Genomic DNA, 109,624 nt, shown 5'->3' with positions numbered 1-109,624 from the left:
ATTCCGCTCCGCGTCATGCCGCACACTGCTCCCAAGCTCAACGCCTTTCCCGTCTTCATGCGGGTCGAGGGCGAAGCTGTGGCCATCGTTGGCGGTGGCGAAGAGGCGCTGGCCAAGGCGCGGCTGATCGGACAGTCGAGCGCGGTCTTGCGCATTGTTGCGGAACACGCCGAGCCCGACCTGTTGGCCTTCATCGCTCAGGCCGGCGCGAGCCATTTTGCCACGGCCTACGACGCGTCTCAGCTCGAAGGCGCGGTCATGGTGTTTGCCGCCAGCGGCGACGAGGAACTCGACCGCCGCGTGGCCACGGATGCGCGCCGGATGGGTATCCCGGTCAATGCCGTCGACCGGCCGGAACTCTGCGATTTCTTCACCCCGGCGCTGGTCAACCGCGCGCCGGTCGCCATCGCCATCGGCACCGAAGGCGCAGGCCCGGTGCTTGCCCAGATGCTGCGCGGCCGAATCGACCGCATGCTGTCGCCGTCGCTCGGGCCGCTGGCAACGCTTGCCGCGTCGTTTCGCGGTGCTGCCGAGAAGCTGCTGCCGAAGGGCAATGCCCGCCGCCGCTTCTGGAGCGACTTTTTCGGCGGTGCGCCTGCCCATGCTGTGGAAGCTGGCCAGCTTTCGCAGGCGCATGACGCCGCCGTCGATCTTCTGCTTTCGAACACGCCGGCCTCGGGTCACATCGCGCTCGTCGGCGCTGGTCCTGGCGCCGAGGATCTTTTGACCTTGCGCGCGCACCGCCTGCTGATGGAGGCCGATGTCATTGTCCATGACGCGTTGGTGCCGGAGTCGGTGGTTGCCATGGGCCGCCGTGATGCCGAGCGCCTGCCGGTCGGCAAGCGCAAGGGCTGCCACACCAAGAGCCAGGCCGAGATCAATGCGCTGCTGGTCGAACTCGGCCGCCAAGGCAAGCGCGTCGTGCGGCTGAAGTCGGGCGATCCGCTGGTGTTCGGCCGGGCCGGCGAGGAGATGGCCGCATTGCGCGACGTCGGCATCGCCTATGAGGTGGTTCCGGGCGTCACCGCGGCCTTCGCCGCCGCCGCCGATTTCGAATTGCCGCTGACCTTGCGCGGCGTGTCGTCGTCGATGGTGTTCACCACAGGCCACGACCTCAAGGGCAATTCGCTGCCCGACTGGGCCAAGCTTGCCATTTCGGGCGCCACGGTCGCTGTCTATATGGGCCGCTCGGTGGCGGCCGAGGTTGCCGGCCGGCTGATCGAGGCCGGTCTGTCGCCGGACACGGCGGTGGCCGTGGTCGAGAATGCCAGTCTTGCCAACCGCCGCCGCTTCCATGGCACGCTTGCCGACCTGCCGTCGCTGGAAGCGCGCGCCGATCTTTCCGGCCCGGTGATGACCATCATCGGCGATGCGGTTGCCGGCGCCAACTTTGAACGGTCCGAGCCGCTTGCGGCACACAGGCATGAAGGCGTGTCCGCAGCTGCCGCCGAAGGAGTCCAGCAATGAAGATACTGACCGCCAACCGCCTGACCGACGGCATCGCCGTCTGGTATGCCGATGGCGGCTGGGCCGAGACGGTGGACCATGCCGATCTCGCCCATGACAAGGCTGCCGAGGATCGCCTGGAAGCGATCGGCACCAGGGCCTATGCCGCCAATGAAGTGGTCGACGTTAATTTGATCGACGCGGATGTCGTCAACGGCATCGTCGAGCCGGTGCGGTTGCGCGAGAAGATCCGCGCCGCCGGCCCGACCATCCGCAACGACCTCGGCAAGCAGGCTGCCCGGGCAGCTTAACAGGACACCAGGCATGGGCGGACGCGCCCTGAAAGACGAAGCATGTACCGTTACGATGAGTTCGACCACGATTTTGTCCAGGCCCGCGTCGCCGAGTTCAGCGACCAGGTCCAGCGCCGTCTTGCCGGCGAGATCACCGAGGACCAGTTCCGGCCGCTGAGGCTGATGAACGGCGTCTATCTTCAGTTGCATGCTTACATGCTGCGCATCGCGGTGCCCTATGGCACGCTGAACGGCAAGCAGTTGCGCATGCTCGGCCACATCGCCCGCAAATACGACAAGGGCTACGGCCATTTCACCACGCGCCAGAACATCCAGTTCAACTGGCCGGCGCTGTCGGACATCCCAGCGATCCTCGCCGATCTGGCAAGCGTCGAGATGCACGCCATCCAGACCAGCGGCAATTGCATCCGCAATGTCACCGCCGACCATTTTGCCGGTGCCGCCGCCGACGAGGTCGCCGACCCGCGCCCCTATGCGGAAATCCTGCGCCAGTGGTCGTCGGTGCATCCGGAATTCTCGTTCCTGCCGCGCAAGTTCAAGATCGCGGTGACGGGTGCCGAGCGCGACCGCGCCGCCATCCAGACGCATGACATCGGCCTGCACCTGAAGAAGAACGCCGCCGGCGAGCTCGGCTTCGCCGTCTATATCGGCGGCGGCCAGGGCCGCACGCCGATGGTCGCCCGGAAGATCCGCGACTTCCTGCCGGAAGCCGACCTTCTCTCGTACTGCACGGCGATCCTGCGCGTTTACAACCTCTATGGCCGCCGCGACAACAAGTACAAGGCGCGCATCAAGATCCTAGTCCACGAGACCGGCGTCGAGGAAATCACCCGCCAGGTCGAGGCCGAATGGCAGGAATTGAAGGATGCCGAGCTGAAGCTGCCGGATGCCGATATCCGCGCCATCGAGGCTTATTTCGCGCCGCCGGCGCTAGCCGACCGGCCGGAAGGCGATGCGGCGGTGAAGCTTTCGCGCCTCGATTCGAAGAGCTTTTCGGATTGGCTCGACCAGAACGTGGTGACACACCGCCACCCCGACTATGCGGCGGTGACCATTTCGCTGAAGGGCATTGGCGAGGTGCCCGGTGACGCCTCGGACAGCCAGATGGAAGCGGTCGCCGACATCGCCGAGAAATACGCCTTCGACGAGCTGCGTGTCAGCCATGAGCAGAACCTGATCCTGCCGCATGTGGCGCGCGCCGACCTCAAGGCGGTCTATGACGCGCTGGTCGACATCGGGCTGGCGACGGCCAATTCCAATTTGATATCCGACATCATCGCTTGCCCCGGCCTCGATTATTGCGCGCTGGCGACGGCGCGCTCGATCCCGATCGCGCAGGAAATCTCGCTTCGCTTCGCATCGCTGGAGCGGCAGCGCGAGATCGGCGAACTGAAGCTGAAGATCTCCGGCTGCATCAATGCCTGCGGCCACCACCATGTCGGCCATATCGGTATCCTCGGCGTCGAGAAGAAGGGCTCCGAGCTTTATCAGGTGACGCTGGGCGGCTCGGCCGACGAGAATACCTCGGTCGGCGAGATCATCGGCCGCGGCTTCAGCTCGGAAGAGATCACCGACGCCATCGAGCAGATCATCGAGACCTATCTCGGCCTTCGGCTCAACCCACAAGAGAAATTCATCGACGCCTACCGCCGTGTCGGTCCCGCGCCGTTCAAGGAGGCGCTCTATGCTGGCGAAGCCAAGGCCGCTTGACCGTATCGTCGATGTCGATGACGGCATCGCCGCCGAAGCGGCGGGGCTCGATGCGCTTTACGGTCATCTGAACCCGCTCGAGATCATCGAACGCTCGGCCCGCGAACTGTTCCATGACGAGATCGCCGCCGTGTCGTCGTTCGGCGCGGATTCGGCTGTGCTGCTGCACATGATCTCCAAGATCGACCGGACGCTGCCGGTCATCTTCCTCGACACCGGCAAGCATTTCGAGGAGACGCTCGGCTATCGCGATGCGCTCGTCGCCGATTTCGGGCTGACCAATATCCGGGTGATCAAGCCGGAGGCAGCGGCGCTCGAACGGATCGATCCGACGGGCAATCTGCACCAGAGCAATACCGACGCCTGCTGCGACGTGCGCAAGGTCGAGCCGCTGGCGCGCGGCGTCGCGCCCTTCCGCGCCTGGTTCACAGGCCGCAAGCGCTTCCAGGCCTCGACCCGGGCAGGGCTACCGGTGTTCGAAGCGGTCGGCCCGCGCATCCGCATCAATCCGCTGGCGCACTGGACGACGTCGGACCAGGCGGACTACATGCGCGCGCATGCGCTGCGCGAAAATCCGCTGGTCGCCTACGGCTATCTGTCGATCGGCTGCTTTCCGTGCACGCAGCCGGTGCAACCGGGGGAGGACGCGCGCAGCGGCCGCTGGGCCGGTCATGCCAAGACCGAGTGCGGCATTCACCTGTCGGGGTTGGAGAAGTCGCTGACCGACGCATCGCTTTAAGCTATGTTGATCATGTGATGCCGGCCTGCAAATAGCGGTTTCCTGGGCTTCCAGTGCTGGCGTGCCTAAAAGTACACGCCGCTTCGGTTCCCGGAAGCCACCATCTCCGGCTTGGCCCGAGCCAAGTTTCAACATCTTGGGATTCTTTTGGACTTAGGAATTTTGATGACCGAACCGACGACACCGGAGACCCGCCTCTGGACCCCGACGGGGTTTCGCGAGGATGAGTGGGCTCATGCCGAAAGCGCGGATGCACTGTCCGGCAATGGCCGCTTCATCCTGCCGCTGCAGGCGTTCCTCGATCTCGATCCGGAGGTGCGACGCTCCGCCAGTGAAAGGCTCGGTGTCGTGCTGCAGCCGGGCGATCAGCTCGAGAAGATAGCTGACCTGCTCGAGCAATTGTCGCTGGTGGCGCTGGCTTTTCCGGCCTTCAGCGACGGCCGATCCTTCTCCAAGGGCGAACTGCTGCGCAGCCGCTATCATTTCGAGGGTGCGGTGCGCGCCACCGGCCAGGTGCTGGTCGACCAGCTGCCGCATATGCTGCGGCTCGGCTTCGACGAGTTCGAGATCTCGAATCCGGTGCTGTTGAAGCGCCTCGAAGAGGGCCGCACCGGCGGGTTGGGGCTCTACTACCAGCCAACCGCCGTGCCGGAGCCAAAGGGGCCCGGCTATTCATGGCGGCGGGTGCGGGCCAGTTAGTGCCAGGTTGACGCAGCGGTAATTCCGCGCGCCTTTACAACGCCCCTGATCGGGCCTTCTCTCGGCCATCCGGACGGAAACATCCGCCGGATGCTGGAGGAGACCATGGTTTTCGACTATGTCATTGCCGGTGGCGGCTCCGCCGGCTGCACGCTTGCCGCGCGACTCTCCGAAGATCCATCGAAAAAGGTTTGCCTTATCGAAGCCGGCGGCGAGGGCAGAAATCTGCTCATCCGCGTGCCGGCAGGCGTCATCGCGCTGTTGCCGGGCCGGCCGAAGCTCAACAACTGGGCCTTCGAGACGGTGCCGCAGCCGGGGCTTGGCGGCCGCAAGGGGTACCAACCGCGCGGCAAGGCGCTGGGTGGCTCGAGCGCCATCAATGCCATGCTCTACACACGCGGACACCGCCGCGACTATGACGAATGGGCCGATCTCGGCTGCGACGGCTGGTCATGGGACGAGGTGTTGCCCTATTTCCGGCGTGCGGAAGGCAATCAGCGTGGCAGCGATGCCCTGCATGGCGGCGACGGACCGTTGCGGGTCGCCGAGCAGCAGGAGCCGCGTGCGCTTTCCCGCGCCTTCATCGAGGCCTGTGGCGAAAGCCAGATCCGGCGCAACGATGATTTCAACGGGGTCGAACAGGAAGGGGCCGGACTGTATCAGGTGACGCAATTCTGGGGCGAACGCCGCAATGGCGAGCGCTGCTCGGCGGCCGCCGCCTATCTGCATCCGGCGATGAGCCGGCCAAACCTTACCGTTGTCACCGGAGCGCATGCCACGGGCATCGTCCTGGACGGCAAGCGGGCCACGGGCGTGCGATACCGCGCGGGCAAGGGTGAAGCCGTTGCGAAAGCCAGGCGCGAGGTCATCGTCTGCGGTGGTGCGTTCGGCTCGCCGCAGCTCTTGTTGCTGTCCGGGATCGGCCCAGCTGTCGAGCTTGCAGCGCACGGAATTCCGGTCGTCCATGAACTGCCAGGTGTCGGCAAGAACCTGCAGGATCATCTCGATTTCATTATGGGCTGGACATCGAGGGATGCCGACATGATGGGCATCGGCCTGCGCGGTCTGCCTGGCCTGTTGCGGCATCTGCGGCGCTGGCGCAAGGATGGCGGCGGTATGATCGCCACGCCCTACGCGGAAGGCGGCGCCTTCCTCAAATCCGACCCGGCGATCGGCCGGCCCGACCTGCAACTGCACTTCTGCATCGCCATCGTCGATGATCATGGCCGCAAGCTGCATATGGGTTATGGCTTTTCCTGCCACGTTTGCGTGCTGCGGCCACATTCGCGCGGCGAGGTCGGGCTGTCGACGCCGGATCCGCTGGCGCCACCGCGCATCGATCCGCGCTTTCTGTCCGACGAACGCGACGCCAAGCTGTTGCTCAAGGGTGTCAGAATGATGCGCGGCATACTGGAGGCGCCGGCGCTGGCCAAATACCGCGCCAGGGAAATCTACACCGCCGGCATTTCGAGCGATGCAGAGCTGATGACCCATATCCGAGCCCGCGCCGATACGATCTATCACCCGGCGGGCACCTGCAAGATGGGTATCGATGATCTGGCGGTGGTCGATCCACAACTCAAGGTGCGCGGCATGCAGGCCTTGCGCGTCGTCGACGCCTCGGTGATGCCGACGCTGATCGGCGGCAACACCAATGCGCCGACGATCATGATCGCCGAAAAGGCGGCGGACATGATCAGGGCGGCTATCTGATCGGAATTCTGGTCGAACCAGTACTGTAGTTTTCGCCTGCTGTGAAACGTCCGACGACAATGCAAGTCGCAATGCGCATGAACTGGTCTTACCAATGGCGCGATTTGTGCTTTCTCTTTTGCCGTCCTGCCCTTAGGATAAGTCTATTATTTCGCGATCCGAAATAAATATGGCCACAAGGGAGGAGCCGGGAATGGCTGGCAAGAAGATATTGATGCTCGTTGGCGAGTTCAGCGAGGAGTACGAGATTTTCGTCTTTGAACAGGCCATGCATGCGGTTGGCCATACGGTGCATGTCGTCTGCCCGGACAAGAAGGCCGGCGACATCCTGAAGACGTCGCTGCACGACTTCGAAGGCCACCAGACCTATACGGAAAAGCCGGGCCACGACTACATCCTCAACAAGACCTTCGCCGAGGTGAAGCCGGACGAGTATGATGCCGTCTATGCGGCGGGCGGGCGCGGGCCGGAATATATCCGCATCGACAAGCGGGTGCAGGCGCTGGTGCGGCATTTCCACGAAGCCGGCAAGCCGATCTTCACCATCTGCCATGGCGTGCAGATCCTGATCGCCGTCGACGGCGTGGTGCGGGGCCGGGAAGTGGCGGCGCTGCACTATTGCGAGCCGGAGGTGACGCTCGCCGGCGGCATCTATGTCGACGTGGCGCCGACCGGCGCCCATGTCGACGGCAATCTCGTTTCAGCCAAGGGATGGCCGGGCCTGTCCAATTTCATCCGCGAATGCCTGAAGGTGCTGGGCACGGAAATCCGCCACGGCGAGATCCTAATGCGCGACGAGCGCCAGGCGGCCTGATCCAATTACCGGAAAAGTGTACAGTTTTCCGCCCGGAATTGCGTCGAAAAGACATCCAGGAGTTGCCAATGCCGCCGCGCCCATGGTGCGGCGGCTCTTTATGCCGCTGCCCGGGCCTCGCGGAACGACACCAGCTTGCGGCGGTTTTCGTCCCACAACGCCAGTTTGACGCAACGCAGGCTGTCGAGCAGCGTCACGCGGCCGATGCCGCGCAGTTCGGGATAATCCCGCAGCACTTCCTGCAACCGATAGCCCGGCACCTTGGCGGAGAGGTGGTGGACATGATGAACGCCGATGTTGCCGGTGAACCAGTTCAGGACCGGCGGCAGGTCGTAGTAGGACGATCCGTGCAGGGCGGCATGCTGGAACTCCCAGTCGGCATCGTTTGCCCATTCCGTCTCCTCGAACTGGTGTTGGACGTAGAACAGCCAGATACCGGCCGAACCGGCGAGGATGACGATCGGCAGATGGACAACCAGGAATGCGCCGGGGCCGACGAACCAGATGAGGATAGCTGCAGCAACCGCAATGCCCAGATTTGTGGTCATTGACGATACCCAGGGTGTCAGGCCGCCCCGCATCATGCCGATGGGCAGCCTTTGCTCGAAGATGAACAGCCAGATCGGCCCCAACCCGAACATCACCAGCGGGTGGCGATAGAGACGGTATGCAAGGCGGCCTCGCCATGACATTTGCCGGTATTCGGCAACGGTCAGCGTCCTGATGTCGCCCATGCCGCGCTCGTCAAGATTGCCGGCGCTGGCATGATGCGTCGCGTGCGCGCGCCGCCAGCAGTCGTAGGGCGTCAGCGTCAGGATGCCGAGCGCGCGGCCAATCCAGTCGTCGGCATAGCGGTTGGCGAAGAAGGAGCCATGGCCGCAATCGTGCTGGATCATGAAAATGCGCACCAAAAACCCGGCGGCGGGCAGGATCAGGACCAGGCCCCACCAATGGCCATAGGCATAGGCAGCCGAGGACAGTCCCCAGAGCACGGCGAACGGAATGAGGGTGATGGCGAGTTCGACGGCGCTGCGGCGCCTGTCAGGCTTCTTGTAGCGCGCCAGAATCTTAAGCCAGGCGCGCTTGCTGTTTGCGGCCGCCTCAGGGGAAATCATGTTCATCAGGAAGCATAGGCGGGGCGCCCCGCCACCGCAAGGCAAGCTCACGCAAAATTACTGTGCGTAATTGTCGCGTGGCTCAGCGGTCGAGCCAGCCAATCGGAGCTTGATCAGCGTGATGGTTCACCCCCGAGCGGTGAGCTTTGAAGCGTCGCTGAGGCCCGCTGCTCTCTCTGTCGCTTGAGCATCGGGTTTTCCATTGGCGGCCGGTCTCTACTCGCGGTCGAGGATGGGACAGCCACGCTCGGTTCCAAAAGTGACGCGCACGCGGTCGCCGTCCTGTCTGCCGCGGACCGTGATCTCACGGCGGCCGACGGACTCTATCCTTGCCCGACGGATGCCCATTCGCTCCGCTTTGTCGAGAGCCCGGTCTTCCGTGCAGCCTCGCCACTGACGGCGGTCGTGGCGCTCTCGGCGATCGTCACGGCGGATGTCTTCGCAATCGTTGTAGTTGGGATCGCAATCTTCCAGGAGTTTCAGCCGCGGGCCGTGTTTGCCCAGTTCCAGCTGCAGACTGTCCGCCTGTGACGGAAAGGCCACCAATGTGACGGCACCGAGGCCGACAAGCGCCGACAGCAATGAGGTGATCGAAACCTTGCGCATTAAGTCCTCCATGTGAACCACACCGCATCTGTCATTAGATGGTTCGGTTCTGTCAGGCTATTGCCGATAGAGGTTTGCTGACAAGATTGGTCGTTGGGTTACTGTCGGCGCCAGCCGGCGTCACCGTCCTCCGCGCCGTCGAGGCGGTCGAGCAGCTCCCTGAACCGGTCGGGAATGTCGGCCTCGGTGCGGAAGGCCGGCAAGGTGCGCAGAAAGCGCGTCACCGTCTCGGCGCCGAACTGCCTCCTGACCTCGGCGGCCAGCCCTTCTCCCTTTTCGCGTTTGTTGCGGGTCATCATCTTAAATCCTGTGTCGGCTTCGAAACTCCTCCAGCAAGGGAATGGTTCCCGCATCACGTGTTTGTGGCAAGCAAAGCCGGCGGTTAGGGTAAAATTTGAATTAAAATCGAAGGACCTTGCCATAACTAGTCCTGCCCCGGCCGAGAGCCTCCACTATCGCTTACCCCTTGATTTTTGGCCGCCAAACCTCGATATCGGGCTCAAAATCCACATCATTCGAGATTGACGGGAAACGGCGATGAGCGACCAGGCAAAAGACGAACGCGCGCCCGATGAAGCCGAGGCAACCGAGGCCAATGCCGAGCGCACGGAAGGCAGCATCGATGGCGACTATGAAGCCCTTGTGCGGCTGCTGAAGGAAAATGAAGAACTGAAAGACCGCGCGCTGCGCGTTGCGGCCGAGATGGAAAACCTGCGCCGCCGCACCGCGCGCGACGTGCACGACGCGCGCACTTACGCGGTGGCGAATTTCGCGCGCGACATGCTGTCGGTGTCAGACAATCTGCGCCGCGCGCTTGACGCCATCCCGGCCGAGGCCAAGGCATCGGGCGATGCCGGCTTCAAGGCGCTGATCGAAGGCGTCGACCTCACCGAGCGCGCCATGCTGTCGGCGCTTGAGCGGCACGGGGTCAAGAAGCTCACGCCGGAAGGCGAGAAGTTCGATCCAAATTTCCACCAGGCGATGTTTGAGGTGCCCAATCCGGATGTCCCGGCCAACACCGTGGTCCAGGTCGTGCAACCGGGCTATTCGATCGGTGAGCGGGTGCTGCGCCCGGCCATGGTCGGCGTCGCCAAGGGCGGTCCCAAGCTTGCCGCCGGCGAAACGCCGGTCGAGCCGGGGCCTGTCAATGAGCAGGCCGAGAAGGATGCCTGAACGGACAAGCGAATAGCGAATAGCGAGTAGCAATAAGGAAATACGCAATAGCAGCTTCGTGCTATTGCCTACTCGCTACTCACTCTTTTCATCGTTCGCTTCATGAACCCGATCGCGCTTCTCGACTATGCCGGTGTCGCCGTCTTTGCCGCGACCGGGGCGCTTGCCGCTTCACGCAAGCAGCTCGACATTATCGGTTTCCTGTTCCTGGCCAGCGTCACCGGCATCGGTGGCGGCACATTTCGCGACCTGATCCTCAACGTGCCGGTGTTCTGGGTGGGAAACCGCGACTATGTGCTGATCTGCGCGGTGGTGGCCGTTGTGGTGTTCTTCACCGCGCACCGCGTCGAATCTCGCTACAAGCTGCTGCTCTGGCTCGACGCCATCGGGCTTGCCGCGTTTTCCGTGATGGGCGCGGCCAAGGGACTTGCCATCACCGGCTCGCCGGCGGTGTCGGTGATCACCGGCATGCTGACCGCCACATTCGGCGGTATCCTGCGTGATCTTCTGGCCGGGGAGCCTTCGGTGCTGCTGAAGCCGGAAATCTATGTCACGGCCGCCCTCGTGGGTGCCGCCATCTTCACAGCAGGCGATGTCGCCGGCTTGCCACAGATTGTTTCAGGATGGGCCGGCTTCGCCGCGGCATTCGCCGTGCGCGGAGGCGCGCTTCGTTTCGGCTGGGCGTTTCCCCCCTACAAGAGCCGGCCCGGCCGGCGGCCGGAAGACATCCCGTGAAAAGTAGGAAATAGCGAGTAGCGGATAGTGGCTGTTGCCGCGCAACTCCCGCCACTACTTCCTATTAGCTATTAGCTATTAGCTATTAGCTATTCGCTATTCACGCCGCGAAACGCTGGGCTTCCCCGCCATAGTAGTTGACGTAGCGGGCGCCGATTTCCTTTACCGGCATCACGACGAACACGTCGACCGTCGAGAATTCGCGGTCGATGACGCAGCCATCGCCGATGCGGGCGCCGACGCGCAGGTAGCCCTTGACCAGCGGCGGCATCGCCGCGATCGCAGCCTTGGCGTTGACCGCCTCGATCGGCATCAAATCCATCGAACAGTAGCGTCCGGACACCGCGCGCACGTCCCAGGCGGAATTCGTCCGGCAGTGGTGGGCGAGATAGGTGAGCGCCTCGGCATGCGCCGCCGGCACGGTGCCGTGGAAGGAAGCGCAGCCGGTCATGACACCGATTTCATAGTGGTTGATGTAGGCCCAAATACCTTGCCACAGCGCCTCGATGGTGCGCTTCGAGCGGTATTCCGGCAAAACGCAAGAGCGGCCGAGTTCCAGAAAACGCTGGCCGGGGTGACGGGCGATGAGCTTGGTCAGCTCGAATTCGCCTTCTGAGTAGAACCCGCCAGCGGCGGCCGCGATTTCTTGCCGCAGCAGGCGATAGGTGCCGACGATGCGGCGATGTTCGGGGCCGGAGAGCGAGGTATCGAAGACAAGCAGATGGTCGCAGAGCGGATCGAACCGGTCGGCGTCGCGGCGATCCTGCGCCTTGAACAAATCTTTCCTGGCGCCAAGTTCATCGTAAAACACCCGGTAGCGGACTTCCTGTGCGGCCGCGATCTCGGCCTCGTTGCGGGCGAGCCGCACTTCGAGGTTACCGATTCGGGCGAGTGCTGCGCCCTTTATGACGGAATCGACGTTACGCCCGGCAAGCAAGGCGCTGCTGGCGTTCGGCCGAGTGTCACATTCCGGCATAACTGTATGCACGAGTGATTCTCCTTCGAGCCATCCCTCTTGGCACGGGGATACGGTGTAGGTGCAACAGGATTGTGACAGTACCGTGATACGACGTCGTGGGCAATACTTCGTCGGCTGGCGAATACGGTCAACCGGCTACGTTGCGGGAGGAAACGGACCGGCGCAGAGGAAGGAAAGCGGCTCAGGCCGCGACCTGTCCCTCGACGGCATTGACCAGCGCGTCAGGGTCGAGTGGCTTGGTGACGAAGCCGCTGGCGCCATGAGCCAGCACCGCATGGCGGGTCTTTTCCTGGCTGTCGGCCGACAGCACCATGATCGGCACAGGCGGCACGGCGGTTTCCTCCTCGTGGCGGCGGATGGCGGCGATCGCGTCCAGCCCGTCCATGACCGGCATGTGCAGATCCATCAGAACCACGTCGAAGCGGTTCTTGTGTCCGGCACCGGTGACAGCCTCGACGGCGGCCTTGCCGTTGCCGACCACTTTGACGCGGTGCCCGGCCTTCAGCAGCGTGGCGCGGGCAAGCATGGCGTTGATGTCATTGTCCTCGGCGATCAGCACCGACAGTCCCCGCTGGCGGCTGCCGATGGCACGAAGTGCGGGGGCGCCACCCTTTTCCGGCTGCGGCTGGGCTAGGGTGGGAGCATGGCTGCTCAACAGCACACGCAGAAGCGTTCCGCCCCGTACCGGCCTGGCAAGGAAGGTTGCGTAGCCGCTGGCGCGGAACTCGCCGAGCATGCCGCGGTCGGTCGGAGCGATCAGCGTGATGGCCTCGCAGTCGGCGAAACCGCTCTGGCGCAGGCGCTTGAGCAACCTTCCGTCGCTCTCTTCCATGGCCGCGTCGACCAGGAGCACATCGCAGCCGTCGGCGAAGGGCGCCGCCTGCGCGACGGTGGTGGCGATGCCGACCGCGCCGCCATTGGCGCGGATGGTGCGGGCGATGGCATCGGCCTCGACGGCGTTTTTCGACAGGATCACCGCGTGTTTGCCCGAGAGCGCGTTTTGTCGGCTCTGCGGTGCTTCGGTGGCCGATATTGCCGGGATCTCGAAGACGAATTCGGATCCCTGGCCGAGCCGGCTGGATACTGAAATCGTGCCGCCCATGGCCGCCACCAGGCGTTTGGAGATTGCAAGGCCAAGGCCCGCCCCGCCATGCGTGCGCGTCGACGTGCCGTCGGCCTGTTCGAACTCTTCGAAAATGCGCTCCAGGTCCTCGTCACGCAGACCCGGACCGGTATCGGCGATGGTGAAGCAGATGCGATCGGTGGTTTCGGTGCGTGCGCGTGCGATGCTCACCAAAACGCCGCCGCTGTCGGTGAACTTGATGGCATTGCCGATGAGGTTGAGCAGCACCTGCCTGACCTTGCCCGGATCGGCAGTGATCAATTGCGGCACGTCGGGCTCGACGTGGCAGCCGAGCCCGATATCCTTGGCGAAGGCGCGGGCGGCGAGCAGTTCGATGATGTTGTCGGCGATCTCGCGCACCGACATCGGCTGCGGCTCCGGGTCGAAGCGTCCAGCCTCGATCTTGGAGTAGTCCAGCAGATCCTCGATCAGGGCGAGCAACGCGCTGGCCGAGGTCGAGACGGCGCCGACATAGGTCTGCTGTTCCGGTGACAGGCTGGTGTCGGCCAGCAATCTGGCCATGCCCATGATGCCGTTCATGGGCGTGCGAATTTCATGGCTGACGGTGGCAAGGAAGCGCGATTTGGCCTGGCTGGCATATTCGGCCCGCTCGCGAGCGGTGATCAGTGAGGATTCGGCTCTTTTGCGGGCGGTGATGTCGCGGGCGATGGCGCGATGCGAAGCGGCGCCGCTGTCCTTGTCGCGCACCGACAGTTCAATCCATGAGAACCAGCGCGGACCGCTCGGCGTACGGATCGAGACGTCGGTGGAACTCAGGCACTCATGGTCGGAAAAGGCGGCATCCGGAACGATGCCGACATCGATGCCAAGGTCCGCCAGGGTCTTGCCGGCAAGGTCGCGCTGATCGGTTTCGACGAGGTCCGCGAAGACCTTGTTGGCATAGACGATGTAGCCATCGCGGTCGCGATGAATGACGAGGTCGCCAAGTGCGTCGATCAGGCCACGAAAGCGTTCCTCGCTCTCCTGCATTTCCCACATGCGGTCGGCCAGCGTCTCGATCTCGGCGCGGCTGCGGGCAGTGGTCTCGTCAAGCAGGACCGCGGTACGGTGTACGCTTCGCCTGGCGTGCAGATGCGTGGCAAGGCCGGCGAGGCCGGTTACCAGCAATCCGACGCTGATGAAGATCGGCGCCCCGGTCAGATGCGCCAGGCCGGCCAGCACGACGATGGCGACAAACGTCAGGAGGGGCAGGCCTTCGCGCGTGGAGAACTGCGGCTCTGGCACCAGCGGCGGCGCGGTGACAAAGCGCCGCGTCGACGACGGCGGGGTCGCCGCACCGACGTCTTCGCCTGTGTCCGCCTGTTGGCTGCCGGATTCCGCGATCATGCGAAACCCTTGCCAGACAGAGATTATGGAAGATTGCGGCGGATCGTTCGAATTTTAGCGGATCAGCGTTTTCTGCCCCGGCAGCCACGGATTTGCCGGCAGGCGGGGCATTTCCATCCGCCTGCTTCGAGGCCGCACAGGCTTACATATCCACGACGACGCGGCCGCGGATCTTGCCGTCGACGATGTCGTGCGCCGCATCGATGATGCCGTCGAAACCTATGGTCGTCGACAGGCTGGCGAGCTTCTGCAGATCGAGGTCGGTGCCGATGCGCCGCCATGCTTCGAGGCGGACTGCCTTCGGTGCCATCACCGAATCGATGCCGAGCAGCGAGACGCCACGCAGGATGAAGGGGGCGACGCTCGCCGGCAGGTCCATGCCGCCGGCCAGGCCGCAAGCAGCAACCGCACCGCCATAGGAGGTCATCGACAGGACGTTGGCCAGTGTGTGGCTGCCGACAGCGTCGATGCCGCCGGCCCAGCGCTCCTTGGCCAGCGGTTTGGCCGGCTGGGCAAGCTCGTCGCGCGATATCACTTCGGCGGCGCCAAGGTTGATCAAATAGGGGCTTTCGGCGTTGCGGCCGGTCGACGCGATGACATGGTAGCCGAGGCTGGACAGGATCGAGACCGCGACCGAGCCGACGCCGCCGGCTGCCCCCGTCACCACCACCGGGCCGCGATCGGGCAGGATGCCGTGCCGCTCCAGCGCCATCACGCAAAGCATGGCGGTATAGCCGGCGGTACCGACCGCCATCGCATCATGCGGGCTCATGCCTTGCGGCAGCGGCACCAGCCAGTCGCCCTTGACGCGGGCGCGGCCGGCATAGGCACCGAAATGGGTCTCGCCGACGCCCCAGCCGTTCAGGATGACCTTGTCGCCGGCGCGCCAGTCAGGATGGGAAGACGAGGTGACGGTGCCGGCGAAATCGATGCCCGGCACCAGCGGCCAGCGGCGGATCACTGGCGCCTTGCCTGATATCGCCAAGCCGTCCTTGTAGTTCACTGTTGTCGCCTCGACCGCGATGGTGACGTCGCCTTCCATCAGGTCGGCTTCGGTGAGATCGGTCACGGCTACCGATTGCTTTTTCTCGGCGTCACGCGAAACGAGGATGGCTTTGAAGGTTTCGGACATCTCTTTCTCCGCGATCTTGTTTGGCGACGTGGACTGTGCGGCGATGGCCGCACGGGGTCAATCGTTCGAAGGTCTGGGCTCGCGCCGCCAACCGAACAGTTCGTCGAAGACGACCAGTGCCGCGCCGACGGAGATGAAGGCGTCGGCAAGGTTGAAGACGGCGAAGGACCAGACCGGCGTGTGGAACAGGATGTAGTCGATGACATGGCCGTAGACGGCGCGGTCGATCAGATTGCCGAGCGCGCCGCCGACGATCAGCGCAAAGCCGGTGCGGGCAAGGATCTGGGACGGCGCGATCCGCGTCGCCAGGAACAGCACGAAGGCAACGACCGCCAGCGAAATGACGATCAGCCCGGTGTCGCCGAAGGACGAGAACATCGAGAAGGCGATGCCGGTGTTGTAGGTGCGAAACAGCGCCAGGAAAGGCACGAGATCGAGCTTTTCCTGAAACGGCAGTCCGGTCTCGACCAGATGTTTTATCCACTGGTCGAGCGCTATGGCCGCGACGACGAGCAGCGCGTAGGGGGACCATGATTTCACGGGCGGGCAACCTTCATTGCTGGTCCACGATTGCTTCGAGCTTCAGCGCGCCGCGCCGGATCTCGAACAGCATGATGCCGGTGGCGACCGCAAGATTGAGCGAATCGGCGCGGCCTGCCTGCGGGATTCTGAGCAGCCTGTCGCAACTCGCGGCCAGGCTTTCGGGCAGCCCCTGCTGCTCGTTGCCCATCATCAGCAGCACCGGGCCGCGGGAAAAATCGACCGAGCGGTAGTCGACCGCGCCCTTCAGGTGGGTGCCCGCGACAAGACCTGAAAATCCGCCCCGCCAGGCAAGGAATGCCTCGGTCGTCGCCCTGGCCACCGGCACGGCAAAGATCGAACCCATGGTGGCACGCACCGTCTCGACGGAAAAAGGATCGGTGGTGTCGCCGACCAGGATGACCCCCTTGGCGCCGACCGCATCGATGGTGCGGATGACGGTGCCGAGATTGCCGGGATCGCGCACCCGGTCGAGCGCCACCCAGACGTCGCCATTGTCGGCGCGGACATCCTTCAAGGGCAGGAATCTCTGCGAAAAGACGCCGACCACCATTTGCGGGTTGTCACGGCGGGTGATGGCTACAAGCACCTTTTCCGACACTTCGAGCACCGTGCCGCCGGCGGCAACCGTGCGTGCGGCGACTTTCTCCACCGCGGCGTTGCCGCGTCCGGCCTTGGCGAAAACCAGTGTCCTGATCTGCCAGCCAAGATCGAGCGCGTCGATGACCAGTTTCAATCCCTCGGCCATGAAGGCGTTCTGCTGATCGCGGAATTTCTTCTGGGCGAGCGCCTTGATGTCCTTGACCAGCGGGTTGGCGAGGCTGGTGACTTCCTTCACCAGTCCGGGTGCGCCTGCATGCCGCTCGTTCACTCAGGCCACCCAGCGCGAAAACAATGAGGTCGATAGCGCCCGGCCGGCGGACTTTTCGCGGATGATCAACTCACCCGATTCGACCGTGCCGCCCATGCCGGCAAAGGTGTCGCGCATCAAGGCATGAATGGCGAAGAACGAGGCGCGGATCGAATAGGCGGTCAACACCACGGCAAGGGGCTTCGGCGTCAGGATCGCGCGACAAAGGTCGGTCAATGCAGGCAAGTCCTCGAACAATTGCCAGACCTCGCCCTTGGGGCCGCGGCCATAGGCCGGTGGGTCGAACAGGACGATGTCGTAGCGGCTGCCGCGGCGTTCCTCACGCTCGGCGAATTTCACCGCGTCGTCGACGATCCAGCGGATCGGCTTGCTGCCGAGCCCGGCCATTTCCTGGTTTTCGCGAGCCCAGCCGATCGCCTTCTTCGAGGCATCGACATGGGTGACCTCGGCACCGGCGCGGGCCGCCACCAGCGAGGCGAGACCGGTATAGCCGAACAGATTCAGGACCTTGACCGGCCGTTTCGCGGCCGCAATCAACCCGGCCATGTGGTCCCAGTGCGAGGCTTGTTCGGGAAAGACGCCGACATGGCGAAACGAGGTGAAACGGCCGAGATAGTCAATGCCGTCATGCTTCATCGGCCAGGTCTCGCCGAGCGGCGTCTTCGGGAAGCGCCAGCGGCCGATGCCTTCCTCGTCGGTATCGCCGGTGAAGATGGCGTCGGCGCGCTCCCAGTCTTTTGCCGGCAAGGCCTTTTGCCAGATCGCCTGGCCCTCGGGCCGCACGATGCGGTAGGGCCCGTATTGTTCGAGCTTCTGCCCGGCGCCGCTGTCGAGCAGCGCATAATCGGCATTCGGCGCCACTTCGAGGATCACAGGAAGATGTTCGGTGGGCAGGGCGCCGTCGCGGCGGGCAAGGATGCGCGGCGCAGATTTCGGCTCGGAGCGGTCATCGGTTCTGGGCTCATGAGGCGCGCGCGGCCTGGCGTCCGGCCTTGCCACGCCGCGCCCCTCATGCGGGCGCGCCTCTGCGGTTCCGCCCTTCGCGGGCGGGCGGTTGTCGCGGCGTTTGTCGCGAAAAGACTTCAAGCAGGAGCATCTCCGAGCGGCGTGGCCGCTTTTGGCATAGGCCAACCTGCTTCGCAACCAAGTCCGCCGTGCAAGCCTCTCCGGTTTGTGTCGGCCGGCGGTGGACCAATGTCAAAGAAACGGGCAAATCTTCGATATGTCCCGCTCGGAACGCCTGCTCGACCTGATCCAGACGCTGCGCCGGCACCGCCGGCCGGTGAGCGGGCAGGCGCTGGCCGATGAGCTCGGGATTTCGATACGCACGCTCTACCGCGACATCGCCACGCTGCAGGGCCAGGGCGCGCCGATCGAGGGTGAGGCGGGACTGGGCTATGTGCTCAAGCCCGGCTTCATGCTGCCGCCGTTGATGTTCAGCGACGAGGAGATCGAGGCCATCGTGCTCGGCTCGCGCTGGGTCGCCAAGCAGCCGGACCAGCGTCTCTCGGCTGCTGCCGCCAACGCGCTGGCCAAGGTCGCTGCCGTGCTGCCGGACGATCTGCGCGACGATCTCGACGCGAGCCCGCTGCTCGTCGGGCCTCCCGCCGCGGCCGTCGAGGGCATCGACCTCGGCCTGGTGCGGCAGGCCATCCGCAACGAGCGCAAGCTCGGCTTCTTGTACCGCGATGCGGGCGGCGCCGCCTCCGAACGCGTGGTCTGGCCGTTTGCGCTGGGGTTCTTCGACAAGGTGCGGGTCGTGGTGGCGTGGTGCGAGATGCGCGAGGACTTCCGGCATTTTCGCGCCGATCGCATCGCAGCGCTCCAAGCAACAGACACGCGCTATCCGCGCCGTCGCCAGGCGCTGCTGAAGGAATGGCGGGCGACACTCGACAAGCCACGTGGTTCGTGATGGCTACTGCCAGATTCTGGGTAGTGGGTCAGTTTGAAATCCAAACTGACCCACTACCGGAATTTGCAACATGGCGGAAAGAATGAGCGCCAAGGACTTGCCTCTGATCGCCGCCAATGCACGGGGAGACTTACGATGCATAGGGCCCCTATAAATCGCCAGAATCGATTGCTCGCCGCCGCGTCGCAGCCTTTCGCATATGTCCGAGCTTGCTAGAACGAGTGCTTCGACGCGCTCCTGCGTTCACCCATCAAGACGCCGACCAGCTTCATCGTGCACAGCCGGCGCTTCGCGGGCCTAGGTAGGTCGTGGGCCGACAAAGGCCCGGACAGTGTCGCTGCGCACCTGACGGGTGCGCATACACCAGCAACGCTTGACAGCAACCCCGACAGCCTTATCCAGGTGTATCAAGCTGAGTGGCAGGTGCCATCACGACACGTCATACTGCTGCGCCAGCGAGGCGGAAAGCTGGTCGGCGAAACGGGCAGCGGCCACCGGTAGGGTGCGGCCCTTGAGTTGGCCGACATAGAGCATGCCAGCGGGCACGTCGCGCGGGTCGAGCGGCCGGGAGATCATGTCCCCAGTCATCGTCTGGTGGGACAGGCCAATTGGGAAATGGAAAGTGATGATATCCTCCGAGATAGCGTGGTTGCGCAGGAATTCGAAGCTGTCCGATTGAATCACCGGCTCCAGCTGCAGCGATGACGATTGCGCCCCGATGTCGAGCAGGTAGCGCACGCCGTAACTTGATGTGGGAAGCGCGATTGGATAGTCGAGGCAAGCGCGCAAGCGCACCGTCTCGTGAGAAGCCAGCGGATGATCGGGCCGCATAACCGCATGCACTGGCTGGTGCACCCGCATCAGCGTCATGAAAGCAGCCAGCCGGGTTGGCTCGTAGACGATGGCGATGTCGGCCGTGTGATCGACCAAGGCACGCTCGGCCTCCTCCCGGTCGCGCAGGTGCACTCCGAAGGTCACATTCGGATGTTCCTTGCGGTAGAGTGAGATTTGCGTCGGCAGGTGGTAGGGCAATAGCGCCTGGCTGCAGGCGATCGCCACATGGCCGCGCCGGGCGCCAGCAAGGTCTGCAATCTGCGATTTCACGTGCTCCATATCGGATAACTGGTTGCGCATGTGCTGCACTAGAAGCTCGCCGGCGCTGGACAATCGCACGCCGTGAGGCAGTCGCTCGAAAATAGCAACGCCGAGTTCGGCCTCCATCGCCAATATACGCCGGTTGAGCGCCGTCGAGGTTATGGCGAGCAATTCCGCGGCGGCGCGGATCGAACCGGTCTTGGCCACCACATTGATATAGTGAGCGGAGTTCAGGTAACGCATCGGCGGCCTCTGGCATCACCGCTGCAATTTTTGCAGCAGGCTGAACAAAACATAGCACAAGACAGCAGCACGTCATCGAGATAATTAATTCGCAGCGCTCTCATCTCCGGTGACTTGGCTCACAACCAGCTCCGACAAGAGCTTTTTTGCGATCTTCAAATACTGATCAAACAATTGCCTGCTAGACCACGCCAGCGCCGGCTCGATTGTGCCAGGATCGGAAATCCTGGAGCAACCGAACCGTAGATGCAACTTCAACCTGAAGGAACGATTAGATGACGTCGACCATCTCTTCCAGACTTACCTTCATTGTATTTACCGCCGGATGCATCGCATTGGCGTTACTCTTCCATTACGCACCGGCTGGGGATTTTCCCTCGAAATATGCCAGGACCGCCCCGGCGGGGCTGGCCGCGCAACCGACGCGCATAGACATCGACAACGAGGCGCACGCGATCCGCTTCTACATCGACGGCAACCAGGTCGCCGTGCTCGACGAGTCTGGTTTCAAGCCATGAGGCCACAGAGCCAGGAGAGCAAAACCGTCAAGAAATTCGTTATGTCAGGGCTGTTCGTCGTGCTTGCCCTGTCGCAGACGGCGGAGGCCCAGAAGAAAGTCCCGGTGACGCAGGCCGTTGCCGCCAAGGCCGAGCAGGCCAAGCCGCCGCTGGACAACATGGCCACAGGCGGGGTCAAGCCCGCGGCGCAGGCAAATGTGCCGGCCACCGACGGGTCGCAGTACCCGCCGGCACTGTATTTCAATTTCCAGTAGGTCGTTGCTTGCCGGCGCGGGGATCGACGACCTCCGCGCCACGGGGGGGTCGGCGCCGACCTTGGAGCGATTGCCCGCTTGATGAGGCGGCGGCAAGCAGGAAAGCTCGGCGGGAGGTTGGCGGGGGCCAACGCGGCGCCGGTCGTCGGCTCGCGGAGCTTGGTATCGTCCTGCCCGGGCCGCTGAAGCTGCCGCCTGGCATGGTGCTGCCCTTTTCCTGGGTGAATGTGCGCGGCGACCGGGCCTTGATTTTCGGGGCTCGGGGCGCAGGAGCCGGACGGCTCGCTGGCCGTGCCGTTCGGCGTCGTCGGCGACGATGTCACGCTGGACGAGACCGGCCTGTCGATGCTTGGCAGTGGGTAACTGACCCACTGCCAGAATCTGACCGCAGCTCATCCTATGGTCGGCAAGTCGAAACGCTGAACCTTGGAGAGCAGACATGGCCGCCCCGAACTTCGTCATCCTCTATGTCGACCAGCCCCAGCAGAGCGGCGCCTTCTACAGTGCGCTGCTCGGTCGCGAGCCGGTCGAAAGTTCGCCGACCTTCGTGCTGTTCGTGCTCGATGCGGGCTTCAAGCTCGGCCTCTGGTCGCGCCAAACGGTGGAGCCGGCCGCGGCCGCGGCAGGCGGCGGCGCCGAAATCGTCTTTGCGCTGGATACGCCGGACGCGGTCGACGCTACCCACGCCGATTGGGCTGGGCGCGGGCTGAAAATCCTGCAGACGCCGACCGACATGGATTTCGGCCGTACCTTCGTTGCGCTCGATCCCGACAACCATCGCCTGCGCGTTTACTGGCTATCCGACGGGGAACAGGCCACAGGGGAACACAAATGAGCGCGCATTGGATCGCAGTGGCGTCGGCCGAACATGTCCGGCGCGGGCGGCAGGGCGGCTTCATGCAGGTCAATCACGGCAAGGCGGCACCGTTGCGCCGCATCAAGCCCGGTGATGGCATCGTCTATTATTCGCCGACCACCATACTCGGCGAAAAGGACGGCCTGCAGGCCTTCACGGCGATCGGCACGGTGCGGCAAGGCGAACCCTATCAGGGTGACATGGGTGGCGGCTTCACGCCGTTCCGGCGCGACGTCGCGTGGGCAATGGCCGAGGAAGCAGCGATCAAACCGCTGCTCGACAGGCTGGACTTCACAGCCGGCAAGTCGAACTGGGGTTATCAGCTTCGCTTTGGCCTTTTCGAACTCAGCGCGCATGATTTTTCGCTGATCGCCGGGGCGATGGGCGCAAAAATGGCCCTGGCAGAAAACTAAGCCACGAGCGCTTTGTAGACGGCAATGCCGGCGGCAAGATCCTCGAGTGCCGCGCCGACCGACTTGAACAGTGTTATCTCACCGGCGCTCTCGCGGCCCTTTTTCTCACCGCGCGACAGTTCGTGCAGATCGGCGACGATGGCGTCTGGCTTCAGCACGCCGGAGGTCAGCGGCTGGACGATGTCGCCAGCCTCCTTGGTGGCGCCGGCGCGGGTGTCGACATAGACGCGGGCAATCGCGATCGCGTCATCGTCGCTTTCGCGCATCGTCGGGGTGAAGCCGCCGACCAGGTCGACATGGGTTCCCGGCCGCAGCAGTGCGCCCTTGATCAGTGGCGTTGTGGTGATTGTCGCCGAGGAAACGATGTCGGCCTGCCCGAGTTCGGCATCGAGATCACTTGCGGCGCTGGCCGCGAAGCCTTCGGCGCGCAGATCGGCCGCAACCTTCTCGGCATTGGCGGCTGTGCGGTTCCAGATGCGGATGGTCTTGATCGGCCGCACGGCGCAGTGCGCCTTGGCGAGGAACGGCGACAGCGCGCCGGCGCCGACCACCAGCAGCCGCGCGGCATCGTCGCGGGCGAGGTAGGAGGCCGCCAGCGCCGAAGCGCAGGCGGTGCGCCATTGCGTCAGCCGCTGGCCGTCGATCAAGGCTTCAGGTTCTCCGGTGGCGCCGTTGAGCAGGAGATAGAGCCCCATCACCGCGGGCTTGCCGATGGTGTTGTTGTCGGGCGAGACGGTGACGATCTTGACGCCGATGTGACCGCTGGCCGACGTGCCGGCGGCGTTGAAGTCGGTCCAGGCCGGCATCAAAAGCAGTGTCGAGGCGGCGCCGTCGGGCCGTTCGACCGTATGGTGATGCCTTACCGGCTGTACCGCACCGTCACGAAACGCCGTGCGCAGTGTCTCGACCAGTCCGGGAAAGGTCAGCGCATGATCGACCTCGGCGGCCGAAATGGTCAGCATGGAAAACTCCGTGGAGCAAAAACCGCCGACCGGCGGTTCAAGTGGTCGGTTTCGGCAAGGCTGATCCTTGGGCCGACCCTGGGACCGTGCCTTGCGGCGCCGCCGGCGCGCGGCTGACCGCCTGGCGCAGGTTCTCGGCCTCGACGCCGCGCTGGCGCGCCAGCTTGCGGTAGCGGCCCTGCTTGACCCAGGTTGCCAGGCTGCCGACGACCATGCCGACGGCGAGAGCCAGGAACAGGAAGATGAACAGCGGCAAGGTCAGCGTCAGCTTTGGATTGCCGGGATTGAACGGGTCCAGCGTGAAGGCGACCAGTTCGCGGTTGGCGACGGCGAGCGCGATCAGGATGACCGCCAGGGGCACGAAGACCACGATGAGCATGAAGCGATTGAACATGATGTTTTCCGTCGGAAGCTGGCCGAAAGGCCGTCTGGCGCTGACGCCGCGCCTACTTGCCGCCGTTCAGCCTTTCACGCAGCTCCTTGCCGGTCTTGAAGAACGGCACCCATTTTTCCTCGACCTCGACGGATTCACCGGTGCGCGGATTGCGGCCGGTGCGGGCGGGACGGTTTTTCACCGAAAAAGCGCCGAAGCCACGCAGCTCGACCCGATTGCCTTCGGCAAGTGCGTCGGTGATCTCATCGAAGATCGCGCCGACGATGTTTTCGACGTCGCGCAGGAAAAGATGCGGATTACGCGTGGCAATAATCTGCACAAGTTCGGACTTGATCATGAGACGGGTCCCCGTGAAAGCAGTGTGGTCAAAATTATGAGGATGATTTTATTTGCTTTTTTCACTTGCCCCAAACGGCATCTCAAGGGTGCCAGACGGAAACGAGACCGTCAAGAAACAAGCGGTCGGCGCCCAGTTCATGAATTACATCGCCACTGTAGGCCGGCAGGCCGAGGGCGCTGCCGATCGTTTGCGCCATCGCTTTCGAGAACAAGAAGCCGCCGCGCCGTTCCGTGTCTTTCCATTCGATCACCTTGAGCTTGGCATCGACCCCCTTGGTCGCCAGCCAGCCGACCGCTTCGGTCTCGCCGCCGACAGCGTCGATCAGCCCGTTGGCGACGCCCTGGCGGCCGGTGAAGATCGAGCCGTCGGCGAGCGCCAGCGCTTGCTCGCGGGTCATCTTGCGGCGTTCGGCAACGATGCCGACGAACCAGTCGTAGCTGTCGAGGATGAGCTTGCGGACCATGGCGCGTTCGTCGTCATTGGTCGGCTTGAAAGGAGACGGCGAGGCTTTCAGCGGCGAGGATTTCACTTCCTCCAGCTTGACGCCGAGCTTGTCCATGAGGCCGCTGACATCCGGATACTGGATCAGCACGCCGATCGAACCGACGATCGAGGTCTTGCGGGCAACGATGTGATCGGCGGCACTGGCGATCATGTAGCCCGCCGACGCGGCGAGCGTGCCGACTTCGGCGACCACCGGCTTGTCGGCGGCCAGCTTGCGCACCTCTTCATAGATCGATTCACCGCCGACCGTGGTGCCGCCTGGCGAATCGATCGACAGGATCACGCCTTTCACCTTCGACGACTGGCGAATGGTTTCCAGCCGCTTGATCAGTTCCTCGTCCTCGGTGATGGTGCCTTCGATCCTGACCTTGGCGATGTGGTCGACGGCCGAGCCGGTGAAGTCGTCGCCGTAGAACCAGGCTGAAAGCGCAATCACCCCGAGTGCCACGATGCCGATGGCGGCAACGCGCCAGAACGTCAGCTTGCGCCGCAGTCGGCGGCGGTCGATCAGGTCGTCGGCTCTCAGTGCCATGGTCAGCCTTTCAGTCGGCGGGAAGACACGCTTCTAGACCATGATCCGCCCATCTGGAAGCAATTCTCTTTCCGGCGCGACGAGACAATCCGCGCGGCGGATCGAAATGGCCGTGCCGGATCCACGGTTGATGGGGGCCCCGGCGGACATCCGCCCCTCTCCAGGCACAGGTCTCTTCACGCATTTGTGCAATCGCGGCGAGGTTCGGCGGCGGGATCGACAGATGACAAATCTTACGCCGCATGGCTGTTTCTGCTAATGAAGAACGTGCAGTTGTGCAGATCTCGTTTTCATCTGTACAAAAGCGGCCGTCACATTTTTGCAGTTTTCATGGGCTTGTGCTTGCTTGAAGGCGCGGGCGTCCCACCTATAGGCGGTGTTTCCAGGGTGGTAGGGGTTTAGAAGAAAGCAGTGAATGTTAGCGCGACCGATTGAATCGACCAACGACGAGACGGAGTTGGTCCCACCGGCGGACGGCCGTATGCGTGGCGATGCTTTCGACCGCGCGCAACGTCACTCGCGCCGCGTGCGCGTTCTCAAGTTTGCCGTGCCGCTGGCTGCGGCACTGATCGCCATTGCTTTCCCGGTCTATTCCTATCTCGCCGCGCCCGTCTCCGTGACGGTTCAGGCGGAAGGCACTGCCTTTTCCAACGGCAAGCTGGTGATGGCCAATCCCAAGCTCAACGGGTTCACCAAGCAGAAGCAGCCCTATTCGATGACGGCGCTGCGCGCCATCCAGGATGTCAGCACGCAAGGGATCATCGAACTGGAAGGCATCGACGCCAAGGTTCCGGTTGGGCCCGACAATGTGGCGGCGATCAAGGCCTCGCGCGGCACCTACGATCGCAACGGCAACACGATGAACCTGACCAGCGACGTTACCATCACCACAACCGACGGCATGCAGGCCAAGTTCAAATCGGTCTTCCTCGACATGGGCAAAGGCACTATGAAGACGGGAGATCCCGTCGATGTCAGCCGTGAAGGGTCGCGGATCACGGCGGATTCGATGTCGGTCCAGGACAATGGCAGGGTTCTGGTTTTCGAGAACAAAGTGCGCGTCAACATCGATTCCGCCGCCTTGAAAACGGCAGAGGGAAACAGCGGAGAAACCAATGCGGCTCAGTAGTTCGACGCGGCTCGCGGCTGCAACTTCGGCGTTGCTGCTGCTCGGACTGGTGCCGTCATTGGCGCAGTCGACCAGCCAGTCAGGTCTCAAACTGTCGGGCGACAAGCCGATCCAGATCGAAAGCGACAAGTTGGAGGTCCGCCAGGCCGACAATGTCGCCATCTTCACCGGCAATGTCAGCGTCGTCCAGGGGCCGACATTGATGAAGGCCGGCAAGATGACGGTCTATTATGTCAAGGATCCAAACGCCGCCGCCAAAGGCACGGAAGCCGCGGGTGCGGCAATGACCGGCTCGGCCAACATCGATCATTTGGAAATCTCCGACAAGGTTTACATCAAGTCGGATGCGCAAGTCGCGACCGGCGATCAAGGCAGCTTCGACATGAAGAGCCAGGTTCTGGTGCTGTCAGGCAAAAAGGTCGTTCTGTCGCAAAACGACAACGTCCTGGTCGGCTGCAAGCTCGTCGTGCAGATGAAAACCGGGTTGGCCCAGGTTGATCCATGCGCTGGGCAACGTGTCCAGATGTCGATCACCCCGCCGCCGAAATCGGGAGCGGCGAACCCCTGATGGTCAGCCTGTCGTCGCTGACGGCGCGTCTTCCGGGACGGGCCGCCGGCAAGCTTTCGGCGCCGGCCACGGTGACCGCCGATAAGGGAAAGTTCAAGGGGACCCTGATCGCCAAGGGTCTGACCAAGAGCTACAAGGGCCGCAAGGTCGTCAGCGGCGTCACCATCGGCGTGCGCGCCGGCGAGGCCGTCGGGCTGCTCGGCCCCAACGGCGCCGGCAAGACGACCTGCTTCTACATGGTCACCGGCCTGGTGCCGGTGGATGAGGGCACGATCGAGATCGACGGCTTCGACGTCACCTCGATGCCGATGTACCGCCGTGCGCGTCTCGGCATCGGCTACCTGCCGCAGGAGGCCTCGATCTTTCGCGGCCTGAGCGTCGAGCAGAACATCCGCGCCGTGCTCGAAGTGGTCGAAAAGAGCCGCAAGGAGCGCGAGCGCAATCTCGACGAACTGCTCGAGGAATTCCACATCAGCCATCTGCGCAAGGCGCCGTCCATGTCGCTTTCCGGCGGCGAGCGGCGGCGCCTGGAAATCGCGCGTGCGCTGGCGACGCGTCCGGCCTACATGCTGCTCGACGAGCCTTTTGCCGGCATCGATCCGATCGCCGTCGCCGATATCCAGCAATTGGTGCGTCATCTGACGGCGCGCGGCATCGGCGTCCTCATCACCGATCACAATGTGCGCGAAACGCTCGGCCTGATCGACCGCGCCTACATCATCCATGCCGGTCAGGTGCTGACCCATGGCCGGGCCGACGAAGTGGTGGCAAATCCGGATGTCCGGCGGCTCTACCTCGGCGAGGGTTTTACGCTCTGAGCGTGAAATTTGTTTCCTGACACGATTTTTGGGGCTCGGCCCACCCATTTTCTCCGATCTTGTTGCCCGATAACGCTCCGGTAAGCGAGTTTTGCTAGCTTTTGCCTTGACAAGCAAAAGCTGGGCCAGTTTCTATGACCGGCTGCAAAAATTCCTGTCCGGAAGCCCGGATGCGTAGACGAGGCGTTTGAAACCAGACAATGGCGTTGGCGGCGAAACTACAGCTACGACAATCGCAGTCGCTGGTGATGACGCCGCAGCTGATGCAGTCGATTCGGCTGCTGCAGTTCACCCATGGCGAACTCGAGCATTTCATCGACGAGGAGATCGAGCGCAACCCGCTGCTGGAGCGTGCCGAACCGCAGGAGGATGCCGCCAGCGACCAGGCGCAGAAGATCGAGGCGGAGCCGCAAGCCGCCGCCGACGGCGACTGGTTCGAAAACGAGACGCAGTGGAGCGCCGAGGCGATCTCGGACAAGCTCGATACGTCGCTGGAAAACCTGTTTCCCGACGATCCGGGGACCAGCGAGCGGCTCGGTCCCGACCTGACGGCGCAATGGAAGTCGGCGTCCGGCAATGGCGTGAGTTCCTCATCCGAGGGTTTTGACGCGGGCGACATGGCGGCCGCGCCGATCACGCTGCGCGACCATGTCGGTGAACAGGTCGCGCTCGCCTTCGCCGATCCGGCGGCACGGCTGATCGCCGCCGACCTGGCCGACGGCCTCGACGAGGCCGGCTATTTGCGCGCCGACCTGGCCGAGATCGCAGCCCGTCTCGGCACCGAGGTTGCCGCGGTACGAAAGGCGCTGGCGGTGTGCCAGACTTTTGAGCCGGCCGGCCTGTTTGCCCGCGACCTTGCCGAATGCCTGTCGCTGCAGCTCGCCGTGCGGGATCGGCTCGATCCGGCAATGAAGGCGCTGGTCGCCAATCTCGAACTGCTGGCACGGCGTGATTTCCATGCGCTGAAACGGATCTGCGGTGTCGACGAGGAGGATCTGCTCGACATGCTGGCCGAGATCCGGGCACTCGATCCTCGGCCCGGCATGGCGTTTTCAGGCGGAGCCAGCGACGCGATCGTTGCCGATGTCGAGGTGCGTGCCGCCAATGACGGCAGCTGGACCGTCGAGCTCAACGCCGAAACGCTGCCGCGCGTGCTGGTCGACCATATCTATTTCGCCCAGGTCTCGCCGCAGGCGAAGAACCAGGCGGAAAAGGATTTCCTGGCCGAATGCCTGCAAAACGCCAACTGGCTGACGCGCAGCCTCGACCAGCGGGCAAAGACCATCCTCAAGGTCGCCTCGGAAATCGTTCGCCAGCAGGATGCCTTCCTCGTCAATGGCGTGCGCCAGCTGAAGCCGCTCAACCTGCGCACGGTCGCCGACGCCATCGGCATGCACGAATCGACGGTCAGCCGGGTCACAGCGAACAAATACATGCTGACGCCGCGCGGCGTGTTCGAGCTGCGTTACTTTTTTACCGCCTCGATCGCCGCGTCGGGTGGCGGCGATGCGCATTCCTCGGAATCCGTGCGTGACCGCATCAAGCAGCTGATCGACGAGGAAAAGCCAGCCGACGTGCTTTCCGACGATGCGATCGTCGACATGCTGCGGGAGAGTGGCGTCGACATTGCCAGGCGCACCGTCGCCAAGTACCGGGAAGGCATGAATATTCCCTCCTCGGTGCAGCGCCGGCGCGAGAAACGGGCACTGGCCAGCGCCGGGCGCTGACACGGTTCGATTTTCCACAGGCCAGCACTTCATTGACAAGCCGCGGTGAAGTGGCTAGAAGCCCGCCCGCATGAGACGGGCTACATGCCTGCATGCGGATGGTCCGTCACGACGTTGGCCTCGGGACGGTCAAAGGGCGGCTTGTGATCAACCGGAAAGTTCGGATTTAAAATCGGCGCGAGTGACGCCGCAAAGCTTGTGCGCACGGACCACGAGTATAAACTCGGGCCAGTTTGAAGCCTGAGCAAGGAAGGTCAGTTTTCAGATGAATCTGCGCATATCGGGAAAACACATGGATATCGGCGATGCGTTCCGCACACGCATCAACGATCGCGTCGGCGAAGCGATCGGCAAATATTTCGATCGCGGCTTTGCCGGACACGTCACGGTCATCAAATCAGGTTCGCGCTATTCGGCGGATTGCATGATCCGGCTCGATTCCGGCGCTTCGCTGCAGGCCACCGGCGATGCCCAGGATCCGACATTGGCCTTCGAGGCCGCGGCGGATCGTCTGGAAACCCGGCTGAGGCGCTACAAGCGTCGGCTGAAATCGCACAATTCGGGCAGCGCCAACGGCGATCCGACCGACATCGCCTACACGGTGATGGCGCCGCTGGCCGATGACGACGAGGACATTCCGGAGAATTTCGCCCCGGCCATCGTCGCCGAATCAACCATGACGCTGAAGACCATGTCGGTGGCGTCGGCGGTCATCGAACTCGACACGAAGGACAGCCCGGTCTTCGTCTTCCGCAACGCCGGAAACGACCATCTCAACATCGTCTATCGCCGGCCCGATGGAAACATCGGCTGGATCGACCCGTCCACGACCAAGGTCGCACAGGGATAAAAGCCGGCCGCACGAGGGGTGAGGGCTGGTGACGGCAGGCGAACAAGGGATTTTCAAGCATGGATCTGAGCGATCTTATCAACGTTCCGGCGATACTGCCGGCGTTGAAGGCGAACTCCAAGAAGCAGCTGTTGCAATTGCTGTCCGAACGGGCAGCGGCGATTTCCGGCATTCCGGAACGGGAAGTGTTCGACACCATCCTGCAGCGTGAACGGCTGGGCTCGACCGGCGTCGGCAACGGCATCGCCATTCCGCATGGAAAGCTGGCCGGCGTGAAACGCATCGCCGGGGTTTTCGCGCGGCTGGAGACGCCGGTCGACTTCGAGTCGCTGGACGATCAGCCGGTCGATCTGGTGTTTCTGCTGCTGGCGCCGGAAGGGGCGGGCGCCGACCATCTCAAGGCCTTGTCGCGCATCGCGCGGGTGCTGCGCGACGCCGACACGGTGGCCAAGATCAGGGGTACGCGCGACGCCGCGGCAATTCACGCGCTTTTGTCGGATACGCAAGCCTCGCACGCGGCCTGACATTTTCTGGATTGGACGACACTCAAGGGCCGCCGTGGGCGGCCCTGTGCGTTTGAGCCCAGCCATTCGCCGGGCGGCGCCGGGCTCAGTGAATGGCGACCGTGGTCAGGTCGTTTTCCATGGCGCCGGCCAGCGCGCGGTCGCGCGCATCCGAGAGCAGGATCGGCTGGCCATTGGCGGCAAACAGCGCCCACAGTTCCATACCGGGAGCGATTTCACCGAGGTTCGGGAAACGGCCGAGCAATTCGTCGCTCGAGACCTTGCGCAGATAGGCGACCGAGCCCTCGCCGAGATGGGCGAATTCGCCGCTGGTCATGGTGAGATTTTCGTCAGTTCTGGTCATTTCAAAGCCTCCTTGGCGCGAGGACGCCGCTCAAGGCCATCCCGCATGAGAGCCATCGGTAAAGATCAGTCTTTCACCGATATGTTTATTTTCCGTACCAGCCGTTCGGACTCCGGCCGATCGAGATCGATCGACAAAAGGCCATTCTTCAGTTCCGCCGCGATCACCCGCATGCCGTCGGCCAGCACGAAACAGCGCTGGAACTGGCGCGCGGCGATGCCGCGATGAAGAAATTCGCGCTCGGTATCGTCGGTCTGACGGCCGCGCACGACCAGCTGGTTTTCCTCCGTGGTGACATCGAGATCGCTTTCGGCGAAACCGGCGACCGCCAATGTTATGCGCAACCTTTCGGTCTTGCCGTCGGCGCCGCTGAGGCGTTCGATGTTGTAGGGAGGGTAGCTGTCACCGGACTTCGCCAGGCGTTCCAGGGTCTTTTCCATGGCGTCGAAACCAAGGAGAAGCGGGCTGGAAAAGGGCGTCATTCGGCTCATGTTACACTGTCCTCTCAAGAGCGACATAAAGTGGAAAAACCCAGATGGCATTTTTCCCGGTGGTCTTGATATGGTCCGCCCCGCGACCAAGTTCAAGCCGTCAAAAGACCCGCCCAAAAAGACCAGGTCGTGGACTCACAGGAATGATCGACATGGCGCTTGAAACGGCGAGCGGATGCATGGAGAAGCGCGCAGGTCGGGATTGTCTTCCCCGGCGGAGCGGTTCGACATGGCAGCTCGCCGCCGTTTCGGCGCCCTCGGATGATTCATCCAAGTCCATGGCCTCGCCAAACAAGGAATTGAAATGCCTCAATCACGCAAGATCATCATCGACACGGATCCCGGCCAGGATGACGCCGTCGCCATTTTGCTGGCGCTCGGCAGCTCCGAACTGGAGATCGTCGGCATCACCGCCGTTGCCGGCAACGTGCCGCTGAAGCTTACCGAAAAGAATGCCCGCAAGATCTGTGAGCTGGCCGGCCGGCCGGACATCAAGGTCTATGCCGGCGCCATCCGACCGTTGATGCGCGAACTGGTCACCGCCGAGGAAGTGCATGGCAAGACCGGTCTCAACGGACCGCAACTGCCGGAGCCGACGATGAAGCTGCAGGACCAGTACGCGGTCGATTTCATCGTCGAGACGCTGATGACGGAAGACAGCGGCACCATCACGCTTTGCCCGCTCGGGCCCCTCACCAACATTGCGCTGGCGCTGATCCGCGAACCGCGCATCGCCCCGCGCATCAAGGAAATCGTGCTGATGGGCGGCGGCTTCTTCGAAGGCGGCAATGTCACGCCGTCCGCCGAATTCAACATCTATGTCGATCCGCAAGCGGCCGACGTCGTGCTCAAATCCGGCATTCCGATCGTGATGATGCCGCTTGACGTCACCCACAAGGCGCTGACCACCGCAAAGCGCACGCAGACCTTCCGCGAGCTCGGCACCAAGGTCGGCACCGCGACCGCCGACATGCTGGAATTCTTCGAGCGCTTCGACGAGGAGAAGTACGGCACCGATGGCGGACCGCTGCATGACCCCTGTGTCATCGCCTATCTGTTGAAGCCGGACCTGTTCAAGGGCCGCAACTGCAATGTCAGCGTGGAAACCACCTCGGAACTGACCATGGGAATGACCGTGATCGACTGGTGGGGCGTGACCAAGCGGCCGAAGAACGCCATGGTGATGCGCGACATCGACCATGATGGCTTCTTCGCGCTGCTGGTCGAGAGGTTGGGGCGGCTTTAAAGCTTCCTTCTCCCCGTTTACGGGGAGAAGGTGCCGGCAGGCGGATGAGGGGCGGCGCAGGCGTTGACATTCTGCTTGCAGCTCCGGCGCCGCCCCTCACCCGATCGCTTCGCGACCACCCTCTCCCCGTAAACGGGGCGAGGGAAGGGGTGTCCTACTTCGACCGCGAAAATGCCAGCCACAGGCCGCCGCCAACCAGGAAGCTGCCGCTGATCCTGGACATGAGCTTGATACGGCTGGCCGACAACAGACGCCCGGCCCGGCCGGCGGCGAGTGCATAGGTCGAATCCGAGATGGCTGCGAAGATCATGGCGGTGAGGCCCATGACCACGATCTGCAGCGAGTAGTTGCCTTGAGGCGCGATGAACTGCGGGAAGAAGGCGCCGAAGAACACCAGCGTCTTGGGATTGCTGAGCGCCACCAGCAGGCCCTGGAGGAAGAAGCCGCCGTGCGGTTTCCTGGCCGTTCCGTCGGCGTTCAGCGTTCCCTTGGAACGGAACATCTGCACGCCCATCCAGATCAGATAGGCGGCGCCGATCAGCCGCACCCACTCGAACCAGTGGCCCATGCCCGAGATCAGCGTGTTGAGGCCGATGCCGACGATGGCGATCATGACGGCGAGTCCGGCCTGCGTACCGGCGACATTGGCAAGACCGGCGCGGGAGCCATGGCGGATGCTGTTGGCGATGATCAGCGTGACCGTTGGGCCCGGCACCAGGATGATGACGATGCAAGCGAGGACATAGGCGGCGTAGAGTTCCAGCGACATGATTTTTCCCTTGGAATGCCGTCGATGCGGCGCAACTGGCGATAATCAATGCATGGCAGCGCCGCCGGTGCAAGCCGGTACGCGAAGCGTCTCGATACGCCAATGCATCCGCTTCAGGCGCCGGCCCGCCAGGGCAGCGTCGCCTCATAGGCCGCCGCCGCCTTCAGCACGGCGAGGTCGTCGCGCGGCCTCCCGATCAGCTGCATGCCCATTGGTCGGCGCTTGTCGTCGAAGCCAACCGGCACGTTGACCGCCGGACAGCCGCCCAGAGTGGCAAATGCGGAAACCTGCATCCAGCGGTGATAGCTGTCCATCCCGCGTCCCGCGACCTCGCGCGGCCAGTGGGTGCCGACATCGAAAGGGAAGACCTGCGCGGTCGGCAGCGCGATGAGGTCGAAGCGGTCGAAGATCGACAGCAGCGCGCGATGCCAGGACGTGCGGATGACCGAAGCCGCACGGATCTGCGGTGCCGTCAGCAGCATCGCGTTCTCCACTTCCCAGATGGCTTCCGGCTTCAGCAGGCCGCGCTTCGAGGGATCGTCGTAGTGGAGCTTGAGCGCACAGCCGCTGCTGGCCTGGCGCAGCGTCACGAAAGCCTGCCACAGCGCTTCGAAATCGAAATCTGGCAACAGCGGTTCGCAGGGGAAGGATGCATCCGCGAACCGGCCGAGCGCGGCCTCGCAGAGGTCGAGGATGCCGGCTTCGACCGGCAGATGACCGCCGAGATCGCCGAACCAGGCGATGCGGCCGCCGGTCGTCGCTATTGCAAGCCCTTCGAGGAACGAACCCGGTTTCTCATAGGACAATGGCGCGTGCGGGTGATAGCCCGCCTGCACATCGAGCAGCAATGCCATGTCGCGGACGTTGCGGCCCATAGGCCCGTCGACGCCCATCTGTGCATGAAAGACTTCAACGTCCGGTCCGCCGGGGACAAGCCCTTGCGACGTGCGGAAGCCAAAAACATTGTTCCAGGCTGCCGGATTGCGCAGCGAGCCGCCGAAGTCGCTGCCATCGGCGACAGGCAACATGTCGAGCGCCAGCGCCACCGCCGCGCCGCCGCTCGAGCCGCCGGCGGTGAGGGCCGGGTCGAAGGCGTTCAGCGTCGGCCCGAACACGGTGTTGTAGGTGTTGGAGCCAAGACCGAATTCGGGGACATTGGTCTTGCCGATGATGATGGCGCCGGCATCGCGGATACGCTCGACGAAGAAATCGTCGTGCTGCGGCAGGAAATCGGCGAAGATCGGCGAGCCTAGCGAGGTCCTGAGACCCTTCGTCGAGGCGAGGTCCTTGATGGCGATCGGCAGGCCGAAGAGCGGACCGGTTTCGACACCTGCCTGCCGCCGGGCATCGGCAGCGTCGGCCTCACGCAGGATGTCGCCGCGGTCGCGCAAGGAGACGATGGCATTGACCAGCGGGTTGACCGCCTCGATGCGGTCGAGGAATGCCGTCACCACCTCGCGGACGGAAAGTTCCTTTTGGCGGATCGCGTCGGCAAGTGCGACCGCGGACAGGCGGCAGATGTCGCCCGCCGGCGCCACGGCATGTTTCGTCCGGGGGCGCTGCATCTCAACGGATTTCCTGCAACGCCTGGTCGACATCCTTGGCCAGCGGAATCGCCGGCTGGGCGCCCGGCTTCACGCAGGCGAGCGAGCCGGCCGCGCCGGCGCGTGCCAGCGCCTTGTCGAGCGCGAGGCCTGACGACAAGCCGGCGGCGAAATAACCGCAGAACGTGTCGCCGGCGCCGACTGTGTCGACAGGGGTGATCTTCATTGCCGGAACGGTCAGGAAATCGCTTGGGGTCGCCGCCATAACGCCGTCGCCGCCGAGCGTGACGACGATGGTTCGGCCGGTTTTCCCGGCATAGTCGCGCATGCGCGCCGCCCGGTCGCGGCCTTTCAGCGACAGCGCCTCGCCATAGAGGTCGAACTCGGTTTCGTTGGCGACGGCATAGTCGGCCTTGCCGAGAAAGGCCGCTGCTTCGCCCTGGAAAGGAGCGGTGTTGAGCACCGTGATGGCGCCGGCCGCTCTTGCCTGGTCGAGCGCGGCTTCGACGGTCGCCAGCGGAATCTCATGCTGGAGGAGTACGACATCGCCCTTTTTCAGGAAGGCTTTCGAGAGATCGCCGGGCAACACGGAAGCGTTGGCGCCCGGCACCACCGCGATGATGTTCTCGCCGTCGTCGCCAACCATGATCAGCGCCGTCCCCGTCGACGCGAAAGTTTCGGCGACCCCGGACAGGTCGACCATGCCGTCGCGCAACAATGCCAGCGCCTCGGCGGCGAAGCTGTCCTTGCCAACGGCGCCGACCATGCGCACCGAGGCGCCGGCGCGTGCCGCCGCCAGCGCTTGGTTGGCGCCTTTGCCGCCGGGCGCCGTGACAAAGCTCGAGCCGCCTACCGTTTCGCCGGGGCTCGGCAAGCGATCGACATTGGCGATCAGATCGAGGTTGATCGAGCCGACAACAATAATCAAGCAAGGCCTCCTGCCAGGACAGATCCAAATGTTGGAGCGTCCTCTATGCGTCCGGGCGAACGCGGGTCGTTCCAATCGCGCGGGAAGCTAACCCGTAAGGCCGCGGCTTGCCAGACCACGCGAATGGTCCAGATCGATTTGTGCTTATTCACAGCGCACGGTGACCGTGCCTTGATAGTTGCCGGCGGGAAAGAGACCGCTCGACTTGGTGGCGGTCAGGTCGACCTGCATGGGATGGGTACCATTGATAACCCTCTGCGGCACACTTCCGTTGATGTCGACTCCCGAGCCATCGAGACGGAAGACCGAGGCGAAGGTCACGTTGGTGCCGCCGCCGCTCGGCGCGGACGAGAACGCGGCAGGCGCTGGCGCCGAAACGGAATAGCAGTCCAGCAAGTTGAGCACGGAGCACAGCAGGGAGCTTGCCACGATGGTGGCGCTGGCGCTCGATCCGCCTGCCTGTTTGGAGCCCAGTATGCTGATGGCGGGATTTGCCTTCATCGTTCCCGACGCTCCGACCATGATGGTGCAGGTGCCGATGATCGCCGCTTGCACCGGAAGGCAGAACCCGGCAAGTGCTGCCGTCGCAAGCAGCGCGCGGTTATTTCTTCTTTTTCTTGCCATTGCCATTTCCGGTCCTGATGCTCCAGCCTTCGTTGGCCCATCCGGGTGATGCGGCCGCAGGAGCGGGAGTGCTGGCGGCCACGCTCGCCGTCTGGCCGTCGGCACCGAGCCCCATTTTGAGGAGTTTCAGCTCCAGTTGCAGGCGCTCGACCTCAAGCTCGTAGAGGCGGCTGCAGTCGACGCGTTTCGGCGAACGCCCGATCGGAATCACCACGCGGCCGTAGGTGGCGACGTCATTGTTCGACTGGTTGTTGCCTCTGATGACGCCGAGGTCGACATAGGCGCCGGTGCCCGATACGGCGGAACGGCAGGTGGTGCCGTCGGAAGCGTGGACCTCATCCTGCCCCTGCGGCAAGGTCACGCCGGGCAGGTTGAAGCCGCTCTCATTCTGATTGAGATTGTAGACATCCTCGGCCAGAACCGGCGAGATCCCCGTCGACATCGCCGCGAGCGCGACTGTCAGGACTTGCGGTGCCCAAAAACTTTCCGCATATCTGTGCCTTTATCTGGGTCTGCTGATTGGGAAAGGGGATGCTTTCGGTACAGATACGCACTTTACGCTCGGCGGCGCCGGCAAACGGCACGACCACAAGGACAGGACGGGAGGCCTGGGAAGCCAGTTGGAAGACACTCGGCGAAATCCTGGCTTCCACGGGCTGAAAATCCTGATCGTAGACGTGGATTTCGACCCTGATCTTCTGGTCGTAGGGATTGGCCGGAAAAACACGGACCGCGAAGACGTCGGTGAAGCTGTTGACCTCGCCTCGCATCGGCGACATCGACTGGGCCACGGCGGCTATAGGCATCAGGCCGACGGCCAGCGCCGTCGCCAAGGTTCGAGCATGTGTCAAGGACCCCTCCTTCCGAGAGCTATTCGCAGCGCACCGTCACCGTTGCCTGATAGTTTCCGGAGGCGAAGCGGTTGCTGCCCCCCTTGGTGCCGGCGAGGTTGACCGAGATAAGCGACGCGCCGGGAGCGGTCAGGCTGGTGGCTGAGCCCGTCTCGGCGACCGTGTGGGCGCCGCTGGCGGAATAGGTCGGCGTCCAGGTGGTGGCCGTCACATCGGCAGCCGGCGCCGTGGTGGTGGTGACCGGATCTACGCTGAGCGACACACCTCCGGTCGTCGTCAGCGTGACCGTTCCGGCCAAGCCACCACTGTTGTGTGAGCTTAGCGACTGGAGATCGGGGCTCACCGTCATCGTGCCGTTGGTGGCGATCAAAAGTGTGCAGGTTGCGGTGATCGTGCCATTGAAAATGACATTTTGCGTTGTGGCCAATGCGGTCTGGTCAAGACAGGTAACCAGCAGAGCTGCGCCAAAGGTGGCGCGAAACAACATCATCGAGACCTCCTATCAAGTCGGATCGCCCGAATTAATATGGGTCATCATCACTTTATCGTAGTTAATTTAGAGTTAACTTAAATAATTGATGAAAATAACAATCGGGCAAACCAGAGGTTGCCTTTGGTTGCAATTAAGAAAATACGATACAATAATCGCACTTATACTTAGTAGGTCTGATATTCATAGATTCTGCCAGGGGCAACTGGAAAATCGACATTCACGACGACACTTGCCCTGCCTCCCAGCCCAGGATGGCCCGCTTGCGGGTCAAGCCCCAGTGATAGCCGGTGAGGTCGCCCGACTTGCCGATGGCGCGGTGGCAGGGAACCACGAAAGAGAGCGGGTTGGCGCCGTTGGCGGCTCCAACCGCGCGGCTGGCGCTCGGTGCGCCGATGCTGGCGGCGATCGATGAATAGGTGCTGGCCTTGCCCATCGGAATCTTGAGCAGCGCCTCCCACACGCGAACCTGGAAGTCGGTGCCGATCATGACGACATGCAGCGGCTGGTCGGGGCGCCACAGCGTCGGGTCGAAGATGCGCGCGGCATAGGGCCCGGTCGCGGCCATGTCCTCGACATAGATGGCGTTCGGCCAGCGGCTGGACATGTCGGCGAAGGCGGCGCGTTCCTCGCCCGGATCATTGAAGGCGAGGCCGGCAAGCCCGCGGTCGGTGACCATGATCAGGGCGGTGCCGAACGGCGAGGGATGGTAGCCGTAGCGGATGGTCAGCCCGGCGCCGCGGGTCTTGTAGTCGCCCGGCGACATCGCCTCATGGGTGACGAAGAGATCATGCAGCCGGCCCGGGCCGGACATACCCAGCTCGAACGAGGTTTCGAGCAGCGGCATGCCGGAATCGAGCAGTCTGCGGGCATGGTCCAGTGTCACCGCCTGCAGGAAGGCTTTTGGCGACAGGCCGGCCCAGCGGGTGAAAAGCTTCTGCAGGCCGGTCGGCGTCTCGCCGACCTCCTCGGCCAGTTCCTCCAGCGATGGCTGGTCGCGATAGTCGAGGCTGATCTTCTCGATGGCGCGGCGCACGATTTCGTAGTCACTGCCTTCGGGCGTGATTTCCTTTTTGAGGACCGCTGTCTGTGTGCTCATGGAACTGTCTCCTTGAGCTGGAATATCGCCCCTTGGGGCGTCGATCGCCACCCGAAACTTGCCTTCTTGCGGCGCATGCCCAGATAGACTCGGGGTTTCGAGAGCCTGTCCCAACCCGATGCGATCGGGATGGGGCTCTACCTCGGTGTTTGAGCAAGGTGTCGCGCATGGCTGGCGAGAAAGTGCATCTGACCGGCGAAAAGGAGACCTTGCTGTTGACGCTCTACGGCAAGGCGTTGGAGAGCAGGTTGCCGGACTCGCTGCTCAGGGATGACTTCGCCGCCGAGGCGGTTCGCAACATCGACTATGATTTCTCCAGGCTCAAGGTCGACGACAATCTCGGCGTCGGCCTGGCGATCAGGGCAAAGACGCTGGACGTCCGCGTTCAGGACTTTCTCGCCAGAAATCCCGACGCCATCGTGCTGCATCTGGGTTGCGGGCTCGATACGCGCATCTTCCGTGTCGACCCGCCCCAAGGCGTTGACTGGTTCGATGTCGACTACCCGGAAGTCATCGAACTCAGGCGCAAGCTTTACCCGTCCCGCGACTGTTACCATATGGTCGCTTCGTCGGTGACCAAACCGGATTGGCTGGGTGAAGTGCCCCGCAATCGCCCGGCCATAGTGGTGGCGGAGGGACTGACGCCCTATCTCCCGGCCGACGAGGGGCCACGCCTGTTTGCGCGGCTTGTCTCGCATCTTGCCAGCGGCGAGCTGATGTTCGACGCCTACAGCCGTTTCGGCCTGAAGCTGCTGCGCCTCAACCCGTCCTTCAAGGCGACGGGCGCCAAGGTCTATTGGAACATCGAGGATCCGCACGATTTGGAGTTGGCTGTTCCGAAGTTGCGGTTCGTCGAGGACATCTCGGCCTACAAGCCCGAGCATGCCGCCCGCATGGGCTGGTTCGCAAAACTGTTCATCCGCCTGTGGATACACATTCCGGCGCTGCGCAAGGTTGGCAGGCTGTTGCGCTACCGCTTCTGAAGCGCTGGTTCAGCGCGCCTTGGCGGTCGCCAAAGCGCGCGAAAAGGCTGTCGCAAAACTCTCGCGGTCGTCGGGATTGAGGAAGCCGCCGATCGGCACGTTCTGGCCCTGTCCTTCCACCGTCATCCTGGTGATGCCGATCTCGGCATGACGGGCGACCGAAAACCGTGCCCAGAACGGGTTGAAGCGATGCGCTTCCGATTTTCCCGAGGGGGCAGTCTTGCGAATGTCGAGGCTGGTGCGCGAAACCGACACTTCCTCGCGGGCGCGGGCGGCACGGTAGTTGGCGCGGAAGGCTATGTAGACGGCGATCACGTCGAGGCCGAAGAAGCCGAACACCGGCCAGGCGCCGCGCGACAGGAAAAATGCGCCCGTCACCAGCCAGCCGAACAGCAGCGCGCCCATCAGGATGCAGAAGCCTGTCCTGCCCAGCGACCGGTGCGGGGTCAGCAGGGCGTGAAAAAATGGCTCGTCGGCCTGAAATGAGGCGTTTGTGTCGCTCATGGCGGGATATTATAGGAAGGGAATGGCGAGCCCCAAGTCAAAAAAATCCAGCGCACCCAAAAATGAACTTTTGCCTGGCCGGCGCGACGGCTCGAACGCCAAGCCGCGCCCGCGGCCGGTGAGGTCCGGTTCGCGCTACAGTGCTGCCGAAGTGCACGAGATGTTCCGGCGCTTTTCCGTCCAGCGGCCCGAACCGAAGGGCGAGCTCGAACATGTCAACGCCTTCACGCTGCTGGTGGCGGTAGTGCTGTCGGCGCAAGCGACCGATGCCGGCGTCAACAAGGCGACGCGAGCGCTGTTCAAGGTGGCCGACACGCCGCAAAAGATGCTGGCGCTGGGTGAAGCCAAGGTCGGCGACCATATCAGAACCATCGGGCTCTGGCGCAACAAGGCCAAGAACGTCATTGCGCTGTCGGAGGCGCTGATCCGCGACCACGGCGGCGACGTGCCCGACGACCGCGATCAGTTGGTCAAGCTGCCGGGTGTCGGGCGCAAGACCGCCAATGTCGTGCTCAACATGGCCTTCGGCCAGCACACGATGGCGGTCGACACCCACATTTTCCGCATCGGCAACCGGCTCGGGCTGGCGCCCGGCAAGACGCCGGAGCAGGTCGAGCAAGGGTTGTTGAAGATCATCCCGGACGAATACATGCGCCACGCGCATCACTGGCTGATCCTGCATGGCCGCTATGTCTGCAAGGCGCGCAAGCCGGATTGCCCGGCCTGCGTCATCGCCGATATCTGCAAGGCCGAGGAGAAGACGACCGATGTGCCGGCACCGCTGGTTGCGCTCGCGCCGCTCGATTCAACACCTTAATTCTCCTCCACAAACACCTCCTCGCGCTTCTTCTTGACCGCGGGCAGGAAGACGATGACGAGCACGGCGAGCGCGATGAGCAGCAGGCTGGCGCTGATCGGTCTCGTCACGAAGGTGCTCGGGTCGCCGCGCGCGAGTATCATGGCGCGGCGGAGGTTTTCCTCGAGCAGCGGGCCGAGCACGAAGCCGAGCAGCAGCGGGGCCGGTTCGCAGCGCAACTTGGTCAGGAGGTAGCCGAGGAAACCGAAGAAGGCGACGGCGTAGAGGTCGTAGACGTTGCTGTTGACGCTGTAGACGCCGATCGAGCAGAACGCCATGATGATCGGGAAGAGCACGTAATAGGGGATCGTCAGCAGCTTCACCCAAAGCCCGATCAGCGGCAGGTTCAGGACGATCAGCATCAGATTGCCGATCCACATCGAGGCGATAATGCCCCAAAACAGCGCCCGCTGTTCGGTCGCGACATTGGGGCCGGGCACGATGCCCTGGATGATCATCGCGCCGATCATCAGCGCCATCACCGGGTTGGCCGGAATGCCGAGCGTCAGCATCGGGATGAAAGAGGTCTGCGCGCCGGCATTGTTGGCCGATTCCGGTCCGGCGACGCCTTCGATGGCGCCCTTGCCGAACTCCCCCGGATTTTTCGAGATGCGCTTTTCGACTGTGTAGGAGGCAAAGGCTGCAAGGATCGCACCGCCTCCCGGCAGGATGCCGAGCGCCGAACCGATGATCGTTCCGCGCACGATGGGCGCTGCCATGCGCCGAAAGTCCTCGCGGGTCGGCATAAGGCCGGTGACCTTTCGGATGAGCACCGAGCGCTCGTCCTCGTTTTCGAGGTTGCGCAGTATCTCGGCCACGCCAAAGACGCCGACCGCCACCGCAACGAAATTCAGCCCGTCGGCATACTCGCGGATGCCGAGCGTGAAGCGCGGCGTGCCGGTGTAGATGTCGGTGCCGACAATGCCGAGCAGCAGGCCGAGCACGACCATCGCCAGCGCCTTGACAATCGAGCCGTGGGCGAGCGCGACGGACGAGACGAGGCCGACGATCATCAGCGAAAAATATTCGGCCGCACCGAATTTCAGCGCCATCGCCGTCAGTGGCGGGGCAAAGATGGCGACGAGGAAGGTAGACACCGTGCCGGCAAAGAACGAGCCGATGGCCGCGATCGCGAGTGCCGCCCCGGCGCGGCCGTTCTTAGCCATCTGGTAGCCGTCGATTGCGGTGACGGCCGACGAGGATTCGCCGGGCATGTTGATGAGAATGGCGGTGGTCGAGCCGCCATATTGCGCGCCGTAATAGATGCCGGCGAGCATTATGAGGGAGGAAACCGGGTCGCCAATCTGGAAGGTTATCGGCAACAGCATGGCGATGGTTGCGGTGGCGCCGATGCCGGGCAAGACGCCGATCAGCGTGCCGAGAAGGACGCCGATCAGGCAGAAACCGAGGTTTGCCAACGATGTGGCCGTCGAAAAGCCGAGCGCGAGGTTGCCGAGGAGTTCCATGTTCATCTCCTCATAATGGCAACCATGGCCCGAAGCGCCGGAACGGCAGGCCGAGCGCGTAGCTGAAGACGAGGAATGCAAACAACGTCAGGCCGGCCGACAGCGCGAGCGCGGTCAGCGGCTTCATGCGACTGCTGGCAAACGACGCGATCAGCGCCGTCAGGAAGATCGACGGGATAAAGCCGAGGCCGCGCACCGTCAGGCCGAAGAAGATCGGAGCAGGGAGGATGAGCAGCATGCCGCGCCACGCAATGTGCCCGATTGGCTCGCTGCTATCGAAGCGAACTGCCTGGATGAGGATGATGGCGCCCAGCAGGATCAGCACGATCGCCAGGACCAGGGGAAAATATCCTGGTCCCATGCGAAAGGCGGTGCCGATTTCGAGGCCGAGCGACTGCAGCGCGAAACACGCGCCGAAGCCGATGAACAGTGCGGCGCATGTGGCGTTGGTCCTGTCGATTGCGAACGGTTTCATGACATCCTCCCAGGCCCGGGCCGCGGGCGCGCCGTTGCATGCGAAAACGGGCGCCGAAGCAAAAACGGAGCGCTGGCAGCGCCCCGTTTGAAGCCCTCAATCGGCGTACTGACCGGCGGCTTCGATGATCGGCTTCCAACGCGTGATCTCACCTTCCAGCTTGGCCTTCAGCGCCGCTGGCGTCGCGTCGGCTTCGGGTGACGGCTTGGTGCCAAGTTCGGCGAAGCGGGCCACGACGTTCTGGTCCTTCAGCGCGACCTGAAGCGATTTCGACAGGCGTTCGGTGATCTCGGTCGGTGTGCCCTTGGGTGCATAGACGCCGTGCCAGATGCCGACCTGCACCTGAGGAAGGCCCGCTTCCGTCGCCGTCGGGACGTCCTTCAGGACATCGAGGCGTTCCGGCGAGGTGACGGCATAGGCCTTGATCGTGCCGCCCTGGATCTGCTTGGTGGTGTTGGTCGTCTGGTCGCACATGATGTCGACCTGACCGCCAAGAAGATCGGTCATGGCCGGGCCGGTGCCCTTGTAGGGCACGGTGACCAGCGGTGTGCCGATGGCGCTCATGAACAGCATGCCGCACAGATGCGAGGCCGCACCTATCCCGGCATTGGCGACGGTGAGGCTATCCTTGTTGGCCTTGGCATAGTCGACCAGCCCCTTCAAATCGGTCGGCTCGAGGTCCTTGCGGCCGACGATGGTCATCGGCACCTCGGTGACGAGGCCGACATAGTCGAAGGCGTTCAGCGTGTCGTAGGCGAGCTTTCTGTATAGCGTTGCGCTTGTCGCCATGCCGATGTGGTGGAGGAGCAGCGTGTAGCCGTCCGGCTCGGCGTTGGCGACGCGGCCCGCGCCAAGCGTGCCGCCGGCGCCGCCGACATTCTCGACGATGACCTGCTGACCGAGATCCTTCGACATGGCTTCCGCGACAAGGCGCGTGACGGTGTCGGTCGGGCCGCCGGCGGCAAACGGTACCACAACGGTGATGGTTCGTTCAGGATAGGTCTGTGCGCCCGCTGCGAACGGATAAAGCGTGATGGCCGCAGCGGCAGCCAGAGCGGCGACTAGTTTTCTCATCGTGATCTCCTCCCAGGGCATAATCTCCAACCGCGCGCGGCGTTCTCCCAACACCGGCTGCGGATAGAGCAACAACTAGCGCAAGCTAGCAGATTGCAATCGGCCTCGAATGGCAAACTGCGATTCTCTGCCGTTCCTCCGCTCTATTCTAGGTAGCCGTAGCCCCTTGCCATCGCCGCCGCGAAGACCGGGATCAGCAGGAAGATGAACGCCTCGGCACGGATATAGGTCTTCACCGAAGCAAGCTCAGCCGCCGGCACCAGGAACGAGGGGTCGGCGCCTGCCTGCCGGTTCCAGGAAATGAAACGTATAGTCGGGATGATCGACAGCAGGCCAACGATGCCAAACGCCGCGATCTTGGCCCAGAACACCCAGTTGTAGACGTAGAATTCCCAACCCTTGAGGCCATAGAAGACACGGCCGATGCCGACGATGATGATCAGCGTTGCGATGATGCCATAGTGACGGTCGATGCCGGCGAGCCGCTTGAGCGTGGCGGCGGCCAGATCGCCGCGGATCAGCACGAATTCGGCGCCGATGATCCCTGCCAGGGAAAACACCAGCAGATGGTGGATGATGGCAAGCACGAGATCGGTGGTGTCCATGCATTTTCCTTGTTGGCAGGCACTGAGACCGGCCAAGCTGAACCAGTCACCTTGCGAAGGGTAGCATCGTTCCGCAAAATTCCCACTCGCGAGCTCGCTTTCGACCTGGCCGTGAGCGTCATTGACGACAGTTCCTGACAACCTGAAAGTTCCGCGGATGACCGCATTGAAACGCGCCCTAAACCCGATGCCCGATGATGGCCGCGCTGTCCTGACAAAGCGCGGTTTGATGACGGCTTATGAGGCACGGCCGGATTACCAGAAGAATCTCGGCTGGATCGGCCGCGCCAAAGGCCGGGTACCAGGCAGGAAGTGACTCGACCAGATGCTGGACGAGCTGCAGGCGGCGTCTCCATGAACATGGCCTGGCGCGGCTGAGAACAATTTCTCGTCTGGAAGATGACATGCCCTGCCTTGGCCCTTGCCAGGCCCGGGCAATTTGCTACGCGCCGGGAGACAAGCAAGGCAGATCCCATGAACAATCCGCAAGCAACCAGCGCCCCTGTCATCGAGACGCAGCGAACCATCCTGCGGGCACACCGGCTGGGAGATTTCGACGCCTATGCGACGATGTGGACCGATCCCGTCGTCACCCGCTTTATCGGTGGCAAGCCGCGCACGCGCGAAGAAAGCTGGATGCGCTTCCTGCGTCATGCCGGCCTGTGGTCGCTGCTCGGCTACGGTTTTTGGGCGATCGAGGAGAAGGCGACGGGCCGTTTCATCGGCGAGGCCGGTTTTCACGATCTGAAGCGCGATATGGAGCCGTCGATTGAAGGCATTCCCGAGGCTGGGTGGGCGCTCGCTCCGGCCGTTCATGGCGCAGGCTTTGCCACCGAGGTGGTTGGCCGCATCCTGGCATGGGGCGAAGAGACGTTCGGGCCTGCGAAGACCGTCTGCATCATCGACCCGGAAAACGCCGCCTCGCTGAACGTTGCGACGAAATGCGGTTACCGGGAAGTGGTGCGGACCACCTACCACGACGCTCCGACCATCCTGCTGGAACGGCTCGCCTGAAACGGTTCTAGCCGGCCTTGCGGCTGAGCTTCCGCGCCAGATCGACCCATGGATCGGCAGCGTTTTTGGCAGCCGGTGCGAATTTCCGGCTGAGCAGCACCGTCGAAACATCGAAAGGCTGCGGCTTGGCGATCGCATAGCCCTGGGCATAGTCGACGCCGATTTTTTTCAAGGCGGCGATGATGCCGTCGCTTTCGACGAACTCGGCGATGGTGCGCTTGCCCATGACCTTGCCGATGTGATGGATCATCTCGACCATGGCGTGGTCGATGCGATCTTCCAGCATGTCCTTGACGAAGCTGCCGTCGATCTTGAGGTAGTCGACCGGCAGGTGCTTCAGATAGGCGAAGGACGACATGCCGGAGCCGAAATCGTCGAGCGCGAAGCGGCAGCCCAGCCCGCGCAGGTCGGCAATGAAGCGCATGGCACTGGTCAGATTGGCGATGGCGCTGGTTTCGGTGATCTCCAGGCAGATCATGGCGGGCGAAATGCCATGGACGAGGAATTGCTCGCGCAGGAAGTCGAGGAATGTCTCGTCGCCGAAACTCGCTCCGGAAAGATTGATGGCGCAGGTGGCAATCGGAGCCGAGCGCGGATCGGCTTGCCGCGCCGCCAGAATGGCGAAGGTGTTGCGGACCACCCAGCGATCGATCGACGGCATCAGGCCGTAGCGTTCGGCCGCGGGAATGAAGCTCTGCGGGGTGACGAAGCTGCCGTCTTCGTCGGTCAGCCGCAACAGGATCTCGATATGCGCGCCCGCCTCGGCGATGTCGTCGTTGAGCGGCCAGATTTCCTGGGCATGAAGCCTGAAGCGGTTTTCTTCGAGGGCGACGTGCAGGCGCTGCACCCAGGCCATCTCGCCGAAGCGCTCCCGCATGAACACATCGCCATCGCTGTGGATCTGGACGCGGTTGCGGCCTTTTTCCTTGGCCAAGTAACAGGCGACGTCGGCGGCCCTGAGCGTTTCCTCGATCGTCACTTCGGCATTGGCGATCTGCACCATGCCGATGCTGACACTGGAGTTGAAAGGCCTGTCATCCCAGGCGAAATGCAGATCCTGCACCGCCGCGCGCAGCCGTTCGGCGATGTCGGCCGCACTGTCGCCATCGCAATCGAGGAGCAGCACGCCGAACTCGTCGCCGCCCAGCCGGGCCAGCACATCGCCCGGTCGCAATTCGTGGGTCAGCAGCGCTGAAATTCGGCGCAGCAGCTGGTCGCCCGCGGCATGACCACAGGTATCGTTGACCAGCTTAAACTGATCGAGGTCGAGATACATGAGTGCGAGCTGGCGAGGCCGGTCCTGGAGGTCCGCGATCGTTCTTTCCAGCCGGCTCTCGAAGTCACGTCGGTTGGCCAGTCCGGTCAACGCATCATGCGATGCTTGCCACGACAGCCGCTCGATATAGTCCTCTTCGCGCGTCATGTCGTGGAACGCCAGCACCGCGCCGGCGACGTGACTGGAAACGAGCAGCGGGGCGCCGGTCAGCGCGACGGGCACAACGGAGCCATCCGGCCGCTGCAGCAATTGCGGACGCGCGCTCGAAAGGTGCGGCTCACCGGCCAGCAGGCGCTCGACCAGGCCGATGTCTTCGGCGCTGGTGTCCTTGTCCACAAGGCGAAACAGCGACGCGATCGGCTTGCCCCTGGCGGCACTGAGCGGACATGCCAGCAATCTTTCGGCGACGGCATTCATGTAATCCAGCCGCCCGTCTGCCCCGGTGCTGATCACGGCCTGTCCGATCGAAGCCAGGGTGATCTGGGCGCGCTCACGCTCGGCATTGAGCGCCATCTGGAATGCCTGACGCTGCGCCAGGAGTTTGCGCGTGCGCCATACGGCAAGCAGGATCAGCAAGGCGGCGGTGACCAGATTGGCTGATGTGAGCAATATCTTGATGAAGCGCGATCCCTCGCCGAGGCTGTCCGAGAAGGCTTTGGAAAGCGGGCTGACCTGATGATCGAGCCGATGTATCTCCGCTTTCCAGGCGCTGATCTCAGCCGCCGATGCCGGCCCCTTGCCCAGCCTCTCGTGCATGGCGTCACCGAGCCGCTGGATGGCGAGGATCATCGTGTCGGCGGCCGTCCAGTGCCGGATGGCGGCATCGAGATAGCTGAAGCCGCGGAAATTCTGGAACAGCCAGACCATCCCGGCTACGTCGTCGGCGTGATTCCTGCCCTGCAGGAAGCCGGTACGTGCGGCATTGGTGTCGGGCTCGGGCTGCTCAAGTGCGAGGCGGGCCGAACGATCAGCCAGCGGAACGGCGATTGCCCCGCTGTATTCGCGGAAGAATTCCACTTTGCCTGTGTCGGCATAGAGGCTGAGAAAATAGATGGCGTGCTTCTGACCCTTGGACCACTGGCTCTCGCCGCCGACATAGGCGCGGACCGCCGACAGCGTGTGGAGGCTGAGGCTGGCAACCAGCGCCTGAACAAGAACGACGGCGATGAAAGGCCAGACGAGCCCGAGAAGACGGGGTTTCGGGTCCATCGATGACAGCTTCATCGAATTTCCATGGACTTGCCATGATCCTTGTCAGGCCGTCTGTCCGACTGTTTCATCCGTCGGTGGAGACGACGTTCTTCCCTAGTGTCGCTCATCTGGCGACAACAGTCCGGGTATCACGAGGGGGCTTAACAGCGAATAAAGACTTCAACTATTTATATGAGCGATTCTTGTTTCGGGTGACCGAATATTACGCGGCGTCATACAACTACTTCAAGTTGAATCAGATTGTATTCGTCTCTCTGGAGCTTCTTCCCGGGATTGCAAGCGCGGGCAGTGTTGCGTGGACCTGCATCGCGCTTTGCTTCGGCCGACGGGCCGATCGACGCTACGACGCAGCGTCCGCCGCGAGGCTCGCCTGCTCGAGCATGGAGGCGTCCTCGCCGAAGGCGCGGGTGGCGCGCGCAGCCGCCTCGAGTAGCGGGCGTTTCATGCGCTGGAGAAACGCCGCGTCGACGCGCGTGCTGGGGCCGGCCAGCGTCAAGGCGCCGAGCAGGGCGCGGCCCGGCCCGAACACCGGCGCCGACACGCCCGCCGTCTCGGGGTCGCGGTCGCCGACGGCGAGACAGTTGCAGGTCTTGCGGATGGTCTCGTACGGCTCGCCCTGCTGGCCGGAAAACGCCGCAAGCACGCGGCCGCCCGAGCCGACCAGCAGCGGCAGCACGTCGCCTTCGCGTATCGTGTAGCGGATCGGGTGCTTGGATTCGACGCGGTAGAGACAGGTGCGGACGTCGCCCGAACGAACATAGAAGGCAACGCTCTCCCAGCTTCGCTCGGAAAGGTCGCGCATGATCGGCAGCAGGATGTCGACCGCCACCACCGAACGCTGATAGAGTGCGCCGAGCCGGAAGGTCGCGGGTCCGACGCGATAACGGCCATCGTCCAGACGCTCGAGCAACTGCCCGCGTAGAAGGGAATTCGCAAGCCGCAGGATGGTGCTCTTGTAGAGGCCGGTCCGCGCCGCGATTTCGGCCAGGCTGAGCGACCTGTCCGCCGTGGTGAAGGCATCGAGGATGGTGATCGCCCGATCAAGCGCGGCAACCCCTTCGGCGGCCGCGGGCCGGATGTCTGGATCAGCGGATTTGCCTGGTGAGTCCATTGCGGTTCCCAACTCGGAGAAGGCCCTGAGCAGACTCCGCTGGCTTCGCCAACGCGTCGTCTGCTTAGGTTTCTTTGTTTGCCGCAGGTTCTTGTCGCAAAACCGCGGAACACTTTTGCGGAACCTGCTCAGCGGAGCCAATGTGTCGCGCCGCCGATTCGTTCTGTCTAGTAGAATATCGTTCCCGTTGACAGAACTTGGTAACATCTGCTTGAACTCGATTACGGGTCTGGATTCAGGCGCGTTTTGGCAGGCACCGGAGGAGGTGTCGTGATCTGGAGGAATCCCCATGCTGAACAGACGCAGATTTTTGATGAGCACGGCGGCGGCTGGCGCTGCCGGCCTTGCAGGACTTCATCTTTCACCCGCTTTCGCCGAAGGCGCACCGCAGATCCAGATTTTCGTGCCGGCAGCACCTGGCGGCGGCTGGGATCAGACAGGGCGCACGATGGACCAGGTGCTGCGCAGTGAGAAGCTCATCTCCGGCTCGCAGATCACCAATGTCGGCGGCGCCGGCGGCACGGTCGGACTGCCGCAGTTCATCAACCAATGGAACGGCAAGGGCAACTCGCTGATGGTTGCCGGCATGGTCATGGTTGGTGCCATCATCGCCAACAAGGCTGCCAACAATTTGACGCAAGTCACCCCGATCGCCCGCCTCACCGGCGAGTTCGAGGCCTTGGTGGTCCCGGCGGAATCGCCGTTCAAGACGGCCGCCGATTTCGTCGCCGCGCTCAAGGCCGATCCGACAAAGGTTCCCGTGGCTGGCGGCTCGGCCGGCGGTTCGGACCACATCCTGTTCGGACTGATCGCCAAGACCGTCGGCGTGCCGGCGACAAACCTGTCCTACGTCCCGTTCGCTGGTGGTGGCGAGGCCCTGTCGGCGCTGCTCGGCAACCAGGTCGCGGCCGGTATCTCCGGCTTTGGCGAGTTCTCCGAACAGGTCAAGGCGGGCGCGCTGCGGCTGCTTGCCATCTCGGCCGACAAGCGCCAGGACGGCATCGACGCGCCGACGCTGAAGGAAGCCGGCATCGATGTCGAGCTGTTCAACTGGCGCGGGGTCTTCGCACCTCCCGGCGTTTCCGATGCCGACAAGGCGGCGATGATCACAATGGTCGAGAGCATGGCCAAGAGCGACGCCTGGGCGACTGAGTGCAAGAACCGCAACTGGACGCCAATCCTGCTCACCGGCGACGATTATGCGAAATTCGTCACCGAGGACACGGCCCGCATCGAGGCGATCCTCAAGGATCTCGGGCTTGCCTGATCTTCCCTGAAGGGGCGGCGCGCGCCGCCCCTTCTCGCATGGAATGCAAAGCCGGCGTGAAACTACGGTGAGGACCGGCCGTGCGGTGCCGGGGATCTTGGCCAGCTTGGGCCAGATATACTGGGGAGGACAATCATGAGCAGCAGCGACCAGCAGGCGGCGCCGTCGCGTCTTGCCGTGCCGGAATTGTTGATCGGCGTCGGGCTTCTGGCCTGCGCCGGCGCCGTGGCCTGGCAGACGCTGGCGATCCCGGTGTCGCCGCTCTACTCCAAGGTCGGCCCGACTGTCTTTCCCTACCTCACCATGGTTGGTCTGGTGGTGCTTTCCCTGTTGCTCATCCTCGCGGCGCTGCGCGGCGGCTGGCAGCCTGAAGAGGAAAGGGAAACGCCGACCGACTGGAAGGCGATGGGTTTCGTCGTTATCGGCCTGCTCGCCAATCTGCTGCTCATCCAGCCGCTGGGCTTCACGGCGGCATCCGTCATCATGTTCGTTCTCGTCTGCTACGGCTTCGGCAGCAAGCGTACGCTGCGCGACGCAGGGCTCGGCCTGATCCTGGCGCTGGCCGCCTATTTCGGCTTCGCCAGGGCGCTCGGCGTCAACATCGGCGCCGGCTTCATCGAGAACCAGCTGAACACGGTGATCGATGCGATCATCGGCACGTTTGGAGCCTGACGCCATGGAAACGCTCGGCCATCTCGCTCACGGCTTCTCGGTTGCCTTCACCCCCGTCAACCTTCTGTGGTGCCTGCTCGGCACCACGCTCGGCACCGCTATCGGCGTGCTGCCCGGTCTCGGGCCGGCGCTGACCATCGCGCTGCTTTTGCCGATTACCTATCAGGTGGCGCCGGAAGCCTCCTTCATCCTGTTCGCCGGCATCTACTACGGCGCCATGTATGGTGGCTCGACGACGTCGATCCTGCTCAACACGCCCGGCGAAAGCGCCACCATCGTCACCGCGCTCGAAGGCAACAGGATGGCCCGATCCGGCCGTGGCGGTGCGGCGCTTGCCACCTCGGCGATCGGCTCCTTCGTCGCCGGCACCATCGGTACGCTGGGCGTCGCCTTCCTGGCGCCGGTGGTGGTAAAATTCGCGCTCGCCTTCGGTCCGGCCGAATATTTCTCGCTGATGGTGCTGGCCTTCATCACGGTTTCGGCGGTGCTCGGCTCGTCCTCGGTGCGCGGTCTGACCAGCCTTTTCGCCGGCTTCGTCATCGGCATGATCGGCGTCGACCTGCAGACCGGCCAGCCGCGCTTCACCTTCGGCATGACCGAACTGCTCGACGGCGTCGACGTCATCATCGCCGCCGTTGGCCTGTTCGCCGTCGGCGAGACGCTCTACATGGCTTCGCGCCGCTATGCCGGCAAGGATGAGATCGTGCCGCTCAAGGGCTCGCTCTACATGACCGCTGCCGAGTGGGGGCGCTCGTGGAAACCCTGGCTGCGCGGTGCGGCGATCGGCTTTCCGATCGGCGCCATGCCGGCCGGCGGCGCCGAAATCCCGACCTTCCTGTCCTACGCCATCGAAAAGAAGCTGTCGAAGCACAAGGAGGAGTTCGGCACGGTCGGCGCCATCGAGGGCGTTGCCGGCCCCGAGGCCGCCAACAATGCGTCCGCCGCCGGCGTGCTGGTGCCGATGCTGACGCTCGGCCTGCCGACCTCGGCGACGGCCGCGATCATGCTGTCGGCGTTCCAGAGCTACGGCATCAATCCCGGGCCGCTGCTTTTGACGACACAGGGCGACCTCGTCTGGGGGCTGATCGCCAGCCTGTTCATCGCCAATGTCATCCTCGTCATCCTCAACCTGCCGCTGATCGGTCTTTGGGTGCGGCTGCTGAAGATCCCGGCGCCGCAGCTCTATGCCGGCATTCTGGTGTTCGCCACGGTCGGCACCTATGGCATCTCGCAATCGCCTGTTGACCTCGTCATCCTCTATCTCCTGGGAGGGGCCGGCTTCCTGATGCGGCGTTTCGATTTCCCGACCGCGCCGGTCATCATCGGCATGATCCTGGGGCCACTCGCCGAAACCCAGTTCCGCCGGGCGATGACCATCTCGAATGGCGACTGGTCGGTGTTCTACAAGCATCCGCTGTCGCTGACGCTGCTGACACTCGCCTTCATCGGCCTGGTCGGGCCGCATATCTGGGCCTATGTCGAGCACCGCCGGCGGCGCGGACCGGAGCATGTGCCCGGCGATGCCTGATCGATCCCTGATGCCATGACAGAACTGCTTTCCGGTATCCGCGTCCTCGACCTGACCAACGTCCTGGCCGGCCCCTATTGCGCCTATCAGCTGGCGCTGCTCGGGGCCGACGTGATCAAGGTCGAGGTCCCGCAAGGCGGTGACCTGGCACGCCAGCTCGGCGGCTCGCCACAGCTCAACAGCGCCGGCATGGGCGCCTCGTTCCTGGCGCAGAACGCTGGCAAACGATCGGTGGTGCTCGACCTCAAAAAGCCGGCCGATCGCGAGCGCTTCCTCGATCTGGTCGCCAGCGCCGATGCACTGGTGGAGAATTTCCGCCCGGGCGTGATGGATCGGCTCGGCCTTGGCTACGAGGCGCTGAAGGCGGTCCGTCCCGGCCTTGTCTATTGTGCGATATCCGGCTTCGGCCAGACGGGGCCGATGCGCGACAACCCCGCTTATGACCAGATCATCCAGGGCCTGTCGGGGATCATGAGCATCACCGGCACGCCGGAAACGGCGCCGCTGCGGGTCGGCTACCCCGTTGCCGACACGCTTGGCGGACTGGTCGGGGCGTTCGCCATTGCCGCCGCGCTGGTGCGGCAGAAGACAAGCGGCGAGGGCGCCTTTCTCGACGTTTCGATGCTTGAATGCACGCTCTCGGCGCTCGGCTGGCCGGTCTCCAACTACCTGACCGCCGCCGTCGATCCGCAGCCGATGGGCAATGAGAACATGACCGCGGCGCCGTCCGGCGCCTTTCGCACCGGCGACGGACTGCTCAACATCGCCGCCAACAAGCAGGAGCAGTTCGTGACGCTGTGCCGGCTGATCGGGCGGCCGGAGCTGGCGTTGGATCCTCGCTTTGCCGAGCGCGAGACGCGCAAGCGCAACCGGGCAGTGCTTAAAATTGAGATCGAGGACGCCCTGGCGGGGGCGCCGGCGGCGGTCTGGGAAGAGACGCTCAATCGTGCCGGGGTGCCGGCGGGCAGGGTGCTGACGATCCCGCAAGTGCTGGACGAGCCGCAAGTGCTCGAGCGCCAGGTGACCGCAAGTTTTGAGGACGTGCCGGGTATGGACAGGCCACTCACCGTTCTGCGCGGCGGGTTCATGGTCGATGGCACGGCGCCGCTGCCGACGAAGCCGCCGCCGACGCTCGGCGAGCATATGGACGAGGTCTTCGCCAGCCTGCCGCCGCGCGCCAAGACGAAGGCACGGGCATGAGCGGCACGGAGAAAAACACCGGCCGTGAGCGCGGCGAGGAATGGTGGCAGACCGACATCATCGAGATGCGGCCCGGTATCATCCGGCTGCGCGGCTATGAGATCCAGGATCTGATCGGCCGCGTCAGCTTTCCGGCGATGATCTGGCTGATGCTGCGTGGCGAATTGCCCAGCGAGGACCAGGCAGCGCTGCTCGGTATTGCGCTGGGTGCCGCCGTCGACCATGGGCCGCAGGCGCCGTCGATCGCCATCGCGCGGATGGCTGCAACCTGCGGCGTCGGCATCAACAGCGCCATGGCCTCGGCCATCAATGTGCTCGGCGACGTCCATGGCGGCGCCGGCGAACAGGCGCTGTCCTTCTACGGTGACATCGCCGTGGCGCTCGATGGTGGCATGACTCTGGATACAGCCGTCTCGGCACGGCTCGACCGGTTCTTCGCCGAGGAGAAGGGTTATGTGCCGGGGCTCGGACATCGCTTCCATCCCGTCGATCCGCGCGCGCCACGCCTGCTGGAACTGACGCGTGAGTTTGCCGCGCGGGGTGTCGTCAATGGACGCTTCGCCGATATCGCCGAGGCGATCGAGGCGGAAGTCGCGCGGCGCAAGGGGAAAAAGATACCGCTCAACATCGATGGCGCCACCGCCGTCATCTATGGCGAACTCGGCTTTCCGCCTCCGCTGACGCGCGGGCTTTTCGTGTTGTCGCGCTCGGTCGGCATCCTGGCGCATGCCTGGGAACAGTCGCAGCAAGCCGAGCGAAACAAGGGGCCGCTGCCGCGCGAATGGTTGTGGGCCTATACCGGCACACCTATGCGACCCTTTCCCCAAGGGGACGACACGAGTGAGTGAGGCCTGATCTCAGGTGAGGTCGACCGGCGCAGGCCGGGCAATCGTCAAGGTTTTCACCAGCGTCGAGAGGTCGGGCTCATCGATGAGCAAGGCCGCATCGGTCGGTGGCAGCCAAGCCCGCTGTCGCCGTTTCGCTTCCTGCCAGTCGGCGAGTTCCTCGGTCACCTCCATCAGATAGACGATGACGTCGACGCGGACGAAGCGGTTGGCCAAACGCTTCCAGTAGGAATAGGTGCCCGCCGGTTCCTTCAGCGTCTTGCCGAGCACGCCGGCTTCCTCCTGCGCCTCGATGGTGGCCGCCTTGCGTCCGCTCTTGCCCTTCATCGGCCAACCCTTGGGGACGATGAAGCGTCTTGTGGTTCGCGACGTGACCAGCATCACCTCGATATCACCGCCCGCGTTCAGCCGAAACGGAATCGCCGCCACCTGACGGATGCTCTCGCCTTTCTTTGCCTTGCGTACGGCCTTTTTCTTGGTGGCTGCCATTCGTGAATCCAGTCGATGCAATGCCGCATAGCGCGACAAGGCATCGTTGCAAAACCAAAACTTCCGCGTGTGCCGAAAGGCACCCCGAATACATAAGTCGGCTAAATAAACGAAAAACGCCGGCTTGTCAGCGGCAATTGCTCACGGCGGTGGCGCCGATTATCTGCGTCGAGCAGCTTGGCTTGAGCTGCGGCACCACCGGCCGCGGCTGCTGGACACTCTGGCGGTCCTGGGCGCGATACTGCTGCTGTTGCTGCTGGTATTGCTGCCGCTGCACCCTGTTCTGCAGGATTTGCAGGTCGTTCTGTCGGATCAGTGCGTTGTTGCCGGCGGCGGAATTGAGCGCTTGCGCCGAAGCGGGCAGGCAAGCGCCGACCAGCATTGCTGCGGCCAGTATTGCCGATGTGAAAACCGTAGATGATCGAAGCGCCGACATCCGCTCATTCCCGCATGAAAGAAATCCTGACCTTAATATAGGGCGTCTGACCGGCCGTGCCATATCTCGGAGCAGATCGAAGCGAAATCGGGGTCATCGATCACCGAAGGTTGCTTTGCGGTGGCGGAGAACCTGCCTCGCAACCCCGCATTGCACTTGACGGAAGCCGTCGATTCGCCGCTCTATCGGGTCGGTGCCGGCCTTGAGCGGAATGGCGTCAACGGTGCCGGCATGTCTGTCAGGGATGACGGTGCCTTCGGCGAAACGGTTAAACAGAACGCCATCGGCGCGTCTTTCAAGGTCAGCTACCAGTTGGCCTAAGGCGGAGCCGGGCGGGAGGGTCTTGATGAGGAAGCACGCGTATTTCGTGGCCCTGCTGGGTGTTGCCTGCGTCGTCGGTATGCCGGCCGTGGCTGCGCAAACCAAGACCGACAAGGCGGCAGCGCCGCCCGCTGCCGATGCGCCGCAACTTCCTGGCGGCGCCTCGGCGCTGTCCGAAACCCATGGCGACTGGACGGTCAATTGCCAGATATCAGGCGCGACCAAAGCCTGCAGCCTGTCGCATCAGCAATTCAACAAGCAAAGCAACCAGCGCCTGCTGGCGATCGAGTTGTCGGGCAAGACCGGCGAGGATGCCACGGGTACGCTGGCTCTGCCGTTCGGCCTGGCGCTGGCCAAGGGCGTCAGCCTGACCATCGACGACCAGAAGCTGGATGGCAGCCTGCCATTCAACACCTGCCAGGTCGTCGGCTGCCTGGTGCCGGTGGCGTTCGATGCGACCGTCACGCCGCTGCTGAAGTCAGGCACCACCCTGAAGATCGACGCCTTCGCCGCCGACACCGGACAAGCGGTGAGCTTTTCCATTCCGCTCAACGGCTTCGCCGGCGCGCTTGCCCGAACCGCGGCGCTTTTGGCCAATTGACCGCGCAGGTCGTGTAGGACCGGAGGCGCGCGCCGCCTCAATGTCGTTTTAGCGGCAGGCATGTAGCAGACAGCAGGTTGGCGGCCGGATTTCGTTTCCGGCGCCACCGTTCAAACGACAATCGATTTCAGCCGTTCGGCGATCAGGGCGGCGAGCCGCGCCGCCACCTCGTCCTTGCTCATCTCGGGCCATTCGTCGACGCCGGCCTTCGACACGATGCGCACCCGATTGCGATCGCCGCCCATCACGCCCGCAGGACCGATGCCGCTTTCGTGCGACACGTCGTTGGCAACGATGAGATCGGCGCCCTTCTTCCTGAGCTTGGCCTCGGCGTTGCGCAGGAGATCCTGTGTCTCGGCGGCGAAGCCAATCACAAGGCCGGGTCGCTGGCTGTGATGACCAACCCCGGCGAGAATGTCGGGATTCTCGACCATGCGCAGCACCGGCGGTCCTTCGCCTGCGACCTTCTTGATCTTCTCGCCGGCTGAATTCTCGCTGCGCCAGTCGGCAACGGCGGCGACGAACACCGCCGCGTCGGCAGGCAGAAGCTGTTCCACCGCATCGCGCATCTCTTCAGCCCGTTCGACATGGATGGTCTTCACGCCGGTGGGGTCGGCGATGCCGACGGGGCCGGAGACGAGGCGCACATCGGCGCCAAGCCTGGCCAGTGCTGCCGCAATGGCGTGTCCCTGCTTGCCGGACGAACGGTTGGCGATGTAGCGCACCGGGTCGATCGGCTCATGCGTCGGGCCGGAGGTGACGATGATCTTGCGCCCCGACAGCGGCCTTGGGCTGACATCGAGCAACGCTTCGATGGCCGCGGCGATCTCCAGCGGCTCCGCCATGCGGCCTTCGCCCGCCTCATTGCTTTCGGCCATCTCGCCCTTGGCCGGACCGACGAAGGCAATGCCATCTTTTTGCAGCATCGCGCGGTTGCGGCGGGTGGCCGGATGCGCCCACATTCTGGGGTTCATGGCCGGCGCCATCAGAACCGGCTTGTCGGTGGCGAGGAGCACGGTGGAGGCAAGATCGTTGGCGTGGCCGTTGGCAAGCTTGGCCATCAGGTCGGCGGTGGCGGGCGCCACCACCAGAAGGTCGGCCTCGCGCGACAGCCTGATGTGGCCGACATCGTGCTCGTCCTGGCGGTCGAACAGCTCGGTGAAGACATGGTCGGCGGAGAGCGCGCCCACCGACAGCGTGGTGACGAATTCCTGCGCGGCTGATGTCATGACCACCCGCACCGAGGCACCGCGCTCGCGCAGCCGGCGGATCAGATCCAGCGCCTTGTAGGCGGCAATGCCGCCGCCGATGATGAGCAGGATTCGCTTGCCGAAAAGGCTGCCACGCGGCAAATTCTTGCCTGATGTAACAGCGATTGGCACTGCGGCGAGGTTGTGCGAGCTGGTCAGGTCGCGGAGGGTTCTCTCGATCTGGTCGATGCGGCCCACAGGACCGATCTGCCCGTCAACAGCGGCCCGGATCATCACCCGCGCCTGCTCTTCCATGGAGCGGTCGTTTTCCGCCGCCAGGCGGCGCAGCAGTTCCTTGACCTCATCGTCAAGGTTGCGGATGGTGATGCTGGCCATTTGATTGCACTCTGCCGCAGTTTGCCGATGGCAATGATAGCAATGCAATCAATCGGCTGCAAGTTGCGGAAACGAACCCTGGTGTGGATCCGACGCTACATGAGCTTCCAGGCGATATAGACCAGCGTCAACGCGATCACCCACAGCGCCAGGCGGCCGGAGCGGCTGTAGCGCGCCTCGGCCTTGCCGATAGCGCGGGCGGTGGTCTCGTCGAAGCGCAGGCCGTGCTCTGCCATCAGGTCGATCTCGCGCGACAGCCGATCGGTACGCGCCGCAAGCTCGGGCGCCTGGCGGGCCAACGTCAGCAGCGCCTTGGCGCCATCGCGCGCATCGATCAGCATGCCACGCGGCCCAAGGTTGCCAGCGATCCAGCCGCCGACAACCGGTTCGGCCGTCTTCCACATGTTGAAGGCCGGGTCGAGCGTGCGCGCCACGCCCTCGACCACCACCATGGTCTTCTGCAGCAGGATCAGTTCGGGCCGCGTTGCCATGTCGAAGAGTTCGGTCACTTCGAACAGCAGCGTCAAAAGCTTGGCCATCGAAATGGTCTCGGCCGGCTGGCCGTGGATCGGCTCGCCGATCGCCCGGATCGCTTGCGCGAAGGCCGCGACATTGTGCTGGCGCGGCACGTAGCCGGCCTCGAAATGCACTTCGGCGACACGCAGATAGTCGCGGGTGATGAAGCCGTAGAGGATTTCGGCGAGGAAGCGGCGCTCCTTCTTGCCGAGCCTGCCGGCAATGCCGAGATCGACGGCAACGATGGTGCCGTTTGCTTCGACGAACAGGTTGCCCGGATGCATGTCGGCGTGGAAGAAGCCGTCGCGCAGCGTGTGGCGCAGGAACGACTGGATCAGGTTGGCGGCGATGATTTTCAGGTCATGGCCGGCAGCGGCAAGGCCGGCAATGTCGTTCATCTTGACGCCGTCGACCCATTCCATGGTCAGCACGTCACGGCCGGTGCGTTCCCAGTCCACGGACGGCACGCGAAAGCCCGGATCGTCCTTGGTGTTCTCACCGAGTTCCGAGAGCGCGGCCGCCTCGAGGCGAAGATCCATCTCGATCTTGGTGGTTTGCGCCAGCGTCTCGGTCACCTCGACCGGCCGCAGCCGGCGCGACGACGGGATGTATTTCTCCTGCAGGCGGGCGGCGAGGAAATAGCTTTCGAGATCATGGAAGAAGCGGCGGCGTACGCCCGGCCGGATCACCTTCACCGCCATCTTTGTGGCTATGCCGTCATGGACGGCGTCGGCGGCATGGACCTGGGCTATCGAGGCAGCGGCGACCGGATCGCCAAATTGCGCGTAGAGATCGTCGACCTTGCGCCCGAGCGAAGCCTCGATAGCCGCGATCGCCTCGGCCCTGGGGAAGGTGTGCATCTTGTCCTGCAACATGGCGAGATCGAGCGCCATGTCGTTGCCGACGACGTCGGGCCGTGTCGCCAGGAACTGGCCGAGCTTGACATAGGAAGGCCCGAGCCGGACCACCGCCTTGGCAAGCCGGTCGCTGCGCTCATAGGCCAGCGCGCGGCGGCGGGTGAACAGTCGCGCCAGCCGCCAGCCGAATTTCGGCAGGCCGGACAGTTCCTCGCCCGGCAAGGCGGCGACGACGCCCTCGCGCACCAGAACCCAGCCGGCCCGTACGAGCCGAAATCCTGCGCTGGCCGTGCTCATGGCAGCGGCCGTCCTGCCGGCTCTTCGAACCGGCTCAGCGCATATCGACTATGAGAAATGCGGTCCAGCCTCAAAGCTTCCAGCCCGAATGAAGTGCCGCGATGCCGCCGGAATAGTTGCGGAAGGAGACGCGATCGAAGCCGGCGCGGGAAATCATCGTCGCGAAATTCTGCTGGTTGGGGAACCTGGCGATCGATTCGACCAGGTAGGAATAGGGTTCACCGTCGCCGGTGACCATCTTGCCGATCTTTGGAATGGCGTTGAACGACCAGGCTTCGTAGACCGTGTCGAGCAGCGGCATCTCGACTTCGGAAAATTCGAGGCACAGGAAGCGCCCGCCCGGCTTCAGCACGCGGAACGCTTCGCTGAGCGCGACATCAATGCGCGGCACGTTGCGAATGCCGAAAGCGATGGTGTAGGCGTCGAACGTGGCGTCGGCAAAGGGCAGTTCCTCGGCATTGGCCTCGACGAAGTCGGTGTTGCCGGAGAGGCCTTTCTTCTGTGCCCTATCGCGGCCGACGGCGAGCATCGAGCCATTGATATCTAGCACGGTGGCATGGGCATTGCCTTGGCTGGCAGCGACGATGCGGAAGGCGATGTCGCCGGTGCCGCCGGCAACGTCGAGCACCCGCCAGCCCATCCTTTTTGGAGGATTGAGCCAGGTGACCATGGCATCCTTCCACAGCCGGTGCAGGCCGGCCGACATCAGATCATTCATCAGGTCGTAGCGGTTGGCGACCTTGTGGAAAACATCGTTGACCAGGGACTGCTTGTCGCCAGCCCCTACACGCTTGAAACCATAGGAGGTTTCCATGCCGCCCGCGGCCGTGGTTCTCTCAACTGACATTTTTTTGATCCGTCATAAAACCGGCGGGACCATAGCCGATCGATGGTGCGGGCGCTATTGTTTAAGGCGCGGTGTTCAGCCGCGCTTCCAGGTGGTGGTTTCAAGACCTGGACTGACCGACGGGATGTGTGAATGCTTTTGAAAGCGGAACTGCACTGCCACATTGAAGGGGCAGCGGCGCCCGAACTCGTCATTCGCCAGGCGCAGAAATACGGCAAGGATACCTCGCCCTATATCCAGAACGGTTCCTTCGTCTGGCACGATTTCACCTCTTTCCTCGCGGCCTACGATTTCTCCTCCGATCTGTTCCGGACCGAAGAGGATTATGCGCGGCTGGCCGACCATTATCTGACCAGTCTCGCTCGCGACGGCGCCATCTATTCCGAGGTGTTCACGTCGCCCGACCATGCCACGAAGGCCGGGCTGTCGCCCAAGGCCTATACCGACGCGCTTGGCGAAGGCATGGCCCGGGCCAAGGCCAAGACAGGCATCGAGGGCCGCATGATCGTCACCGGCGTGCGCCATGTCGGCGTCGAGTCGATCGAAAAGGCGGCGCGCTTTGCGGCGCGCTGCGGTCATCCGCTGGTCACCGGCTTCGGCGTCGCCGGCGACGAACGCATAGGTGACATGGAGGACTATGTCAGGGCCTTCGAGATCGCCCGCGAGGCCGGGCTCGGCATCACCATCCATGCCGGCGAACTGACAGGCTGGGAGACAGTCAAGGCGGCACTCGATCACATCCGTCCCTCCCGCATCGGCCACGGTGTGCGTGCCATCGAGAATCCGGACCTTGTCCGGCGCATCGCCGATGAGGGCGTCGTGCTGGAATGCTGCCCGGGCTCCAACATCGCGCTCAAGGTGTTCGACAGTTTTGCCGGCCACCCCTTTCCGGCCCTGCAGGCGGCTGGCTGCAAGGTGACGCTCAATTCCGACGATCCGCCCTATTTCTGGACCTCGCTGAAGCGCGAATACGACATTGCCGCCGAGCATTTCTCGATGAACGAAAAGGCGCTGACCGCCGTCACCAAAACGGCCATCGAGGCCGCTTTCGTCGACAGAAAGACCAAGACCGCGCTTCTTGCCCGCCTCAACGGCGCCTCTCGCTGATTTCTTCCGACAAAACTGTGGTCGGTGCTGGCCAAGCGGTTCCTTGGCCGGCGCATTGTCGCTAGGGTTCGCTCAAGCAGCTTGAAGCGCGGCGCGTCCGAAAGGACCATGCGCGCACTTTCGGGCGCAGACATCAGGAGAACATCATGCAGGGCGTCACCGTCGTCGACCATCCGCTTGTCCAGCACAAGCTGACCATCATGCGCAAGAAGGAGACCTCGACAGCCGGCTTCCGGCGGCTGCTGCGCGAGATCTCGCTGCTGCTCGGCTACGAGGTCACCCGCAACCTTGAACTGACGACGACAACGATCGAGACTCCGATGGAGACCATGGAAGCGCCGACGCTGGAGGGCAAGAAGCTGGTCTTCGCCTCGGTGCTGCGCGCCGGCAACGGCCTGCTCGAAGGCCTGCTCGACCTGGTGCCGGCGGCCCGCGTCGCCCATGTCGGTCTCTACCGCGATCATGAAACTCTGGAGGCGGTCGAGTATTTCTTCAAGGCGCCGAGCGACCTCGCCGACCGGTTGGTGATCGTCGTCGATCCGATGCTGGCAACCGCCAATTCGGCGATCGCGGCGATCGACAAGCTAAAAGAGCGCGGCGCCACCAACATCCGCTTCCTCTGCCTGCTGGCGGCGCCCGAAGGCATCGAGCGCTTCACCAAGGCGCACCCGGACGTTCCCGTCTTCACCGCTTCGATCGACCGCCAGCTCAACGAGAAGGGCTACATCATGCCCGGCCTCGGCGACGCCGGCGACCGCATGTACGGGACCAAATAATTTACCAAATGTTTACGCAAAGGCGTGGTTTTGGCGTGCGTTAAAGGGGCAAACACCATCCGGGCTTAAGGATCGCCCTTCACGAAGGCCGATCCATGCTGCGCAAACTTCTCATCCTTGGCGTTTTTGCCGGTACATCGGCATCGATACCGATTGTGTATCAGTCGAATCCGCAAATCATCGAAAACCTGCTGAGATCGCCGATGACGGGCAAGGCCGCGGTCGAAGCCCAGCCGGATGTCAATCTGGCCTCGGTGCCCGACAGGCCGGCGGCGCCGCTGCCGCTTGGCCGAAAGGTCGTCGTTGCGGCAGACGAGCGCGGACACTTCTCGTCGGCCTTCAAGCTCAACGGACGTCAGGTCGACGGCATGATCGACACCGGTGCCACGCTGGTCGCCATCAACACCTCGACGGCACGCAGGATTGGCCTGTCGCTGAACCCTTCCGACTTCAGTCACGAGGTCAGCACCGCCAATGGCTCGATCAAGGCTGCCGTGGCAATGATCGACCGCCTGCAGATCGGCAGCATCACGGTCAATGACGTCCAGACCATCGTGCTCGACGACAGGGCGCTGCACACCAATCTGATCGGTATGAGCTTCCTCAATCGGCTTGGCAAATTCCAGGCCGAGAATGGCACGCTGCTGCTCGTTCAATAATCAGCCGCGCGGAAGAATCCGCCGGATGACCGACTTGTCGGCGGCCGGCTTCGAAGCCCCGGTCGCATAGGCCGAAAGCACGGCGTCGGCGGCCACCTCGGCATCGGCCAATGAACGGGCATGGACCAGCGCCAGCGGCTCGCCGATCCTCACTTCCGCACCGACCGGCAACAGCCTGGTGATGCCGACCGCGGGATCGACCTTGTCATCCGGCCGCGTGCGTCCGCCTCCCAGGCCAACCACGGCGAGCCCGATGTCGCGGGTCGCCATGCCGGTGACGAAGCCGTTTGCGGTTGCCTTGACGGCAAATTCGATCGCCGCTTTCGGCAGGTATTTTTCCGGCTTCTCGATGAAATCGACGGGGCCGCCGAGTGCGGCGACCATGCGCGCGAAAGTGGCGGCGGCGCGGCCGCTGGCAAGCGTCTCTGTGGCGCGCCGCATGCCATCCTGGTTGGACGACACCAGCCCCGCCGATTGCAGCATCTCGGCGGCGAGCGCCAGCGTCACGTCCTCCAGCCGATGATCACGCAGACGCCCGGTGAGGAAATCGACGGCATTGCGCACCTCGACCGCATTGCCGGCGGCCGACGCCAGCGGCTCGTTCATGCCGGTGATCAACGCCGAGGCCTTCAACCCGGCACCATTGGCGATCTCGACCAGGCTGTTGGCGAGCGCGGTCGCGTCACGTGACTTTTCCATGAAGGCGCCATTGCCGACCTTGACGTCGAGCACCAGCGACTGCAGCCCGGCCGCCAGCTTCTTCGACAGGATCGAAGCGGTGATCAGCGGCACCGATTCGACCGTGCCGGTGACATCGCGGATCGCGTAGAGCCGGCGATCGGCCGGCGCGAGGTTGGCGGTCTGGCCGATGATGGCGCAACCGGTTTCAAGCACCGCCTTGCGAAACAGCGCGATATCGGGCTGGCTGGCATAGCCCGGGATCGCATCCATCTTGTCCAGCGTGCCGCCGGTATGGCCAAGGCCGCGGCCGGAAATCATCGGCACATAGGCGCCGCAAGCGGCAACGATCGGCGCCAGCATCAGCGAGACATTGTCGCCGACGCCACCTGTCGAATGCTTGTCGGTGACCGGGCCGGGCAGGTCCGACCAGTCGAGCACGTCACCCGAATCGCGCATCGCCAGCGTCAGCGCAACCGCCTCGTCGCGGCTCATGCCGTTGAAGAACACCGCCATCGCGAAGGCGCCGACCTGACCGTCAGAAACGGCCCCGTCAGTCACGCCCTCGACGAAGCCGGCGATCTCCTGCGCCGACAGTTTCAGGCCATCGCGCTTGCGTCGGATGAGTTCCTGGGGAAGCATCAGCTCTCCAGCAGCCCGTCGCGGAACACGCGCTGCAGGATCGTTGCCAGCCGCGCGCCGCCGACCGGCGCCATGTCCTTGGTCTCCTGGTGCGAAAGCTCGGCGCCGGTCATGCCGGCGGCCAAATTGGTGATGACCGAGCAGGCGGCGACCCGAAGTCCGAGGAAGCGGGCAAGAATGACCTCCGGCACGGTCGACATGCCGACCGCGTTGGCGCCCATGATGCGCGCCATGCGGATCTCGGCGGGCGTTTCGAAACAGGGGCCGGAGAACCACATGTAGACGCCCTTGTGAAGCGCGGTGCCGGTCGCCTTGGCCGCCCGCTCGAGCGCCTTGCGGATGCCTGCATCATAGGCTTCGGTCAGGCCGACGAAGCGGCGGTCGCTGGGCTCGCCGATCAGCGGATTGGTGCCCGAAAAATTGATGTGGTCCGATATCAGCATCACCGAGCCCGGCGGCATGTCCGGATCGACCGAGCCGGCAGCATTGGTGAGGATCAGTTTCGTGATGCCGATGCCGGCAAGCACTTCCAGCACCGGCCGCATCGCAGCCGCGTTGCCGTGCTCGTAGTAGTGGGCGCGGCCGGACAGCATCAGCACCGGCACGCCGGCAAACAACCCCGCCACCACTTCGCCGGCATGGCCGGTGACGCCGCTTCTGGGAAAACCAGGCAGGGCGGCATAGGAAATGCGGATCGGATCCTCGATCTGGTCGACCAGCCCGCCCAGGCCCGAACCCAGCACCAGTGCGGTCGACGGCGCCAGGCCGTCCAGCCTTTCGACGAGATGGTCGAGCGCCTTTTCCGTCATCGCAGCCAACTCTTCATTGCAGCCAGTTCTTTCATTTCAACCAGGTCTTCATTTCAAAATGTCGCCGCGGAAGCCGTAGGGCAGCATCTCGCCCATGGTCACGGTCGCCGCAACACCGGTATTGTCGCAGAGATAGAGTTTTGTTTCCGGCCGGCAGAATTCGGCCAGCCGCTGCCGGCAGCCGCCACAGGGCGAGCATTTCGCCATGCGTTCGGCAAGGACGGCAATCTCCACGATCTTGCCGCCGCCGCCCATGATGTAGTGGCCAAGCGCTGTGGTCTCGGCGCACCAGCCTTCCGGATAGGAGGCGATCTCTATGTTGGCGCCGGCAAAGACGCGCCCGTCCTCGGTGCGCAAGGCGGCGCCCACGGGAAACTTCGAATAGGGCGCATAGGCCTTGGCCATGGCAGCCTTGGCGGCCTCGAACAGATCATGCGACATTCAGTTGTTCTCTCCGATGATCGTGTCCAAAACCCGGCACTCCCGCTTAAAGCGCGTCGCGTCGAAATGGAGTCATGCGACGCGCTTTAAGTCTATTTTCTATGCATGTCGTTGTCTCAAAACCGGGACCACTTTTGAGCGACATGCCTTGGCCTGAGCCGAGTTCAGCGTTCCTTGACGTAAGGCACGCCGCCGGCGCGCGGCGGGATCGCCTTGCCGATGAAGCCGGCGAGCAGGATGACGGTGAGGATGTAAGGCAGCGCCTGCATGAACTGCACCGGCACCTTGCCGATGATGGGCAGCGGCGAGCCCTGCAGGCGGATCGACAGCGCGTCGAGGAAGCCGAACAACAGGCAAGCAAACATGGCGTTGACCGGCTTCCACTTGGCGAAGATCAGCGCGGCCAGCGCGATGTAGCCCTTGCCGGCGGTCATGTCCTTCACGAAGCCACCATTCTGCACCATCGACAGATAGGCGCCGGCGATGCCAGTCAGCACGCCGGTGCAGATCAGCGCCCGGTAGCGCAGCCAGGCGACGGAAATGCCGGCGGTGTCGACGGCGGCCGGGTTCTCGCCGACGGCGCGCAGGCGCAGGCCGAAGCGGGTGCGAAACAGCACCCACCAGGTGAACGGCACCATCAGGAAGGCGAGATAGACCAGGATCGAGTGGCCCGACAGGAGCTCGGCATAGATCGGTCCGATGATCGGCACATCGTGGATGGCATCGGCGCCGGGCCAGGTGATGGCCTCGAAGCGTTCGCCCGGCTGTAGTGCCGGCGTGCGGCCACCTTGCTCGAACCAGGCCTGGCCGAGGATGATGGTCGATCCGGCGGCGATGAAATTGATCGCCACGCCGGAGACGATCTGGTTGCCGCGATGGGTGATCGAGGCAAAGCCGTGGACAAGGGCAAACGCGACCGAGATCAGGATGGCCATGCCGAGGCCGAGAAAGGCCGAATGGAACACGGAAGCGGCCGCCGCACCGGCGAAGGCGCCGACCAGCATCTTGCCTTCGAGACCGATGTCGAAGATGCCGGCGCGTTCCGAATAGAGGCCGGCGAGGCAGGCGAGCAGCAGCGGCACCGAGAGGCGGATGGTCGAGTCCAGTGTCTGGACGATGGCGTTGAACACATCCATTTCAGGCACCCTTCCCCTTGACCGCTTCCATGCCGACCGATCGCGGACTGAAAGAGGCGAACAACGCCTGGATGTAAGGCCGGAACATGTGCTCGAGCGCGCCGGCGAACAGGATCACCAGACCCTGGATGATGACGATCATGTCGCGGCTGATCGCCGGCATCTCGAAGGCAAGCTCGGCGCCGCCTTGGTAGAGCATGCCGAACAGGATCGCCGCCAGAACGATGCCGACAGGATGCAGGCGGCCCATCAGCGCCACGGCGATGCCGACGAAACCGGCGCCGGAAACGAAGTCGATCGCGACATTGTGCTGGTCGCCCATCACCGGATTGAGCGCCATCATGCCGGCCAGCGCGCCCGAGATCATCATCGCGGTGATGATGATGCGGGTTTCCGAAATGCCGGCATAGCGCGCCGCCTTCGGGCTGTGGCCGTAGGTGCGCATCTCGTAGCCGAGCTTGGTGCGCCAGATCAGCAGCCAGACCAGGAAGGCCATGATCAGCGCCAGCAGGAAGGAAATGTTGAGCGGCGCCGAACGGATCTTGGCGCCGAACAGCTCGATGATCCAGTTGAGCTTCGGCAATTCCGCGCCGGCGAGGAAGTTGCGCGTCTGCGGCGCTTGCGAGGCTGCCGGCTTCAACGGGCCGACCAGCAGGTAAACCATGATCGAGGCGGCGATGAAGTTGAACATGATGGTGGTGATGACGATATGCGAGCCGCGCTTGGCCTGCAGATAGGCGGGGATTAGTGCCCACAAGGCGCCAACGACCGCCGAAGCGACGATAGCCAGTGGGAACGTCAGCCACCATGGCAGCACGCTGTCGAAGGAAAGGCAGACGATAGCGATACCGAGGCCGGCAATGTAGGCCTGCCCCTCGGTGCCGATGTTGAACAGGCCGCAATGCGCTGCCACCGCCACGGACAGGCCGGTGAAGATGAAAGTCGTGGCATAGAACAGGGTGAAGGCAATGCCTGTCCCCTTGCCGAAGGCGCCCTCGACCAGGATGACCGCGGCGCGGAACGGGTTCTCGCCGACCAGAACCACGACGAAACCGGCGACGACGAAAGCAACGAAGAGGTTGATCACCGGGATCAGGCCGTAGTCTGCCCAGGCCGGCAGTTTGGCGTAAGGCGTGCTCATTGTGCGGCCTCCTGATGCTCGACGCCGGCCATCAGCAGCCCGAGTTCGCCCTCGGTCGCTTCCGGGCCGCGCTCGCCGACGATGCGGCCGGCAAACATCACCAGGATGCGGTCGGAGAGCGAACGGATCTCGTCCAGTTCGACGGAAACCACCAGCACTGCCTTGCCCTGGTCGCGCATGGCGATCAGGCGCTTATGGATAAATTCGATGGCGCCGACATCGACGCCGCGCGTCGGCTGGCCGACGATGAGAACACCCGGGTCTTGTTCCATTTCCCGCGCCAGCACGATCTTCTGCTGATTGCCGCCGGAGAAATTGGCGGTCTTCAGCCGGCAGTCGGCGGGGCGGATGTCGTATTTGCCGATCTTGTCCTTGGCATCGTTGCGGATGGCATCGATGTTGAGGAACGGCCCTTTCAAATAGCGGGGGTCGTCGTGATAGCCGAGGATCGAGTTCTCGTTCTCCTCGAAGGCCAGCACCAGCCCGACATGGTGGCGATCCTCCGGCACGTGGGCGAGGCCGCGGTCGCGCAACTCGCCCGGGTCGGCGGCACCCGTCAGATCGATCGGCTTGCCGTCGAGCATGACCGAGCCGGACACGGCGCGCCTGATGCCGGAAATCGCCTCGAGCAGTTCCGATTGTCCGTTGCCTGCGACGCCGGCGATGCCGACGATCTCGCCGGCGCGAATGTCGAAGGAGATGTCGTCGACCATAGTGACGCCGCGGGTGTCCCTCACCGTCAGGTTCTTGACCGCGAGCTTGACTGCGCCGGCTTCCGCCTCGCCCTTTTCGACCCTGAGCAGCACGCGTCGCCCGACCATCAGCTCGGCCAGTTCCTCGACGGTGGTCTTGGCTGTCTCGCGTGTCGCCACCATCGTGCCCTGGCGCATCACCGACACGGTGTCGGTGATGGCCATGATCTCGCGCAATTTATGGGTAATCAGAACCACCGTCTTGCCCTGTTCCTTCAACTGCTTGAGGATGCGGAACAGATGGTCGGCCTCGGCCGGGGTAAGCACGCCGGTCGGCTCGTCGAGGATCAGGATCTCGGCGCCGCGATAGAGAGCCTTGAGGATCTCGACACGCTGCTGCAGGCCGACCGGCAGTTCCTCGATGATCGCATCGGGATCGACTTCCAGCCCGTATTCGCGTTCGAGACGTTCGAGCTCGGAGCGCGCCTTGGCGATGCTGCGCTTCAGCAGCGCATCGCTTTCGGCGCCGAGAATGATGTTTTCCAGCACCGTGAAATTGTCGACCAGCATGAAATGCTGATGCACCATGCCGATGCCGAGCGCGATGGCGTCATTGGGCGTTTTGATCGATGCCGGCTGGCCGCCAACGCGGATTTCGCCGCTGTCGGCCTGGTAGAAGCCGTAGAGGATCGACATCAGCGTCGACTTGCCGGCGCCGTTCTCGCCGACAATGCCATGGATGGTGCCGCGTGCTATCTCCAGATTGATGTCGCGGTTGGCGCGCACGGCGCCAAAACTCTTGTTGATGCCGATCAGCTCGATTGCGGCTTGCGCCATGCAGCCTGTCCCACTCTTATTTTTTTATCGCTTGGTCAAAACGCCTAGCATGACACTCCGTCCGTGCCAATTGGCGGAGCATTGGTCACTCTCGACAAATCCCGGTGCGCTTGTCAATTTCCAACGTGGCCGGGGCCTTCACATTCGCTAATATGGCGAAGCCGAAATTCGTATCGCGGCGCAAGGCATTGCGGTGCGAGACTGGGGATTTTTACATGATCATGCCCGCCGACCGGATGACGACGCTGGAGATCCGCGCCGCCGAACAGGAGAAGACCGTCGAGGAACTGTCCGGCCAGATCGCCGAGCAGTGGAAGGTAATCGAGCGCATGCAGCGCAAGCTCGACGCGCTGACAGATCGCTTCCTGGCGCTGGAGGAGCAAGCAGCACCTGACGTGCCTGTAACCAAGCCGCCGCACTGGTGAGGAAAGAGGTGGAGGGCGCAAGCCATGGCCAGTGAAAGCGATCGCATCGCGCGCGCCGGCGACTATGTGCTCGGCCTGATGAACGATATGGAGCGCGAACGGGCCGAGCGCGACCTGGAGATCGACCCTGCCTTCCGCGACGCGGTGGTGCAACTTGCCGAACGCATGCACATGTTCGACCGCACTGAGCCGGCGGGCGGCGAAGAGCGTTGGACGGAGATCACCCAGCGCATTGCCGAGCTGCCGCAGATGCGCAGCTCTGGCCTGGCCGGCAACGATGGCAAATCGCCGACGGTGATCCGAAGCCTGACGCAGCGACCGCACGGCGTCGGCCTGCATACGCTTGGCGGCCGGCGTGGATTTGCCGTTGCCGTCGGGCTGATTTTGGCCTTCGTGCTGGGCTATCTGGCGGGCAAATCATAGGCAACGCAAAACCGCCGGGCTTGCGCCCGGCGGCTTGTAGATATGGTTGAATGTCCGTGCCGCTCAATAGGGGCAGGCGTTGTCGGTGGTGTAGTCGTGCACCTCGATCTTGCCGGAGATGATGTCTGCCTTGGCCTTTTCGACGGCGGCTTTCATCTCGTCGGTGACCAGCGCCTTGTTGTTGTCGTCCATGGCGTAGTCGACGCCGCCCTCCTTGAGGCCGAGATTTTGCAGGCCGCCCTTGAAGGTACCGTTCTTGCCGTCCATGAAGGCGTTGTAGACGGCAACGTCGACGCGCTTCATCATCGAGGTCAGCACTTTGCCGGGCTGCAGGCCGTTCTGGTTGGAATCGACGCCGATGCCAAGCTTGCCGGCATCCGCCGCCGCCTGCAGCACACCGACGCCGGTGCCGCCGGCCGCGGCGTAGACCACGTCGGAGCCCTGGTCGATCTGCGTCTTGGCGATCTCGCCGCCCTTGGCCGGGTCGTTCCAGGCAGCCGGCGTGTCGCCGGTCATGTTCTGGATCACGTCGGTCGCACCGGCCGACTTGGCGCCGCCGACATAGCCGCATTCGAACTTGCGGATCAGCGGGATGTCCATGCCGCCGATGAAGCTAACCTTCTTCGACTTGGACGCCATCGCCGCCAGGATGCCGACGAGGTAGGAGCCTTCATTCTCCTTGAACACCAGCGAGCGGACATTGGGCAAATCGACGGCGTCGTCGATGATGGCGAAGTTGAGGTCAGGATATTCGGCCGCGACCTTCTTCAGCGCATCCTCCCAGGCGAAACCGGCCATGACGATCGGGTTGCGGCCGTCCTCGGCGAAACGGCGCAGCGCCTGCTCGCGCTGCGAGGCGTTGGAGACTTCGAATTCGACGTAGGCCGTGCCGGTCTCGGTCTTGAACTTCTCGGCGCCATGATAGGCAGCCTCGTTGAAGGATTTGTCGAACTTGCCGCCGAGATCATAGAGGATGGCCGGCTGGACATCCGCGGCGAAAGCCGGAAGAACCATTGCGGTTGCGGCCAGGAGGCCGAGAACGATACGTTTCATGTGATCCACACCCTGTCGGTTATTTTTTCCGTTACGCACCGCCTGCCGGCCCGGTTCTCCGGCAGGCATGCGACGTCAGCCAGGAGTGTACTCCCCTCCCGCTCGGCGGCAATCTGGCACGACCCGAAACAAAATTCACGCGGAATTTTGACCTTTTGGAAAAGCATGCGCGGGCAAGCCGCGCCGCGGCTTGATCATTGCGCCAAGGCTTCAGGCGGCGGCAGCCGGGATGACGCAAGCGATGCCGATGCCTTTGAGGTTGCAGTAGCCGTACGGGTTCTTCGCCAGATATTGCTGGTGGTCGCCTTCGGCGAAGTAGAATTCGGATGCCGACGCGATCTCGGTGGTGATCTTGCCATGGCCGGCACCGCGCAGGGCGGCCTGATAGACATCGCGCGAGGCGCGCGCCGCCTGCAATTGCGCATCGCTAAGCGTGTAGATCACGGAGCGGTAGGTGGTGCCGACATCATTGCCCTGGCGCATGCCTTGCGTCGGATCGTGGCTTTCCCAAAACAGCTTCAGAAGCGCTGGATAGGAGACGATCTTGGGGTCGTAGACGACCAGCACCACTTCGGCATGGCCGGTGAGGCCCGTGCAGGTTTCCTGATAGGTCGGGTTGGGCGTGAAGCCGCCGGCATAGCCGACCGCGGTGACCCAGACGCCATCGAGCTGCCAGAACAGCCGCTCCGCGCCCCAGAAGCAGCCGAGTCCGAACATCGCGGTCTCCAGCCCCTCGGGATAGGGACCCTTGAGCGGCTTTTTCAGCACATGGTGCCTGGATGTCGTCGGGATTGCCCGGGCGCGGCCCGGCAACGCCTCGGATGGCTTCGGCAGATTGAGCTTCTTGTTCAGCATGTCGCTGAGAAAGAACATGCGCGGTCTTCCCTCTGCTCTATCTCTCTGTTTTGACGCAATTCCAGGAAAACCGCTTCACACTTTTCCTGGAAGTGCTCTAGGTCGCGGCGAACTGGCCCGTGCGTCGTTGCCGCCTGTAGCCGATCGCATAAAGCAGGAAGGCCAGCACCGCGAACACGGCGAAGCCCGGCTGGTTGAGCACCCAGGCGATGGCGATGTCCCACAGCAGCGGGCTGGCCTTGATTCGCACGAAGCTTTCGAAGGCGGCCCGCGTGTCCGGCGAGACGGCCAGCCAGCTGGTGTTGAGCGGGGTCAGCACCAACGCCGAAGCCGCCACGGTGCGCGTCGCGTCGAGCACCGCCATGATGACGGAAATCGACAGCGAGACCATCGCGGCAAGACGAAAGACCAAGCGAAACATTAGGGGACCTTCCTCCGGCCAGTCCTCAAGCTCCTCCCGAGGGCCTTCCGGTTCCAGCATGAGAGATAGAATGCGCATGCCTGGTTCGCAATCGCCATACGCGAATTTGCAGGGCTCCGAACTCAGGTGAACAAAAAAGGCCTGACGACGGCCAGTCCAGCGGCGTCGGCAGCTTTGTTCCGCCGGGCCGTTCGATAGGAATTTATTCTTGACAGGGTGAGGGCAGCTATGCTATATATTCGTCCACGGTGCTGACCTGCGCCAGTGACCCGCCGCACAGGCGGGTTTTTCGTTTGATGCTTCGTCAACCAAAGCGTCGGCGCCCGAAGAAACCCGTTAACTTGGATTTGTTGCCCCTGCGAATTTGAAGCCTGGCCTACGCGACCGGCTTGCGTTTGCGCCGATGGACGCGCCAGACGGCGAAAAGGCCGCCGGCGATGGCGCCGACGACCAGACCGGCAAGCCCGATGAACAGGGCAAAATAGCCGCAGGCACCCTCGAAGCAGCTCGTATCGGTGGCATCCGCAATCACCGAGCCGGCGAAGAACCCGCCCGCGGCGCCGATGACCGCGCCGAGGACGATGCCGAGCAGGGCGGCGATGACCGAAACCAGGACGGGCGGGCTTTCGGTCGCCGGATTGGCATAGGCGGTCTCGGCTTCGGAACCACGGCGCAGCAGATAGATGCAGAGAAGGCCGATGGCGATTTCCGCGCCGGTGACGACAAGCCCTTGCCCTGAGAAGACGAAGTCGGGCACCGTGAGCACATAGGCCTGCCTGGCCAGCAGCCAGATGATGGTGGCGATCTGCCAGATGGTGAAATGGCGCGGAAACCGTGCCGAGCGGCCGAAGGCGAGGCCGAGCAGATAAAGCCCCCACAGGATGGTGATGATGTCGACGGCGAGCCCGCCATAGATGAGATAGAAGACGCTGCCCGGCAGGCCGTATTCGCCGACCAGCCGCCAGGCGGATATCAGGCCGTAGACCGACCACGCCATGACGAAGACGAGCCAGCCCGGTGGCACGAAGGACAGGCCGCTGTCCGGCCGCCTGGCTGGCGTCTGTCCATTGTTCGATGTCATGTCCGGACGATGCCCCCGCAAAGCCTTTCCGACACTCGACAGGCGACCCCGGGCGAAGTCAAGCGCCGCCGGCCTTGCGGCCTTGCCTGTGCACATCATTCGGGTGGCGGCGCCTCAAAACGGGGGCGCCGGCAGCCTCGCGAAACGCTGTGTGGCCGGCAAAGCGAATAGACTGCCGTTATGACTTGGCATTCGGCGCCGGATCGACTAGATGAGCCCCGCGCCTGTTGCTTCGACGGCTCAGGTGCAGGGGAAGGGCGTTCGCTGGTTGGCGGCGCCGATGGCGTGGAGATTCCGCACCGCAGCCCCAAGGGAGGTGCATCTCCCCAACCCGCGCGGCGAAACCGGCCGGCGCGACATGCATGGACGGAGAGGTGGCCGAGTGGTTGAAGGCGCACGCCTGGAAAGTGTGTTTACGGGAGACCGTAACGCGGGTTCGAATCCCGCTCTCTCCGCCATAACATATTGATTTAATAGCAGTTTTTGGCGTATTTCGCCGGTTTCGGGCGGCCATAGCTTACAACTTCAAATTCGTTCTCAAGCGCGAGATTGGCCAGCGGGTCGAGCGTGCAGCCCGTTTTTGTAGATCCGCGCGAGTACGTCGCGAGCAGACTCGGCGCGCTCCCGTGTACAGCCGATCAGTAATTTCCCGCCCAAGTTTGCCGGTTCGCCGGTGACTTCATCCCAAACCGTCCAGTCGCCTGTCGGCTCAAGAAGGCAACTAAATCTACCTGGGCTTTCTTCCATCGCCCCATTCTCCAATATGGGCGGAGCGTTTCATTATATTAGTAATCACGCAAGTAATGACTGGCGATAGATCACTGCCTCCTTCGGTCAAGGTTAATTTGCGACGGTGAGAAAGCCTAGTGCTTCACCTTCGGCGTGATCTCCTCGACCCGCACTTGGTCGCCGATCTCCTTGGCCGTAGCCAAAGCCTTGGCCTTGTCCTTGGTGGTCAGCACGGGTCCGCCAATGCGGCTTTTCGAACACGCTCACGACGTAGGTTGTGGCGGGCTTGTCGCTCACTCGCCAACATCGCTGCTGTTGAGGCTGCACATGCGTATCAACCAGCCTCCGCCGGCTTGCCGCTCCAAAACGCTGAGTGATGTTCCGTTTCCCGTCGCCTCACCTTCTGAATAGGCAGCGAGGCACCAAGCCAGGTCGCCGGACGAGTTCGCATCCACGACGGCAAGGGTTTTGTCCCCGACCTCGCCTTGTGTCCAGATGCTGTGGAGTGCCTCGATGGCCTCGCGACCTCGAGCCGGAGGTGCGTAGGGAGAATGCACTTCCCCGTCAGGCGTGAAAATGGCTGCACAACCGGCGGCATCTCCGGCACGGTAGGCAGCGACATAGCCCTCCCAAAGTGCCTGCAATTCATCGCGGATCGACATCCGTAGAGTTCTCCGTCGTTGCGACGCTTACTGTGGCCGTAGCTCATCTCTGAGAAGTTCGATTAGCCTCCCAGCATCTTTCTCAGTTAGCTTTGGCAACTCCTCACACACACGATACCAAGGCAACTGAGTGTCCGCGTAGATATGCCTGGTGACCCTGGCCTCGGCCGGTCTGTCCAAGGTGCCCACCGTGATATTCGTCAACCAGTCATCCTCCCGCCTAGATGCCTGCCATACGATCCGAGACCCGCAATGCCCACAAAACCCACGTTTCCCGTTATCCGACGAAACATAGTATTGCGGTTTGTCCTTCAGATATTTGAGAGTGCCGGCCTTAATTAAGACCGTAATATCGGCTGGTTGGCCTGTGCTGCGCTGGCAAATGGTGCATTGGCAGATATAGCCGTTGTGAAGATAGACCTCTGCCTCATATCGAACGCTACCACAAAGACATCCTCCGGTGACTTTCGTTGGTTCGTGCCTCACCTGTTGCCCCCTATGAACGGTCCGCTCTGCTTGGCCGCAAAGTCAGCGTGGCGGTCGCGATCTTAGAATATTAGCACTTCCTGATGAGCTGGCCACCACGTCAGAAACGCTTGGGATGAGGCGGGATCGGTCAGTGAAAGCCCGCGCCGCTTGCGGGCAAGCGCGGGCCGATCAGGTGGTGCGTGTCCCGATCTTCGGCAGAGATGGGGTGAGCATCGCTGACCGCCAAGCGAGGACTTTTAGATGTCGCTAATGTTCCGTCAAGCGAGCTTACGCATTCGGCACCCTCTCTGCTTAGAGAGGTCTTCGCCTTGGCTTCTTTCCGCTGCTTGGTGGCGTTCATCTGTGTGCCGCGAAGATGATTGCAGTGCCAACACGCGGCGGCCAGATTGGACCGCTCATTGGTGCCGCCATACATTTTGGGCCTCTTATGCTCTAGGGTAGCTTCCGTCAGTCCGGTCTGGGTGAACGGCCGCCTGCAATAGCAGCACTTCCCACCTTGGATCTCGACGAATTCGCTTCGCACCTTGGCTGATTTGAATCTCAGCTTCTTCGTCATGGGGGTTGGTTCCCTCTTTTTGGTAAAGGGATCACGACCTCGATCGAAGGTCAAGCCTTGCATTAGCAGCCGCTTGACGAGGCCGCCGGCCGCGACGCATTCTCCCAGGGGGAGAGAGGGGCGTGGGCAAGTTCTACCGGCCAGACAATCGCTACCGCTGTATGGACAGAGGGCGCCGTCGCGTCTGGTTTTACCGGGCAAAGATTGTTGCTGGCATTGCGGTGGTCTGCGGCCTCCTATCTCTCCAGTTCGCGTCGTTCATCGACTGCAATGTCAGCCACAACACCACTCCACGCTTCTACCGTGTCCCAGGTCAGGCCCTAATCAACCTATTGAAACGCGAGCGGTGGTTCTGCAGTGAGGCCGAGGCGGTGGCGGCCGGGTGGCGGAGGGGCGAGACGGTGAGAGCAACAGAGGGAAGCGGCCTATGAAGGGATTCACTACTGCTGAATGGGAGTTCCTGCGGAGTCATATTGAGAAACAATTGCGCAGCCAGAAACTGCGAGATGATGGCGTATCGGACTATCAGGCTCTGCTGTAGCTCTCTCCGCCAGCCTTCCAATCGCCGAGAGAGTTACCCGGCCCGGCCTCAGGGGGAACGAACCGCTCCCTCATGAGTTAGCACTGCATGATGTACACCCTGGAGCACAATGGACGCGGCGCGATGGCCGATCTCGTGATTTTGGAACTGGCCAAGGCCAGACAGCGCGTCAAGCGGGCGGAACTCGCCCTCACGCGCGCCAAGGAAATGCTGGACGAAGACTGCGGAGTCGGGATCAATATCGCGCTCTGCGGGAGGATAAGAGCCGCTCAGCGGCGTGTGATCGAGGCCAGGGAGCGCCTGGCGACGATCGATCCGTCAGCACCGTTCCAATTCCAATGCACCATGATTTTTGGGATTGCTGTCCAAGATGATCGCGACCTTCGACCTTGAAGCTGCGAGAAACGGCAACGTATATCGCGCCGCAAGGCTTGCGATGCTGACGCAGCAAACGCTGCGGCACATCGAGCGCACGGACGCCTCGGCGCAGAAAGTCGAACAAGCGCTGGCCACGTTGGCTGAAGCAAACGCGCTCGTGCGGCATCAGTCGTAGGGCCGCACGCCACGGTCGGCGACGCCGCGGTGGCTGAGATTGTGACCCTCTCCATCCCGGTCATTGGTCGCGGCCTTCCGGCCACCCCTCCACAATTCCCCGCTGCGGCACCTATGTCCCCGGGCAGCGAGCGCAGCGCACCGTGCGCGGCCTCGTGCTCGACAAGGAACAGGTTGTCGTGCATGCGCTCGACGGCTTCGGCCAAGGCAGCGAGTCTGCGCTTACCAGTCCGACCCGTCGAACGGCTCGAAGAGGATGCGGACGCGGTCGGCTACGACCTGATCTTTACGATGGATAATTCTCAAGCCTCGGGAGATGCTGAACCGCGACCTTGCTGAGGACACCAAGTCGTCCCGGCCCTGATCATTCTTGCCGACGAGAATAATGAAGCCCGCTGCCTCACGGTGGCGGACTTTTTATCAAGTACACCCTTGCGGCGGCGAAGCTTGCATGCGGGTATCGATTGAATGATTGTCAGATCTTGAGGAAGCTTCGACAGATCTCGGGGGGAGATTTCGATCAGATTTTCGACACAGCAACAAATTCCAATCGAGCAGCGCGTTGCCAATGAAGCGAAGTCCATGGGGCTCGCTTATGTGCTGTTGTCATTTCTAGGCTTGCTGGGAGTCCTTCACTTCTATCTTGGGTGTACCGGAATGGTGAAGCAAAACGGCCCGCAAGAGGAAGCAGCTTAAGAGGAGCGCGCTGAACGGCGGGTTCAAAAGGGGGCGGAGATTGGTTCGGATGATGAAGGTGACGGGAACGGTCTTTCTCATGGTTCACTGGCTATTCGGAGTCCTATTCAAGAAGAAAAACAGAAATATATCGCCGGCCGGTTCTGCCGACCTTGTTGGGCGCATCTTGGAGAACGAAATCGCGACCTTCGAGATGCTGGCTGAAGCGAGAAACAGCAGTGAACCCTATGTCCTGCTCACTCCCGTCGTACCGCTCCCGGCACAGCAGAGCGCCGGCTGGTTTGGCGGCATGCCTTGCTTGCCTGACGATGTTGCGTGGCCAGAGATCGACGGCGAACCCCTTCGCTTCGTATGTCAGATAGACTTGTCCGCCTTGCCCCAGAATATCTGGTCTGGCCTCGGCCCCAGGAAAGGCTGGCTTGCTGTTTTCCTTCATGCCGACGAAACGGCTCATGCCAAGGAAACGGCTCCCAAGGTGCTCCACGTCGATGGAGACCTGAAGGGGCGCGACGGACCTGGGCAAGCGGATGCGGCCTGGTTCCGGCCGCTGTCAACCGAACGCAGACCGCCGGTGCAAGCCCATTCGCCGAGGTGGCCTATCATGATCACCGGGCACGTCGGCCAACCTCCTCCGCCCACGGGTTGGCGCAAGGGTGAGGCGCCCGGCTTTCCCGATCCCCGCCAGGCTCAGGTACCGGACCTATCCGACGCGGCCTTTCAGCCGTTCAACGAGGCGACGCTGGCGGCGCTTCTCAATGCCATCGAGGACCAGGTCAGCTTAGGAAAGACGCACATAGACGAAATGCTCAAAAGGAAACACCGCGACGGTGATAGAACGGAACTGGAGAGCATTCAGCTGGAAGCGTCCCGATCGATTGCGCGGTTTTCACACATCAGGGATTTGCTCATACCTTTCACAAAGGACTTTCGGCGCGCACCGATCCAAGACCTGATGGCGCAGATCGCGGACATCCCTTTCTCCTATTTACGCTATTTGAAAAATGACGAAGATGGCTATGCCGTTTTCAGTTCTTCGACTTTGAGACTGTGCGACAAGCCGGTCGGGCAATGGTGGTATACCTATGCTGACCTGCTTTATCGGCATGCCCTCTGCGCTTACACATACGCTCCCGAGTCGCTTCATCCCGAATTGCGCTCTCGCATGGAAGTGATCTGGCAATTCGATGCCCTGCACGAGCGGGGCGCCATGGGAAATGCCCCGGCTGGCCATGTCTACACGCTTCACGGGCCGGCGACACCGAACGTGGTTTTGCTGGAACTGCGGACAAGCAGTATGGTTGGATGGATGTGGGGCGACACGTATTCGATCGTCCTGTTCATAAACCGTAATGAACTGGCGAAAGGCAAATTCGACAACGTCACGTACGAAATTACGAACTGATGGGGCGCCAACGAGGGAATATTAGCAATCTCTTGACAATCAGTTCCGCCGCTCCAGAATCCTATGCATGGCGCGGGAAATCAATATCGGTGACAGGGTGGCGCTCAGCGCCACGGTGGGCGAACGCTTCGAGGATCGCGTCGCACTGCACATTCTGACGGCCAATTTCCCCTATTCGATCATCGATCCGAAAGCCAAGCCAGGCGACAGGATGAGGTTCGAGGGCGAAGTCGTGCATGTCGACGAGGATCTGGGCCGCGTCACGGTGCAGGTGCTCGGCCGCGTCACCGTCGATACCAGCACGGTCGAACTGGTGAAGACGTTCAGGCGACCGAAAGATACAACGCCGCTGATCAACGAGCCTGGCTGAGGATATCTGGAGTCTCACGCACCTTGGAAGCATTCTGCCCGTCCGGGAGAGAGGCGCGTGGGCAGGGCTGACGCGAACGATGGGTAGCGCAGGCATCGCCATCAACGGATGACCGCCGCATTTCATATAAAAGCTCGCGGCTCGGAACCTCCTGCCTCGCAGTGCGTTTCACGGCGTCCCGTCCGTGGACCAGCCCGGATATCTCTCCCGGCGCTGCGATAAATCAGGAGCCCGTTTCATGCACGACAAGCTGTTTCATTCACCGGTCGCACTGACCGTCGGCCTAGGCTTCAAGCGCGAAATTGTCTCGCTGGCCGAAATGCACGATTTCCTGACCGACTGGACGACGTCCCGCCGGGGCCCGCTTTATCGCAACGCGGTGAAGGCATGTGATCTCGCCGTTCCGGGTTATGTGACCATCGAGCAGGCGCGCCGTGCGCTGGTCGAATTCGCGCAGGCTGCCGGTATCCTGTGGCCGGACCTCGAGCCGGCCGCGGGCGTACACGCCGTTGCCCGTGGTTACGGCGGCTACGCCGCCTAACCGACGCCATCTTCCATTGTGGTGGCTAAGCTGCACCAGCCACAACGAAAAGCCCGGCTTGGTCCTCCCCAGTCGGGCTTTCGCTTTTCTGTAACCTCTAGGAAATCACAGGGAGCCATGCGCCCGTCGCGAGCGGATCATCGCCATGGGCACCGCGCCAAACTGCATGATGCGGGAACCGCGCCATGATGGTTCAGCGCGGCCCTCGCTCGTTTCCTTACGCTGCTTCCGCTGTGACGTTCACCGTCGATTCCGCAATCTGCGTCAGCGTTTCGTCGGTGGCCTTCTCTTCCTTCAGCGTCGCTTCGAGAAGGGTCACGGCTTCGTTCAGGCCGAGTTCACCGGCCCAGGTCCGCAGCGTGCCGTAGCGCGAGATCTCGTAGTGTTCGACAGCCTGCGCGGCGGCCAGCAGGCCGGCGTCGAGCGCGGGAGATCCCTTATACTCCTCCATGATCTCGGCGCCTTCCTCGGTGATGCCCATGATGGCCGCACACGTCTTGCCGACCGGCTTCTTGCCGATCACGCCAAAGACCTTCTCCAGCCTCGCGACATGGTCTTCGGTTTCGGTGCGGTGCTTTTCGAAGGCGGCTTTCAGGTCGGCGCTTTGCGCAGCCTTGGCCATTTTCGGCAGCGTCGCCAATATCTTCTTTTCGGCGAAAAAGATGTCTTTCAGCGTATCGTGAAACAGGTCGTCGAGCATTTTCTGCTTTGCCATTGTCGTCTCCTTTGGTGGGCCCTCAGGTCGACAATCTCGCATTGAAGGATTTGTTCCGGCCGTTCTGCAAGGAGCGTCCCTACGCGTTTCCGGAATGCCAGGGACCAGATTCTCATCCCGAGGTTTGGCCCAGGGGTGGCGACGAGCCGGGCCCAAAATCTTTATAAAATTCCTATTTCTTTCCATTCCGCCCCGTCTCGAACCTTTATGGCGATCGGGTCCATATTCCCCTCAAGAAAACACATCCGGTGCCGCCAAAAATGCGACGGGCCGTTTTCAGGGTATTGCGACCCGTTCGAAGGCGCAAAGTACTAAGCGGATACAAGGAACAAGCACAATGGACATCATTGTTCTCGGGACAGGGGTTTTGTTTTTCGCCCTGTTCTTCGTCTACGTCAAAGCCTGCGACAGAATTTGAGCTGAAGGGTCGAACCATGCTTGTCGATTACATCCTCGGTGGTGGCGTGACATTGTTCCTGCTCGCCTATCTGACCTACGCGCTCGTTCGTCCAGAACGCTTCTGAAGGCACGGAAAGCCAAAGCCATGACACTTAACGGTTGGATACAGATCCTGGTCTTCTGCGGGATCGTCGTTTTGCTGGTGAAGCCGCTTGGCGGCTACATGCACCGCGTCTTCAACGGCGACCGCACGCTGCTTTCGCCAGTCTTCGGCCCGCTCGAGCGTGGGCTCTATCGCATTTCCGGAACCAGCGAACGCGAGGAACAGCACTGGACCACTTATGCGGTGGCTCTGCTGCTGTTCAACCTTGCCGGCTTCCTGGTGCTTTACGTCCTCCAGCGCCTGCAAGGCAGCTTGCCCTACAATCCGGCCGGCATGACCGCGGTCGAGCCGGGGCTGGCCTTCAACACCGCTGCCAGCTTCATGAGCAACACCAACTGGCAGAACTACGGCGGCGAGAGCACGATGTCCTATCTCGTGCAGATGGCCGGCCTGACGGTGCAGAATTTTGTTTCGGCGGCCACCGGCATCGCCATCGCCATTGCCTTGATCCGCGGCTTTGCCCGTGCCTCCGGCAAGTCGATCGGCAATTTCTGGGTCGATATGACCCGCTCGACGCTTTATCTGCTGTTGCCGCTCTGCATCGTGCTGACGCTGGTCTATGTCTGGCTCGGCATGCCGCAGACGCTTGGCGCCTATGTCAACGCCACGACGCTCGAAGGCGCGCAGCAGACCATCGCCGTCGGCCCGGTCGCGTCGCAGGTTGCCATCAAGATGCTCGGCACCAATGGCGGCGGCTTCTTCAACGCCAATGCGGCACATCCCTTCGAGAACCCCGACGCCATCTCCAACCTGATCCAGATGGTGACGATCTTCGCCATCGGCGCTGCGTTGACCAATGTCTTCGGCCGCATGATCGGCAACCAGCGCCAGGGCTGGGCGATCCTGTCCGCCATGGGCGTCATGTTCATCGCCGGCGTCATCGTCTGCTATTGGGCGGAAGCCGCCGGCAATCCGCTGGTGCATGCACTGGGCATCGACGGCGGCAATATGGAAGGCAAGGAATCGCGCTTCGGCATCGCCTTGTCGGCCTTGTTCGCCGTCATCACGACGGCCGCTTCCTGCGGCGCCGTCAACGCCATGCACGGTTCCTTCACCGCGCTCGGCGGCATGATCCCGATCATCAACATGCAGCTTGGCGAAGTCATCGTCGGCGGTGTCGGCGCCGGCCTCTACGGCATCCTGATGTACATCGTCGTCGCCGTCTTCGTCGCCGGCCTGATGGTCGGCCGCACACCCGAGTATCTCGGCAAGAAGATCGAGGCCAAGGAGGTCAAGATGGCGATGCTGGCCATCCTTTGCCTGCCGCTGGCGATGCTGATCTTCACGGCCATCGCGGTCGTGCTGCCGACCGGCGTGGCGTCGATGGGCAATGCCGGCCCGCACGGGTTCTCGGAGGTTCTCTATGCCTATACTTCGGCTGCGGCGAACAACGGTTCGGCCTTCGGCGGCCTCAGCGGCAACACGCCCTGGTACAACATCACCATCGGCATCGGCATGCTGATGGGCCGCTTCCTGGTCATCATCCCGGCGCTGGCCATCGCCGGCTCGCTGGTGGCGAAGAAAACGGTGCCGGCCTCCGCCGGCACCTTCCCGACCGATGGCCCGCTGTTCGTCGGGCTGCTGGTCGGCGTCATCCTGATCGTCGGCGGTCTCACCTTCTTCCCGGCGCTCGCCGTCGGGCCGATCATCGAGCACCTGGCGATGATCCACGGGCAAACATTCTGATACGGCCCCGTCCTGGATCAAAGCCATGTCCTGGTTCAACACCACGCGTCGCAAGGCTCGGCCCAAAGCCGACAATGAGGGGGAGGCATCTCCCCCTCCCTTCCCGAGCGTATCCACATTCCTGGGCATTGCGGCAGTCATGATCGTGATCTGGCTGCTGGTCTACGGGCCACCCTTTTCGGCATCCGATCGCTCGGTGCCATCCAACAACACCGAAGCCGGAGCTTCAAAATGAGCCACTCAAAATCAGCGAGCATCATGGATGCCCGCATCCTCTTGCCCGCCATCGGCGGCGCGTTCCGCAAGCTTGACCCGCGTACCCTGGCCAGGAACCCGGTGATGTTCGTCGTCGCCGTCGTCTCGGCGCTCACCACGGTGCTGTTCGTCAAGGACCTGGTGACCGGCGGCGGCAATCTTGGTTTCACGCTGCAGATCATCATCTGGCTGTGGTTCACCGTGCTGTTCGCCAATTTCGCCGAAGCCGTTGCCGAAGGCCGCGGCAAGGCGCAGGCCGATTCGCTGCGCAAGGCGCGCACCGAAACCCAGGCCAAGCTTTTGACCGGTGAAGACCGCACGAAATACAAACTCGTGCCCGGCACCAGCCTCAAGGTGGGTGACGCCGTGCTGGTCGAGGCCGGCGACATCATCCCGTCCGACGGCGAGGTGGTCGAAGGCGTCGCTTCCGTCAACGAAGCGGCGATAACGGGCGAATCCGCACCGGTCATCCGCGAATCCGGCGGCGACCGGTCGGCGGTCACCGGCGGCACGCAGGTGCTGTCCGACTGGATCCGCGTGCGCATCACCGCCGCCTCCGGCCACACCTTCCTCGACCGCATGATCTCGCTGGTCGAAGGCGCGGAACGCCAGAAGACGCCAAACGAGATCGCGCTCAACATCCTGCTCGTCGGCATGACGCTGATCTTCGTTCTGGCCACGGCGACGATCCCGAGCTTCGCCTCCTATTCGGGTGGCTACATCTCGGTGACCGTTCTGGTCGCCCTGTTCGTGACCCTGATCCCGACGACGATCGGTGCGCTGCTGTCGGCCATCGGCATCGCCGGCATGGACCGCCTGGTGCGCTTCAACGTGCTGGCGATGTCGGGCCGCGCCGTCGAGGCCGCGGGCGACGTCGACACGCTGCTGCTCGACAAGACCGGCACGATCACGCTCGGCAACCGACAGGCGACCGAGTTCCGCCCGGTCAAGGGCGTCACCGAGCAGGAGCTGGCCGACGCGGCGCAACTGGCCTCGCTCGCCGACGAAACGCCGGAAGGCCGTTCGATCGTCGTGCTGGCCAAGGAGAAATACGCCATCCGCGCCCGCGACATGGCAACGTTGCACGCCACCTTCGTGCCGTTCACCGCGCAGACCCGCATGAGCGGCGTCGATATCGACGGCTCCTCGGTGCGCAAGGGCGCGGTCGATTCCGTGCTTGCCCATGTCAGCCAGTCGACGGTCGCAGCCCACGCCACGCGGCCCGGCAGCGATACTGTCAGGGACCTCCAGGCGATCGCCGACGAGATCGCCAAGTCGGGCGGCACGCCGCTGGCGGTCGAGCGCGACGGTCGCCTGCTTGGCGTCGTCCACCTCAAGGATATCGTCAAGGGCGGCATCAGGGAGCGCTTCGCCGAACTGCGCAAGATGGGCATCCGTACGGTGATGATCACCGGCGACAACCCGATGACGGCGGCGGCCATCGCCGCGGAAGCCGGCGTCGACGACTTCCTCGCCCAGGCGACGCCCGAGGACAAGCTCAAGCTGATCCGCGACGAACAGGCCAAGGGCAAGCTGGTCGCCATGTGCGGCGACGGCACCAACGATGCGCCGGCCCTGGCCCAGGCCGATGTCGGTGTCGCCATGAACACCGGCACGGTCGCCGCGCGCGAGGCCGGCAACATGGTCGACCTCGACAGCGATCCGACCAAGCTGATCGAGATCGTCGAGATCGGCAAGGCGCTGCTGATGACGCGCGGCTCGCTGACGACGTTCTCCATCGCCAACGACGTGGCCAAGTATTTCGCCATCATCCCGGCGATGTTCGCTGCCTTCTACATCGCGCCAGGGCAAACCACCGGCCCGTTGCAGGCATTAAACGTCATGCATCTGGCGACGCCGCAGAGCGCCATCCTGTCGGCCATCATCTTCAACGCGCTGATCATCATCGCGCTGATCCCGCTGTCGCTGAAAGGCGTCAAATATCGTGCCATCGGCGCCGGCGCGCTGCTCAGCCGCAACCTGCTCGTCTACGGCCTCGGCGGCATCATCGTCCCCTTCGTCGGCATCAAGGCGATCGACATGATCGTCACCGCCCTCGGTCTCGCTTAACTCTTTGTTTTAACGCAATTCCGGACGGAAAACCGTTTTACACTTTTCCTGGAATTGCTCTGAGGAATATGTCCATGCTCACCCAGATAAGACCCGCGATCGTCATGATCGTCTTCTTCACGGTGCTGACCGGCCTGATCTATCCGATCGGCATGACCGGCGTCGCCCAGGCGCTGTTCCCGCGTCAGGCCAATGGCAGCCTGATCCAGAAGGACGGCAAGGTCATCGGCTCCGAACTGATCGGCCAGGGCTTCTCCAGCGACCGTTACTTCCACGGCCGCCCCTCGGCTGCCGGCGACGGTTATAATGCCGCCGCCTCCGGCGGCAGCAATCTCGGCCCGACCAACCCCAAGCTGATCGACCGCATCAAGGGCGATGCGGAGAAGCTGAAGGCGGAGAACCCGAACCAGCCCGTGCCGATGGACCTGGTGACGACGTCCGGCAGCGGCCTCGATCCGCACATCAGCCCCGAAGCGGCCTACTTTCAGGTCGCCCGCGTGGCCAAGGCCAGAGGAATCGATGAAGCCAAGGTCAAGGCGCTTGTCGCCAGCCAGGTCGAGGACAGGGAACTAGGCTTCATGGGAGAACCGGTGGTCAACGTGCTCGGCCTCAACCTTGCTCTCGACGCCACGAAATAGTGAATGGTGGGGTCCGGGGATCGACAGGTTCCCCGGCGCCATCCATGATCGATGCAGATGCCGGACGACAGCCGCAACGAAACCAGACCTTCTCCCGACGCGCTGCTGGATCATGCCGAGCGGGAGGCGCGCGGCCGCCTGAGGATATTCCTGGGTGCAGCGCCCGGCGTCGGCAAGACCTACGAGATGCTGATGTCGGGCCGCGCCAGGCTGGCCGACGGCGTGGACGTGGTGATCGGCGTCGTCGAGACGCATGGCCGCAAGGAAACACTGGCCCTGGTCGAGGGCTATGAGGTCATTCCCCGCCGCAAGGTCGACTACAAGGGCCGCATTCTCGACGAGATGGATATCGACGCCATCCTCGCCCGGCGCCCAGCGTTGGTTCTCGTCGACGAACTCGCCCATACCAACGCGGCTGGCAGCCGCCACCCCAAGCGCTATCTCGACGTCCAGGAGATCCTGACGCAAGGCATCGACGTCTACACGACGCTCAACATCCAGCATGTCGAAAGCCTGAACGATGTCGTCGCCCAGATCACCAAGGTCAGGGTCCGCGAGACGGTTCCCGATTCCATCATCGACCAGGCCGACGATGTCGAGATCATCGATCTCACCCCCGACGACCTGATCAAGCGGCTTGAGGAAGGCAAGGTCTATTTCCCCAACACGGCACAGCGGGCGATTGAGAACTATTTCTCGCCGGGCAATCTGACGGCGCTCAGGGAACTGGCGCTCCGCCGCACCGCCCAGCGCGTCGACGACCAGTTGCTGATCCATATGCAGGCCCATGCGATTCCCGGACCGTGGGCCGCCGGGGAAAGGGTCCTCGTCTGCCTCGACGCGCGCCCGGGAGGATCGGCCCGCGTGCGCTATGCACGCAGGCTGGCCGACCGGCTCCGCGCCCCGTGGACGGCGCTGCATGTCGACAGCACCCGCTCGGCCAGCATGCCGGAAGAGGACAAGGACCGGCTCGCGACGAACCTGCGCCTCGCCCAACAACTTGGTGCCGAGGTGACGACCATTCCGGGGCAGAACGTGGCGCAGGACATCGTGCGTTATGCGACGGCGAACAATTTTACCCATATCGTGGTCGGCAGGCCGACCCGGTCGCGCTGGCGCGAATTGATCGAAGGCTCGCTCACCTATGATCTCATCCGCAATGCCGGCGACATCAGCGTCCATGTCATTTCGGGAAACGAACGCAACACCGAGACGGCGTCGAGGAACGTCAGGGCGGCTGACGAGCAGTGGCAGTTCCAGATCTGGCCCTATCTCAAGGCCACGGCCTATGTCACGGGCTCGCTCGCCTTCGCCGTCCTGCTCGACCAGTTTCTCGACGTTCGCAACCTCGCCATCATCTTTCTCATCGGGGTGCTGGCATCGGCGGTGACCGGCGGTCTGTGGCCGGCTCTGTACGCCTGTCTGCTCAGCGCCCTTGCGTTCAACTATTTTTTCCTGGAGCCGCGCTACACGCTGACAATCCGGGATCCGGAGAGCATTGTTGCGCTCGGCGTCTTCCTGGTGGTCGCCGTCATTGCCAGCAATCTGACGGTGCGCGTGCAGCGTCAGGCGATCGCCGCCCGCTCACGGGCGCGGGCTACGGAGGACATCTACCTCTTCTCAAAGAAGCTCGCCGGTGCTGGCACGCTCGACGACGTTCTCTGGGCCACCGCTTTCCAGATCGCCTCGATGCTGAAGCTGCGGGTCGTGCTGCTGCTGCCGGAAGACGGAACCATCACCGTCAAGGCCGGCTATCCGCCCGACGACACGCTGGCCGAGGCCGACATCGCAGCCGCCCGATGGGCCTGGGAGCACAACCGAGCCGCGGGGCGCGGCGCCGACACGCTTCCAGGCGCCAAGCGCCTTTATCTTCCCTTGCGGACCGGGCGCACGGCCATCGGCGTCGTCGGCCTCGACAACGACAAGCAGGGCCCGCTGCTGACACCCGAGCAGCAGCGCCTGCTCGATGCGCTGGTCGACCAGGCGGCAGTCGCCATCGAGCGCATCCAGCTTGTCGCCGACGTCGACCGCGCCAAGCTCGCCGCCGAGGCGGACAGGCTGCGCTCGGCCCTTCTCACCTCCATCTCGCATGATCTGAAGACGCCGCTCGCCGCCATCATGGGTGCGGCCGGCACGCTGAGGGAATTCGCGCCGGCACTTCCCGAACAGGACCGGGCGGAGCTCTTGACGACCGTGCTCGACGAGTCCGAGCGCCTGAACCGCTTCATCGCCAATCTGCTCGACATGACCAAGATCGAGTCCGGCGCGATGGAGCCGAACTACGCTTTCCACTATGTCGGCGACATCGTCGGCTCCGCGTTGCAGAGAGCCAGGAAAATCATCAGCGAGCACAAGACCGAGATCGACATCCCCGGGGATCTGCCGATGTTGAAGGTCGACCCGGTCCTGTTCGAGCAGGCGCTGTTCAATCTTCTCGACAATGCCGCGAAATACGCTCCGCCCGGCTCGACAATCCGGGTGCAGGGCTGGACCGACAATGGGTCCGTCATCCTGCAGATCATGGATGAGGGGCCGGGCATTCCCCCCGGCGATCTGGAACGGATTTTCGACACGTTCTATCGGGTGCGCAAGCGCGATCAGGTCCGCGCCGGCACCGGGCTTGGGCTGTCGATCTGCCGTGGCTTCATCGAGGCGATGGGTGGCACGATCTCGGCGGCAAACCGAACCGACCATTCGGGCGCGGTTTTCACCATCAAGATGCCGAAGCCGGCGAACCCGCCCGACCTTGGAGCCTCGACGGACGACGACGATGTGAGTGACTTGGCATGACAAACTCGAACGTCAGGATACTGGTTGTCGATGACGAGCCGCCGATCCGCAAGCTGCTGCGCGTCGGTCTCGGCAGCCAGGGCTACGCGATCAGCGAGGCGCCGAACGCCAGGGTGGCGATCGAGCTAATGGAGGCGGAGAAGCCGGACCTCGTCCTGCTCGACCTCGGCCTGCCCGGCATGAGCGGCCATGAACTGTTGCGCAAATGGCGTGACGACGGTCTCGACATTCCGGTGGTCATCCTTTCCAGCCGGACCGACGAGGCTGGCATCGTCCAGGCTCTGGAACTTGGTGCCGATGACTATGTCACCAAGCCGTTCGGCATGAACGAGCTGGTGGCACGCATCCGCGTGGCGCTGCGCCACCAGTTCCAGCAGCAGGGCGAGAAGCCGGTGTTCCACACCGGCGACCTGTCCGTCGATCTGGTCAAACGCATCGTCAAGGTCGAAGGCAAGGACGTAAAACTGTCGCCGAAGGAATACGACATCCTGCGCATCCTGGTGCAGCACGCCGGCAAGGTGCTGACCCATCATTTCCTTTTGAAGCAGGTCTGGGGCGATTCGACCGACGTGCAGTATCTCAGGGTCTATGTCCGGCAGCTCAGGCAGAAGATCGAGAAGACCCCGGACCAGCCGCGCTACATCACCACCGAGACGGGTGTCGGCTATCGCCTGCGCGAGGTCGAGTAGAGCGAGGGCCGTTCGACTTGACGCTCTAACCAACAGCCTCCTGCAGACGGTTAGCCGTCGACGATGCCCACAAGGCAGCCAGACAGCCGACAACGCCGAGCGGCACGAAGGCGAGGAACAGCCAGGACGCGACATTCGCCGCCGCGTCATGGTTCAATCCTTCCGAAAAGCCGCTGGCATTGGCAACGATGCCGGCAAGAGCGGCACCCACGGCATAACCAATGCGCTGCATAGTCGGCACCGCCGCCGAGGCGATGGTCTGCTCGCCTTCCGGGGCGGAGGCGACGATGACGCGCGTCAAAAACGGCCAGGCGATGCCGAAGCCGCCGCCTTGCAACAGGGCGCAGATCAGGATCAGCGGAATGGAGCCCAGCGGTATCGTGTAGGCAAAGCCGGCGATGCCTGCCGCGATCATCACCGCGCCGCCAATGATGATTAGCCGCTCGCGTTGCGGTGGCGCATTGGCGACCAGGATCGACAGGATCGACCAGGCGATCGATTCGGCAGCGATGATGTAGCCGGTGGTGAGCAGCGGGATGTCGTGCAGGCTGGTCAGCAGCAGGGGTCCATAGACGCCGAAGGAACAGGTCGCCACCGAAAAGGCGGCGACCATGGTCATGCCGGCGCCGACCGGCGTGCGCCACGAGAACAGCCGTGCCGGAAAAAGCCGGGAGCGCGGCTTCAGCGCGTCGATGTAGAAGAACAGCACCAGGCCGATAAGGCCGAGGACCATCAGCAGCGAGGAACGCAGCAAGGCGATGTCGACGCCGGCCGAGGCGATCAGCACCACGGCGACGGCTAGGCAGCCCAGTGCCGTGAACGGGAAGGGCGGTGGCTTGCCCGCGCTGGTGACGGGTTGCGTCGCCTCCGGTGTGTTGAGCACGATGAAGCTTGCCAGCGCCATGGCGGTGCCGCCGAAGGTGAAGATGCCGAAGGCCCAGCGCCACGAAAAAAGCTCGGTCATGATCGCGCCGAGCATCGGGCCGCTGAAGGCGGCAACGCCCCAGATCGCCGACATGATGCCGAAAAGCTGCGGCCAGATGGCGCGCGAGAACAGCCGCTCGACCGAGACGAAGGCCAGCGACACCAGGGCGCCGCCGCCAAGCCCCTCGATCAGGCGGCCGGCAAGGAACAATTGCATGGAAGGCGAGGCGGCGCAGATCAGCGCCCCGGCGGCATAGAGGAGGGCCGCAACCACCATGTTGGTGCGCAGCGGGACATAACTCACCAGCCGTCCGGCCGCCGCGCCGGCAACGATGGCGCCGAGTTCATAGATCGCCAGCGACCAGCCGACGAGCTGCACCCCGGCCAGTTCGCCGACCATGGCCGGCATCACCGTCGCCACCATCGTCTCGTTGGTGGCGTGCAGCAGGATGCCGAGGCTGATGAAGCAGAAACGCGCCAGGTCGCCGCTCGCCCACAAAGCTCGCCAGTCGACCCTGTTTGTGCTGATTTCGGTCATTTCCACCCCTTGCCTTCCATATCTCGATGCCAGCGCATGGCGCCAGAAGCCAGTGTGGGTTTCCGGCAGGACCATGCGCAGGCAGGAGCGTGCATTGCGCCACATCGATGGCGCTGCTGCAGCCGGGGCAGGCTTGTAAAACCTCAACCGGGGTTGAGCTCAAGCGAATTTTTTCGGGATATTACGGCAGGTGCCCGAGCGATCAATTCTCGGTGCTGCGCAACTGGAACTGGCTGACGCCGATCGCGAGGTTGATGCCGGTCTGCGTCTGCAGGCTGAGCGGTTGCAACGTGAAGGCCTGCGAGGAGCCGCCGACCAGCAGATTGGCACCGGCGCCGACAGTGGCGGTCACCTCCGCGCTGGCGCCGAGATAGTCTCCGGCCAGCGCACCCGGCGCGTAGATGTTCTTCAGTGGCGACAGCACGATCCATTGCATCACCGTCTGCTTGGTGGTGCCGATGTCGAGGCCGTATTTGTTGACGGCGCCAAAATAGGCTTCCGGCGCGAAGCTCTTGTCGGCGGGGTTGAAGGTGCAGCTCAGATCCTTGCTCGAGCCGAAGATGAAGCCGGTGCCGCCGCCGATGGCGCAATCCAGCACGCCGAGTTCGACGCCCCTGTCCTGCGCATGCGCCGTCCCGGCAAGCGCGGTGGCGAGGATGGCAGCAGCGATGGCTGTCTTGAGCATGGCGGTCCCCCCGAACGGCTCATCATTTCACGGAAACGCAGAACCGCTCTGTCTCTTTTGTTTGATGCAAAATCATACGGCGCGGAACACCCTATCCGGTTCCGCGCCGCAGGTAGAGAGACCTTGGAGCGACCTACGTCGATTCGGACGTACAAAGCTCGCTGTCACGTTGAAACGGAGCCTTCAGCCCGGAGCTGAAAGGCTCCTGCACTCACTTGAACGAGTGAATAAGCTCGAGCGAGGTCACGGCGACCGCGAGGTTGACGCCGGTCTGTGCCTGCACGCTGAGCGGCTCCAGCATGAAGGCGCTGCCGAAGCCACCGACCAGCAGATTGGCGCCGCCGCCGGTCACCACGCTGGCCTCTGCGTTGACGCCGTAATAGCCGCCGGCGAGATCGCCAGCCTCACGGTCGCGCGTCGCCGCCAGCACGGCCCAGACCAGCTGGCCCTGATGCGTCTGGCCGAGATCGACGCCGATCTTGGAGATGACGCCAGTATAGTGCTCAGAAGGCCCGTGATGATAGGGACGGAAGGTGCAGTCGACGCCCTTGTTGGAGGCGACGATGTAAGCGGTGCCGCCGTCGATGGTGCAGTCGAGCGTGCCGAGCTGCAGCTTGCCGGCGCTGGCAGGGGCGACGGCGAACACCGTCGTTGCGAGGGCAGCGGCGCAGGCGAGTTTCTTGATCATGGGAGGTCCTTTCGCAAATTGCCTGGGGTAACGGCTTGGGTGGCCAGACCGTTCCCCCGAAAACTTGGCGCGAACAAGGCACGGGTCAGAACCTTGCTGCAGGGGTTAACGCACGGTTGCTGGATTGACGGGTTTGAGGCGCCGTGCGCCCTTTTGGGCGCACAACGGGCAGCGCTTTGAGTCGCGCCTAATGCACGTCACTCAAAAGTGGCCCCGGTTTTGAGGCTATGACATGCATAGAACCATAGACTCAAAGCGCGTCGCATGAATCCGCTTCGACGCGGCGCTTTAAGTCGCACCGCTGACGCGGGCGAGGCCATCCTTGGCCGGCTGGTAGGTCGGATCAAGATGCACGGCTTCGCGGTAGGATTTCCCGGCCTTGACCTTGTCGCCGCGCCGCTCGTAGATCAGCGCCTGATTGGCCCAGGCCTCGGCGTTCTTGCCGTCGAGCTTGATCGCCATGTTGAAGTCGGCGAAGGCGTTGTCTTCGTCGTTGGTGGCCAGATAGGAAAGGCCGCGGCCGTTGTAGGGCTCGGCGGCGTCCGGCGCCAGCGAGATGGCGGTCGAGAAATCCTCGATGGCGAACTTGTGCTGGCCCTGGCTCTGATAGATCAGGCCGCGATTGTGGTAAGCGCGAGCATCGGTCGTGTCGAGCTGGATTGCCTTCTGGAAGTCGTTGAAGGCGTCCTGGGTGCGACCCGCCTTGCGGTAGAGATTGCCGCGGCCGATATAGGCGGCGTCATAATTGGTATTGATCTGGATCGAACGGTTGTAGTCGTCGAGCGCGGCCTTCTGATTGCCGAGGAAGCGCTGGATGAGCGCGCGGTTCGAATAGGCCTGGAAGAAATTCGGGTTGAGCTCGATGGCGGTGTTGAAATCCTTGAGCGCCGCCTGGTACTGGCCGCCCCGGCCATAAGCGGAGCCGCGCACATTGTAGCCTTCGGGATCCTGGGGATTGCGCTGGATCACTGCCGACAGCGAGGAAATGTTCTCGGTCGACCCCTGCGCCTTGTCGATGTTGTTGAATTCGCCTGTAGGGCCGGCCGTCTGGCAGCCGGCAAGCGCCAGCCCGGAAAGCAGGGCGGCCGTCAGGGCGAAACCGCGCAATGGGGTTCTGCGCTCCACGCTGATTGCGTTCATGTCTGCCCTGTCCTCACTTCAGCCGCGTCACTCAGGTCCGGGTCCCCCCTCCGGGCCGGGTCAAAAATTGTCGCAAATTGTTAGAGCGCCCTTTGTGCATCCGGGTGGGCGCACGCTGCTCTAAACAAAAAGGTGGCGGCGATTCCGCATCGCGCCACCTCTAGTATCCTTCGAAAAGGACGAAAAATTGGCGTTAGAACCGCGGCGGACGCGGAGCACCACCTGCACCGCCGGCGGCGCCAGCAGCAACCGGACGCGGCGTCATCGGCAGCAGGCCTTCGCGCTGGGCACGCTTGCGGGCCAGCTTGCGGGCGCGGCGGACGGCTTCGGCCTTTTCACGGGCGCGCTTCTCGGAAGGCTTCTCGTAATGTCCGCGCATCTTCATTTCGCGGAAAATGCCTTCGCGCTGCATCTTCTTCTTGAGAGCGCGAAGCGCCTGATCAACGTTATTGTCGCGGACGAGTACCTGCACGGGCAATCCTGTCTTTCGGGTTTGATATCAACAGGCAAGCGGCCATAGCCACAAGCCTCCGCGGCGATTTACACCACGAATTGTGGCGGCTGATAGCAGAATCAGGCCGCGCTGTCCACAGCCGAAATGAAGATCAGCGGCCAAACCGCAGCCGGTTTGCCGCAAGGCAAGGAGCCGACTACGCTGTGGCGAGGTGCAGCCGCTCGAAATCCTCGAAGAACTCGCCGTAGTCGCAGGTGATCTCCTCGCCGGCCGCTATGTCGCGCGTCGCGGTCGCGCCGCCATACTGCGAAAAATCCGTATTTGGCCGTTCTGCGTGATTCATGAAGCGCCCATTGTCGACTTCATAGACCATGAAGCCTGGCCGGTCCGGGCTTGGATAGGCGTAGCGGTCGAGCAATTCCCTGAGATGCGGCGATGCTGCCTTGTACTTCTCCATCGGGATCAACCGGTCGAAATCCGGATCCAGCCGCCAGATCGAGGCGCCCTTCCTGATCGGCTCGGCGGCGAACACGCCAACGCCCTCGATTGCGCTCGCAGCCACATAGGTTCTGATCAGCATCATGGTTCCAGGACCCGTTTTGGCGTTTCGACACGAAACGGCATCGCCAAATCGCGGCGAAAAAGCAAGACCGGACGCCCATGTTGCGGCCATGAACATGCGTCCTGGCCGCGAAAACCCATCACGTCCGGTTGATCGACACGCCGCCATCGGCAAGCAATGCCGCTCCGGTGGTGAAACTCGAGGCGTCGGAGGCGAGGTAGAGCGCCGAGCGGGCGATCTCCTCCGGACCCGCGACACGCTTCAAGGCGTGCAGGTTTTCCACGAAAGCCCGCGATTCAGGGGTCTTGAAGGTCGCCGCCGGCGTGTCGGTGCCGCCGGGCAGCAGCGCGTTGACCCGCACGCCTTTCGGGCCATATTCGGCCGCAAGCACCTGCGTCAGCCCGATCAGCCCGGCCTTGCTCGCGGCATAGCTGGTCATGCCGGGCATGCCGACGGTGTGACCGACGAAGGTGGAGGTGAAGATCAGCGATCCGCCGCCCCGCTCGATCATGGCCGGCACCTGGTATTTCGCGCCGAGAAACGCGCTGGTCAGGTTGGTGTCCAGCGTCTCTCGCCATCCCTCCAGCGACAGGTCCGAAATCGGCCCCATCTGGCCGACGGCGCCGGCATTGTTGAAGGCGATGTCGAGGCCGCCGAATTCTTCGACCGCCAGATCGACAAGGGCTTTTGCATAGGCTTCGTCGCGGACATCGCCGGCAAGGGCGACGGCCGTTCCGTCGGCATCCTCGATTTCGGCGACAAGCGCATCAAGCTCGGCCTGGCGGCGGGCCGCGACGACGACCTTGGCGCCTTGCTCTGCAAAAAGTTTCGCGGTGGCGCGGCCGATGCCGGAACTGGCGCCGGTGACGATGGCGATCTTGTTGGCGAGTGCGAGCATGGATGTCGTCCTTCTGTCGGTCCTGTCTGGCCGACTGGTGCCGGCAACGAGGCCCCTTGATCGCAGGCCATGCCTTCCGCCGACACCCGATACCTGCGCAGTTGGATCTTGCCGCCGGTCGAGGCGAGCCAGCTCGCCACTCGCGAAACAGCGAGGCGGTTGGGCGAATTATTGCCGCAACAGCCATCCCAGGCGGTCGAGCGAAAATGCGTAGCTGATGACGATCAGCAGAGCGACGATGATGCCCGTGGTCGTGTAGCCGGCCACGTAGAATCCGGCGGCCCACCAAACAGGATCGCCAATTCCAGCACCAGCCGCACCGCGCCCTGAACTGGCACGGGGGCACGGCCCGACCGGCTTGGATCGTTGAGCACGGCAAAGGTTCCCCACAAGACGGCCGCAATGAGCGGCAGGGCCGGAGCCAGGATCCAACGCCACCATCCGTCGGAGAGACCCCATCCCGCCAGACCGAGGCCAAGCAAGGCGGCAAGCTCCAGCAGGAACCGCAATGTCAAATTCCACCAGGCTTTGCCCATGGTCGGCTCCTTGAATCCCGCGACGGGCAATGTGACCGAAGGCGGCCATGGCGGCCAGATCGCATGCGTCTTTTTCGGCGCGGCGCAAAACGGCAAGCGCCGTCGCAAACAGCGCAAGGGTGGAAGCTGCGTTTCGCTAGTGATACACCTCGCGCGCCGGGGCCGAGTGAACGCCCTGCCGCCATTTGCGAGGCTGGAACGTTGAAGAAATATTCGGTATTCGCCATCGCCCGCGAGGCAATGCGCGGCCATAAGGGCTGGGAGGAGCAATGGTCCTCGCCTGAGCCGAAGAAGGAGTACGACGTCATCATCGTCGGCGCCGGCGGCCATGGTCTGGCCACCGCCTATTATCTCGCCACGGTGCACGGCATCACCAATGTCGCGGTGCTGGAAAAGGGCTGGCTCGGCGGTGGCAACACCGGCCGCAACACCACCATCATCCGCTCCAACTATCTCTATGACGAGAGCGCCGGCATCTACGACCATGCGCTGAAGCTGTGGGACGGGCTGAGCCAGGAACTCAACTACAACGTCATGTATTCGGCGCGCGGCGTCATGATGCTGGCCCACAATGTGCACGACATCCAGGTGCTGAAGCGCCATGTCCACGCCAACCGGCTGAACGGCATCGACAATGAATGGCTGACGCCGGAGCAGGCGAAGGAGTTCTGCCCGCCGCTCAACATCTCCAGGGATGCGCGCTATCCGGTGGTCGGCGCTGCCTTGCAGCGCCGCGGCGGCACGGCGCGCCACGATGCCGTCGCCTGGGGCTATGCGCGCGGCGCTTCGGCGCGCGGCGTCCACATCATCCAGAACTGCGAGGTCACGGGCGTCAAGCGGGCGCCGAACGGCGCGGTCATGGGCGTCGACACGACGCGCGGCTTCATCGGCGCCAAGAAGGTCGGTGTCGTTGCCGCCGGCCATTCCTCGGTCATCATGAACATGGCCGGCGTGCGCATGCCGCTGGAAAGCTATCCGTTGCAGGCGCTGGTGTCGGAGCCGGTCAAGCCGGTGGTGCCGTGCGTGGTGATGTCGAACACGGTGCACGCCTACATCTCGCAGTCCGACAAGGGCGAACTGGTGATCGGCGCCGGCACCGACCAGTATGTCTCCTATTCGCAGACCGGCGGCCTGCACATCCTGCAGCACACGCTCGACGCCATCTGCGAGATGTTCCCGATCTTCACGCGCATGAAGATGCTGCGCTCGTGGGGCGGCATCGTCGACGTCACGCCGGATCGCTCGCCGATCCTGGCCAAGACGCCGGTGCCCGGCCTCTATGTCAATTGCGGCTGGGGCACGGGCGGCTTCAAGGCGACGCCGGGCTCGGGCCATGTCTTTGCCCACACCATCGCCAGGGACGATCCGCATCCGATCAACGCGCCCTTCACCATCGAACGCTTCCGCACCGGCCGGCTCATCGACGAGGCGGCAGCGGCGGCGGTGGCGCACTGATGATGGCGCAGATGGCTGTCGCCATGCCGCTGATGCTGGCGGGGGAACAGGGCATGTTCCATTTTCCCTCGGCGGACGAAGTGCGCACGCAGCCGATCAGCCGCGCCGGGAACGAGGCCGGATGGCCGTTTTCCGTCGACGACGGCACGCTGGCCTGCGTGTGGAGCGGCGGCCAGAAGGTGGTCATGTTCCTCGAGAACAGGCCTTCCGATCTTGACGAGGACGACATTTTCGAGCCGCGCCGCGTCATCGTCACGACCGACCCGATGCAACTCACGATCGGCAACATGGCGTATCGCGACCTGTTTCGCCCGGCTGCAAGCGTGGAGGAGCGCATCAGGCTCGTCGCGCCTTTTGCAACCATGGGCCAAAAGCTTTGCGACCAACCCGCCGGCGCTCACGTCGGCCACGGCGAATTGTAGGAACGAACCAGATGCTTCTCATCCGCTGCCCCTATTGCGAGGAAGAGCGCCCGGAGCTCGAGTTCCGCAATGCCGGCGAGGCGCATATCGCACGCTCGGCCAACATCGCTGGCGAGACCGACGACGATTTCGAAAAGTTCTTCTTCATCCGCTCGAATCCCAAAGGGATCATCCATGAGCGCTGGCGGCACATGCATGGCTGCGCCCGCTTCTTCAATGCGGTGCGCGACACCGTCACCGACAAGTTCGTCATGACCTACAAGGCCGGCGAACCGAAGCCGTCTAAGCTGCCTGGAGTTGCCAAATGAGCGGCGCGTTCCGCGTTCCCGGCGCCGGTCGCCTCAAACAGGCGAAAACCGCGCGGTTCAGCTTCGATGGCCAGTCCTACGCCGGCATCGAGGGCGATACGCTGGCCTCGGCACTGCTTGCCAATGGCGTTCATCTCGTCGGCCGCTCGTTCAAGTATCACCGTCCGCGTGGCATTCTGTCGGCGGGCGCGGAAGAGCCGAACGCGCTGGTTGAGATCAGGCGCGACGCGGCGCGCAAGACGCCGAATGTGCGGGCCACCGTGCAGGAGCTCTATGACGGGCTTGCCGCGCAGTCGCAGAACCGCTGGCCGTCGCTGTCGTTTGACGTCGGCGCGGTCAACGACATCGCTTCGCCGATGTTTTCGGCCGGCTTCTACTACAAGACCTTCATGTGGCCGAAGGCGGCGTGGAAGAGCCTCTACGAGCCGAAGATCCGCGCCGCGGCCGGGCTTGGCGTTTCCCCCGATCAGCCGGATCCCGACCATTATTCGTCGCGCTATGCGCATTGCGACGTGCTGGTGCTGGGCGGCGGTGCGGCCGGCATTGCGGCCGCACTTGCCGCGGCCGAGAGCGGGGTGCGCGTCATCCTCGCCGATGAACAGGCCGAATTCGGCGGCAGCCTGCGTTTCGAGACCGGCGCTGGGATCGATGGCCAGGACGGCTTTGCCTGGGCACAGGCGGCGATTGCCAGGCTCCAAGGCATGGACAATGTCCGCGTGCTCTCGCGCACGACGGCCTTCGGCTATTACGCACAGAATTTCGTCGGCCTGGTCGAACGTGTCAGCGATCATCTCGCAACCCCCGGCCACGATCTGGCGCGTGAGCGGCTGTGGCAGGTTCGCGCCAAGCGCGTGGTGCTGGCCTCCGGCGCCATCGAGCGCCACATGGTGTTCGCCGACAATGACCGGCCGGGCATCATGCTCGCAGGCGCTGCGCGGACCTATCTCAACCACTATGGCGTTGCGGTCGGCAAAAATGTCGGCGTCTACACCGCCAATGATTCCGCCTATGCGGCGGCGATCGACCTGAAGAAGGCCGGCGTCGACGTGGCGGCGATCGTCGACCTGCGCGACCATCCGACAGGGCCGGTGATCGATGAGGCGAGGGGGCTCGGCATCGAGGTCAATTTCGGCCGCGCGGTGATCCGCGCCGGGGGCAAGCTCAGGGTGTCGTCGATGACCGTGCAGCCAAAGAATGGCGGCGGCGAACGCACCATCCCGGTCGATGCGATCCTGATGTCGGCCGGCTGGACGCCGTCCGTGCATCTGTTCTCGCAGTCGCGCGGCAAGGTCGCCTTCAACGACGAAACCAAGCGCTTCGTGCCGGGCACCTATGCGCAGGATTGCGTCTCGGTCGGCGCCTGCAACGGCACCGACGGACTGTCGGCGACGATCGACGAGGCCTATGCGGCGGGCGCCAAGGCGGCCAAGGATGCCGGCGCGAAAACCGCCAAGGGCAACAAGCCGAAGGTCGATGCCTCGGAGAGCTGGTCGCGCGGCATGCTGGGCGCTGCCCCCGGCGCCGGGCCGGACACGACGGTCAAGGCCTTCGTCGATTTCCAGAACGATGTCACTGCCAAGGATATCCGCCAGGCGGTGCATGAAGGCATGCGCTCGATCGAACACGTCAAGCGCTTCACCACCAACGGCATGGCGACCGACCAGGGCAAGACCTCCAACATGCACGGCCTGGCGATTGCCGCCGAGACGCTCGGAAAGCCGATCCCGGAGGTCGGCCTGACCACGTTCCGGGCGCCCTATACGCCGGTGACCTTCGGCGCGATCGTCAGTCATGCGCGCGGTCCGCTGTTCGACCCGACGCGCAAGACGGCGATCCATCCGTGGGCCGAAGCCCAGGGTGCCGTGTTCGAGGATGTCGGGCAGTGGAAGCGCGCCTGGTATTTCCCCAAGGCCGGCGAAGACATGCACGCCGCGGTCGACCGCGAATGCGTCGCGGTGCGCAAGACGGCCGGCCTGTTCGATGCCTCGACGCTGGGCAAGATCGAAGTGGTCGGGCCGGATGCGGCCAAGTTCATGGAGCTGCTCTACACCAACCCGTGGGAGAAGCTGGAGCCGGGCCGCTGCCGCTATGGCATCATGCTGCGCGAGGATGGTTTCATCTATGATGACGGCGTCGTGGGCCGGCTGGCGCCCGACCGCTTCCATGTGACGACGACGACAGGTGGCGCGCCGCGCGTCATGAACCACATGGAGGATTATCTCCAGACCGAGTTCCCGCATCTCAATGTCTGGCTGACCTCGATCACCGAGCAGTGGGCGGTCATCGCCGTGCAGGGACCGAAGTCGCGCGACATCATCGCGCCCCTGGTCGAAGGCATCGACATGTCCGACGAGGCGCTGCCGCACATGTCTGTGCGCGAAGGCAAGATCTGCGGCGTGCCGACCCGACTGTTCCGCATGTCGTTCACCGGCGAACGTGGCTTCGAGGTCAACGTGCCGGCCGACTACGGCCAGGCCGTCTGGGAAGCGCTTTGGGCCGAGGGCCAGAAGCACGGTGCTGCCGCCTACGGCACCGAGGCGATGCATGTGCTGCGCGCCGAAAAGGGCTACATCATCGTCGGCCAGGACACCGACGGCACGGTGACGCCGAACGACGCCGGTCTCGACTGGGCGGTCGGCAAGAAGAAGGCCGACTTCGTCGGCATTCGCGGCATGGCGCGGCCGGATCTGGTCGCCAAGGGCCGCAAGCAGCTGGTCGGTCTCAAGACCAAGGACCCGAAGGTGGTTCTGGAAGAGGGCGCACAGATCGTCGAGGACCCCAAGCAGGCGATCCCGATGAAGATGATCGGCCACGTCACTTCCAGCTACTGGTCGGAAAATTGCGGCCGCTCGATCGCGCTGGCGCTGGTTGCCGGCGGTCGCGACCGGATGGGCGACACGCTCTATGTGCCGATGCCGAACGGGGTGATCGAAGTGGAGGTTACCGGCATGGTGTTCTTCGACGAGACGGGAGGGCGCCTCAATGGCTAAGGCTGCTGCGAAGAAAACTGCTGTTGCCGCGCCATCGGTCGAGCGCCGCCCGGCGCTGGCCGGGCGCACCACCATCGCCACCGGGGTCAAGGTCGAGGTTCTGCCGCCTGCCGATCGCATCTCGCTGCGCGCGCCGGAGGCTTCGGTGCCAGCACTGTCGAAGGCGCTCGGCGTGACCTTGCCGACAAAGCCGAAGACCTCGGCCACGAAGGCAGGCCGCACCGCATTGTGGCTCGGCCCCGACGAATGGCTGGTCATCGATGAAGCCGGCAGCGATCCGCTCGCCGATTGCACCAAGGTTACTTTGCTGCATTCGGCGGTCGGCATTTCGCATCGCAACATCGCGATTGCCGTTACGGGTGCTGGGGCGGCGGCGACGATCAATTCGGGCTGCCCGCAGGATCTGTCGCTCGAAGCCTTCCCGGTCGGGGCGGCTTCGCGCACCATCCTGGGCAAGGCCGAGATCGTGCTGCTGCGCAACGGCCCTGACGCCTTCCGGGTCGAGTGCTGGCGTTCCTTCTCGGACTATGTCTTTACTTTCCTGTCCGAGGGATCGCGGGACGCAGCGGTCTGAACTCGGAACGATTTGCAGGGCGCGCTCGTTCTGCATTCGCACGCCGAGGGAGAATGCCGATGCCGTCGAATTCCGCGCCGAAGTCGCCGGTCAAAAAGAGCGCTGCCGTTCGCTCGCTCGAACATGAGCAACACGAAGAGTCCAGCGCCGAAGAGGAACTCGAGGAAGGCCTCGAGGACACCTTTCCGGCCAGCGATCCGGTGTCGATAACCGGAACGTCCATCTCCGGCGGTCCCGCGAAGCCGGGCAAGGCCAAGACCGTGCAAGGGCGCAAGAAGCGCACGACGTAGTTTCCATCGGACCAGGCCGGGTCGGACCTTCTCAATCCCATTGGACATGCTATTTAAAGCGCTTTGGGAGAGAAAAATGCCGACAAAAGCCATCGTTTGGGGCGAGAACGTCCACGAGCAGACCAATGCCGCCGTTCGCGGCCTTTATCCCGAGGGCATGCATGGCACTATTGCCGCGGCGCTCAACCAGGACAAGGGCATCGAGGCGACCACCGCCACCTTGCAAGAGCCCGAGCATGGCTTGAGCGAGAAGCGCCTGGCCGCCACCGACGTGCTGCTGTGGTGGGGCCATGCGGCACATGGCGAGGTCAAGGACGAGATCGTCGAGCGGGTGCAGAAGCGGGTGTGGGAAGGCATGGGGCTAATCGTGCTCCATTCCGGCCACTACTCGAGGATTTTCAAGCGGCTGATGGGCACGCCCTGTTCGTTGAAATGGCGTGAGGCGGGCGAGCGCGAGCGTGTCTGGGCGATCAACCGCAGCCACCCGATCGCGCAAGGCATCGGCGAGTGCCTGGAGATCGGCGAGACGGAAATGTATGGCGAGCCGTTCGCCGTGCCGGAACCGCTCGAGACGGTGTTCGTCTCCTGGTACGAGGGCGGCGAGGTGTTCCGGTCGGGGCTGACCTATCAGCGCGGCGCCGGCAGGATCTTCTACTTTTCGCCCGGCCACGAGACCTATCCGATCTACCACAATGAGGGCGTGCAGCAGGTGCTGCGCAACGCCGTGCACTGGGCGCACAACCCGGCGCCGGCCTGGTCCGGCATCACCAATGCGCCGAACGTGCCGACGGATGCGGCCAAGGAGAAGATCGTCCAGAAAGGGCTGCGCCTGCATGCCGATGGCGACAAGGGTTTGAGCTAATGGGGCCTGGTTCAATGGGGGCCTGAGGTCAGTTGGACCTGCTATCACGCCAGGCGCTTTGACCCATCAGGCGGTTCATAGTGGTCAGGTATTCGTCTTCCGACGTCGACCAGCGCAGCCTTGCCATTTCCACCGTATCCGGGCCGGCGAGGTAACGCAGCCGGTGCGACGGATCGGTCGCCGCCGCATAGATCGTCGCGACGACCTGATCTTCGTCGGCATCAGGGAATGGATAGTTCATCATCGACTGCATCATGTGATCGAAGTACGGCCTGTACGATGCCGGAACGGAAACGGCCTGTGACGCCGCCATGGTGTTGGAGGTGAAGTTGGTGGTGCGCATGGCGCCGGGCTCCACAAGCTTGACAAGGATATTTTGCGATTCAAGCTCGTAGGACAGCGATTCCGCGAGGCCTTCGACGGCATGCTTGGTCGCCGTGTACAGCGCCAGAAGCGGTACGGCGGCCAGCCCAACGCCGGAGCTGATGTTGACGATCGTCCCGCCACCGTGATTGCGCAAATGCGGAATGATCGCCTGTACGACATTCATGATGCCGAAGACATTGGTTTCGAAAATTCCGCGGATCGTCTCCTTAGCGGTGGCTTCGAAGATCGAGACGACACTGATGCCGGCATTGTTGACGACGGCGTCGATGCGGCCGAAGCGCTCGACGCCGGCGGCAATCGCGGTCTCGATGCTTGCGGGGTCGGTGACGTCGAGAGGCAGGACAAGCATTTGATCGGCATAGTCGGAGGCGAGGCTTGTATCCGGCTTTCGCATGGTCGCGACGACATTCCAGCCCTCGGCGCCGAAATGCCTTGCCGTGGTCTTGCCGAGCCCGGACGAACAGCCGGTGATGAGGACGGTCTTGGTCATTCACATAACTCCCTGAGGGTCAGGTGACTGATCTAGGCAAAACGATTGGTCTGATCTATAATGAAAACTACCAAATTGATTACGGATCGTCTCATTTGGACCCTTTGACCGACATCATCACCCTGTTGCGCCCGAGGACGCTCCTGCTCGGCAACCTTGCCGCGACCGGCGCGTGGGGCATCCGTTCGCCCCATCAGAGCGATCCCACCTTCTATCTGGTGACCGAGGGCGAATGCTGGTTTCAGCCCGATGACGGGGATGCGGTGCGGCTGTGCATGGGGGACTACCTTCTGGCCGCGCAGCCATCTTCGCCGTGCTTCGTCAGCAGCCCCGGCGCCAGGCTCATCCTGTCCGACGCCGCATTCAAGGAACGCAACACAGTCAATAACGAACTCAGGGTCGGCGACGGCATCGAAGGTGGTCCGACGACGCGCATTCTCGGCGGTCTGATCATCTGCGATCCGGCAAATGCCGACCTGCTGTTCGGCCTGCTGCCACGCTTCACGCATATCCGGGCAGCGGAAGATGTCGGGGAGAGGCTCGGAAGCCTGATGCGGATCATCGTCGACGAAACGCGTGCCGCCAGGCCGGCGAGGGACATGGTGCTGTCGCGGCTGATCGAGGTGATGCTGATCGAAACGCTGCGTCGCGACGGTGCGCGGCGCGCGTCACAGCCCCGAGGCCTGCTTGGCGGCCTTGCCGACCCGCAACTGGCCAGGGCCTTGGCGCATATTCATTCCGATGTCGGCAGGGCGTGGACGATTGGCGAACTGGCAAAGAGTGCCGGCATGTCGCGGTCGCGATTTGCTCGGCGCTTCGTCGACATCGTCGGGGCGGCACCTGTGGAATATCTGCTGGCATGGCGCATGGCGCTTGCCAAGGACGCGCTGCTGCACAGCCAGAAGCCGCTCAGCCAGATCGCGGCCGATGTGGGCTATCAATCGGCTAGTGCCTTCAGCACTGCCTTCAGCGGCAAAGTCGGCTGTGCGCCAACCCAATATGCCGCTCGAAGTCGGGGGTAGACACCCATCCGTGCCCGGGGAAACCCCGGGCGCGTGTTATCCGGTCTCAGAATGTGCTGGGCACGATCCACGGATTGATGCTGATGCCGAGGCGCGGGCCCTTGCCTTCAGCGGTGTTTTCCGTGGAGCCCTTCTTCTCGACCGAGCCGGTCGAAGTGCAATCGAGCTTCACATGGGTCCTGGTGTCGACGCAGGTCGCGGCCGGGGCCTGCTTGACCGGCTGGGTGGCACTGGCGGCGAAGGCCGAGCCCGAAAGCGCCAGCACGGCGGCGATGGTGAGGAGCGTCTTTTTCATCGTCAGTCTCCGATTTCGACGGTTGAATTTTCTTCGTACATGTACGATACGGTGTACATATACGAGCGGAGATGCCGGTGTTCAAGTCAGAAAACGTACATGTACAATAAATTTTATTGAACTTTTATTGAACGCCGAAAATCGCGACGTTCTGGCACAGCCGAGCGCTCCAATCGGTCGTTGGTCGTGGTGATAAGAGCCCGTGAGTGTGTCGCTCAGCAGTTGACTGGCGTCTCGGTCAGAGGCGGCACATTCTGCGTACTCAGCGTGGCAAGCGTGAAATCGCACATCCGCTTTACGAAGGCCTGCGCGTCGCCGAAGGGATAGAACGGAAAGGTGATCAGCAGCGAGATCGTGCCGTGGCCGACCGCCCACAGCATGGTGGCGATGGCGCGCGGGTCGCCCTGCAACTTGCCGGCGGCGACGCAGGCCTCGACCCTGCTGATCAGCGCATTCATCGCCGGGTTGCTCGCTTCCATGTCCTCGTACCTCCTGCCTTCCGGCAGCTTGGTCTTCTCGGTCATGAACACGGTGCGGTATTCGTTGGGATTGCCGAGCCCGAAAGCGGCATATTCGGTCATGACCGCCTGCAATGCCTCGATCGGATCGTCGGAGGTATGCTCTTCTATGCGGCGGGCAAGCGTCTCGAACGCATCCTCGGCCAGCGTGAACAGGATGTCCTGCTTGTCGGCGAAGTACGAATAGACCGACATCGGCGCGTAGCCGACCCGCTTGGCCAATTTGCGGATGGTCAGGCCTTCATAGCCTTCTTCCTGGACGAGCTTGTGCGCGGCCTCGACCAGTTCGGAGCGCAGTTCGGCTCTCTGTTTCTCGCGGCGTTTCTGGACGCTCGGCGGCAAGATCTCGTGCCTTCGTTTTGTTGGTGCCTGGCTAAATTATATACGCTGTACGAAAACGAACAAGGGCGCGACAGGTTCCCAAACGGCATGCATCAGATCGCGCCGACGCCGCCGTCTATGGCCAGCGCATGGCCGGTCATGAAGGAATTGGCCGGGTCGGCGGCGAACAGGATGGCTGTGGTGATTTCGTCGACTTCGGCCACCCGCTTCATCGGCACGCCACGCGTCAGTTCGGCCAAAGCCTCGCCATCGTCAACATCGCTTCGGCCGCCGGCCTGTCGGGCGCGCCTAAACTTTCGGTCTATGCCGCCGCCAAGCACGGCGTCATCGGCCTGACCCGCTCGGCGGCGGTCGAATGCGCCGCCCCTGCCGGTCGCCTTGAACTGCCGCTCCATCTGCGGGATCTGATGCTTCATGGCATAGAACACACCGAGCAGATCGACCTCCAGCACGCGGCGCGCCTCGTCCGAGGGGACTTGCGGCAAGCGCACGAAGCTCTGGACGATGCCGGCATTGTTGATGGCGACATCCAGGCGGCCGAATTTCTCGACCGCCAGCCTGACCAGGTCCTCGGACAGTTTTTCGTCGGCGATGTTGCCGGCGAGGATCGCCGTTTCGGCCTGCAGCGTGTCTGCGAGACCGGCCAGCGCCTTTTCATCGATGTCCGACAGAACCAGCCGCGCGCCCTCGGTGGCAAAGCCTTTCGCCGCACCCCGGCCAAGCCCACCGGCAGCACCGGTGATCAGCACGGTTGCCCCCTCAAAGCGGCCCATCATGTCTCCTTGTCGATCAGTCTCACGGCAAGATGCGAAAGCAGTTTCACGGCCTCGCCATAGGTTTTGGCCTTTTCCGGATTGGAGGCGTTGCCGTCCAGCGCCCGCCTGAAGACGCCTTGGCAGATCGCCGCCAGCCGGAAGAAGGAGAAGGCCAGGAAGAAGCTCCAGTTGCCTATGCCGTCCAGTCCGCGCCGCCGGCAGTAGGCGGCGACATAATCCGCTTCCGAGGGCAGGCCGAGCGTGCGACGATCGACGCCACCCAGACCGCGAAAGCCCGAGGCGTGCGGCAGGCGCCACTGCATGCACTGATAGGCGATGTCGGCAAAGGGGTGGCCGAGCGTCGAGAGTTCCCAGTCGAGCACCGCCAGCACTTGAGGCCGATCAGGTGCGAAGATCAGATTGTCCAGCCGGTAGTCGCCATGCACCAGCGAGACGCGGCCGTCATCGGCGGGACTGTGCGTCTCCAGCCAGGCAATCAGCCGGTCCATCTCGGCAACGGTGCCGGTTTCCGAGGCGCGGTACTGGCTGGTCCAGCGCGCCAGCTGGCGCTCGAAATAGTTGCCCGGCCGGCCGAAATCGCCGAGACCAGCGGCCGCGACATCGACATCGTGCAGGGCCACAAGCGTCGCATTCATGGCATCGTAGATGGCGGCGCGTTCTTCATTGTCGCGAGATTCCGGCAGCGCCGGATCCCAGAAGATGCGGCCGTCGAGGAAATCCATGACGTAGAACATGCGGCCGATCGGTGAAACCTCCGCCGACAGATGCAGCATCCTGGGCACTGGCACGGCGGTGCTGGCAAGCGCGCTCATCACGGTGAATTCGCGGTCGACCTGATGCGCCGATTTCAGCAATTGCCCGGGCGGCTTGGCGCGCAACACGTAGCGGCCGCTTTGCGCGGTCAAAAGGTAAGTCGGGTTCGATTGGCCGGATTTGAACTTTTCGATGGAGGCAAGCCCGGTAAAGCCGGGGATGCTGGCCTCGAGATAAGGCGCCAGTGCTGCCTGGTCGAGAACGTTCGGATCGATCATGCCGTCTCGGGCTGGCGTTCTATCAAGGTCAGCGTCAGCCAGCGAGCGGTCAGCGCCGGTTTCTTCGAGCCTTCAATCTCGATCGTCACATCATGCGCGGTCTGCACCCAGCCCGACGGCCTGACCTTGACGTCAGCCAGCACGAAACGGGTGCGGATGCGCGCGCCGGTCTTCACCGGCGCCAGGAAGCGCAGCGAATCGAAGCCGTGGTTGACGCCCATCTTGCCGTTTTCCAGCGGCGGCATGGTCTCGAAGGTCATCGCCGACAACAGCGACAGCGACAGGAAGCCATGCGCGATGGTGCCGCCGAACGGCGTCTCGCGCATGGCGCGCTCCGGATCGCAGTGGATGAACTGGTGGTCGTCGGTGGCGTCGGCAAACTGGTCGATCATGCGCTGCGTGACCACACGCCACGGCGACACGCCAACCTCCTTGCCGACACTGGCCAGAAGCAAATCGAGACTGATCGGTTCCACGCGGATGTCCTCCAGTTCACCCCCGGCTTCTCTGGCCGGAAAATGTCATTCCTTGAACAAGGTCAGTCCATGCTGCACCGACTGCCCGCCGTCGATCGGCAGGATGGCGCCGGTGACATAGCTGCCTGCACGGCTGCACAAATAGAGCGTTGCGCCGGCAATGTCATCCGGTGCACCGATACGGCCGATCGGAACATGGCTGCCGACATGTCTGGCCTGTTCCTGCGTGCCGGTGGCAAATGCCGTCATGCGGCTCTGGAAGGGGCCGGGGGCGAAGGCGTTGACGGTGATGCGGCGGGCGGCGAACTCGACCGCCAGGGTGCGCGTCAGATGATGGACCGCGGCTTTCGACGCCGTGTAGGAATAGGCGTCGTCGGCCAGCGGCTGCGTGCCCATCACCGAACCCAGGTTGATCACTCGGGCCGGATCGGCATCGCTGGCGGCGGCATCGAGCAACGGCAGCAATTCGCGCGTCAGATGGAAGACCGCGGTGACATTGACGCCAAGCACCTTGGCCCATGCCGAATAGGGGAAGCTCTCCAGCGGCGCCCCCCAGGACACGCCGGCGTTGTTGATCAGGATGTTCAGGTGGTCGGTACGCGCCTTGACCTCGGCGACGAGTGCCGCAATGCCGGCTTCGCTGGAGACATCGCCAGCAAAGCCTTCGGCTCGGCCCGGTACACCAAGCCCGTTCAGTTCAGCTGCGACCTTGATGCAATCCTCG

At 63.3% G+C, this 109,624-nt stretch carries 122 protein-coding genes, 1 tRNA gene and 2 pseudogenes (1 of these 125 cut by a window edge); 59 read left to right on the top strand and 66 right to left on the bottom strand.

All coding sequences use genetic code 11. The features are described 5' to 3' along the window. Positions 1-15 precede the first annotated feature (15 nt). From cysG to AC1D10_RS28840, 7 genes are all read left to right on the top strand, one after another. The gene (gene cysG / locus AC1D10_RS28870) at positions 16-1,467 is read left to right on the top strand and encodes a siroheme synthase CysG (protein WP_477277974.1); all 1,452 of its coding nucleotides are present in this window, start codon (positions 16-18) and stop codon (positions 1,465-1,467) included. Next, on the top strand, positions 1,464-1,757 hold the full coding sequence (locus AC1D10_RS28865) for a DUF2849 domain-containing protein (protein WP_477277972.1): 294 nt from the start codon (positions 1,464-1,466) through the stop codon (positions 1,755-1,757). The genes cysG and AC1D10_RS28865 overlap by 4 nt, the downstream gene beginning before the upstream one ends. A gap of 42 nt (positions 1,758-1,799) precedes the next feature. Continuing rightward, the gene (locus tag AC1D10_RS28860) at positions 1,800-3,470 is read left to right on the top strand and encodes a nitrite/sulfite reductase (RefSeq protein ID WP_477277970.1); all 1,671 of its coding nucleotides are present in this window, start codon (positions 1,800-1,802) and stop codon (positions 3,468-3,470) included. Next, a complete protein-coding gene (locus AC1D10_RS28855) occupies positions 3,445-4,209 on the top strand; it encodes a phosphoadenylyl-sulfate reductase (protein WP_477277968.1) in 765 nt (254 codons plus the stop codon). The genes AC1D10_RS28860 and AC1D10_RS28855 overlap by 26 nt, the downstream gene beginning before the upstream one ends. 165 nt (positions 4,210-4,374) lie before the next feature. Continuing rightward, a complete protein-coding gene (locus AC1D10_RS28850; protein ID WP_477277966.1) occupies positions 4,375-4,908 on the top strand; it encodes a DUF934 domain-containing protein in 534 nt (177 codons plus the stop codon). A gap of 105 nt (positions 4,909-5,013) precedes the next feature. After that, positions 5,014-6,621 carry a GMC family oxidoreductase gene (locus tag AC1D10_RS28845; RefSeq protein WP_477277964.1) on the top strand — a complete coding sequence of 536 codons (1,608 nt, stop codon included), beginning with the start codon at positions 5,014-5,016 and terminating at the stop codon, positions 6,619-6,621. A 193-nt stretch (positions 6,622-6,814) separates the two neighbouring features. Beyond that, entirely contained in the window at positions 6,815-7,435 is a 621-nt protein-coding gene (locus AC1D10_RS28840; RefSeq protein ID WP_477277962.1) for a DJ-1/PfpI family protein, read from the top strand. A 98-nt stretch (positions 7,436-7,533) separates the two neighbouring features. Here AC1D10_RS28840 and AC1D10_RS28835 read toward each other — a convergent pair whose 3' ends face one another. From AC1D10_RS28835 to AC1D10_RS28825, 3 genes are all read right to left on the bottom strand, one after another. Next, positions 7,534-8,556 carry a fatty acid desaturase gene (locus AC1D10_RS28835; protein WP_477277960.1) on the bottom strand — a complete coding sequence of 341 codons (1,023 nt, stop codon included), beginning with the start codon at positions 8,554-8,556 and terminating at the stop codon, positions 7,534-7,536. Positions 8,557-8,766: 210 nt separating this feature from the next. Beyond that, a complete protein-coding gene (locus AC1D10_RS28830; RefSeq protein WP_477277958.1) occupies positions 8,767-9,156 on the bottom strand; it encodes a hypothetical protein in 390 nt (129 codons plus the stop codon). 98 nt (positions 9,157-9,254) lie between these two features. Next, the gene (locus AC1D10_RS28825; protein WP_477277956.1) at positions 9,255-9,455 is read right to left on the bottom strand and encodes a hypothetical protein; all 201 of its coding nucleotides are present in this window, start codon (positions 9,453-9,455) and stop codon (positions 9,255-9,257) included. Positions 9,456-9,693: 238 nt separating this feature from the next. Here AC1D10_RS28825 and grpE point away from each other — a divergent pair, with 238 nt between their 5' ends. Further along, on the top strand, positions 9,694-10,329 hold the full coding sequence (gene grpE / locus AC1D10_RS28820) for a nucleotide exchange factor GrpE (protein ID WP_477277954.1): 636 nt from the start codon (positions 9,694-9,696) through the stop codon (positions 10,327-10,329). Positions 10,330-10,431: 102 nt separating this feature from the next. Next, positions 10,432-11,064, top strand: coding sequence for a trimeric intracellular cation channel family protein (locus tag AC1D10_RS28815; RefSeq protein WP_477277952.1), 633 nt, complete (start codon positions 10,432-10,434; stop codon positions 11,062-11,064). A gap of 100 nt (positions 11,065-11,164) precedes the next feature. Here the strand turns inward: AC1D10_RS28815 and olsB are convergent, their stop codons facing one another. The 6 genes from olsB to AC1D10_RS28785 all read right to left on the bottom strand — a co-directional run bounded on the left by olsB (position 11,165) and on the right by AC1D10_RS28785 (position 18,142). After that, positions 11,165-12,040, bottom strand: a complete 876-nt coding sequence (olsB, locus tag AC1D10_RS28810; RefSeq protein ID WP_477278149.1) for a l-ornithine N(alpha)-acyltransferase — start codon at positions 12,038-12,040, stop codon at positions 11,165-11,167. A gap of 184 nt (positions 12,041-12,224) precedes the next feature. Beyond that, entirely contained in the window at positions 12,225-14,513 is a 2,289-nt protein-coding gene (locus AC1D10_RS28805; RefSeq protein WP_477277950.1) for a PAS domain-containing hybrid sensor histidine kinase/response regulator, read from the bottom strand. A gap of 142 nt (positions 14,514-14,655) precedes the next feature. Continuing rightward, positions 14,656-15,645: an acrylyl-CoA reductase (NADPH) gene (gene acuI, locus AC1D10_RS28800; protein ID WP_477277948.1), complete on the bottom strand. Its 990-nt coding sequence runs from the start codon at positions 15,643-15,645 to the stop codon at positions 14,656-14,658. A gap of 57 nt (positions 15,646-15,702) precedes the next feature. Then, a complete protein-coding gene (gene lspA, locus AC1D10_RS28795) occupies positions 15,703-16,185 on the bottom strand; it encodes a signal peptidase II (RefSeq protein WP_477277946.1) in 483 nt (160 codons plus the stop codon). A gap of 13 nt (positions 16,186-16,198) precedes the next feature. Further along, complete coding sequence (locus tag AC1D10_RS28790; protein ID WP_477277944.1) at positions 16,199-17,056, bottom strand: TrmH family RNA methyltransferase; 858 nt, start codon at positions 17,054-17,056, stop codon at positions 16,199-16,201. Further along, on the bottom strand, positions 17,057-18,142 hold the full coding sequence (locus AC1D10_RS28785; RefSeq protein WP_477277942.1) for an RsmD family RNA methyltransferase: 1,086 nt from the start codon (positions 18,140-18,142) through the stop codon (positions 17,057-17,059). 136 nt (positions 18,143-18,278) lie between these two features. Here AC1D10_RS28785 and AC1D10_RS28780 point away from each other — a divergent pair, with 136 nt between their 5' ends. Then, entirely contained in the window at positions 18,279-18,968 is a 690-nt protein-coding gene (locus tag AC1D10_RS28780) for a helix-turn-helix transcriptional regulator (protein ID WP_477277940.1), read from the top strand. A gap of 429 nt (positions 18,969-19,397) precedes the next feature. Here the strand turns inward: AC1D10_RS28780 and AC1D10_RS28775 are convergent, their stop codons facing one another. Beyond that, a complete protein-coding gene (locus AC1D10_RS28775; protein WP_477277938.1) occupies positions 19,398-20,306 on the bottom strand; it encodes a LysR family transcriptional regulator in 909 nt (302 codons plus the stop codon). A 275-nt stretch (positions 20,307-20,581) separates the two neighbouring features. Between AC1D10_RS28775 and AC1D10_RS28770 the strand changes: the two genes are divergently transcribed. From AC1D10_RS28770 to AC1D10_RS28755, 4 genes are all read left to right on the top strand, one after another. Next, on the top strand, positions 20,582-20,824 hold the full coding sequence (locus AC1D10_RS28770; protein WP_477277936.1) for a hypothetical protein: 243 nt from the start codon (positions 20,582-20,584) through the stop codon (positions 20,822-20,824). Between the two features lie 41 nt (positions 20,825-20,865). After that, complete coding sequence (locus AC1D10_RS28765; protein WP_477277934.1) at positions 20,866-21,078, top strand: hypothetical protein; 213 nt, start codon at positions 20,866-20,868, stop codon at positions 21,076-21,078. Between the two features lie 439 nt (positions 21,079-21,517). Beyond that, entirely contained in the window at positions 21,518-21,913 is a 396-nt protein-coding gene (locus AC1D10_RS28760) for a VOC family protein (protein ID WP_477277932.1), read from the top strand. Beyond that, positions 21,910-22,347, top strand: coding sequence for an EVE domain-containing protein (locus tag AC1D10_RS28755; RefSeq protein ID WP_477277930.1), 438 nt, complete (start codon positions 21,910-21,912; stop codon positions 22,345-22,347). The genes AC1D10_RS28760 and AC1D10_RS28755 overlap by 4 nt, the downstream gene beginning before the upstream one ends. Here AC1D10_RS28755 and lhpI read toward each other — a convergent pair. From lhpI to sppA, 4 genes are all read right to left on the bottom strand, one after another. Then, positions 22,344-23,309, bottom strand: coding sequence for a bifunctional Delta(1)-pyrroline-2-carboxylate/Delta(1)-piperideine-2-carboxylate reductase (gene lhpI / locus AC1D10_RS28750; RefSeq protein WP_477277928.1), 966 nt, complete (start codon positions 23,307-23,309; stop codon positions 22,344-22,346). The two genes, AC1D10_RS28755 and lhpI, sit on opposite strands and share 4 nt — an antisense overlap. 37 nt (positions 23,310-23,346) lie before the next feature. Next, on the bottom strand, positions 23,347-23,703 hold the full coding sequence (locus tag AC1D10_RS28745) for a DUF1049 domain-containing protein (RefSeq protein ID WP_477277926.1): 357 nt from the start codon (positions 23,701-23,703) through the stop codon (positions 23,347-23,349). Between the two features lie 52 nt (positions 23,704-23,755). Then, positions 23,756-24,040: an integration host factor subunit beta gene (locus tag AC1D10_RS28740; RefSeq protein WP_006200394.1), complete on the bottom strand. Its 285-nt coding sequence runs from the start codon at positions 24,038-24,040 to the stop codon at positions 23,756-23,758. A gap of 82 nt (positions 24,041-24,122) precedes the next feature. Then, positions 24,123-25,079, bottom strand: a complete 957-nt coding sequence (gene sppA / locus AC1D10_RS28735) for a signal peptide peptidase SppA (RefSeq protein ID WP_477277924.1) — start codon at positions 25,077-25,079, stop codon at positions 24,123-24,125. 415 nt (positions 25,080-25,494) lie between these two features. Here sppA and lptC point away from each other — a divergent pair, with 415 nt between their 5' ends. From lptC to ptsN, 6 genes are all read left to right on the top strand, one after another. After that, a complete protein-coding gene (gene lptC, locus AC1D10_RS28730) occupies positions 25,495-26,208 on the top strand; it encodes an LPS export ABC transporter periplasmic protein LptC (RefSeq protein WP_477277922.1) in 714 nt (237 codons plus the stop codon). Continuing rightward, complete coding sequence (locus AC1D10_RS28725; RefSeq protein WP_379102969.1) at positions 26,195-26,776, top strand: LptA/OstA family protein; 582 nt, start codon at positions 26,195-26,197, stop codon at positions 26,774-26,776. The genes lptC and AC1D10_RS28725 overlap by 14 nt, the downstream gene beginning before the upstream one ends. Next, entirely contained in the window at positions 26,776-27,594 is an 819-nt protein-coding gene (gene lptB / locus AC1D10_RS28720) for an LPS export ABC transporter ATP-binding protein (protein ID WP_477277920.1), read from the top strand. The genes AC1D10_RS28725 and lptB overlap by 1 nt, the downstream gene beginning before the upstream one ends. A gap of 200 nt (positions 27,595-27,794) precedes the next feature. Further along, positions 27,795-29,321, top strand: a complete 1,527-nt coding sequence (rpoN, locus tag AC1D10_RS28715) for an RNA polymerase factor sigma-54 (RefSeq protein WP_477277918.1) — start codon at positions 27,795-27,797, stop codon at positions 29,319-29,321. 265 nt (positions 29,322-29,586) lie between these two features. Beyond that, positions 29,587-30,171 carry a ribosome hibernation-promoting factor, HPF/YfiA family gene (gene hpf / locus AC1D10_RS28710; RefSeq protein WP_477277916.1) on the top strand — a complete coding sequence of 195 codons (585 nt, stop codon included), beginning with the start codon at positions 29,587-29,589 and terminating at the stop codon, positions 30,169-30,171. A gap of 59 nt (positions 30,172-30,230) precedes the next feature. After that, complete coding sequence (gene ptsN / locus AC1D10_RS28705) at positions 30,231-30,695, top strand: PTS IIA-like nitrogen regulatory protein PtsN (protein WP_013529589.1); 465 nt, start codon at positions 30,231-30,233, stop codon at positions 30,693-30,695. A gap of 85 nt (positions 30,696-30,780) precedes the next feature. Here the strand turns inward: ptsN and AC1D10_RS28700 are convergent, their stop codons facing one another. Continuing rightward, on the bottom strand, positions 30,781-31,038 hold the full coding sequence (locus AC1D10_RS28700) for a BQ00720 family protein (RefSeq protein WP_095084707.1): 258 nt from the start codon (positions 31,036-31,038) through the stop codon (positions 30,781-30,783). 65 nt (positions 31,039-31,103) lie between these two features. Next, positions 31,104-31,529 (bottom strand): Hsp20 family protein, encoded by a 426-nt coding sequence (locus AC1D10_RS28695; protein WP_023760739.1) that lies wholly within the window; start codon positions 31,527-31,529, stop codon positions 31,104-31,106. A 304-nt stretch (positions 31,530-31,833) separates the two neighbouring features. Between AC1D10_RS28695 and AC1D10_RS28690 the strand changes: the two genes are divergently transcribed. Next, entirely contained in the window at positions 31,834-32,775 is a 942-nt protein-coding gene (locus tag AC1D10_RS28690) for a nucleoside hydrolase (RefSeq protein ID WP_477277913.1), read from the top strand. 154 nt (positions 32,776-32,929) lie between these two features. Here the strand turns inward: AC1D10_RS28690 and AC1D10_RS28685 are convergent, their stop codons facing one another. From AC1D10_RS28685 to AC1D10_RS28650, 8 genes are all read right to left on the bottom strand, one after another. Further along, a complete protein-coding gene (locus tag AC1D10_RS28685) occupies positions 32,930-33,544 on the bottom strand; it encodes a LysE family translocator (protein ID WP_477277911.1) in 615 nt (204 codons plus the stop codon). A 113-nt stretch (positions 33,545-33,657) separates the two neighbouring features. Continuing rightward, positions 33,658-35,109, bottom strand: a complete 1,452-nt coding sequence (locus tag AC1D10_RS28680; protein ID WP_477277909.1) for an amidase — start codon at positions 35,107-35,109, stop codon at positions 33,658-33,660. A 1-nt stretch (position 35,110) separates the two neighbouring features. Next, positions 35,111-36,016, bottom strand: a complete 906-nt coding sequence (locus AC1D10_RS28675) for a ribokinase (RefSeq protein ID WP_477277907.1) — start codon at positions 36,014-36,016, stop codon at positions 35,111-35,113. Positions 36,017-36,160: 144 nt separating this feature from the next. Next, a complete protein-coding gene (locus AC1D10_RS28670) occupies positions 36,161-36,646 on the bottom strand; it encodes a hypothetical protein (protein ID WP_477277905.1) in 486 nt (161 codons plus the stop codon). Continuing rightward, positions 36,618-37,082 (bottom strand): hypothetical protein, encoded by a 465-nt coding sequence (locus tag AC1D10_RS28665; protein WP_477277903.1) that lies wholly within the window; start codon positions 37,080-37,082, stop codon positions 36,618-36,620. Before AC1D10_RS28665 ends, AC1D10_RS28670 begins: the two co-directional genes overlap by 29 nt. After that, positions 37,024-37,473 (bottom strand): hypothetical protein, encoded by a 450-nt coding sequence (locus AC1D10_RS28660; protein ID WP_477277901.1) that lies wholly within the window; start codon positions 37,471-37,473, stop codon positions 37,024-37,026. The genes AC1D10_RS28665 and AC1D10_RS28660 overlap by 59 nt, the downstream gene beginning before the upstream one ends. Before the next feature lie 37 nt (positions 37,474-37,510). Further along, the gene (locus tag AC1D10_RS28655) at positions 37,511-37,981 is read right to left on the bottom strand and encodes a hypothetical protein (protein WP_477277899.1); all 471 of its coding nucleotides are present in this window, start codon (positions 37,979-37,981) and stop codon (positions 37,511-37,513) included. Between the two features lie 220 nt (positions 37,982-38,201). Beyond that, positions 38,202-39,080 carry a methylated-DNA--[protein]-cysteine S-methyltransferase gene (locus tag AC1D10_RS28650; protein ID WP_477277897.1) on the bottom strand — a complete coding sequence of 293 codons (879 nt, stop codon included), beginning with the start codon at positions 39,078-39,080 and terminating at the stop codon, positions 38,202-38,204. Positions 39,081-39,247: 167 nt separating this feature from the next. Between AC1D10_RS28650 and AC1D10_RS28645 the strand changes: the two genes are divergently transcribed. Then, a complete protein-coding gene (locus tag AC1D10_RS28645; protein ID WP_477277895.1) occupies positions 39,248-40,063 on the top strand; it encodes a class I SAM-dependent methyltransferase in 816 nt (271 codons plus the stop codon). A 9-nt stretch (positions 40,064-40,072) separates the two neighbouring features. Here AC1D10_RS28645 and AC1D10_RS28640 read toward each other — a convergent pair whose 3' ends face one another. Then, on the bottom strand, positions 40,073-40,567 hold the full coding sequence (locus AC1D10_RS28640) for a DUF2244 domain-containing protein (RefSeq protein ID WP_477277893.1): 495 nt from the start codon (positions 40,565-40,567) through the stop codon (positions 40,073-40,075). A gap of 22 nt (positions 40,568-40,589) precedes the next feature. Between AC1D10_RS28640 and nth the strand changes: the two genes are divergently transcribed. After that, on the top strand, positions 40,590-41,384 hold the full coding sequence (gene nth, locus AC1D10_RS28635; protein ID WP_477277891.1) for an endonuclease III: 795 nt from the start codon (positions 40,590-40,592) through the stop codon (positions 41,382-41,384). On the opposite strand, the gene AC1D10_RS28630 is transcribed toward nth, so the two are convergent. The 4 genes from AC1D10_RS28630 to AC1D10_RS28615 all read right to left on the bottom strand — a co-directional run bounded on the left by AC1D10_RS28630 (position 41,381) and on the right by AC1D10_RS28615 (position 45,043). Further along, positions 41,381-42,889 carry a tripartite tricarboxylate transporter permease gene (locus AC1D10_RS28630; RefSeq protein WP_477277889.1) on the bottom strand — a complete coding sequence of 503 codons (1,509 nt, stop codon included), beginning with the start codon at positions 42,887-42,889 and terminating at the stop codon, positions 41,381-41,383. The genes nth and AC1D10_RS28630 overlap by 4 nt on opposite strands. Positions 42,890-42,899: 10 nt before the next feature. Beyond that, complete coding sequence (locus tag AC1D10_RS28625; protein WP_477277887.1) at positions 42,900-43,364, bottom strand: tripartite tricarboxylate transporter TctB family protein; 465 nt, start codon at positions 43,362-43,364, stop codon at positions 42,900-42,902. Positions 43,365-43,460: 96 nt separating this feature from the next. Continuing rightward, positions 43,461-44,438 (bottom strand): tripartite tricarboxylate transporter substrate-binding protein, encoded by a 978-nt coding sequence (locus tag AC1D10_RS28620; RefSeq protein ID WP_477277885.1) that lies wholly within the window; start codon positions 44,436-44,438, stop codon positions 43,461-43,463. Between the two features lie 143 nt (positions 44,439-44,581). Then, positions 44,582-45,043 (bottom strand): DUF2214 family protein, encoded by a 462-nt coding sequence (locus AC1D10_RS28615; RefSeq protein WP_477277883.1) that lies wholly within the window; start codon positions 45,041-45,043, stop codon positions 44,582-44,584. Between the two features lie 474 nt (positions 45,044-45,517). On the opposite strand from AC1D10_RS28615, the gene AC1D10_RS28610 reads away from it, so the two are divergent. Next, on the top strand, positions 45,518-46,057 hold the full coding sequence (locus AC1D10_RS28610; protein ID WP_477277881.1) for a GNAT family N-acetyltransferase: 540 nt from the start codon (positions 45,518-45,520) through the stop codon (positions 46,055-46,057). A gap of 7 nt (positions 46,058-46,064) precedes the next feature. On the opposite strand, the gene AC1D10_RS28605 is transcribed toward AC1D10_RS28610, so the two are convergent. Together AC1D10_RS28605 and AC1D10_RS28600 are read right to left on the bottom strand one after the other, a co-directional pair. After that, positions 46,065-48,557, bottom strand: coding sequence for an EAL domain-containing protein (locus tag AC1D10_RS28605; protein ID WP_477277879.1), 2,493 nt, complete (start codon positions 48,555-48,557; stop codon positions 46,065-46,067). Between the two features lie 328 nt (positions 48,558-48,885). Continuing rightward, positions 48,886-49,656, bottom strand: coding sequence for an IclR family transcriptional regulator (locus AC1D10_RS28600; protein WP_477277877.1), 771 nt, complete (start codon positions 49,654-49,656; stop codon positions 48,886-48,888). Between the two features lie 289 nt (positions 49,657-49,945). On the opposite strand from AC1D10_RS28600, the gene AC1D10_RS28595 reads away from it, so the two are divergent. The 5 genes from AC1D10_RS28595 to AC1D10_RS28575 all read left to right on the top strand — a co-directional run bounded on the left by AC1D10_RS28595 (position 49,946) and on the right by AC1D10_RS28575 (position 55,171). After that, on the top strand, positions 49,946-50,923 hold the full coding sequence (locus AC1D10_RS28595) for a Bug family tripartite tricarboxylate transporter substrate binding protein (RefSeq protein ID WP_477277874.1): 978 nt from the start codon (positions 49,946-49,948) through the stop codon (positions 50,921-50,923). A gap of 135 nt (positions 50,924-51,058) precedes the next feature. Then, complete coding sequence (locus tag AC1D10_RS28590) at positions 51,059-51,595, top strand: tripartite tricarboxylate transporter TctB family protein (protein ID WP_477277872.1); 537 nt, start codon at positions 51,059-51,061, stop codon at positions 51,593-51,595. Positions 51,596-51,599: 4 nt separating this feature from the next. Further along, the gene (locus AC1D10_RS28585) at positions 51,600-53,123 is read left to right on the top strand and encodes a tripartite tricarboxylate transporter permease (RefSeq protein ID WP_477277870.1); all 1,524 of its coding nucleotides are present in this window, start codon (positions 51,600-51,602) and stop codon (positions 53,121-53,123) included. Positions 53,124-53,138: 15 nt separating this feature from the next. After that, positions 53,139-54,323: a CaiB/BaiF CoA transferase family protein gene (locus AC1D10_RS28580; RefSeq protein WP_477277868.1), complete on the top strand. Its 1,185-nt coding sequence runs from the start codon at positions 53,139-53,141 to the stop codon at positions 54,321-54,323. Then, a complete protein-coding gene (locus AC1D10_RS28575) occupies positions 54,320-55,171 on the top strand; it encodes a citryl-CoA lyase (protein WP_477277866.1) in 852 nt (283 codons plus the stop codon). Before AC1D10_RS28580 ends, AC1D10_RS28575 begins: the two co-directional genes overlap by 4 nt. A 9-nt stretch (positions 55,172-55,180) precedes the next feature. Here the strand turns inward: AC1D10_RS28575 and AC1D10_RS28570 are convergent, their stop codons facing one another. After that, complete coding sequence (locus AC1D10_RS28570) at positions 55,181-55,657, bottom strand: NUDIX hydrolase (RefSeq protein WP_477277864.1); 477 nt, start codon at positions 55,655-55,657, stop codon at positions 55,181-55,183. A 127-nt stretch (positions 55,658-55,784) separates the two neighbouring features. Beyond that, positions 55,785-56,039, bottom strand: a complete 255-nt coding sequence (locus tag AC1D10_RS28565) for a hypothetical protein (protein ID WP_477277862.1) — start codon at positions 56,037-56,039, stop codon at positions 55,785-55,787. Positions 56,040-56,249: 210 nt separating this feature from the next. On the opposite strand from AC1D10_RS28565, the gene AC1D10_RS28560 reads away from it, so the two are divergent. Together AC1D10_RS28560 and AC1D10_RS28555 are read left to right on the top strand one after the other, a co-directional pair. Then, complete coding sequence (locus AC1D10_RS28560) at positions 56,250-56,414, top strand: hypothetical protein (RefSeq protein WP_477277860.1); 165 nt, start codon at positions 56,250-56,252, stop codon at positions 56,412-56,414. 25 nt (positions 56,415-56,439) lie between these two features. Further along, positions 56,440-57,015 (top strand): invasion associated locus B family protein, encoded by a 576-nt coding sequence (locus tag AC1D10_RS28555; protein ID WP_477277858.1) that lies wholly within the window; start codon positions 56,440-56,442, stop codon positions 57,013-57,015. A 110-nt stretch (positions 57,016-57,125) separates the two neighbouring features. Here the strand turns inward: AC1D10_RS28555 and coaBC are convergent, their stop codons facing one another. From coaBC to ubiE, 3 genes are all read right to left on the bottom strand, one after another. Continuing rightward, positions 57,126-58,601 carry a bifunctional phosphopantothenoylcysteine decarboxylase/phosphopantothenate--cysteine ligase CoaBC gene (gene coaBC / locus AC1D10_RS28550; RefSeq protein WP_477277856.1) on the bottom strand — a complete coding sequence of 492 codons (1,476 nt, stop codon included), beginning with the start codon at positions 58,599-58,601 and terminating at the stop codon, positions 57,126-57,128. A 95-nt stretch (positions 58,602-58,696) separates the two neighbouring features. Further along, a complete protein-coding gene (gene ubiB, locus AC1D10_RS28545; RefSeq protein ID WP_477277854.1) occupies positions 58,697-60,271 on the bottom strand; it encodes a 2-polyprenylphenol 6-hydroxylase in 1,575 nt (524 codons plus the stop codon). 70 nt (positions 60,272-60,341) lie between these two features. Then, positions 60,342-61,118 (bottom strand): bifunctional demethylmenaquinone methyltransferase/2-methoxy-6-polyprenyl-1,4-benzoquinol methylase UbiE, encoded by a 777-nt coding sequence (ubiE, locus tag AC1D10_RS28540; RefSeq protein ID WP_477277852.1) that lies wholly within the window; start codon positions 61,116-61,118, stop codon positions 60,342-60,344. A gap of 132 nt (positions 61,119-61,250) precedes the next feature. Here ubiE and AC1D10_RS28535 point away from each other — a divergent pair, with 132 nt between their 5' ends. The 3 genes from AC1D10_RS28535 to AC1D10_RS28525 all read left to right on the top strand — a co-directional run bounded on the left by AC1D10_RS28535 (position 61,251) and on the right by AC1D10_RS28525 (position 63,660). Then, the gene (locus tag AC1D10_RS28535; RefSeq protein ID WP_477277849.1) at positions 61,251-62,225 is read left to right on the top strand and encodes an adenosine deaminase; all 975 of its coding nucleotides are present in this window, start codon (positions 61,251-61,253) and stop codon (positions 62,223-62,225) included. A 146-nt stretch (positions 62,226-62,371) separates the two neighbouring features. Next, positions 62,372-63,001, top strand: a complete 630-nt coding sequence (upp, locus tag AC1D10_RS28530; RefSeq protein WP_023671129.1) for a uracil phosphoribosyltransferase — start codon at positions 62,372-62,374, stop codon at positions 62,999-63,001. A 95-nt stretch (positions 63,002-63,096) separates the two neighbouring features. Continuing rightward, positions 63,097-63,660, top strand: coding sequence for a TIGR02281 family clan AA aspartic protease (locus AC1D10_RS28525; RefSeq protein ID WP_477277847.1), 564 nt, complete (start codon positions 63,097-63,099; stop codon positions 63,658-63,660). Here the strand turns inward: AC1D10_RS28525 and deoA are convergent, their stop codons facing one another. The 6 genes from deoA to AC1D10_RS28495 form a co-directional block, all read right to left on the bottom strand. After that, a complete protein-coding gene (gene deoA / locus AC1D10_RS28520; RefSeq protein ID WP_477277845.1) occupies positions 63,661-64,980 on the bottom strand; it encodes a thymidine phosphorylase in 1,320 nt (439 codons plus the stop codon). After that, positions 64,980-65,789: a purine-nucleoside phosphorylase gene (locus AC1D10_RS28515; protein ID WP_477277843.1), complete on the bottom strand. Its 810-nt coding sequence runs from the start codon at positions 65,787-65,789 to the stop codon at positions 64,980-64,982. The genes deoA and AC1D10_RS28515 overlap by 1 nt, the downstream gene beginning before the upstream one ends. A gap of 48 nt (positions 65,790-65,837) precedes the next feature. Further along, positions 65,838-66,230, bottom strand: a complete 393-nt coding sequence (gene cdd, locus AC1D10_RS28510) for a cytidine deaminase (RefSeq protein ID WP_477277841.1) — start codon at positions 66,228-66,230, stop codon at positions 65,838-65,840. A gap of 164 nt (positions 66,231-66,394) precedes the next feature. Then, complete coding sequence (locus AC1D10_RS28505) at positions 66,395-67,366, bottom strand: ABC transporter permease (protein WP_379102887.1); 972 nt, start codon at positions 67,364-67,366, stop codon at positions 66,395-66,397. A gap of 1 nt (position 67,367) precedes the next feature. Further along, positions 67,368-68,507, bottom strand: coding sequence for an ABC transporter permease (locus AC1D10_RS28500; protein ID WP_477277839.1), 1,140 nt, complete (start codon positions 68,505-68,507; stop codon positions 67,368-67,370). Beyond that, positions 68,504-70,036 (bottom strand): ABC transporter ATP-binding protein, encoded by a 1,533-nt coding sequence (locus tag AC1D10_RS28495; protein ID WP_477277837.1) that lies wholly within the window; start codon positions 70,034-70,036, stop codon positions 68,504-68,506. The genes AC1D10_RS28500 and AC1D10_RS28495 overlap by 4 nt, the downstream gene beginning before the upstream one ends. Positions 70,037-70,251: 215 nt before the next feature. On the opposite strand from AC1D10_RS28495, the gene AC1D10_RS28490 reads away from it, so the two are divergent. Beyond that, positions 70,252-70,461 carry a SlyX family protein gene (locus AC1D10_RS28490; protein ID WP_477277835.1) on the top strand — a complete coding sequence of 70 codons (210 nt, stop codon included), beginning with the start codon at positions 70,252-70,254 and terminating at the stop codon, positions 70,459-70,461. A 24-nt stretch (positions 70,462-70,485) separates the two neighbouring features. Continuing rightward, a complete protein-coding gene (locus AC1D10_RS28485; protein ID WP_477277833.1) occupies positions 70,486-70,884 on the top strand; it encodes a hypothetical protein in 399 nt (132 codons plus the stop codon). Between the two features lie 63 nt (positions 70,885-70,947). Here AC1D10_RS28485 and AC1D10_RS28480 read toward each other — a convergent pair whose 3' ends face one another. The 4 genes from AC1D10_RS28480 to AC1D10_RS28465 all read right to left on the bottom strand — a co-directional run bounded on the left by AC1D10_RS28480 (position 70,948) and on the right by AC1D10_RS28465 (position 74,294). Further along, positions 70,948-71,937 (bottom strand): BMP family lipoprotein, encoded by a 990-nt coding sequence (locus tag AC1D10_RS28480; RefSeq protein WP_477277831.1) that lies wholly within the window; start codon positions 71,935-71,937, stop codon positions 70,948-70,950. 210 nt (positions 71,938-72,147) lie between these two features. After that, on the bottom strand, positions 72,148-72,810 hold the full coding sequence (gene msrA / locus AC1D10_RS28475; protein ID WP_477277829.1) for a peptide-methionine (S)-S-oxide reductase MsrA: 663 nt from the start codon (positions 72,808-72,810) through the stop codon (positions 72,148-72,150). A 79-nt stretch (positions 72,811-72,889) separates the two neighbouring features. After that, positions 72,890-73,213, bottom strand: a complete 324-nt coding sequence (locus AC1D10_RS28470; RefSeq protein WP_477277827.1) for a hypothetical protein — start codon at positions 73,211-73,213, stop codon at positions 72,890-72,892. Positions 73,214-73,589: 376 nt separating this feature from the next. Next, a complete protein-coding gene (locus tag AC1D10_RS28465; RefSeq protein ID WP_477277825.1) occupies positions 73,590-74,294 on the bottom strand; it encodes a hypothetical protein in 705 nt (234 codons plus the stop codon). 368 nt (positions 74,295-74,662) lie between these two features. On the opposite strand from AC1D10_RS28465, the gene AC1D10_RS28460 reads away from it, so the two are divergent. Continuing rightward, a tRNA-Ser gene (locus tag AC1D10_RS28460) sits at positions 74,663-74,752 on the top strand. A gap of 564 nt (positions 74,753-75,316) precedes the next feature. Here the strand turns inward: AC1D10_RS28460 and AC1D10_RS28455 are convergent. From AC1D10_RS28455 to AC1D10_RS28445, 3 genes are all read right to left on the bottom strand, one after another. Next, positions 75,317-75,685 (bottom strand): YybH family protein, encoded by a 369-nt coding sequence (locus AC1D10_RS28455; protein ID WP_477277823.1) that lies wholly within the window; start codon positions 75,683-75,685, stop codon positions 75,317-75,319. Between the two features lie 27 nt (positions 75,686-75,712). After that, positions 75,713-76,171: a GFA family protein gene (locus AC1D10_RS28450; protein ID WP_477277821.1), complete on the bottom strand. Its 459-nt coding sequence runs from the start codon at positions 76,169-76,171 to the stop codon at positions 75,713-75,715. A gap of 130 nt (positions 76,172-76,301) precedes the next feature. Further along, complete coding sequence (locus tag AC1D10_RS28445) at positions 76,302-76,730, bottom strand: HNH endonuclease (protein WP_477277819.1); 429 nt, start codon at positions 76,728-76,730, stop codon at positions 76,302-76,304. Positions 76,731-76,852: 122 nt separating this feature from the next. On the opposite strand from AC1D10_RS28445, the gene AC1D10_RS28440 reads away from it, so the two are divergent. The 6 genes from AC1D10_RS28440 to AC1D10_RS28415 all read left to right on the top strand — a co-directional run bounded on the left by AC1D10_RS28440 (position 76,853) and on the right by AC1D10_RS28415 (position 80,832). Next, a complete protein-coding gene (locus AC1D10_RS28440; RefSeq protein ID WP_477277817.1) occupies positions 76,853-77,161 on the top strand; it encodes a sunset domain-containing protein in 309 nt (102 codons plus the stop codon). Positions 77,162-77,358: 197 nt separating this feature from the next. Next, positions 77,359-77,664 carry a hypothetical protein gene (locus tag AC1D10_RS28435; protein ID WP_477277815.1) on the top strand — a complete coding sequence of 102 codons (306 nt, stop codon included), beginning with the start codon at positions 77,359-77,361 and terminating at the stop codon, positions 77,662-77,664. Beyond that, on the top strand, positions 77,642-77,824 hold the full coding sequence (locus AC1D10_RS28430) for a hypothetical protein (RefSeq protein ID WP_477277813.1): 183 nt from the start codon (positions 77,642-77,644) through the stop codon (positions 77,822-77,824). The genes AC1D10_RS28435 and AC1D10_RS28430 overlap by 23 nt, the downstream gene beginning before the upstream one ends. A 744-nt stretch (positions 77,825-78,568) precedes the next feature. Further along, complete coding sequence (locus AC1D10_RS28425) at positions 78,569-79,921, top strand: DUF1963 domain-containing protein (protein ID WP_477277811.1); 1,353 nt, start codon at positions 78,569-78,571, stop codon at positions 79,919-79,921. A 67-nt stretch (positions 79,922-79,988) separates the two neighbouring features. Then, positions 79,989-80,291 (top strand): hypothetical protein, encoded by a 303-nt coding sequence (locus tag AC1D10_RS28420; protein ID WP_477277809.1) that lies wholly within the window; start codon positions 79,989-79,991, stop codon positions 80,289-80,291. Between the two features lie 238 nt (positions 80,292-80,529). Then, on the top strand, positions 80,530-80,832 hold the full coding sequence (locus AC1D10_RS28415; RefSeq protein WP_477277807.1) for a DUF982 domain-containing protein: 303 nt from the start codon (positions 80,530-80,532) through the stop codon (positions 80,830-80,832). A 217-nt stretch (positions 80,833-81,049) separates the two neighbouring features. Here AC1D10_RS28415 and AC1D10_RS28410 read toward each other — a convergent pair whose 3' ends face one another. Then, the gene (locus AC1D10_RS28410) at positions 81,050-81,547 is read right to left on the bottom strand and encodes a YciE/YciF ferroxidase family protein (RefSeq protein WP_477277805.1); all 498 of its coding nucleotides are present in this window, start codon (positions 81,545-81,547) and stop codon (positions 81,050-81,052) included. 434 nt (positions 81,548-81,981) lie between these two features. Here AC1D10_RS28410 and kdpF point away from each other — a divergent pair, with 434 nt between their 5' ends. From kdpF to AC1D10_RS28375, 7 genes are all read left to right on the top strand, one after another. Beyond that, entirely contained in the window at positions 81,982-82,071 is a 90-nt protein-coding gene (kdpF, locus tag AC1D10_RS28405) for a K(+)-transporting ATPase subunit F (RefSeq protein ID WP_081609884.1), read from the top strand. Between the two features lie 20 nt (positions 82,072-82,091). After that, positions 82,092-83,795 (top strand): potassium-transporting ATPase subunit KdpA, encoded by a 1,704-nt coding sequence (gene kdpA, locus AC1D10_RS28400; RefSeq protein WP_477277802.1) that lies wholly within the window; start codon positions 82,092-82,094, stop codon positions 83,793-83,795. Between the two features lie 25 nt (positions 83,796-83,820). Further along, the gene (locus AC1D10_RS28395) at positions 83,821-84,030 is read left to right on the top strand and encodes a hypothetical protein (protein WP_477277800.1); all 210 of its coding nucleotides are present in this window, start codon (positions 83,821-83,823) and stop codon (positions 84,028-84,030) included. Continuing rightward, positions 84,027-86,120 (top strand): potassium-transporting ATPase subunit KdpB, encoded by a 2,094-nt coding sequence (gene kdpB, locus AC1D10_RS28390; RefSeq protein ID WP_477277798.1) that lies wholly within the window; start codon positions 84,027-84,029, stop codon positions 86,118-86,120. Before AC1D10_RS28395 ends, kdpB begins: the two co-directional genes overlap by 4 nt. Positions 86,121-86,194: 74 nt before the next feature. Further along, positions 86,195-86,758 carry a potassium-transporting ATPase subunit KdpC gene (gene kdpC, locus AC1D10_RS28385; protein WP_477277796.1) on the top strand — a complete coding sequence of 188 codons (564 nt, stop codon included), beginning with the start codon at positions 86,195-86,197 and terminating at the stop codon, positions 86,756-86,758. Between the two features lie 57 nt (positions 86,759-86,815). Beyond that, entirely contained in the window at positions 86,816-89,548 is a 2,733-nt protein-coding gene (locus AC1D10_RS28380) for a DUF4118 domain-containing protein (RefSeq protein ID WP_477277794.1), read from the top strand. Further along, positions 89,545-90,237 carry a response regulator transcription factor gene (locus tag AC1D10_RS28375; protein ID WP_477277792.1) on the top strand — a complete coding sequence of 231 codons (693 nt, stop codon included), beginning with the start codon at positions 89,545-89,547 and terminating at the stop codon, positions 90,235-90,237. The genes AC1D10_RS28380 and AC1D10_RS28375 overlap by 4 nt, the downstream gene beginning before the upstream one ends. Positions 90,238-90,262: 25 nt before the next feature. On the opposite strand, the gene AC1D10_RS28370 is transcribed toward AC1D10_RS28375, so the two are convergent. The 8 genes from AC1D10_RS28370 to AC1D10_RS28335 all read right to left on the bottom strand — a co-directional run bounded on the left by AC1D10_RS28370 (position 90,263) and on the right by AC1D10_RS28335 (position 96,662). Next, the gene (locus tag AC1D10_RS28370) at positions 90,263-91,699 is read right to left on the bottom strand and encodes an MFS transporter (RefSeq protein WP_477277790.1); all 1,437 of its coding nucleotides are present in this window, start codon (positions 91,697-91,699) and stop codon (positions 90,263-90,265) included. Positions 91,700-91,901: 202 nt separating this feature from the next. Beyond that, positions 91,902-92,384, bottom strand: coding sequence for a DUF992 domain-containing protein (locus tag AC1D10_RS28365; protein WP_477277788.1), 483 nt, complete (start codon positions 92,382-92,384; stop codon positions 91,902-91,904). A 211-nt stretch (positions 92,385-92,595) separates the two neighbouring features. Continuing rightward, positions 92,596-93,072 carry a DUF992 domain-containing protein gene (locus AC1D10_RS28360; RefSeq protein WP_379102835.1) on the bottom strand — a complete coding sequence of 159 codons (477 nt, stop codon included), beginning with the start codon at positions 93,070-93,072 and terminating at the stop codon, positions 92,596-92,598. Between the two features lie 288 nt (positions 93,073-93,360). Next, positions 93,361-94,212: a tetratricopeptide repeat protein gene (locus tag AC1D10_RS28355; protein ID WP_477277786.1), complete on the bottom strand. Its 852-nt coding sequence runs from the start codon at positions 94,210-94,212 to the stop codon at positions 93,361-93,363. 193 nt (positions 94,213-94,405) lie between these two features. Further along, positions 94,406-94,684 (bottom strand): 30S ribosomal protein S21, encoded by a 279-nt coding sequence (gene rpsU / locus AC1D10_RS28350; protein ID WP_023810129.1) that lies wholly within the window; start codon positions 94,682-94,684, stop codon positions 94,406-94,408. A gap of 178 nt (positions 94,685-94,862) precedes the next feature. Further along, positions 94,863-95,249 (bottom strand): SET domain-containing protein, encoded by a 387-nt coding sequence (locus AC1D10_RS28345; protein WP_477277782.1) that lies wholly within the window; start codon positions 95,247-95,249, stop codon positions 94,863-94,865. 118 nt (positions 95,250-95,367) lie between these two features. After that, positions 95,368-96,126, bottom strand: a complete 759-nt coding sequence (locus AC1D10_RS28340) for an SDR family oxidoreductase (protein ID WP_477277780.1) — start codon at positions 96,124-96,126, stop codon at positions 95,368-95,370. A gap of 224 nt (positions 96,127-96,350) precedes the next feature. Continuing rightward, entirely contained in the window at positions 96,351-96,662 is a 312-nt protein-coding gene (locus tag AC1D10_RS28335; RefSeq protein ID WP_477277778.1) for a YrdB family protein, read from the bottom strand. 201 nt (positions 96,663-96,863) lie between these two features. Here AC1D10_RS28335 and AC1D10_RS28330 point away from each other — a divergent pair, with 201 nt between their 5' ends. From AC1D10_RS28330 to AC1D10_RS28300, 7 genes are all read left to right on the top strand, one after another. After that, entirely contained in the window at positions 96,864-98,117 is a 1,254-nt protein-coding gene (locus AC1D10_RS28330) for a sarcosine oxidase subunit beta (RefSeq protein WP_477277776.1), read from the top strand. Further along, positions 98,117-98,539: a hypothetical protein gene (locus AC1D10_RS28325; RefSeq protein ID WP_477277774.1), complete on the top strand. Its 423-nt coding sequence runs from the start codon at positions 98,117-98,119 to the stop codon at positions 98,537-98,539. The genes AC1D10_RS28330 and AC1D10_RS28325 overlap by 1 nt, the downstream gene beginning before the upstream one ends. 11 nt (positions 98,540-98,550) lie before the next feature. Further along, positions 98,551-98,847, top strand: a complete 297-nt coding sequence (locus AC1D10_RS28320) for a sarcosine oxidase subunit delta (RefSeq protein ID WP_477277772.1) — start codon at positions 98,551-98,553, stop codon at positions 98,845-98,847. Beyond that, positions 98,844-101,837 (top strand): sarcosine oxidase subunit alpha, encoded by a 2,994-nt coding sequence (locus AC1D10_RS28315; RefSeq protein ID WP_477277770.1) that lies wholly within the window; start codon positions 98,844-98,846, stop codon positions 101,835-101,837. Before AC1D10_RS28320 ends, AC1D10_RS28315 begins: the two co-directional genes overlap by 4 nt. Beyond that, the gene (locus AC1D10_RS28310; protein WP_477277768.1) at positions 101,830-102,411 is read left to right on the top strand and encodes a sarcosine oxidase subunit gamma; all 582 of its coding nucleotides are present in this window, start codon (positions 101,830-101,832) and stop codon (positions 102,409-102,411) included. Before AC1D10_RS28315 ends, AC1D10_RS28310 begins: the two co-directional genes overlap by 8 nt. Before the next feature lie 59 nt (positions 102,412-102,470). Continuing rightward, complete coding sequence (locus AC1D10_RS28305; protein ID WP_477277766.1) at positions 102,471-102,701, top strand: hypothetical protein; 231 nt, start codon at positions 102,471-102,473, stop codon at positions 102,699-102,701. Positions 102,702-102,777: 76 nt separating this feature from the next. Then, positions 102,778-103,563, top strand: coding sequence for a ThuA domain-containing protein (locus AC1D10_RS28300; RefSeq protein ID WP_477277764.1), 786 nt, complete (start codon positions 102,778-102,780; stop codon positions 103,561-103,563). Between the two features lie 28 nt (positions 103,564-103,591). Here the strand turns inward: AC1D10_RS28300 and AC1D10_RS28295 are convergent, their stop codons facing one another. After that, the gene (locus tag AC1D10_RS28295) at positions 103,592-104,440 is read right to left on the bottom strand and encodes an SDR family oxidoreductase (protein WP_477277762.1); all 849 of its coding nucleotides are present in this window, start codon (positions 104,438-104,440) and stop codon (positions 103,592-103,594) included. 95 nt (positions 104,441-104,535) lie between these two features. On the opposite strand from AC1D10_RS28295, the gene AC1D10_RS28290 reads away from it, so the two are divergent. Next, positions 104,536-105,462 (top strand): AraC family transcriptional regulator, encoded by a 927-nt coding sequence (locus tag AC1D10_RS28290; protein WP_477277760.1) that lies wholly within the window; start codon positions 104,536-104,538, stop codon positions 105,460-105,462. Positions 105,463-105,508: 46 nt separating this feature from the next. Here the strand turns inward: AC1D10_RS28290 and AC1D10_RS28285 are convergent, their stop codons facing one another. The 3 genes from AC1D10_RS28285 to AC1D10_RS28275 form a co-directional block, all read right to left on the bottom strand. Beyond that, entirely contained in the window at positions 105,509-105,757 is a 249-nt protein-coding gene (locus tag AC1D10_RS28285) for a DUF680 domain-containing protein (protein WP_477277758.1), read from the bottom strand. Between the two features lie 215 nt (positions 105,758-105,972). Beyond that, positions 105,973-106,617, bottom strand: coding sequence for a TetR/AcrR family transcriptional regulator (locus tag AC1D10_RS28280; protein WP_477277756.1), 645 nt, complete (start codon positions 106,615-106,617; stop codon positions 105,973-105,975). Positions 106,618-106,709: 92 nt separating this feature from the next. Continuing rightward, positions 106,710-106,829 (bottom strand): SDR family oxidoreductase, encoded by a 120-nt coding sequence (locus AC1D10_RS28275; protein ID WP_477278147.1) that lies wholly within the window; start codon positions 106,827-106,829, stop codon positions 106,710-106,712. Positions 106,830-106,865: 36 nt separating this feature from the next. Here AC1D10_RS28275 and AC1D10_RS28270 point away from each other — a divergent pair. Continuing rightward, a pseudogene (locus AC1D10_RS28270) lies at positions 106,866-106,925 on the top strand (hypothetical protein); the annotation flags it as partial. A gap of 132 nt (positions 106,926-107,057) precedes the next feature. Here the strand turns inward: AC1D10_RS28270 and AC1D10_RS28265 are convergent. The 4 genes and pseudogenes from AC1D10_RS28265 to AC1D10_RS28250 form a co-directional block, all read right to left on the bottom strand. Further along, a pseudogene (locus AC1D10_RS28265) lies at positions 107,058-107,390 on the bottom strand (SDR family NAD(P)-dependent oxidoreductase); the annotation flags it as partial. After that, positions 107,390-108,424, bottom strand: a complete 1,035-nt coding sequence (locus AC1D10_RS28260) for a phosphotransferase (RefSeq protein ID WP_477277754.1) — start codon at positions 108,422-108,424, stop codon at positions 107,390-107,392. The pseudogene AC1D10_RS28265 and the gene AC1D10_RS28260, both read right to left, overlap by 1 nt. Further along, entirely contained in the window at positions 108,421-108,906 is a 486-nt protein-coding gene (locus AC1D10_RS28255; protein ID WP_379103251.1) for a MaoC family dehydratase, read from the bottom strand. Before AC1D10_RS28255 ends, AC1D10_RS28260 begins: the two co-directional genes overlap by 4 nt. A gap of 39 nt (positions 108,907-108,945) precedes the next feature. Beyond that, positions 108,946-109,624 carry the 3' portion of an SDR family oxidoreductase gene (locus AC1D10_RS28250; RefSeq protein WP_477277752.1) on the bottom strand. It continues 137 nt past the right edge of the window, so 679 of the gene's 816 nt are visible here — the last part of the coding sequence; its start codon lies off the right edge, out of view — the gene reads right to left on this strand; it ends in the stop codon at positions 108,946-108,948.

This window comes from Mesorhizobium sp. P2_A8 (genome assembly GCF_056404935.1).
This window is presented reverse-complemented; position numbering and strand designations above follow the sequence as displayed.

Coding starts and splice junctions, on each gene's coding strand:
- cysG (WP_477277974.1), top strand. CDS start 16: ATGCCGCACACTGCTCCCAAGCTCAACGCCTTTCCCGTCTTCATGCGG.
- AC1D10_RS28865 (WP_477277972.1), top strand. CDS start 1,464: ATGAAGATACTGACCGCCAACCGCCTGACCGACGGCATCGCCGTCTGG.
- AC1D10_RS28860 (WP_477277970.1), top strand. CDS start 1,800: ATGTACCGTTACGATGAGTTCGACCACGATTTTGTCCAGGCCCGCGTC.
- AC1D10_RS28855 (WP_477277968.1), top strand. CDS start 3,445: ATGCTGGCGAAGCCAAGGCCGCTTGACCGTATCGTCGATGTCGATGAC.
- AC1D10_RS28850 (WP_477277966.1), top strand. CDS start 4,375: ATGACCGAACCGACGACACCGGAGACCCGCCTCTGGACCCCGACGGGG.
- AC1D10_RS28845 (WP_477277964.1), top strand. CDS start 5,014: ATGGTTTTCGACTATGTCATTGCCGGTGGCGGCTCCGCCGGCTGCACG.
- AC1D10_RS28840 (WP_477277962.1), top strand. CDS start 6,815: ATGGCTGGCAAGAAGATATTGATGCTCGTTGGCGAGTTCAGCGAGGAG.
- AC1D10_RS28835 (WP_477277960.1), bottom strand. CDS start 8,556: ATGAACATGATTTCCCCTGAGGCGGCCGCAAACAGCAAGCGCGCCTGG.
- AC1D10_RS28830 (WP_477277958.1), bottom strand. CDS start 9,156: ATGCGCAAGGTTTCGATCACCTCATTGCTGTCGGCGCTTGTCGGCCTC.
- AC1D10_RS28825 (WP_477277956.1), bottom strand. CDS start 9,455: ATGATGACCCGCAACAAACGCGAAAAGGGAGAAGGGCTGGCCGCCGAG.
- grpE (WP_477277954.1), top strand. CDS start 9,694: ATGAGCGACCAGGCAAAAGACGAACGCGCGCCCGATGAAGCCGAGGCA.
- AC1D10_RS28815 (WP_477277952.1), top strand. CDS start 10,432: ATGAACCCGATCGCGCTTCTCGACTATGCCGGTGTCGCCGTCTTTGCC.
- olsB (WP_477278149.1), bottom strand. CDS start 12,040: ATGCCGGAATGTGACACTCGGCCGAACGCCAGCAGCGCCTTGCTTGCC.
- AC1D10_RS28805 (WP_477277950.1), bottom strand. CDS start 14,513: ATGATCGCGGAATCCGGCAGCCAACAGGCGGACACAGGCGAAGACGTC.
- acuI (WP_477277948.1), bottom strand. CDS start 15,645: ATGTCCGAAACCTTCAAAGCCATCCTCGTTTCGCGTGACGCCGAGAAA.
- AC1D10_RS28780 (WP_477277940.1), top strand. CDS start 18,279: ATGTCCCGCTCGGAACGCCTGCTCGACCTGATCCAGACGCTGCGCCGG.
- AC1D10_RS28775 (WP_477277938.1), bottom strand. CDS start 20,306: ATGCGTTACCTGAACTCCGCTCACTATATCAATGTGGTGGCCAAGACC.
- AC1D10_RS28770 (WP_477277936.1), top strand. CDS start 20,582: ATGACGTCGACCATCTCTTCCAGACTTACCTTCATTGTATTTACCGCC.
- AC1D10_RS28765 (WP_477277934.1), top strand. CDS start 20,866: ATGTCAGGGCTGTTCGTCGTGCTTGCCCTGTCGCAGACGGCGGAGGCC.
- AC1D10_RS28760 (WP_477277932.1), top strand. CDS start 21,518: ATGGCCGCCCCGAACTTCGTCATCCTCTATGTCGACCAGCCCCAGCAG.
- AC1D10_RS28755 (WP_477277930.1), top strand. CDS start 21,910: ATGAGCGCGCATTGGATCGCAGTGGCGTCGGCCGAACATGTCCGGCGC.
- lhpI (WP_477277928.1), bottom strand. CDS start 23,309: ATGCTGACCATTTCGGCCGCCGAGGTCGATCATGCGCTGACCTTTCCC.
- AC1D10_RS28745 (WP_477277926.1), bottom strand. CDS start 23,703: ATGTTCAATCGCTTCATGCTCATCGTGGTCTTCGTGCCCCTGGCGGTC.
- AC1D10_RS28740 (WP_006200394.1), bottom strand. CDS start 24,040: ATGATCAAGTCCGAACTTGTGCAGATTATTGCCACGCGTAATCCGCAT.
- sppA (WP_477277924.1), bottom strand. CDS start 25,079: ATGGCACTGAGAGCCGACGACCTGATCGACCGCCGCCGACTGCGGCGC.
- lptC (WP_477277922.1), top strand. CDS start 25,495: ATGTTAGCGCGACCGATTGAATCGACCAACGACGAGACGGAGTTGGTC.
- AC1D10_RS28725 (WP_379102969.1), top strand. CDS start 26,195: ATGCGGCTCAGTAGTTCGACGCGGCTCGCGGCTGCAACTTCGGCGTTG.
- lptB (WP_477277920.1), top strand. CDS start 26,776: ATGGTCAGCCTGTCGTCGCTGACGGCGCGTCTTCCGGGACGGGCCGCC.
- rpoN (WP_477277918.1), top strand. CDS start 27,795: ATGGCGTTGGCGGCGAAACTACAGCTACGACAATCGCAGTCGCTGGTG.
- hpf (WP_477277916.1), top strand. CDS start 29,587: ATGAATCTGCGCATATCGGGAAAACACATGGATATCGGCGATGCGTTC.
- ptsN (WP_013529589.1), top strand. CDS start 30,231: ATGGATCTGAGCGATCTTATCAACGTTCCGGCGATACTGCCGGCGTTG.
- AC1D10_RS28700 (WP_095084707.1), bottom strand. CDS start 31,038: ATGACCAGAACTGACGAAAATCTCACCATGACCAGCGGCGAATTCGCC.
- AC1D10_RS28695 (WP_023760739.1), bottom strand. CDS start 31,529: ATGAGCCGAATGACGCCCTTTTCCAGCCCGCTTCTCCTTGGTTTCGAC.
- AC1D10_RS28690 (WP_477277913.1), top strand. CDS start 31,834: ATGCCTCAATCACGCAAGATCATCATCGACACGGATCCCGGCCAGGAT.
- AC1D10_RS28685 (WP_477277911.1), bottom strand. CDS start 33,544: ATGTCGCTGGAACTCTACGCCGCCTATGTCCTCGCTTGCATCGTCATC.
- AC1D10_RS28680 (WP_477277909.1), bottom strand. CDS start 35,109: ATGCAGCGCCCCCGGACGAAACATGCCGTGGCGCCGGCGGGCGACATC.
- AC1D10_RS28670 (WP_477277905.1), bottom strand. CDS start 36,646: ATGGCAATGGCAAGAAAAAGAAGAAATAACCGCGCGCTGCTTGCGACG.
- AC1D10_RS28665 (WP_477277903.1), bottom strand. CDS start 37,082: ATGTCGACGGGGATCTCGCCGGTTCTGGCCGAGGATGTCTACAATCTC.
- AC1D10_RS28655 (WP_477277899.1), bottom strand. CDS start 37,981: ATGATGTTGTTTCGCGCCACCTTTGGCGCAGCTCTGCTGGTTACCTGT.
- AC1D10_RS28650 (WP_477277897.1), bottom strand. CDS start 39,080: ATGAGCACACAGACAGCGGTCCTCAAAAAGGAAATCACGCCCGAAGGC.
- AC1D10_RS28645 (WP_477277895.1), top strand. CDS start 39,248: ATGGCTGGCGAGAAAGTGCATCTGACCGGCGAAAAGGAGACCTTGCTG.
- AC1D10_RS28640 (WP_477277893.1), bottom strand. CDS start 40,567: ATGAGCGACACAAACGCCTCATTTCAGGCCGACGAGCCATTTTTTCAC.
- nth (WP_477277891.1), top strand. CDS start 40,590: ATGGCGAGCCCCAAGTCAAAAAAATCCAGCGCACCCAAAAATGAACTT.
- AC1D10_RS28630 (WP_477277889.1), bottom strand. CDS start 42,889: ATGGAACTCCTCGGCAACCTCGCGCTCGGCTTTTCGACGGCCACATCG.
- AC1D10_RS28625 (WP_477277887.1), bottom strand. CDS start 43,364: ATGAAACCGTTCGCAATCGACAGGACCAACGCCACATGCGCCGCACTG.
- AC1D10_RS28620 (WP_477277885.1), bottom strand. CDS start 44,438: ATGAGAAAACTAGTCGCCGCTCTGGCTGCCGCTGCGGCCATCACGCTT.
- AC1D10_RS28615 (WP_477277883.1), bottom strand. CDS start 45,043: ATGGACACCACCGATCTCGTGCTTGCCATCATCCACCATCTGCTGGTG.
- AC1D10_RS28610 (WP_477277881.1), top strand. CDS start 45,518: ATGAACAATCCGCAAGCAACCAGCGCCCCTGTCATCGAGACGCAGCGA.
- AC1D10_RS28605 (WP_477277879.1), bottom strand. CDS start 48,557: ATGAAGCTGTCATCGATGGACCCGAAACCCCGTCTTCTCGGGCTCGTC.
- AC1D10_RS28600 (WP_477277877.1), bottom strand. CDS start 49,656: ATGGACTCACCAGGCAAATCCGCTGATCCAGACATCCGGCCCGCGGCC.
- AC1D10_RS28595 (WP_477277874.1), top strand. CDS start 49,946: ATGCTGAACAGACGCAGATTTTTGATGAGCACGGCGGCGGCTGGCGCT.
- AC1D10_RS28590 (WP_477277872.1), top strand. CDS start 51,059: ATGAGCAGCAGCGACCAGCAGGCGGCGCCGTCGCGTCTTGCCGTGCCG.
- AC1D10_RS28585 (WP_477277870.1), top strand. CDS start 51,600: ATGGAAACGCTCGGCCATCTCGCTCACGGCTTCTCGGTTGCCTTCACC.
- AC1D10_RS28580 (WP_477277868.1), top strand. CDS start 53,139: ATGACAGAACTGCTTTCCGGTATCCGCGTCCTCGACCTGACCAACGTC.
- AC1D10_RS28575 (WP_477277866.1), top strand. CDS start 54,320: ATGAGCGGCACGGAGAAAAACACCGGCCGTGAGCGCGGCGAGGAATGG.
- AC1D10_RS28570 (WP_477277864.1), bottom strand. CDS start 55,657: ATGGCAGCCACCAAGAAAAAGGCCGTACGCAAGGCAAAGAAAGGCGAG.
- AC1D10_RS28565 (WP_477277862.1), bottom strand. CDS start 56,039: ATGCTGGTCGGCGCTTGCCTGCCCGCTTCGGCGCAAGCGCTCAATTCC.
- AC1D10_RS28555 (WP_477277858.1), top strand. CDS start 56,440: ATGAGGAAGCACGCGTATTTCGTGGCCCTGCTGGGTGTTGCCTGCGTC.
- coaBC (WP_477277856.1), bottom strand. CDS start 58,601: ATGGCCAGCATCACCATCCGCAACCTTGACGATGAGGTCAAGGAACTG.
- ubiB (WP_477277854.1), bottom strand. CDS start 60,271: ATGAGCACGGCCAGCGCAGGATTTCGGCTCGTACGGGCCGGCTGGGTT.
- ubiE (WP_477277852.1), bottom strand. CDS start 61,118: ATGTCAGTTGAGAGAACCACGGCCGCGGGCGGCATGGAAACCTCCTAT.
- AC1D10_RS28535 (WP_477277849.1), top strand. CDS start 61,251: ATGCTTTTGAAAGCGGAACTGCACTGCCACATTGAAGGGGCAGCGGCG.
- upp (WP_023671129.1), top strand. CDS start 62,372: ATGCAGGGCGTCACCGTCGTCGACCATCCGCTTGTCCAGCACAAGCTG.
- AC1D10_RS28525 (WP_477277847.1), top strand. CDS start 63,097: ATGCTGCGCAAACTTCTCATCCTTGGCGTTTTTGCCGGTACATCGGCA.
- deoA (WP_477277845.1), bottom strand. CDS start 64,980: ATGCTTCCCCAGGAACTCATCCGACGCAAGCGCGATGGCCTGAAACTG.
- AC1D10_RS28515 (WP_477277843.1), bottom strand. CDS start 65,789: ATGACGGAAAAGGCGCTCGACCATCTCGTCGAAAGGCTGGACGGCCTG.
- cdd (WP_477277841.1), bottom strand. CDS start 66,230: ATGTCGCATGATCTGTTCGAGGCCGCCAAGGCTGCCATGGCCAAGGCC.
- AC1D10_RS28505 (WP_379102887.1), bottom strand. CDS start 67,366: ATGGATGTGTTCAACGCCATCGTCCAGACACTGGACTCGACCATCCGC.
- AC1D10_RS28500 (WP_477277839.1), bottom strand. CDS start 68,507: ATGAGCACGCCTTACGCCAAACTGCCGGCCTGGGCAGACTACGGCCTG.
- AC1D10_RS28495 (WP_477277837.1), bottom strand. CDS start 70,036: ATGGCGCAAGCCGCAATCGAGCTGATCGGCATCAACAAGAGTTTTGGC.
- AC1D10_RS28490 (WP_477277835.1), top strand. CDS start 70,252: ATGATCATGCCCGCCGACCGGATGACGACGCTGGAGATCCGCGCCGCC.
- AC1D10_RS28485 (WP_477277833.1), top strand. CDS start 70,486: ATGGCCAGTGAAAGCGATCGCATCGCGCGCGCCGGCGACTATGTGCTC.
- AC1D10_RS28480 (WP_477277831.1), bottom strand. CDS start 71,937: ATGAAACGTATCGTTCTCGGCCTCCTGGCCGCAACCGCAATGGTTCTT.
- msrA (WP_477277829.1), bottom strand. CDS start 72,810: ATGTTCTTTCTCAGCGACATGCTGAACAAGAAGCTCAATCTGCCGAAG.
- AC1D10_RS28470 (WP_477277827.1), bottom strand. CDS start 73,213: ATGTTTCGCTTGGTCTTTCGTCTTGCCGCGATGGTCTCGCTGTCGATT.
- AC1D10_RS28465 (WP_477277825.1), bottom strand. CDS start 74,294: ATGACATCGAACAATGGACAGACGCCAGCCAGGCGGCCGGACAGCGGC.
- AC1D10_RS28455 (WP_477277823.1), bottom strand. CDS start 75,685: ATGTCGATCCGCGATGAATTGCAGGCACTTTGGGAGGGCTATGTCGCT.
- AC1D10_RS28445 (WP_477277819.1), bottom strand. CDS start 76,730: ATGACGAAGAAGCTGAGATTCAAATCAGCCAAGGTGCGAAGCGAATTC.
- AC1D10_RS28435 (WP_477277815.1), top strand. CDS start 77,359: ATGATGTACACCCTGGAGCACAATGGACGCGGCGCGATGGCCGATCTC.
- AC1D10_RS28430 (WP_477277813.1), top strand. CDS start 77,642: ATGATCGCGACCTTCGACCTTGAAGCTGCGAGAAACGGCAACGTATAT.
- AC1D10_RS28425 (WP_477277811.1), top strand. CDS start 78,569: ATGATGAAGGTGACGGGAACGGTCTTTCTCATGGTTCACTGGCTATTC.
- AC1D10_RS28420 (WP_477277809.1), top strand. CDS start 79,989: ATGGCGCGGGAAATCAATATCGGTGACAGGGTGGCGCTCAGCGCCACG.
- AC1D10_RS28415 (WP_477277807.1), top strand. CDS start 80,530: ATGCACGACAAGCTGTTTCATTCACCGGTCGCACTGACCGTCGGCCTA.
- AC1D10_RS28410 (WP_477277805.1), bottom strand. CDS start 81,547: ATGGCAAAGCAGAAAATGCTCGACGACCTGTTTCACGATACGCTGAAA.
- kdpF (WP_081609884.1), top strand. CDS start 81,982: ATGCTTGTCGATTACATCCTCGGTGGTGGCGTGACATTGTTCCTGCTC.
- kdpA (WP_477277802.1), top strand. CDS start 82,092: ATGACACTTAACGGTTGGATACAGATCCTGGTCTTCTGCGGGATCGTC.
- AC1D10_RS28395 (WP_477277800.1), top strand. CDS start 83,821: ATGTCCTGGTTCAACACCACGCGTCGCAAGGCTCGGCCCAAAGCCGAC.
- kdpB (WP_477277798.1), top strand. CDS start 84,027: ATGAGCCACTCAAAATCAGCGAGCATCATGGATGCCCGCATCCTCTTG.
- kdpC (WP_477277796.1), top strand. CDS start 86,195: ATGCTCACCCAGATAAGACCCGCGATCGTCATGATCGTCTTCTTCACG.
- AC1D10_RS28380 (WP_477277794.1), top strand. CDS start 86,816: ATGCCGGACGACAGCCGCAACGAAACCAGACCTTCTCCCGACGCGCTG.
- AC1D10_RS28375 (WP_477277792.1), top strand. CDS start 89,545: ATGACAAACTCGAACGTCAGGATACTGGTTGTCGATGACGAGCCGCCG.
- AC1D10_RS28370 (WP_477277790.1), bottom strand. CDS start 91,699: ATGACCGAAATCAGCACAAACAGGGTCGACTGGCGAGCTTTGTGGGCG.
- AC1D10_RS28365 (WP_477277788.1), bottom strand. CDS start 92,384: ATGCTCAAGACAGCCATCGCTGCTGCCATCCTCGCCACCGCGCTTGCC.
- AC1D10_RS28360 (WP_379102835.1), bottom strand. CDS start 93,072: ATGATCAAGAAACTCGCCTGCGCCGCTGCCCTCGCAACGACGGTGTTC.
- AC1D10_RS28355 (WP_477277786.1), bottom strand. CDS start 94,212: ATGAACGCAATCAGCGTGGAGCGCAGAACCCCATTGCGCGGTTTCGCC.
- AC1D10_RS28345 (WP_477277782.1), bottom strand. CDS start 95,249: ATGATGCTGATCAGAACCTATGTGGCTGCGAGCGCAATCGAGGGCGTT.
- AC1D10_RS28340 (WP_477277780.1), bottom strand. CDS start 96,126: ATGCTCGCACTCGCCAACAAGATCGCCATCGTCACCGGCGCCAGTTCC.
- AC1D10_RS28335 (WP_477277778.1), bottom strand. CDS start 96,662: ATGGGCAAAGCCTGGTGGAATTTGACATTGCGGTTCCTGCTGGAGCTT.
- AC1D10_RS28325 (WP_477277774.1), top strand. CDS start 98,117: ATGATGGCGCAGATGGCTGTCGCCATGCCGCTGATGCTGGCGGGGGAA.
- AC1D10_RS28320 (WP_477277772.1), top strand. CDS start 98,551: ATGCTTCTCATCCGCTGCCCCTATTGCGAGGAAGAGCGCCCGGAGCTC.
- AC1D10_RS28315 (WP_477277770.1), top strand. CDS start 98,844: ATGAGCGGCGCGTTCCGCGTTCCCGGCGCCGGTCGCCTCAAACAGGCG.
- AC1D10_RS28310 (WP_477277768.1), top strand. CDS start 101,830: ATGGCTAAGGCTGCTGCGAAGAAAACTGCTGTTGCCGCGCCATCGGTC.
- AC1D10_RS28305 (WP_477277766.1), top strand. CDS start 102,471: ATGCCGTCGAATTCCGCGCCGAAGTCGCCGGTCAAAAAGAGCGCTGCC.
- AC1D10_RS28300 (WP_477277764.1), top strand. CDS start 102,778: ATGCCGACAAAAGCCATCGTTTGGGGCGAGAACGTCCACGAGCAGACC.
- AC1D10_RS28295 (WP_477277762.1), bottom strand. CDS start 104,440: ATGACCAAGACCGTCCTCATCACCGGCTGTTCGTCCGGGCTCGGCAAG.
- AC1D10_RS28285 (WP_477277758.1), bottom strand. CDS start 105,757: ATGAAAAAGACGCTCCTCACCATCGCCGCCGTGCTGGCGCTTTCGGGC.
- AC1D10_RS28275 (WP_477278147.1), bottom strand. CDS start 106,829: ATGAAGCGGGTGGCCGAAGTCGACGAAATCACCACAGCCATCCTGTTC.
- AC1D10_RS28260 (WP_477277754.1), bottom strand. CDS start 108,424: ATGATCGATCCGAACGTTCTCGACCAGGCAGCACTGGCGCCTTATCTC.